Consider the following 113613-nt stretch of genomic DNA (forward strand, 5'->3'; position numbering starts at 1 on the left):
GCCGCCGCGCCCGCCGCCTCCCCCGAGCCCACCGACTCCAACCCCGGCTACGTCACCCCGCTCGTGCGCAAGCTCGCCGGCGAGAACGGCATCGACCTCTCCACCCTGACGGGAACCGGAGTCGGCGGCCGCATTCGCAAGCAGGACGTCCTCGACGCGGTCGAGGCCGCCAAGTCGGCTCCGGCCGCCCCGGTCTCGGCGCCCGCCGCCGCAGCCGCCAAGGCCGCGCGCACCCCGCTCGAGACCTCGCCCCTTCGCGGCACCACGCAGCCGATGTCGCGCCTGCGCAAGGTCCTCGCGCAGCGCGCCGTCGAGTCGATGCAGACGAGCGCCCAGCTCACCTCGGTCATCGAGGTCGACGTCACGGCGGTCGCCCGCTTCCGCGACTCGGTCAAGAAGAGCTTCCAGGAGAAGACCGGCGCCAAGCTGTCCTTCCTCCCGTTCTTCGCCCTCGCGGCGGCCGAGGCGCTCAAGGCCTACCCGGTGATCAACTCGACCCTCGACGGCGAGTCGATCGTCTACCCGGACCACGAGAACATCAGCATCGCCGTCGACACCGAGCGCGGCCTGCTGACCCCGGTCCTCAAGAACGCGTCCGAGCTGAACCTCGCGCAGATCGCCTCCACCATCGGAGACCTGGCCGAGCGCACCCGCAACAACAAGCTGAAGCCCGATGAGCTCGCCGGCGGCACCTTCACGCTGACCAACACCGGTTCACGCGGGGCCTTGTTCGACACTCCCGTCGTGTTCCTGCCGCAGACCGCGATCCTCGGCACCGGCATCGTCACCAAGAAGCCGGCCGTCGTGCAGGTGGACGGTGCTGACGCCATCGCGATCCGCTCGACCGTCTTCCTCGCGCTCTCGTACGACCACCGCACGGTCGACGGAGCCGACGCGGCGCGCTTCCTGGTCGCGATCAAGGAGCGCCTCGAGGAGGGCTCGTTCGAGAACGACCTCGGCATCTAAGACGCTCCCCCTGAGCGCGCCTCTCACGAGGCCGCTCCGGTGTAGACGTCGCGGATGAGCCAGCCGGCCTCCGTCCTGATGATCAGGACGGAGGCCGCTGTCGTCCCCGGGGCCGTCCGGAGGTGCACGACCGCCGATGCCCCGTTCACGTCGACGAGGACGGCCGACGCCTCCCCCGTCGCCGGGACAGCGGAGGCGGGGCCGTCCGCTGCGTCACCGAGCGGCGAGTCCGCCGTGACCAGACCGCGGGCGCACCCCCGGTCCCCGCACGCGCGCACCGCGTCGATCAGCACCTCCGCCGCCTGCTCGGCGTCGAGCGCGGCCGCCGCGACCGGAGCGGGCGGTGCCGCGGTCGCCACCGCCGGCGGAGTCGACCGAGCCGGAACGGGCGCGGCTGCGGTCGACGCCTCCGCATCCTGCACCTGCCGACCGGGCCCGCCCGCGAGCGATCCGGCGAGCACCGCTCCCAGCACGATCGCCGTCCCGACGGAGAGCGGTCCCCGACGCCGGACGACGAACGCCCGGAGGCGGTCCTGCCAGCCGTCGAGCGGATGGACCCGCCGGTGCCGGGCAGCCGGAGCAGGCACCGCCTCCCGACCCCGTGCACCCGCGCCGGACGTCGGCAGCGCCCGCACCGCCTCGCCTATCCCCTGCGGATCAGCGAGTCCGTAGAGGTTGCCCTCCAGCGCCAGCAGGTCGCGGTGCCGCGCGAGGGCGGCGACCGGCAGCTCCGGGCAGAGCATCCCGAGGCGCTCCAGAACCTGCTGCAGCGCGTCGCGCGCCGCACGCGGGGTGTCGACGGCGGGCGTCGTCAGCAGCAGCAGGGGCCGACCCTCCTCCGTCAGGCCGATGTCGTCCGTCGTCGGAGCCAGCCATGCTCCCTCGAGGGCGGCCGAGCGGACCGCGCCCACCACGGGGGCGAGGAGGGTGACCGCGGCGCCGAGTCCGATCCCCCGCTCGACCCGCAGGAACCTCTCGAGCGTGGCGACGACGGGAGGGGCGGTCGAGACGATGCACCTCCTCGGAGACGACTCCACCCGGACGATGCGCTCGCGGTGGCGGTGCTCGGCGAGCCGAGCCACCGGCGACGCCTGCAGCGCCTCGGCCTCCCGCGGCCGCATCGTCCGCTCGGCCGGCGGTGCGGCACCCGGTGCAGGCGTCCGCCGCCTCCCCGTCCGCACTCCGCCGATCCTCCGGCCCTGGACCGTCCCGCTGCTCGTCATGAGGCGAGCCTGACCGCAGACCGAGGCGGAGGACGCCCGTCTATCCCGATCGGTGGACGGATCGGCGCGCGTGCCCTCTGTGGAGGAGTCCGATCCGCGTCCGGGGTCCGCCGCCGCGCTCCCGCTCGGTATCCTTGACGTCATGGCACGCAGCACGGAACCGTCGACGAAGGCGGTCAAGGAACCCGGACGTCTCAAGCAGATGTGGCAGGTGTTCCAGATGACCCGCCGCTACGACAGCAGCGCCGTCTGGATCATCCTCCTCGCGCTCCTGCTCCCGATCCTGCTCGGCGTGCTCCTCGGCATCCTGCTCAGCAACGGCAACGGCTTCGTGATCGCGCTGTGGATCATCGTGGGCGTGATGGCCGGCCTGGTCGCCGGACTCGCCGTGCTCTCGCGCCGCGCCGAGCGCGCCGCCTACGGGCAGATCGCCGGGCAGCCCGGCGCGGTCGGCGCCGTCCTGCGCAGCGGACTGCGCGGCACCTGGACCGGCGGCGAGATGCCCGTCGCCGTCAACGGCAAGACCCAGGACGCCGTCTACCGCGCCGTCGGCCGCGGAGGCGTCGTGCTGATCGCGGAGGGCCCCGCCTCCCGGACCAAGCGCATGCTCGAGGACGAGCGGCGCAAGGTGGCGCGGATCCTGCCGAACGTCCCCGTCACCTTCGTGCACGTCGGCTCCGACGCCGATGCGACTCCACTGCACAAGGTGCCGAGCCGCCTCTCGAAGACGAGGAAGGTCCTCACCAAGGCCGAGGTCCTCGCGGTGAAGAACCGGCTCTCCTCGCTCAACACGTCGCTGCCCATCCCGAAGGGCGTCGACCCCTTCAAGGTGCGCCCTCAGCGATCGCGCTGACGCACGACGCGACAGGCCGGTCGGGATCTCTCCCGGCCGGCCTGCTTCGTCTGCGGCGCGAGTCAGTAGCGGACGAGAACCGTCCCGGCCACCTTGTCGTGGAAGCCGCGCTGGTCCGAGTCCCAGACGAGCGCCGGCACCAGCACGGCCAGCAGCACAGAGCGCACGATCGGGCGCCACACGCCGACCCAGCCCCCGCCGAGACGGATGACGCGCATCCCGAGCAGGCGGTGCCCGATGCTGCCGCCGATGGTGGGGATGAAGACGACCTGCAGCAGGACGAACAGCAGCAGGCTCGCCCAGCGGTCGTAGTCGAAGAACGCGAGCGACAGCAGAGCGGCGACGGCGAAGTCGACGGCCAGGGCGGCGATGCGGCGGCCGGACCGTCCGACCGAGAGGCGGCCCTCTCGGGGGAGGCCGAGACGCTCCCCCGGGTACGAGCTCGGGGCGGCGTCGGCGAAGGTCCTGCGGTCGGCGGCTGGCATCCTCCGATCCTATCCGCGGCGTCTCGGAGCGGACCGAGGAGCGGGTGGTCCGGCAGACGACGTGGAGCCCGACCCCGGACGGGCCCCGTAACATGTCGGAAACAACAGGGACACGGTGGGGAAACCCCCCGTCACTACCCTGGAACGGCTGCGCTCTGCAGCACCCCGTCACGCCATTGGAGACCTTTGCATGTTTAAAGATTCTTCCGAGGTGCTCTCGTTCATCAAGGACACGGACGTCAAGTTCCTCGACATCCGGTTCACCGATCTCCCCGGTGTCCAGCAGCACTTCAACATCCCCGCCTCGACTGTCGATGAGGAGTTCTTCTCCGTCGGTCAGCTCTTCGACGGGTCCTCGATCCGCGGATTCGCGAACATCCACGAATCGGACATGCAGCTGATCCCTGACGTGACCACCGCCTACGTGGACCCGTTCCGCGTCGAGCGCACGCTGATCCTCGTCTTCGACATCTACAACCCGCGCAACGGCGAGATCTACTCCAAGGACCCGCGCCAGGTCGCGAAGAAGGCCGAGAAGTACCTCGCGTCGACCGGCATCGCCGACACCGCGTTCTTCGCCCCCGAGGCGGAGTTCTATATCTTCGACGACGTCCGCTACGAGATCACGCAGAACTCCGCGTTCCACTCCGTCGACTCGGTCGAGGGCGCCTGGAACTCGGGACGCGTCGAGGAGGGCGGCAACCTCGGCAACAAGACGCCCTACAAGGGCGGCTACTTCCCGGTGAGCCCCGTCGACAAGCAGGCCGACCTCCGCGACGACATCTGCCTCAAGCTGATCGACGCCGGCCTCATCCTCGAGCGCTCGCACCACGAGGTGGGCACCGGCGGCCAGGCCGAGATCAACTACCGCTTCGACACGATGGTCCACGCGGCGGACGACATCCTGAAGTTCAAGTACATCGTCAAGAACACGGCCGAGCAGTGGGGCAAGACCGCCACGTTCATGCCGAAGCCGCTCTTCGGCGACAACGGCTCGGGCATGCACACCCACCAGTCGCTGTGGAACGACGGCACGCCGCTCTTCTACGACGAGAACGGCTACGGCGGTCTCTCGGACCTCGCGCGCTGGTACATCGGCGGCCTGCTCAAGCACGCTCCCGCCGTCCTCGCGTTCACGAACCCGACGGTCAACTCGTACCACCGCCTGATCCCGGGCTTCGAGGCGCCGGTCAACCTGGTCTACTCGGCCGGCAACCGCTCCGCGTCCATCCGCATCCCGATCACCGGCACGAACCCGAAGGCCAAGCGCATCGAGTTCCGTGCGCCCGACGCCTCCGGCAACCCGTACCTCGCGTTCGCCGCCCAGCTGATGGCGGGCCTCGACGGCATCAAGAACCGCATCGAGCCGCACGAGCCGGTCGACAAGGACCTCTACGAGCTGCCCCCCGAGGAGGCGAAGCTCATCCCGCAGGTCCCCGCGACCCTGGGCGAGGCGCTCGACGCCCTCGAGGCCGACCACGACTTCCTCCTCCAGGGCGGCGTGTTCACTCAGGAGCTCATCGACACCTGGATCGAGTACAAGCGCGAGAAGGAGATCAAGCCCCTCGCGCAGCGTCCTCACCCGTTCGAGTTCGAGCTGTACTACGGGGTCTGATCCCGCAGCACTGCCGAAGGGCCGTTCCTCCTCGGAGGGGCGGCCCTTCGCCGTCCCCGGCGCGCGGGCGTCAGCGGTAGGAGGGAGCGTCTCCCGCGGCCGGCCCGTAGAACAGGCGCTCGAAGACCGCGCGTGAGCGGCGGGTCACGCCGAGGTAGTCGTCCTCGAGCGCCGTCGCGGACCCGGCCGGGTACTCCAGCAGGCGCGCGACGCCCTCGAGCTGCCGGCGGTCGGTCGGGAGGACGTCGCTGGTGCGGTTGCCCCAGAGCGTGGTGCCCGAGCGGACACGGGACGCGAGGATCCACGCGGCACGCAGCCGCTCCGCGTCCTGCGGGCCGACCATGCCCTCCTCCTCCGCGACCGCGAGGGCGGTGAGGGTCGAGGTGGTCCGCAGCGCCGGGGTCCGCCGCGCGTGCTGCAGCTGGAGGAGCTGCACCAGCCACTCGACGTCGCTCAGCGATCCACGGCCGAGCTTGAGGTGACGGCGGGGGTCGGCGCCCTGCGGCAGACGCTCGCTCTCGACCCGTGCCTTGATCCGCTTCACCTCGCGGATGTCGCGGTCGGAGACCGCTCCCGGGTAGCGGACCCCGTCAGCCAGCTCCTCGAAGTCCTCGATGAGCGCCTGGTCCCCCGCCACTCCCCGCGCCCGGAGCAGCGCCTGCGCCTCCCAGGTCAGCGACCAGCGGGCGTAGTAGGCGCGGTAGGAGTCGAGGGAGCGCACGAGGGGCCCGTTCTTGCCCTCGGGCCGCAGGTCGGCGTCGAGGTCGAGCGGCAGGCGGGAGTCCTCCGTGAGCCGGACCAGCTCGGCGACGACGAACTGCGAGTAGAGCTGGGCCTGGTGCGGCTCGGCGGTGCCGGGTCGCTGGACGTACATCACGTCGGCGTCGGAGCCGAAGCCCAGCTCCGCTCCCCCGTACCGGCCCATGCCGATGATCGCGAACTCCGCGTCGGCGCCGGGCCGGGTCGCACTGCCGCGCCGGATGGCGGCGAGCACGCCGCCCAGCAGTGCGCTGATGATGTCGGTGAGGCTGGTCGCGATCTCCTCGATCGAGCTGAGACCGAGCACGCCCCCCATGGCGGTCCGCAGCACCTCGCGCCGGCGCATCGAGCGGAGGACTGAGGCGACCGCGTCGGGCGTCTCGTGCCGGGCGAGCACGGCGCGCACCTCCTCGGCGAGCTGGGCGGCGCTACGGGGGCGGAGGGCGTCGTCGTCCTCGAGCCAGGCCGCCGACTCCGGGATGCGGTCGAGCAGCTCGCCGACGAAGCGCGATCCGGAGAGCACCGTGGTGAGCCGCTTGGCGGCTCCGGACGAGTCGCGCAGCATCCGGAGGAACCAGGGCGTCCCGCCCAGTGCGTCGCTGAGGCGCCGGAACGCGAGCAGGCCGTAGTCGGGGTCCGGTCCGTCGGCGAACCACTGCAGCATCACCGGCACGAGGTGGCGCTGGATGCTCGCGCGACGCGAGACGCCCGAGGTCATCGCGGCGATGTGGCCGAGCGCCCCGCGGGCGTCCGCGAAGCCGATGGCGGCGAGGCGCGCCTCCGCCTGGCCGGTGGACAGCTCGGCGCCGCCGTCGGAGAGCGCGGCGACCGCGGAGAGCAGCGGACGGTAGAACAGGCGCTCGTGCAGGCCCCGGACGCGGTGCTTGATCCCGTTCCAGACGCTCAGCAGCTCCTCCGCCGTGCGGGCGAGCCCGCTGGAGCGGGCGAGGGTCCGCAGCTCGTGCTCGTCCCGCGGCATCAGGTGCGTGCGTCGCAGGCGCCGCAGCTGGAGGCGGTGCTCGAGCAGCCGGAGTGCTCGGTAGTCCTGCGCGAACTCCTCGGCGGCGGAGCGGCCGATGTACCCGCGGTCGGCGAGGGCGCCCAGGGCGAGCAGAGTCCCGGGCATGCGGATCTCGTCGTCGGTCTGCCCGTGGACGAGCTGGAGCAGCTGCACCGTGAACTCGATGTCGCGCAGGCCGCCGGGCCCGAGCTTGATCTGGTAGTGGACGTCGTTCTGCGGGATGTTCTCGGTGACCCGCTCCCGCATCCGCTGCACCGACTCGACGAAGTTCTCGCGGGAGGCGCTCGACCAGACCTTGGGCGCGACCGCGTCGACGTACGCCCGCCCCAGCTCCTGGTCGCCGGCGAGCGGACGCGCCTTGAGCAGCGCCTGGAACTCCCAGCTCTTCGCCCACCGGTCGTAGTAGGTGATGTGCGACTCGAGGGTGCGCACGAGCGCGCCCTGCTTGCCCTCCGGGCGCAGGTTCGGGTCGACCTCCCAGAGCTCCGGCTCCATCGCCAGCGCAGAGGTTCCGCGCATGAGGAGCACGGCGAGCCGGGTGGCGACGTCGATCGCACGGGCGTTCGTCAGCTCCTTCTCCGGGTCGCCCTCGGCGACGAAGATCACGTCGACGTCGCTGACGTAGTTGAGCTCGGACGCTCCCGCCTTGCCCATGCCGATGACGGCGAAGCGGGTGGCGGCGACCTCGTCGCGGCCGAAGCGACCCGGGCCCGCGCCCTCGACCAGCTCGGTCCGCGCCACGGCGAGGGACGCCTCCAGCGCGGCTCCGGCGAGGTCGGCCAGCGCCCTCGTCACCCGGTCGATCGCCGCGACGGGGTCGGCCTGGCTCAGGTCGTGGACGACGATCCTGGTGAGGAGGCGGCGGTACCGCACGCGCAACGCCGTCCAGCCCGCCTCCTCCCGGAGCGACGAGAAGCCGTCGACGGCGCCGACCGACTCGAGCAACTCGGCCTTCATCTCGGCGCGCCCGGGGAGCGTGCGCACCGGCTCGAGCACGCTGGCCAGCTCGTCGGGCCGGCGCTGGAGGAAGTCGGCGAGGCCGGAGGAGGCCCCCACCACCAGAAGCAGCCGGGTCAGGGCCTCGTCGTCGGCGAGGACCGCGTCCATGCTGTCGCGGTGCCGTCGCAGCAGGTCGATCAGAGCGAGCAGCGCCTCGTCCGGGTCCGCCACCCGGGCGAAGGAGGGCAGCACCGACTCGAGCTGCCGCCCGGCCAGCTCCTCCGCCTCGGCCAGCCGTGCCCCGGTCTCGCCGAGCGCGGCGAAGCCGAGGCGTGCGACATCGCGGAGGGAGCGTTCGCGGGGCATGGCCGAGGCGTCAGAGCATCTCGAGATTGCTGCGCAGCTCGTACGGCGTGACCTGGGCGCGGTACTCGGCCCAGTCCTTCCGCTTGTTGAGCAGCACGAAGTTGAACACCTGCTCGCCCAGCGTCTCGGCCACGAGCTCGGACTCCTCCATCAGCGAGATGGCGCGGTCGAGGCTGGCGGGCAGAGCGCCGTAGCCGAGCGCCCGGCGCTCCGCGTCCGAGAGGGCCCACACGTTGTCCTCGGCCTCGGCCGGGAGCTCGTAGCCCTCCTCGATGCCCTTGAGCCCGGCCGCCAGGAGCAGCGAGTACGCCAGGTAGGGGTTCGCCGCGGAGTCCAGCGCCCGGTACTCGATGCGCGACGACTGCCCCTTGTTGGGCTTGTAGAGCGGAACGCGCACGAGGGCGGACCGGTTGTTGTGGCCCCACGAGACGTAGCTGGGCGCCTCGTCGCCGCCCCAGAGCCGCTTGTAGGAGTTGACGAACTGGTTCGTCACGGCGGTGATCTCGGGGGCGTGCTTGAGCAGGCCCGCGATGAACTGACGGCCGAGCTTCGAGAGCTGGTACTGGGCGCCCTGCTCGTAGAACACGTTCACGTCGCCCTCGAAGAGCGAGAGGTGGGTGTGCATGCCCGAGCCGGGGTGCCCGGAGAGCGGCTTCGGCATGAAGGTCGCATAGACGCCCTGCTCGATCGCCACCTCCTTGATCACGGTGCGGAAGGTCATGATGTTGTCGGCCGTGGTGAGCGCGTCCGCGTAGCGGAGGTCGATCTCGTTCTGGCCGGGGCCCGCCTCGTGGTGGCTGAACTCGACCGAGATGCCCAGATCCTCCAGCATGCGCACGGAGCGGCGGCGGAAGTCGTGCGCCGTGCCTCCGGGGACGTTGTCGAAGTACCCGGCGGAGTCGACCGGCTCCGGACCCTCGGCGCCGAAGGACGACGACTTGAGGAGGTAGAACTCGATCTCGGGGTGCGTGTAGAAGGTGAACCCGCGCTCGGCCGCCTTCGCCAGCGTGCGCTTGAGCACGTTGCGCGGGTCGGCGACGGCGGGCTGGCCGTCGGGCGTCGTGATGTCGCAGAACATCCGCGCCGTCGGGTCGATCTCTCCGCGCCACGGGAGGATCTGGAAGGTCGACGGGTCCGGATGCGCGAGGACGTCGGCCTCGAAGGAGCGGGTGAGGCCCTCGATGGCGGAGCCGTCGAAGCCGAGCCCCTCCGCGAACGCGCCCTCCACCTCGGCCGGCGCGATCGCGACCGACTTCAGCGTGCCGACGACGTCGGTGAACCAGAGGCGAACGAATTTGATCCCTCGCTCTTCAATGGTGCGAAGAACGAAGTCCCGTTGCTTGTCCATCCAGACCCCTCCTGTTTCGACCCTCAGGCTACTGCCTCCGACCGGGGCCCGCGGGGCGCCCGAGGCGCGCCGTAGACTGGCGCCCATGTCAGCGCAGCCCGTGAAACGCGTTCGAACCCGCCACTTCCAGAACGCGAAGGACTCCGGTGTCCGCATCACCGGGCTGACCAGCTACGACCAGCTGACGGCGAAGATCTTCGACGACGCCGGGATCGACTTCCTCCTCGTGGGCGACTCCGCCGGCAACACGGTGCTCGGCTACGACACCACTCTGCCCGTCACCGTCGACGAGCTCATCCCGCTGGCGCGCGCCGTCGCAGGAGCCGTCGAGCGCGCCTTCGTCGTCGCCGACATGCCCTTCGGCTCCTACGAGTCGGGTGCCGACGACGCGCTGCACACGGCGTTCCGCTTCATGAAGGAGACGCACGCGCACGCGGTGAAGCTCGAGGGCGGGGTCCGCTCCGCCGAGCAGATCCGGCGCATCGTCGAGGCGGGCATCCCCGTGATGGCGCACATCGGCTTCACGCCGCAGAGCGAGCACGGGCTCGGCGGCCACATGGTGCAGGGGCGCGGCGAGGGCATCGAGCAGCTGCTCGCCGACGCGCGAGCCGTCCAGGAGGCCGGGGCGTTCGCCGTCGTCCTCGAGATGGTGCCCGCGGACGCGGCACGTCAGGTGACGGAGGAGCTGCGCATCCCGACGATCGGAGTCGGAGCGGGACCGCACGTCGACGGACAGCTGCTCGTGTGGACGGATTTCGCCGGATTCACCACCGGCCGCATCCCCCGCTTCGTGAAGCAGTACGCGGATCTGCGCGGCGTGCTCACCGGAGCGGTCACCGCGTACCGGGACGACGTGGAGTCCGGCGCCTACCCCGGCGCCGAGCACAGCTACGAGTAGCCGCGGTCAGCGGTCCTCGGCGGCGTCCTCCTCGGCCCATTTGCGGCTGTTCTCGTGCAGCCGCTCGAGGGCGTGCTCCGCCTCCTCGCGAGAGGAGAAGGGTCCCACCCGGTCGACGGAGGGGGACACGAATCCCTGCTCCACCGTGCCGGCCTTGAGGTTGTACCACCAGGAGTTCGCGTCGCCGTCAGCCATGCCGCGATCCTACGCCGCAGCCCGCGTCGGTCCGCACCCCCGCCCTTCGCTAGCATGGCCGCTATGACTGCTGCGGCGACCGCCATCGGGATCGACATCGGGGGAACGGGCATCAAGGGGGCCTCGGTGGACCTGGCCGCGGGCACTCTGCTCAGCGACCGGATGAAGCTCGCCACTCCCCCGGGCGGCACGCCGAAGGACATCGTCGCCACCGTCCAGCAGATCCTCGAGAGGATCCCGGACCTGCCCTCGGACACCCCGGTCGGCATCTGCTTCCCCGCCGTCGTCGTCCACGGACGGACGATGTCGGCGGCGAACGTGTCGGACGAGTGGATCGGCCTCGAGGCCGAGAAGCTGTTCGAGGACGCGATCGGCCGGAACATCTTCTTCGTCAACGACGCCGATGCGGCGGGCTACGCCGAGTCGCGCTTCGGAGCGGCGAAGGACAAGGAGGGCCTGGTCATCATGACCACCCTCGGCACCGGCATCGGGACGGCGCAGATCCACGACGGGATCCTCATCCCCAACGCCGAGCTCGGCCACCTCGAGATCCACGGCGGCGACTACGAGAAGAAGGCCTCGTTCGCCGCCAAGGAGCGCGACGACCTCGACTACAAGCACTGGGCGAAGCGCCTGCAGCGCTACTACTCCCACCTCGAGGCGCTGCTCTGGCCCGATCTCTTCATCGTCGGCGGCGGCATCTCCAAGCACCACGACGAGTTCCTCCCCCTGCTCGACCTGCGCACCCCGATCATCCCGGCGGCGCTCCGCAACAACGCCGGCATCCTCGGCGCGGCCGCGCTCGCAGGGCGGGGCTGAGTCTTTTTCCTCGGCGGTCCCCGCCCGCCGAGGCGCGGTCGGCCTCGGGAGGTGACGCGTTCCGGGGAGCGGGGTGCGGACGGCTACGGCGAAACGCTGGCACGCGCTTCGCCGGTTCGCCTGGTGCGTGGCGCCATGGCGGACGGACGTGATCAGACCTTCGGGGTCCAGTCGTTGCGGTGAGCCACGACGGGGCGGGGGCACCTGGTCCTCGGCGGTCGATCCGCAGCGGCGCCTCAGGACCGTCCTCCGGGACCGTCGCCTTCCGGACGTCGTGATGCACCGCTTCGTCCGCAGGAGGCAGCGCGAGAGATGGCATGCGCCAGTCTCAACGAGTAGCCGCGCAAGGGTGTATCGAGACCCGGGAACCGCCACCGCAGGCCGTCGCGCTGACTGCGGGCGGGAGCGCGAAGCAACCGGCGGAGACGCGAGATGCCCCGCAGGGGCGGGGCATCTCGTGGCGAAGGGGTCGGCTGATACGCCGGGTTCTGTTCACGCCGCGCCTCTCGGCGGGCGCTGGACGGCCATCTCTCTCGGAGCCACGTCGCCGTGACCCTCCAGCGGTCTACCCGAGGACCCGACGAGCAGCCGCATCGTCCTCTGTCTGACCTTGCTCCGGGCGAGGTTTACCGAGCGGACCGGATCACTCCGGCCCCTGGTGGTCTCTTACACCACCGTTTCACCCTTACCGCCGGCCGGAGCCGACGGCGGTCTGTTCTCTGTGGCACTGTCTCGCGGGTCGCCCCGGGTGGGTGTTGCCCACCGCCCTGCTCTGCGGAGCCCGGACGTTCCTCGGCACCACGGCTCTCGCCGCGGTGACGCGACCGTCTTGCCGGCCCGTTCGCCCGTCCAGTGTACGGCTCAGGCGAGGGTGGACTCCTCGCCGCGCACCAGGATGCAGCCGCTGTCGGGGCAGAGGACGACCTCGTCGGGAGCGGAGGCGCGGATCCAGGAGAGGTCCGACTCGGTGAGGGCCACGCCGCTCCCCTCCGACACCTTCCCGCGGAGGAGGGCCGCGCCGACTCCGTAGCGGGCGCGCTGCTTCTCGTACAGCTCGACCAGGTCCTCCGGAAGGGTCGTCACCAGGTCCGCCCGGTCCCGGGCGAGCGCCTCCTGCTTGCCGCGGAGCTTCTCGGCCTGCGCGTCGCGCTCCTCGGCGAGGGTCCCGAGCGAGGCGACGACCTCGTCGCGCTCGGCCTGAGCGGCGGCGACCTCGGACTCGATGCCCTCGATCCGCTCCATCAGGGTCAGCTCGATGTCCTCGAGGTCTCCCCGTCGCTTCACGAGGGAGGTGATCTCGCTCTCGAGCGCGGCGATGTCCTTGGCCGCGGATGCGGTCTGCAGGCGGTCGCGATCGCGGGTGAGCCGCTTCTCAACCACGCCGACGTCGGACTCGATGCGCCCGAGCTCGGTGCGCACGTCCTCGAGGCGCCCTGTGCGCTCGGCGAGGGAGCGGCGGGTCTCGTTGTCGCGGGCCTGCATCGCCTGGATCCGCGCGATCTGCGGGAGCGTCGCGAGGGCGTGGCGCAGCTGCGCGCCCCTCGTGTCCAGACTCGCCAGAGTCAGGAGTTCGCGCTGGTGTGCGGGGCTGGCTTTCACGTGGCGGTCCTCGTTCCCGGCGCGCAGTACGGGCGCGCCGCGTCCATTCTCCCGCGCCCGCGGCGGGTCAGTGCACGATCGCGAAATCCCACGGGTCGGTGCGGGTCTCGCTCACCTCGACGGTGACCGTGGGCAGGGCCTCCCGCAGCGCGGTCGCGGCGACGTCGAGCCACAGCCACTCGCTCGCCCAGTGCGAGACGTCGATGAGGGCGGGGCCGGTGCCGTGCAGGGCCTTCTCGCGCGCCTCGGACGCCGGGTGGTGCCGGAGGTCGGCGGTGATGAAGACGTCGCTCGTGCGGACGGCGGGGGCGTCCAGGAGCGAGTCCCCCGCTCCCCCGCAGAGCGACACGTGGCGCACGGGTGTCTCGTAGGCGCCCGCGGCCCGCACTCCCCCTGCGGTGGCCGGCAGGAGCTCGGCCACGGCTCCGGCCAGGCGTCCGAGCGTCACCTCCTCGGGCAGGTCGCCCACTCGGCCGAGCCCGATCGACGGGTCGGCGCCCGGGACGAGCGGCGTCGTGCCGGTCAGGCCGAGGCGGGTCGCGATCACGTCCGAGACGCCGTCCGCGACGATGTCGGCGTTCGTGTGGGCCGAGATCAGTGCGCAGCCGCCCCGGATGAGGTCCGCGAGCAGGCGGCCCTTGTAGCCGTCCTCGGCGATCGAGGTGACGCCGCGCAGCAGCAGCGGGTGGTGCGCGACCAGGAGCTGGTAACCGCCGTCGACGGCCTCCGCGACGGTGTCGGAGACCACGTCGACCGTGAGCAGGATCCGCTCCACCGCGGCGTCGGGGTCGCCGGTGACCAGGCCGGGCGCGTCCCAGCTCTCGGCGGCCGCCTCGGGCCAGAGACGGTCGATGACGGCGTGGACGTCGCGCAGTGAGGGCATGCGTCCAGGGTAGGGCCGCTCAGGGCGGGTGGTCGGTGTCCACGGCGCGGATCGCGGCGTCTGCGTCGGCCGCCGCGTCGAGGTCGGCTCGCAGGTGGTCGTCCGACTCCGGCACGCGGACGGTGATGCCGCTGTACCGCTCGATCTCGATCAGGCCCGCGACTCCGGAGGCGGCGAGCACGTGGCCGCCGATCCCGCCGGTGGTGTCGACGACGTGCGTGTGCAGGCCGGCGACGCTGATCCCCTGGAACGGCTGCGGGCCGACGAAGCCCAGCAGCGTGCCCTCGACGCCGGTCGGCCGGACCTCGTGCTGGTCGCGCATCGCGTCCGGCAGGCGGCGGTAGGGCTCCGCCCGCGCGATCGGCCGGCGCAGGGTCGGGGTCTCCGCCCGCGCGCGCAGGCGGACGCCGACGAAGACGTCCGGACAGGGCACGAGCGAGCGCACTGCGGCCAGTCTGCCGAGCGGCGCGATCGGGAGCCGTCGCGGCGCACGGTCGGTGGTCCGTGCTTGCCTGGGGACCATGAACGAGTACCTGCCCTGGGCCGTCGCGGCCGCCCTGCTCCTGGCCCTCCTCATCACGGTCGTCGTCGGCCGCCGACGGCGCACTGCGGCGGAAGCGGCGGCGGAGCAGACCGCGAAGGAGGCTTCGGAGGAGCACCAGCGCACGATCGCCGGGCGCGACCGGAGCCACGAGGCGGCGCTGAAGGCACTGACGCGCGCGCGCGACGCCGAGCGCGACCTCAGTCGTACCGAGCTCGAGACGGCGCAGGAGGAGGCCGAGCAGACCCGTGACGCGCTCGCCAGGACCTGGAGCAGCGAGGCCGTCTCGCACACCCTGATCCGGGAGGCGTGCGCCTCGGCGGGGTTGTCCGGCGTCCTCGCCACGAACGTCGTCTTCGTACCGGTCGAGGCGCGCACGACGCGCCGCTTCCTCGCGCAGATCGACCATCTGCTGCTCACCCGGCACGGCGCGCTCATCATCGAGGCCAAGTACTGGCAGGGGGTCGTCTTCGACGGCGTGCGACCCGGTACCGTCCACCCCTCCTACGGCGTCCTCCTCGACGAGGATGCACTGCCCGAGGCCTTCGCGGTTCAGATCGCACCGGGGACGGTGTCGCGGTGGACGGTGCGCACGCATGTCGAGCAGCACGTCCCCGCCCGGCAGGTCCGGATCCAGGCCGCGAGGCTCAAGGAGCACCTGGCCCTGAACGGTCTGCCCACGCCGTGGTTCGAGACGGCCGTGCTCTACAGCCACCCCGACGTCAGGACGTACGCGCCCGGATGGCAGGGCACGGGAGCGGCACGGACGAGGATCCTGACGGGAGTCGACGAGCTGACGGACGCTCTGGCCGATCTCGCACGGCGCCCGAACACCACGATCGGGGAGGACGCCTGGGGCGAGCTCTCCGGATTCCTCGCCGGATGCGGCGGCCATGTGGAGCCGGTCGGGCCGACCCGTGCGTGACCAGCAGGGGGACCCGGTGGCCGGACGGGCACGGTCCTGGCTGGCCTGACCGGCCTGAGCCGGACAGGACGGCGCCGGACAGGACGGCGCCCGACCCTGTAGCGCCGGGAACGACGAAGGTCCGCACTCCCGGAGGAGTGCGGACCTTTTCGGTGGATCCGAGGGGATTCGAACCCCTGACCCCCTGCATGCCATGCAGGTGCGCTACCAGCTGCGCCACGGACCCATGTTCTGTTCTGTCTTGCTTCGTGCTGTCTTGCGCTGTCTCCGCCCGGCGGAAGCAACTCGAATAAACTACAACACGATTCGCGTGAAGTGAAATCGAGTGCTGTCGCCGGGCGTGTTCGTCAATTCGAGGACGTTGACGAGTCGACGGCGACAGGCTGCTCGAGGGTGAACGGCACCGTCGGGCAGTCCTTCCAGAGGCGCTCGAGCGAGTAGTACATGCGGTCCTCCTCGTGGAAGACGTGCACGACGAGGTCGCCGAAGTCGAGGAGGATCCAGCGGCCCTCCGCACGGCCCTCGCGGCGCAGCAGCTTGGCGCCGGAGTCGTTCAGGCGGTCCTCCACCTCGTTCGCGATCGCGACCACGTTGCGCTCGGAGCGGCCGGTGGCGAGGAGGAAGATGTCGACCAGCGGCAGCGGCCCCGAGACGTCGAGGGCGACGAGGTCCTCACCGCCCTTGGAGTCGGCGGCGGTGGCCGCGAGCTGGAGCAGGGCGCGGGCGGAATCGGTCGCAGTCATGAAGCCTTCAGTGTCGGTGGTGGAGATCAGAAGATGTTGAGCACGAAGCCGCCGATGAACAGCGCGATCGCGCCGACCAGCAGGACGGCCGCGGTGATCGCGAGGACCACCGGGACGCTCACGCCGGCGCGCTTCTGCGGCGCGATCATCGAAGTGCCGGCGGCGTGGGTGGAGACGGCGCTGGACGCCCGGACCGGCTCGGACTCGCCGACGGGCTGCTCGCGGTCGATGCGGTCGACGTAGCGGTCCACATCGGGCGAGTCGTAGAGGTTCGGGTGCTGGCCCGTGGAGCCGAGGCTGCGCGGGAGGTCGAACGAGCCGGTGACGAGGATCTCCCCCGTGTCCGTGCCGACGGTCGCGCCGGGACCCGTGGTCGGCAGGATCAGCGCGTTGGTGGTGGTGACGGCACCGGTGGCGGCGACTCCGCTCGCGATGAGGGAGTCGAACGAGGCGTCCACCTCCTCCTTCGACTTGCTGTCGAGCTCCTCGGTGATGGCGAGGTGCTCGATCGGCGGCTCGAAGCTCCCGGTGATCTCGGTGGCCTTCTCGTCGGCGATGTCGAGGGATCCCCCCACCGACGCGAAGAGCGCGGTGTTCAGATGCGGCTGCTCGGGCTGCTCGCCGGCCGTCGGCTGCTCGTCGTCCGCGTCCCGCTCGTCGGAGGCGTCCGCGGACGGCGTCTCGTCGTCGGAGGAGGAGCTCTCGATCTCGGCCTCGTGCACCTCGGCCTCGTCGGCGTCCGCGGTCGCATCGGCCGCGGACTCGTCCGCCTCCTTCTCGGACGCCTCGGGGGCGTCCTCGGTGACGACGTCCTCGTCGCCCTCCGGCTCCTGCTCCGCTGCACCCTCGGGCACCGGCTCCGCATCACGGGACTCGTCGGCCGCCTCGATCACGGGGACCGCCCCGGTCGGCGGGAGCGCCGAGGCGCGGTCGAGGGCGCCCTCGACGTCGTCGGAGGGCTCGTCGTCGGACCGCTCCTCGTCGTCGGACCGCTCCTCGTCGGCGGGCGGCTCCGCCTCCGGTGCCGCGGCGACCTTCTCCGCCTGCTGCTGCGCCAGCAGTGCGCGCAGCTCCCGACGGGTCAGCTGGCGGCCCGTGGCGTTCTCGGTGGCGACGATCTCCATCGAGGAGGTGCGCAGGTCGGGCTCGCTCGCGGGGCTCGGCTCGACCGGGGTGATCCGCAGGGCCTGGGTGGGGGTCAGCACCGGCATGTCGCCGGCGGTGGTGGCGGTCGCGGTGGCAGCTCGGCGGGACGTCGTCGGAACCGCGGCGGTCGTGGCCGCACCGGCCTCGCGCCTCTCGCGCTCGCGGATCTCGCGCCGGGTGAGCGGCTTCTCCTCGGGCTGAACTGTCATGACGTGCTCCGATACAGGTGGTGCTTCGAGATGTACTGGACGACACCGTCGGGAACCAGGTACCAGACCGGATGACCCCGGTTGACGCGGCTCCGACAGTCGGTCGAGGAGATCGCCAGTGCCGGAATCTCCAACAAGGATACGTCCTGGGCCGGCAATCCCGAAACGTTGAGGACGTGCCCCGGCCGGCTGACGGCGACGAAGTGGGCCAGCTCCCACAGCTCGTCGTAGTCCTTCCAGCTCAGGATCTGAGCGACCGCGTCCGCGCCGGTGATGAAGAACAGCTCGGCGTCGGGGTGCGCGGCGTGGATGTCGCGCAGGGTGTCGATCGTGTAGGTCGTGCCGATCCGGTCCACGTCGACGCGGCTGACGGTGAAGCGCGGGTTCGACGCCGTCGCGATCACCGTCATCAGGTACCGGTGCTCGGCGGAGGTCACCGTCTTCTTGTGCCACGGCTGGCCGGTGGGCACGAAGACGACCTCGTCCAGGTCGAACGACTGGGCCACCTCGGAGGCGGCGACCAGGTGACCGTGGTGGATCGGGTCGAAGGTGCCGCCCATGACGCCGATGCGCGGACGCCGCGGGCCTCCGCTCGCGGCGGACGTCACGATCGCTGGGCTCCCCGCCTAGTGTCCGTGACCGTGCTGGTCGTGGGAGCCGGCGCCGGTCTTGTGCGAGTGGCGGTTCGCCACGTCGCGGTAGCTCCAGGTGACGAAGCCGAGGGCCGTGAAGGCGATGGCGGCGATCAGGCCGAAGACGATCGGGGGGAACGGCAGCTCCGTGTGGGCCGCTGCTTCGGCGAGGACGGTCGTCGCGAGGGACATGCAGTGCTCCTTGGAGGTCGTGGTCGCCCCGGCGGGGCTCCGACGAGTCTACCCGGACGCCGCTCGACGCCGGATCGCCGGTCCGGGCGCTAGGCGCGGACCTGTCCCGCGCCGCGCAGCAGCCACTTCGTGCTGGTCAGCTCGGGAAGACCCATGGGGCCCCGAGCGTGCAGCTTCTGCGTCGAGATGCCGACCTCGGCGCCGAACCCGAACTCCCCGCCGTCGGTGAAGCGGGTGGAGGCGTTGACCATCACGACCGCGGAGTCGACCTCGGCGAGGAAGCGCTCGGCGCTCCGGAGGTCGTTCGTCACGATCGACTCGGTGTGGTGGGTGGAGTACCGGTCGATGTGGGCCATCGCGGCGTCGAGGTCGTCGACGATCGCGACGGCGACGTCGAGCGAGTAGTACTCCGCGGACCAGTCCTCGTCGGTGGCGGGCACCGCGTCGGGCCAGAGCGCCGCGACGCGCTCGTCGCCGTGCACGGTCACTCCCGCTTCCGCGAGCCGGCCGAGCACGGGCGGGAGGAGGCGCTCGGCGGCGTCGCGGTGGACGAGGAGGGTCTCGAGGGCGTTGCAGGTGCTCGGACGCTGCACCTTGGCGTTGTGGACGATGTCCACGGCCCACTGCTCGTCGGCACTGGCGTCGAGGAAGACGTGGACGACTCCGGCGCCCGTCTCGATCACGGGGACCGTCGACTCCGTCACGACCGACTCGATGAGGCCGCCGCTCCCCCGCGGCACCAGGACGTCGACGTAGCCGCGCGCTCGCATGAGGGCCTTCGCGCCCTCGCGGCCGTGGTCGTCGACCGTCTGCACCAGCTCGGCGGGCAGGCCGACGGAGGCGACGGCCTCCTGCAGCAGCTCCACCAGGACGCGGTTCGTGTTCTCCGCGGCCGTGCCTCCACGCAGGATCACGGCGTTCCCGCTCTTGAGGGCGAGCGCCGCGATGTCGATGGTGACGTTCGGGCGCGCCTCGTAGATCGCTCCGACGACGCCGAACGGGACCCGCACCTGGGTGAGGGAGGCGCCGTTGGGCAGGTTCGATCCCCGCACCGTCTGCCCGACCGGATCGGTGAGCCCGACGACCGCGACGACGGCGTCGGCGAGGGACCCCAGGCGCGCCGCATCGAGGCGGAGGCGGTCCTGCAGGCCCGCGCTCATCCCGCTCTCGCGACCCCGCTGGAGGTCGAGCTCGTTCGCCGGGACGACGCGCGCGGCGCTCGAGCGCACCGCGTCGGCGATGGCGAGCAGAGCCCGGTTCTTGAGGTCGGTGGTCGCACTGCGGAGGGAGCGCGACGCGGCACGGGAAGCGGCGAACCGCTCGGTCAGCGCACTGCTGTCGGGGGTCGTCTGCGGCATCCGGCCAGTGTAGAGGCAGACGACCCCGGCGGCGGGAGTCAGCTCTCCTCGCCGGCCTCCGTGCCGTCGCCCTCGTCGGCGACGCGCCAGACGCCGCCCTGGCGCTCGCGCTCGAGCTCCGCGCGGGCCTCGGCCTTGGCGTCCATCCGCTCGAAGTAGTCCTCGCGACGCTCGTTGCGGGTCTTGCGCCGGTTGTCCTCGAGGCGGAGGTCCGTTCCGCGGGGCGCGGTGATGAGCTCGGCCGTCGAGGTGAGGGTCGGCTCCCAGTCGAAGACGACGCCGTCGCCGGGGCCGATGACGACGGTGGAGCCCGCGACCGCTCCAGCCGAGAACAGGCCGTTCTCGACTCCGAGCTTGGCCAGGCGGTCGGCGAGGAAGCCGACGGCCTCGTCGTTCGTGAAGTCGGTCTGCGCGACCCAGCGCACGGGCTTGGTGCCCAGGACCCGGTACACGTTGCCGTACGAGCCGCCCTCGACCCGGATCTCGAAGTCCTTCTCGTCCACGGCGCGGGGGCGGATGGTGATGCGCTCCACCCGCGGCACGGCGGCGAGCTCGAGGCGGTGCTTCTCGACGATCTCGGCGAGGGCGAACGTCAGCTGGCGGAGTCCCGAGTGGCTCACCGTCGAGATCTCGAACACGCGGTAGCCGCGGCCCTCGAGGTCGGCCCGGACGAAGTCGGCCAGTTCCTGGGCCTCGGGCACGTCGACCTTGTTGAGCGCGATCAGCTGCGGCCGCTCGATCAGCGGCACCTGTCCGTCGCCGACGGGGTACGCCGCCAGCTCCCCGAGGATGATGTCGAGGTCGGTCAGCGGGTCGCGGCCGGGCTCGAGCGTGGCGCAGTCGAGCACGTGGACGAGGGCGGTGCAGCGCTCGACGTGGCGGAGGAACTCCAGGCCCAGGCCCTTGCCCTCGCTCGCGCCCTCGATGAGACCGGGCACGTCGGCGACGGTGAAGCGCGACTCCCCCGCCTGCACGACGCCGAGGTTGGGCGCGAGGGTCGTGAACGGGTAGTCCGCGATCTTCGGCTTGGCCGCCGAGATCGCCGCGACGAGGCTCGACTTGCCCGCCGAGGGGAATCCGACGAGCGCGACGTCCGCGACGGTCTTCAGCTCGAGGACGACGTCGCCCTCCCAGCCCGGCGTGCCGAGCAGCGCGAAGCCGGGCGCCTTGCGCTTCGTGGTGGCGAGAGAGGCGTTCCCGAGCCCGCCCTGCCCGCCCGGAGCGATGACGAACCGGAGGCCGGGCTCGTCCATGTCGATCAGCTGGTCGCCGTCCGGCGACTTGACGACCGTGCCGACCGGGACGGGGAGCTCCATGAGCTCGCCGTTCCCGCCCGCGCGGTGGTCGCCCATGCCGGGACCGCCGTTCTCGGAGCTGCGGTGCGGGTGGCGGTGGTAGGCGAGCAGCGTCGTCGTCTGCGGGTCGGCGACGAGGACGATGTCGCCCCCGTGCCCGCCGTTGCCGCCGTCGGGGCCGGCGAGCGGCTTGAACTTCTCGCGACGGACGGAGACGCAGCCGTTGCCGCCGTGGCCGGCACGCAGATGCAGCGTGACGTTGTCGACGAAGGTGACCATGGTGTGAATCCGTCCGTGAGTGCGTGCGGCGCCGGGATGCCGGCGCCGGGGGGCTGTGCCCCGGTAAACGCGCAAGGGGCGAGCCGAAGCCCGCCCCTTGCGTCCTGTGCCTGTTCGGCCGAGGAGGTCGACCCTACTGGGCGGCCGCCACGATGTTGACGACCTTGCGGCCGCCCTTGCTGCCGAACTCGACAGCGCCCGCCGAGAGGGCGAACAGGGTGTCGTCGCCACCGCGTCCGACGTTCGCGCCGGGGTGGAAGTGCGTGCCGCGCTGGCGGACGATGATCTCGCCCGCGTTCACGACCTGGCCGCCGAAGCGCTTGACGCCGAGACGCTGCGCGTTCGAGTCGCGACCGTTGCGAGTGGAGCTCGCGCCCTTCTTGTGTGCCATTTCTCATCTCCTCGAGACCGGGGGGCCGCAGCCCCGTGCTGTTGCCCTGCAGGGCGATGGCTCGCTCCGCAGGTCAGCTCAATTCCTTTGCAGGACTACTTGATGCCAGTGACCTTGACGCGCGTGAGGTCCTGACGGTGCCCCTGGCGCTTCTTGTAACCGGTCTTGTTCTTGAACTTCTGGATGATGATCTTCGGACCGCGGAGGTCCTCGAGCACCTCGGCGGTGACGGTGACGCCCGCGAGGGTCGCCGCGTCCGAGGTGATCGACTCACCGTCGACGAGCAGCACGGCAGGAAGCTGCACGGTGCCGTTCTCGTCGGCCTTGACGCGGTCCATCGTCACGATGGTGCCGACCTCGACCTTCTCCTGCCGACCGCCGGCGCGCACAACTGCGTAAACCACTTCTCGTACCTGTTTCTCGTCTGGACGGAGCGGAGGCCTCGTCCGGGGCTTGTAGGGACGGGGCTGAGCCCCGGTCTTCCGGTTCGTACCCGTCTCCTCACGACACGAGGGAACCGGCACCGCGGCCCGCGCCCCGTGAGGGGCGGAGCGACAACGGAAATCTGCGTGAGCACATGGATCGCGCCACACCAACGGTCAAGAGTACGGGATCCGCGCTCCACGGTCAAACGCACACGACTGCGAAGCCGTGTCCACCCGACCGGCGACCCCGTCACGATAGTCGAGGAGGAGGCGCGTGGACGGACGGCGCGCCGCCTACGATCGGGGAATGGCCATCCTCGTCGACGCCGCGCGCTGGCCGGCGCACGGCCGGCTGTGGGCGCACCTCGTGAGCGACGTCTCGCTCGAGGAGCTCCACGACTTCGCGCGCCGTCTCGGCGTGCCCGAGCGCGGCTTCGACCTGGACCACTACGACGTGCCCGACGAGCGGATCGACGAGCTCGTCGCCGCGGGCGCGGTCCCCGTCGGCGCGCGGGAGCTGGTCGAGCGGCTGAGGCGGAGCGGGCTCCGCGTCCGCGGGCGCGACCGGGACGCCGAGAGGGCCCGGCGCCGGCTCTCGCCGGGCACCGGGCCCTCCTGACACCGGGTCGCGCTACTGGTCGGCGCGGCGCGGGGTCTGCTCGGGGATGACCGCGACTCCGGTGAGCGCGGCCGTCGTGACGCGACGGCTCTTCGCACGGCCCTGGCCGGGCTGCTTCGGGGCCGGCAGAGCGTCGAGCACGGAGTCGAGCAGGTGCTCGGCGACCTCGCTGCGGACGCGGCGCGGAGGCGTGACCGGCGCGATCGGGATGTCGAGGATCGGCGCGGCAACGGCCGGCTCGATCTCCTCCTCGACCGGGGTCTCGACGGGAGCCGACTCGACGGACGCCGTCTCGGCGGCCTCCTGGCGCGGCTCGCGGTCGCGGCTGCGACGACGGCGCTCGCCCCGGGCGGGACGCTCGCCGCGACGACTCGGCTCGGACGGCTGCTCCTCGGGAGCCGTGGCGGACTCCTCCGGCGCCATGGCCTCGACGGTCTCGGCGGCGTCCTCGACCAGCGCGGCCGCCTCCTCCGCCGCCTGGCGCACGGCCTGGGGGTGGATGGTGCTGGCGGCGATCTGCGCGAGCGCGTTCTTCGCGTCGTCCGTGATGGCGTGGGTGCTGACCGGCTTGGTCGCCGGCGCGCCCTGTCCGTTCTGCCCGCCGTTCGAGCGCCCGGAGGCGGCGGGCTGCTGCTCGCCGCCCTTGCCCCGGCGGCGCTGCTCCTGCTGCGGAGCGGCGGTCGACCGGTGCTTGAGCACGGGGTCGTGGTGGACGATGACGCCGCGTCCGGCGCAGATCTCGCAGTTCTCGCTGAAGGTCTCGAGCAGGCCCAGGCCCAGCTTCTTGCGGGTCATCTGCACGAGGCCGAGCGAGGTGACCTCGGCGACCTGGTGCTTCGTCCGGTCGCGGCTCAGGCACTCGACCAGGCGGCGGAGCACGAGGTCGCGGTTGGACTCGAGCACCATGTCGATGAAGTCGACGACGATGATGCCGCCGATGTCGCGCAGGCGCAGCTGGCGGACGATCTCCTCGGCCGCCTCCAGGTTGTTCTTCGTGACCGTCTCCTCGAGGTTCCCGCCCGAGCCGACGAACTTGCCGGTGTTGACGTCGACCACGGTCATCGCCTCGGTGCGGTCGATCACGAGCGAGCCGCCGCTGGGCAGCCACACCTTGCGCTCCAGCGCCTTCTCGATCTGCTCCGTGATGCGGAACTCGTCGAACGCGTCCTTGTCACCCGTGTAGACCTCGACGCGCTCGAGCAGATCGGGGGCGACCTGGCTGAGGTAGAGCTCGATGGTCTCGCGGGCGTCGTCGCCTGCGATGACCATCTTCTCGAAGTCCTCGTTGAAGACGTCGCGGACGATCTTGATCAGCAGGTCCGGCTCGCTGTGCAGGAGAGCGGGAGCCTGCCCGGTCGCGGCCTTCGCGCTGAGAGCCGTCCACTGCGCGGTCAGGCGCTCGACGTCGACGGTCAGCTGCTCCTCCGTGGCGCCCTCGGCCGCGGTCCGGACGATGACGCCCACGTTCTCGGGCAGCACCTCCTTGAGGATCTTCTTCAGGCGGGCGCGCTCGGTGTCCGGGAGCTTCCGCGAGATGCCGTTCATCGAGCCGTTGGGCACGTAGACGAGGTAGCGGCCGGGGAGCGAGATCTGGCTCGTGAGACGGGCGCCCTTGTGGCCGACGGGGTCCTTCGTGACCTGGACGAGGACCCGGTCGCCGGGCTTGAGCGCGAGCTCGATCCGGCGGGGGCCGCCGGCGTTGTTCGCGGCGTCCCAGTCGACCTCGCCGGAGTAGAGCACGGCGTTGCGCCCGCGTCCGATGTCGACGAAGGCGGCCTCCATGCTCGGGAGGACGTTCTGCACGCGGCCGAGGTAGACGTTGCCGATGAGCGACGCCTCCTGCGAGCGGGCGACGTAGTGCTCGGCGAGGACGCCGTCCTCGAGCACGCCGATGCGGATGCTGTCCTCCTTCGAGCGGACGACCATGACGCGGTCGACGGCCTCCCGGCGGGCGAGGAACTCGGACTCGGTGACGACCGTGCGGCGCCGGCCGGCGTCGCGGCCGTCGCGGCGGCGCTGCTTCTTGGCCTCGAGGCGGGTCGAGCCCTTGATGCGCTGCGGCTCGGTGATGAGCTCGGGCTCGCGGGCCTCGCGCTGCTCGCGCGGCTGGCGGACCCGGAAGACGGTGTTCTCGGGGTCGTCGGAGCCGGACCTCTCGCTCTCGCCGCTGCGGCGGCGCGAGCGGCGGCGGACGGAGCCCTGCTCCTCGGCCGGGCTCTCGCGCTCCTCCTGGACGCCCAGCGGCGCACCGCGGGGAGGCAGCGGAGCCAGCTCGACGTAGTCGGGCAGGACCGGCGCCTGGAACAGCAGCGACGGGCTCGGCAGTGCGGGCCGTCGCGGCTCCTCCTGCTCGGCGCCTGGAGTCTGCGGGAGGGCGTTGAAGAACACCGCGCCCGTCGACGTCGACGGCTCGGCCGCCTCCGCGGCGCTCCCGGTCTCGGGCAGCTCGGTGCCCTCGGCTCCGGTCTGGTCGGTCTCGTTGCTGTCGATGATCGTCTCCCCTGTCGCTGGCGCGCTCGACTCGGTCCGCCGGGTAGCCCGGCGGCCACCGAAGAGGCGGCTGATCTTCCTGGCCCCGCTGCGGGGCTCGTCGCGGTCCCGATCGGATCCGCTCGTACTGTTGTCTTCCACCATTCCTGGTGCACTCCTCGGCCGGGTCGTCCGCCGCGTCGTCTTCCCGGATGCTTCTCTCGTGCGAGGGGCCTCGGCCCGCCGCGAATCCTTCCGCTCCCCCGGTCCCGTCGCGCTCGTGGCGCGGGACTCCGGTTGCAGCTGCACTCTCGGAACTGACTATCCGACACGCGCTCCTCCGCGGTGCGACCTGCGGTCGACTCCCGGCGGAGCGGAGATCCGGCGCGTCCATTCGCGGAACGCTGTCGATCTCCTGTGGCCCGGTACTCGCCCGGTAAACCTTCTTCGCGTCGATGCGGGGTCCCCCGGACCGACGGCTCCGATTATCGCACGCATTCCCAGAGGCGCCGATCCGGCGCGTGCCATAATCCCCCGGTGTCCAGCGATCCCGGGGTGCGCGACGCCCCCACCCAGCAGCGCCCCGTCGTCTTCGCCGTCCTGCTGATCGTCCTCGGCGTGATCGGCTGGACCGCCGCCTTCGCCCTCACGAACGACAAGTTCGCCGCTCTCGAGAACCCGGATGCGGGCCTCGGCTGCGACTTCAGCCTGCTGGTGCAGTGCAGTGCGAACCTGAACTCGGCGCAGGGCGCGGTCTTCGGCTTCCCGAACCCTCTCATCGGCCTGGCGGCCTGGATCGCGCCGATCGTGGTGGGGCTGGGCCTGCTCGCGGGCGCCCGGTTCGACCGGTGGTTCTGGGCGGCCTTCAACGTCGGCTTCCTGCTGGCCCTGGTGTTCGTGGGCTGGCTCATCGCGACGAGCGTCTTCGCGCTCGGAACCCTCTGCCCCTGGTGCATGCTCACCTGGGCCGTCGTCATCCCGGGCTTCTGGCTGGTGACACTCCGCAACCTCCGTGAGGGCGTGTTCCCCGTCCCCGCAGGGGTGCGCCGCTTCGCCGGTGCCGCCTACAGCTGGGTCCCGTTCATCACGCTGCTCTGCTACCTGCTGATCGCGGTGATCGCGCAGGTGAGGCTGAACGTGCTCGCCTACCTCTGACGGACGTCGTCAGAGGCAGGCGGCCGAGCGGCTCAGGCGAACCAGAGGCCGAGCTCGCGCGCGGCCGACTCCTCGGAGTCGGACCCGTGCACGAGGTTCTGCTGGACCTTGAGGCCCCAGTCGCGGCCGAGGTCGCCGCGGATGGTGCCGGGAGCGGCCGTGGTCGGGTCGGTGGTGCCGGCGAGCGCGCGGAAGCCCTCGATCACGCGGTCGCCCGCGATGCGCAGGGCGATGATCGGGCCGCTCTCCATGAACTCGACGAGCGGCTCGTAGAAGGGCTTGCCCTCGTGCTCGGCGTAGTGGGCGGCGAGCAGCTCGCGGTCGGCCTCGACGAGCTTCACGTCGACGAGGGAGTAGCCCTTCGCCTCGATGCGGCGGAGGATCTCGCCGGTGAGGTTGCGGGCGACGCCGTCGGGCTTGACGAGGACGAGGGTCTCCTGGGTGGCCATGGTTCAGCGGTCTCCTTCGGTGGGGTCGGTGGGCTCCGCCGCCCGGCGCGTCTGAGCGTCGAGGCGGGTGCCGGTCACCATGCAGTACGTCCACAGCGCCACGAAGGCGGCGCCGATCACGTACATGATCGGGACCAGCAGGCCCGAGGCCACGATAACGAACTGGAGCACCCAGCCGATGCGGAAGCCGACCGGCCGGTCCAGCAGGCCCAGAGTGGCGACGAGCGCGAGGCAGACCACCGCTCCCCCGACCAGCACGACCACGGGGTCGGCCGCCTTCAGCCCGAAGGCGACCAGGGTGGCGAGGAAGACGATGACCGCCTCGAAGCCGAGCACGATCGAGCCGAGGCTCTCCCGGACGGTCCGCGAGCGCCGCGGGCGTCCGGCCCTCACGCGCCCAGCCAGTTCTCGTCGCGGGCCGCAGTGATCGTGCGGCCGACGAGGGTGATCGAGCCCGTGACCAGCAGAGCGCCCTTGTCGGTGCGCGCCGCGAGGACGCGGCCGGCCGTGAGAGCACCGAGCGGGTCGTCGGCGACGCGGACCGCCTCCTCCGGGAACACGGTGCGGGCGAGCGCGGCGAGCTCCTCGGCGGGCATCGCCCGATCGCTCGGCGCCGTGGTCACGATCAGCTCGTCCACCACGGGGCGGAGCTCCCGGAGGATCCCCTCGGCGTCCTTCTCGGCCAGCACGCCGAGGACGGCCGTCACGCGGTCGAAGTCGAAGTAGCGGCCGAGAGCGGCGGCGAGGGACGCGGCACCGTGCGGGTTGTGCGCCGCGTCGACGACGGTGCGCGGAGCGAGTCCGACGAGCTGCAGGCGGCCCGGGGAGGTCGCGGCGGCGAAGCCCTCGTCGAGGACGTCGCCGGTGAGCTCCTGCGTCCCGCCTCCCAGGAACGTCTCGACCGCGGCGACGGCCACGGCGGCGTTCTCGGCCTGGTGGTCGCCGAAGAACGGCAGCAGCAGCTGCTCGTACGTGGTGACGAGTCCCCGGACGGTGACGACCTGGCCGCCGACGGCGACGGTCGTCGACTCGACGTCGAACTCCGCCCCCTCGACGACGATCGTCGACTCGGTGGCCTCGGCCGCGTGCCGCAGCACCGCCTCCGCCTCCGGGACCTGCCTCGCGGAGACCACCGAGGCGAGCGGCTTGACGATGCCCGACTTGGTGCGCGCGATCTCCTCGATCGTCGAGCCGAGGCGGTCGGTGTGGTCGAGGGCGATCGGCGTGAAGACGGCGACCTGCGCGTCGGCGACGTTCGTCGAGTCCCACTCGCCGCCCATCCCCACCTCGACGACGGCCACATCGACCGGCGCGTCGGCGAAGGCCGCGTAGGCCAGGACGGTGATCGCCTCGAAGAAGGACAGCGGCGCCTCGCCCTGCTCGGCCAGCTCGGCGTCGGTCATCCGCAGGTACGGCTCGACGTCCTGCCAGTTGTCGGCGAGGCTCCGGTCCGAGATCGGCTCTCCGTCGATGACGATGCGCTCGTTGAAGCGCTCGAGGTGCGGACTGGTGAACAGGCCCACCCGCAGCCCGTGGGCGCGCAGCAGACTCTCGATCATCCGGCTGGTCGAGGTCTTGCCGTTGGTTCCGGCGATCTGGATCACCGGGTAGGCCCGCTGCGGGTCGCCGAGGATCTCGACGGCGCGCCGGGTCGGAGCGAGGCGCGGGCGGACGCTCGCCTCGCCCAGGCGCTCCAGCAGCGCGGCGTAGACGGCGTCGGCGGCCGCGCGGTCGGCGTCGTCCGGCTCGAACGGATCAGACATCGGCGGCCTCGACCTTCTCGACGCGGATGATGGCGGTGCCCGCGGGGCCGACGGCGATCGCGCCCTCGCCGCCCTCGAGAGCCGTGGTGAGCGGAGTGAACGCGCATCCGGTCGCGAGGGTCTCCTCCGCGATCCAGAGCGCGTGCGGCTCGAGCGCCTGCAGGCTCGGCTCGTCGAGCACGACCTCCAGGACGATCCGGTCGCTGACCTCGAACCCGGCCGCCTTGCGGGCGTCCTGCACCGCGCGGATGAGGTCGCGGGCGAGCCCCTCCGCTTCGAGCTCGGGGGTGGTCGCCGTGTCGAGGAGCACGAAGCCCCCGCGCGGGAGCAGGGCGATGGCGCGGTCGTCGCCGGCCGAGCCGCCGACCTCGAGCGTGAGCTCGTACTCGCCCTCGACCAGCTCGACGCCGCCGGCGGTGACGACACCGTCCGTCTCGCTCCAGTCGCCGGCCTTGGCGGCCCTGATCACGGTCTGCACGCCCTTGCCGAGCCGGGGCCCGGCGACGCGCGCGTTGACCGCGAGACGGGAGGTGACGCCGTAGTCGGCGGCGCTGGAGTCGACCAGCGGCACCAGCGACACCTCCTTCACGTTCAGCTCGTCGCGGAGGATCGCCTCGAACGGCGCGAGCTCGGCGGCGTCGGCGACCACCACGGTCAGGCGCGCGAGCGGCAGGCGGACGCGGAGCCCGGCCTGCTTGCGGAGGGAGAGCGCGGTGGACGAGATGCCGCGGACCGCGTCCATCGCGTGCACGAGCGCCGGGTCGGCGGGGAACTCGTCCGCCTCCGGCCAGTCGGTGAGGTGGACGCTGCGGCCGCCGGTCAGGCCCTGCCAGATCTGCTCCGTGACGAGAGGCAGGAGCGGGGCGGCGACGCGGCACACGGTCTCGAGGACCGTGTAGAGCGTGTCGAACGCCTCCGATCCGCGGCCGTCCTCGTCGACGCCCTGCCAGAAGCGGTCGCGGGAGCGGCGCACGTACCAGTTCGTGAGCACGTCGCTGAAGTCGCGGAGCGCGGCGGCCGCGAGCGTGGAGTCCAGCGCCTCGAGCCGGCCGGTCACGGTCTCGACCAGATCGCGGGTCTTGGCCAGCAGGTAGCGGTCGAGGACGTCCTCGGAGCCGGTGCGCCTGGTCGCCTCGTAGCCGCCGCCCGCCGAGGCGTTGGCGTAGAGGGAGAAGAAGTACCAGGTGCTCCACAGCGGCAGCAGCACCTGGCGGACGCCCTCGCGGATGCCCTCCTCCGTCACGACGAGGTTGCCGCCCCGGAGGACCGGGCTCGACATCAGGAACCAGCGCATGGCGTCGGAGCCGTCGCGGTCGAAGACCTCGGCCACGTCCGGGTAGTTGCGCAGCGACTTGGACATCTTCTGCCCGTCGTTGCCCAGCACGATGCCGTGGCTGACCACGTTGCGGAACGCCGGGCGGTCGAAGAGCGCGGTGGAGAGCACGTGCAGCGTGTAGAACCAGCCGCGCGTCTGCCCGATGTACTCGACGATGAAGTCGGCCGGGTTGTGGGTGTCGAACCAGTCCGCGTTCTCGAACGGGTAGTGCACCTGGGCGAAGGGCATCGATCCGGAGTCGAACCAGACGTCGAGGACGTCGCTGATCCGGCGCATCGTCGAGCGCCCGGTCGGGTCGTCGGGGTTCGGGCGGGTCAGCTCGTCGATGAACGGCCGGTGCAGGTCGTCCGGGCGCACGCCGAAGTCGCGCTCCAGCTCGTCCAGCGAGCCGTAGACGTCGATCCGCGGGTACTCCGGGTCGTCGCTCTTCCACACCGGGATCGGCGAGCCGAAGTAGCGGTTGCGGCTGATGGACCAGTCGCGCGCGCCCGAGAGCCACTTGCCGAACTGGCCGTCCTTGACGTTCTCGGGAACCCAGGTGATCTCCTGGTTGAGCTCCTCCATGCGGTCGCGGATCGCGGTGACGCGGACGAACCAGCTCGAGACCGCCTTGTAGATCAGCGGATTGCGGCAGCGCCAGCAGTGCGGGTACGAGTGCTCGTAGCTCGCCTGGCGGAGCAGCCGGTGGCCCGCGCGCAGGAGCTGTGTGAGGGGCTTGTTCGCGTCGAAGACCTGGAGGCCGGCGACCTCGCTGATCTGCGGCAGGAAGCGGCCGCCGTCGTCGACCGAGATGATGACGGGGATGCCCGCCGCCTCGCAGACCTTCTGGTCGTCCTCGCCGTAGGCGGGCGCCTGGTGCACGATGCCGGTGCCCTCGCTGGTGGTCACGTAGTCGGCGACGAGGATGCGCCACGCGTTCTGCGTGCCCCAGGCCTCGGTGTCCGCGTAGTGGTCCCAGAGGCGGTCGTAGCTGATCCCCTCGAGCTCGGAGCCGCGGTGGGTGCGCGAGACGGCGGCCAGGGCCGACTCCGCGTCCGGATAGCCGAGGTCCTTCGCGTAGGCGCCGACCTGGTCGATGGCAAGCAGGTACTCGGCCGAGAGCTCGCGCTCCTCGGGCTCGCCCCTGCCGTCGGCCGCGCCGTTCGGGCCGGCGGGGACGACCGCGTACTCGATGTCGGGCCCGACGGCGAGCGCGAGGTTCGTCGGCAGCGTCCACGGCGTCGTCGTCCACGCGAGAGCGCGGACCGCCGTCAGCTGGAGCGCCTCCGCCGTCTCGCCGACCAGCGGGAAGGTGACGGTGACCGTCTGGTCCTGCCGCATCTTGTAGACGTCGTCGTCCATCCGCAGCTCGTGGTTCGAGAGCGGCGTCTGGTCGCGCCAGCAGTACGGCAGCACGCGGTGGCCCTCGTAGGCGAGGCCCTTGTCGTAGAGCTGCTTGAACGCCCAGATCACCGACTCCATGAAGGTGGGGTCGAGCGTCTTGTAGTCGTCGTCGAAGTCGACCCAGCGCGCCTGGCGGGTGACGTAGTCCTGCCACTCCCCGGTGTAGCGCAGCACCGACTCCTTCGCGGCGGCGTTGAAGGCCGCGACGCCCATCTCCTCGATCTGGGACTTGTCGGTGATGCCGAGCTGCCGCTCCGCCTCGAGCTCGGCGGGCAGGCCGTGGGTGTCCCAGCCGAAGCGGCGGTGCACCTGCCGACCGCGCATCGTCTCGAAGCGGGGGAAGACGTCCTTGGCGTAGCCGGTGAGGAGGTGCCCGTAGTGCGGCAGGCCGTTGGCGAAGGGCGGGCCGTCGTAGAAGACCCACTCCGGCGCTCCCTCGCGCTGCCGGATCGACTCCTGGAAGGTGTCGTCCGCCTTCCAGTACGCGAGCACGCGCTCCTCGATCTCGGGGAAGCGCGGCGACGGGGACACGCCCCGGCCGAACGCGGAGCCCTCGGCGGGCTCGGCTCCGTGCGGGGTGGGCGGGGTCAGGGGGTAGGTCACGTGCGGTCTCCTGGCAGTGCTGCTGGTCTGCACGAGGACGGCCCGCCCGGATCTCAGACCCCGGGCCGGGTCGCGGTACCACCTCGCTTGGACCGGTCGGCCGGTCGCTCCCGGAGGAGTGCCCGCTGACGCGTTCCCACTCGATCGGCTGTCACGGGCCGCACCCGTCCGGGTCTACTGGGCGCAGGCCGGAGCCGGCGCCGTTCTTCCGGAGACTCACCGGTGATGGCCGGGTCGAAGTCGTCCGGCGCTATCCTAGCGCGTCGGCGGAAGCGGAGCAGGAGCGGGTCATGGTGCGAGGAGTGCAGCGCGGACGGCCCCGCGCGTCGTCGCGGTCCATGCTCGAGGACGCCGCACTGGACCTCTTCGTCGAGCAGAGCTACGCGGGCACGACGATCGAGCAGATCGCCCAGCGGGCGGGGGTCTCGCGCAACACCTTCTTCAACTACTTCGAGTCCAAGAGCGACGTCTTCTGGGTGCTGGTCGACGACCGGCTGGCCGAGCTCCCGGAGGCGCTGGCCGAGACGGCGGCAGAGGCGCCGGTGATGGACGCGCTCGGCGACGCGCTGCTCGCGATCGGCTCCGGCTTCGGACCCGCGACGGTGCCGTGGGTGCTCACCCAGTCCGACATGATCGGCAGCGTCCACGAGCTGCAGGCGTCGGCCCTAGGCCGCCTCGCCCGGCAGGCGGCCGTCATCGCCCGCTTCGTGGAGGAGCGGAGCGCGCGCCCGCTGCCCTCGCATCTCTCGCGCGCCATCGCCTACGCGAGCGTCGGAGCCGCGGTGGCGGCCGTGCAGGCGTGGGCCGCGGCGGGCCCCACCCGCGGCGAGCTCGTGCCCTATCTCGACGAGGCGCTCGCGCCCGTCCGCGCCGGCTTCACCCCCGTCGTCGACTGACCCGGCTCCCGCCGCTCCGGTAGAATCGTTGCGGCCGGCGGGCGACTCGCCCCGGAGCCCCCATCCAGGCACCATCACCACCGACACGGTGCCGCCCATAGCGAACCGGAGCATCATGACCCTCGCCGACCGCCTCCCCGCGAAGCCCGCCCTCGAGGGTCTGGAGGGCACGTGGGGCCTCCGCTGGCAGACCGACGGGACCTACCGGTTCGACCGCACCGGCCTCACCCGCGCCGACGTCTACTCGATCGACACCCCGCCGCCCACCGCCTCCGGGTCGCTGCACATCGGGCACGTCTTCTCCTACACGCACACCGACGTCGTCGCGCGGTTCCAGCGGATGCGCGGCAAGAGCGTCTTCTACCCGATGGGCTGGGACGACAACGGCCTGCCCACCGAGCGCCGCGTGCAGAACTACTACGGTGTGCGCTGCGACCCGACGCTCCCCTACGAGCCCGGCTTCACGCCTCCGTTCGAGGGCGGCGACAACAAGAGCAGCAAGGCCGCCGACCAGAAGCCGATCTCGCGCCGCAACTTCGTCGAGCTGTGCGAGCGCCTCACCGTCGAGGACGAGAAGCAGTTCGAGGACGTCTGGCGGGCCCTCGGCCTGTCCGTCGACTGGTCGCAGAGCTACCGGACCATCGGCGACGAGTCGCAGGCCGCCTCGCAGCGCGCCTTCCTCCGCAACCTCGCCCGCGGCGAGGCCTACCAGGCGCAGGCCCCGACGCTCTGGGACATCACCTTCCGGACCGCCGTCGCCCAGGCGGAGCTCGAGGACAAGGACCAGCCCGGCGCCTACCACCGCCTCGGCTTCCACCGCGACGGCGGCGAGGACGTCTTCATCGAGACGACCCGTCCCGAGCTGCTGCCCGCCTGCGTCGCCCTCGTCGCGCACCCCGACGACGAGCGCTACCAGGCGCTGTTCGGCACCACCGTCCGCACGCCGCTCTTCGACGTCGAGGTCCCGGTGCTCGCGCACCACCTCGCGCAGAAGGACAAGGGCTCGGGCATCGCGATGATCTGCACCTTCGGCGACATCACGGACGTGGTCTGGTGGCGCGAGCTCGACCTGCCCAACCGCGCGATCATCGGCTTCGACGGCCGCCTGATCTCGGAGGCTCCCGCCGCGATCACGAGCGACGCGGGCCGCGCCGCCTACGAGCAGCTCGCCGGCAAGACCGTCTTCTCCGCGAAGCAGGCCGTCGTGGCGCTGCTGAAGAAGTCCGGCGAGATGGTCGGCGACCCGCGCCCCGTCACGCACCAGGTCAAGTTCTTCGAGAAGGGCGACAAGCCGCTCGAGATCGTGTCGACCCGCCAGTGGTACATCGGCAACGGCGCTCGCGACGCGGTGCTCAAGGAGCGCCTGCTGGAGCTCGGCCGCGACGTGCGCTTCGTGCCGGAGTTCATGCGCGTCCGCTACGAGAACTGGGTGAACGGCCTCTCCGGCGACTGGCTGATCTCGCGCCAGCGCTTCTTCGGCGTGCCGATCCCGGTGTGGTACCCGCTCGACGGCGACGGCAACCCCGTCTTCGACTCCCCGATCGTGCCGGACGAGGCGGCGCTGCCGGTGGATCCCTCCAGCGACCCGGCCCCCGGCTACACGGAGGACCAGCGCGGAGCGGCGGGCGGCTTCCAGGGCGAGCTCGACGTGATGGACACCTGGGCGACCTCCTCGCTGACCCCGCAGCTCGCGGGCGGCTGGGAGCGGGACGACGAGCTCTGGCAGCTGGTCGCTCCCTACGACCTGCGCCCGCAGGGCCAGGACATCATCCGCACCTGGCTCTTCTCGACCCTCCTGCGCTCGCAGCTCGAGGACGGCCGCGCCCCGTGGAGCACGGCGACCGTCTCCGGCTTCATCGTCGACCCCGACCGCAAGAAGATGTCGAAGTCGAAGGGCAACGTGGTCACTCCCGCCGCGATGCTCGAGCAGCACGGCTCGGACGCGGTCCGCTACTGGGCCGCCTCCTCGCGCCTGGGCACCGACGCGGCCTTCGACCCGCAGAACCCGACGCAGATCAAGATCGGCCGCCGACTGGCGATCAAGATCCTCAACGCGGCGAAGTTCATCCACGGCTTCCCTCTCGCCGAGGGCGCCGAGGTCACCGACCCTCTCGACCTCAGCATGCTGGCCACCCTCGACACCGTGGTCGCCGACGCGACGACGGCGCTCGAGAACTACGACCACGCCCGCGCCCTCGAGACGACGGAGGCGTTCTTCTGGACGTTCTGCGACGACTACCTGGAGCTGGTGAAGGAGCGCGCGTACAGCGAGGACGGCGCGTCCGCCGCGGCCGCCCTGCACCGGGCGCTCGACGTCCTCCAGCGCCTGTTCGCGCCGTTCCTGCCGTTCGCGACGGAGGAGACCTGGTCGTGGTCGCACGACGACTCGGTGCACCTGCGCCCCTGGCCGGCCGTCGAGGGCCTGGGCGGCGACCCCGCCGTCCTGGCCGCGGCGAGCTCCGTCCTCACGGCCATCCGGCGCGCGAAGACCGATGCGAAGGCCTCGCAGAAGACGCCGGCCCGCTCCGCCCTGGTGACGGCGCCCGCCGAGCTCGTCGAGTCTCTCCGACTCGCCGCGGGAGACCTCGCGGCCGTCGGCAGGATCGCGACGCTCGACTTCGCCGAGGGCGACGCCCTCGCGGTCGGCATCGAGCTCGAGACCGAGGCGTAGCGCCGCTCCCGGGGGGCGGGAACCGTCCCGCCTCCCTCCCCACCGTCGAGAGGACCCCTCCCATGCAGCTCGGAACCCGCTGGTCGGTCGGCCAGGTGCCGCCGCAGACCCTCCCCGAGATCGTCGTCACCGCCATCGGCGACGTCGAGGGCGAGCTCGCCGCGGCCGGCACGGCGACCGCCGACTGGCGCTGGACGCTCACCTGGCTCGAGGGCAGGCCCGTCCTCGAACTCGACGACGGCACGACGATCACCTACCGTCCCGCCGAGGACGCTGCCTACATCACGCAGCCGCAGGGCCGCGTGGAGGGCGAGGACGACGACGACTGGGGCTGACGCCCCTTCGCGGCGCGGTCGCCGAGCCCGGTGAGCGCGCGCGTCCTGCGATCCTGAGCCGGAGCCCTCTCCCCCGCTCGCGCTCTAGGCTCGCAGGATGAGCGCTCCCGATCCCGTCGCCGTCCTGATCGAGCCGAGCGGACTCCCCCACGGGCTCCCCGACTTCGCCGCCGTCGACCCCGAGGCCTACCGCCCGGCGTTCCTCGAGGCCCTCCGCCGGCACCGCGGCGAGATCGACGCGATCGCCGGCGCCTCCGAGCCGCCGACCGTCGAGAACACCCTCGTCGCCCTCGAGCGGGCGGGCCGCGAGCTGCGCCGGGTGAGCGCCGTCTTCTTCACTGTCGCCGCCTCCGACCGCACTCCGCTCACCGACGCTCTGGAGGCCGAGCTCGCTCCGCTGCTCTCGGCCCACAGCGATGCGATCAGCCTCGACCCGCGCCTGTTCGCCCGTCTCCGCGCTCTCGCCGAGCAGTCGACGGAGCTCGACCTCGACGCCGAGACGGCCTACCTCCTTGAACGGAGGATCACCGGGTTCGAGCGCTCCGGTGCGCTCCTCGACGACGCAGGGAAGGCACGGCTCGGCGAGCTGAACGAGCAGCTGTCGACCCTGACCACGCGCTTCGAGAAGTATCTGCTCGCCGAGTCGAACGACCGGGCCGTCCTCCTCGACGACGTCGCCGGCCTCGACGGGCTCGACGAGTCCGACGTCTCGGCCGCCGCGCGCGCCGCCGCCGACCGCGGCGTCGACGGCTGGCTGATCACCCTGCCCCTCTACTCCGGACACCCCTGGCTCGCGCGTCTGCGCGACCGCGGCGTCCGCGAGCGCGTCCTGCGCGCCTCTGTCGGCCGCGGTGCGGAGGGCGGGCCGCACGACACCACCGCGACCCTGCAGCGAATCGTCGCGCTGCGGGCCGAGCGCGCAGCTCTGCTGGGCGCGGCCTCGCACGCCGAGTTCGTGATCTCGGGCCAGACCGCGGGCTCGCCGGAGCGCGTCCTGTCGCTGCTGCACGAGCTCGCCGCTCCCGCCGCCCGGAACGCGAGGATCGAGCTCGAGCGGATGCAGGCCTCCGCCGACGCCGAGCAGGACGCCGCCGGAGCGCCGCGCTTCACGATCGAGGCGTGGGATCGTGCCTACTACGAGGAGCGCGTGCGGTCGGAGAGCTACTCCGTCGACTCCAGCGCACTGCGTCCCTTCTTCGAGCTGGAGCGGGTGCTCCGGCACGGCGTGTTCGCCGCCGCCACCGGTCTCTACGGCGTCCGCTTCTCGGAGCGGAGCGACCTGGCCGGCTACAGCGAGCACGTCCGCGTGTTCGAGGTGCACGAGGAGGACGGGACCCCGCTGGGCCTGTTCCTGCTCGATCCCTTCACCCGCGACTCGAAGCGCGGCGGGGCGTGGATGAACTCCCTGTCCAGCCGCACCTCGCTGCTCGGCGACTCCGCCGTCGTCGTGAACAACCTGAACCTGTCGGCTCCGGGCCCGGGCGAGCCCGCCCTTCTCAGCCTCGACGAGGTGGAGACGCTCTTCCACGAGTTCGGGCACGCCCTGCACGGCCTGTTCGCGAGCACGCGGTACCCGCGCTTCGCCGGTACCGCGGTGTTCCGGGACTTCGTCGAGTTCCCGAGCCAGGTGAACGAGACGTGGGTGCGCCGCCCCGGGCTCCTCGCCGAGTACGCCCGCCACGTCGAGACCGGCGAGGCCCTGCCCGCGGGGACCGTCGAGCGCCTCGAGGCGTCCGCGCTGTGGGGCGAGGGCTTCGCGACGAGCGAGTACCTGGCGTCCGCCCTGCTCGACCTCGCCTGGCACTCCCTGCCGGCCCCGGTCGAGCCGCGCGACGCGGCCGCCTTCGAGCGCGACGTGCTCGACGGCGCGGGCCTCCTCCTCACCGCCGTGCCGCCCCGCTACCGCAGCACGTACTTCGCGCACGTCTTCTCCGGCGGCTACTCCGCGGGCTACTACTCCTACATCTGGAGCGAGATCCTCGACGCGGACACGGTCGAGTGGTTCGAGGAGAACGGCGGCCTCGACCGCTCGGCGGGCGAGCGCTTCCGCCGCGGGGTGCTCGAGCTCGGCGGCTCCCGCGATCCGCTCGACGCGTACCGCGCGTTCCGCGGGCGGGATGCGCGGACCGAGCCGCTGCTCGCGCGCCGCGGCCTCCTCTAGCGGCGCCGGGGGACGAGCCAGGCGAGGAGGACGAGTCCCACGACCAGGCCCCAGAACGCCGATCCGATCCCCGCGATGGTCGTGCCGGAGGCGGTGACCAGGAGCGTCGCCGCCGCCGGCAGCCGCAGCCGCGCGTCCTCCACAGCGGCCTGCACCGCCGACACGAACACCCCCAGCAGCGCCAGACCGGCGACCGCCTCGATCAGCAGCGGGCTCGCGGAGGACACCAGCGCGGCGGCCGCTCCGGCGAACACGCCCAGCACGAGGTAGGAGGCGCCCGCCGAGACCGAGGCGACCCAGCGCTGCTCCGGCCGCGGCGAGGCCTCGGGACCCGCGGTCAGCGCGGCGCTGAGCGCGGCGTAGTTGATCGGCACTCCGCCGAAGACCGCCGAGACCCCGGAGAGAGCGCCCGTCGAGACGATCCCGGGACGCGAGTGGGCCGCGAAGCCGAAGCTCGTCAGCACCGCGATGCCCGGGATGTTCTGCCCGGCCATGGTGACCACGTAGAGCGGCAGGCCGATCCCGACCATCGCTCCGATCTCGAACACCGGAGCGACGAACTGCGGCACGGGGAGCAGCGGCGCACCGGCGAGTGCCGCGCCGTCCGTCACGATCAGCAGCACGATCGCCAGGGCGATCGCGGCCGGCACCGCCCAGCGGGGCAGGAGCCGCAGGAGCAGCAGCCAGAGCAGGATCACCGGCAGCGCGAGCGCGGGGATCTCGATCGCCGCGCGCACCGGCGCCAGGACGAGCGGGAACAGGATGCCCGCGAGCATGGCGTTCGCGAGCGGCCGCGGGATGCGCGCGACGAGCCTCCCGAGTGCCGGCCACAGCCCGGTGACCACCAGCAGAGCGGAGGCGACCAGGAACGCCCCGACCGCGCGGTCGAAACCACCGGGGACCGTCGCGGTCGCGGCCAGCAGGGCGGCGCCCGGCGTGCTCCAGGCGAAGGTCATCGGCACGCGGTAGCGGATGCTCAGCACGATGCAGAGGACCCCCTGCAGCACGCAGACGGCGAGGAGGCCCGAGGCTGCCTGCACGTCGGTGGCGCCCACCGCGACCACCCCGGCGAGCACGATCGCGAACGAGCTCGAGAAGCCGGTCAGGGCGGCGACGATCCCGGCGAGCAACGGCTGGACGATGGCGGTGCCTCCCGGGGAATCGACCGGCACCGAGGCGACCGGACGCGCCGTCAGCGCGCTCCGCCAGGTTAGGGAAGCAGGAGCGCCTCGCCCGACGATCCCCCGGGCCAATCGCGGTGAACTGGCAGAGCGGGGCGGGGAGCGACTAGGCGCTCTTCTCCTGGCGACGGGGAGCGTGGGGCACGATCGTCGGGGCCGCGTTGTCGAGCACCGCGGCGCGGGTGACGACGACGCGCGCCACCTCGTCCGAGGAGGGCACCTCGAACATGATCGGGCCGAGCACCTCCTCGAGGATCGCGCGCAGTCCGCGGGCGCCGGTCTGGCGGAGGACCGCCAGGTCCGCGATGGCCTCGAGAGCGCCCCGGTCGAACTCGAGCTCGACGCCGTCGATCTCGAACATCCGCTGGTACTGCTTCACGAGCGCGTTGCGCGGCTCGGTGAGGATCTGCATGAGCGCGTCCTGGTCGAGCTGCGTGACCGTCGTGACGACGGGGAGGCGCCCGATGAACTCGGGGATCAGCCCGAACTTGTGCAGGTCCTCCGGGAGGACCTCGCTGAAGATGTTGATCTCGTCTTCCTTGTTGTGCAGCGGGGCGCCGAAGCCGATGCCGCGCTTGCCCGCCCGCGACGAGATGATGTCCTCGAGTCCGGCGAAGGCGCCGGCGACGATGAAGAGGACGTTCGTCGTGTCGATCTGGATGAACTCCTGGTGCGGGTGCTTCCGCCCGCCCTGCGGGGGCACGGAGGCGACGGTGCCCTCGAGGATCTTGAGCAGCGCCTGCTGCACTCCCTCGCCCGAGACGTCGCGCGTGATCGAGGGGTTCTCGGCCTTCCGCGCGATCTTGTCGACCTCGTCGATGTAGATGATGCCGGTCTCGGCACGCTTGACGTCGTAGTCGGCGGCCTGGATGAGCTTGAGGAGGATGTTCTCGACGTCCTCGCCGACGTAGCCCGCCTCGGTGAGGGCCGTGGCGTCCGCGACGGCGAAGGGCACGTTGAGGCGCTTCGCGAGGGTCTGGGCGAGATAGGTCTTCCCGCAGCCCGTGGGGCCGATGAGCAGGATGTTGCTCTTGGCGATCTCGACCTCGTCGTGGATCGCGTCGGCGGCGGTGATGGTGTTGCGGGCCCGCACGCGCTTGTAGTGGTTGTACACGGCGACGGCGAGGGCCTTCTTGGCCTGCTCCTGCCCGATCACGTACTCCTCGAGGAAGCCGAAGATCTCCTTCGGCTTCGGGAGGTCGAACTCGTGGCTCGTCTCCTCGCTCGACTCGGAGAGGCGCTCCTCGATGATCTCGTTGCAGAGCTCGACGCACTCGTCGCAGATGTAGACGCCCGGTCCCGCGATGAGCTGCTGGACCTGCTTCTGGCTCTTGCCGCAGAAGGAGCACTTCAGCAGGTCGGCGCTTTCGCCAATACGTGCCACGGGGATGCCCCACTTCCTTGTCGTGCGTCTGTCGTGCGTCGGTCGGTCGTGCAACGGAGCCCGGAGCTCCGGCCGGTGCGAGCGGGACGAGCCCCCTGACACTGCTCCGAGCCTAGCCGCTGAGCCGCGAGGGCTCGGCAGGCGGGCCGGATTCGCCGTGCCTTGCGCCTCGTGTGGCGCTTTGCTACGGCGACGGAGGACGCAGAGAGGGGCCGGGCGGCGGATCGCTCCGCCACCCGGCCCCTCCTGGACGCCCTACGCCGTGAGAGCCGGGAGGCTCTTGCGGCTGGTGAGCACCTGGTCGATCAGCCCGTACTCGAGCGCGTCGCTCGCGCCGAGGATCTTGTCGCGGTCGATGTCCTTCTTGACCTGCTCGATCGAGCGGTTCGAGTGGTGCGACAGCGTCTCCTCGAGCCACTCGCGCATGCGCATGATCTCGGCGGCCTGGATCTCGATGTCCGAGGCCTGGCCCCCGCCCTGCTGCACGGCGGGCTGGTGGATGAGGATGCGCGCGTTCGGCAGCGCGAGGCGCTTGCCGGGCGTTCCCGCGGCGGTGAGCACGGCGGCGGCCGAGGCGGCCTGGCCGAGCACGACCGTCTGGATGTGCGGGCGGATGTACTGCATCGTGTCGTAGATCGCCGTCATCGCGGTGAAGGAGCCACCGGGCGAGTTGATGTACATGACGATGTCGCGGTCCGGGTCCTGGCTCTCGAGCACGAGGAGCTGGGCCATGATGTCGTCCGCGGAGGCGTCGTCGACCTGGACTCCGAGGAAGATGATGCGGTCCTCGAAGAGCTTGGCGTACGGGTCCTGGCGCTTGTAGCCGTAGGCCGTGCGCTCCTCGAACGTGGGGAGGATGTAGCGCGAGGACGGTGCGGCTCCGGAGCCGAACGCCGTTCCGCCGAAGGTGGGTGTGGTCATTGTCTGTTCCTGATCTCTCGGCGCGTTCGCTGGACTACTCGTCGATGGCGGTTCCGCCACCGCCGGCCACGTCGGTCGCCGACGAGCGGATGTGGTCGACGAAGCCGTAGGCCAGGGCCTCCTCGGCGCTGAACCAGCGGTCGCGGTCGCCGTCCTCGTTGACCTGCTCGACGGTCTTGCCGGTCGCCTTGGCGGTGATCTCGGCGAGGCGCTTCTTCATGTCGAGGATGAGCTGCGCCTGGGTCTGGATGTCGGAGGCCGTGCCGCCGAAGCCGCCGTGCGGCTGGTGGAGGAGCACCCGCGCGTTCGGGGTGATGTAGCGCTTGCCCTGGGTTCCGGCGGTGAGGAGCAGCTGGCCCATGGAGGCCGCCATCCCGATGCCCACGGTCACGATGTCGTTCGGGACGAACTGCATCGTGTCGTAGATCGCCATGCCCGCGGTGATGGAGCCGCCGGGCGAGTTGATGTAGAGGTAGATGTCCCGCTCGGAGTCCTCGGCTGCCAGGAGCAGGAGCTTCGCGGCGATCTCGTTCGCGTTCTCGTCGCGCACCTCGGAACCGAGCCAGATGATCCGGTCCTTGAGCAGGCGGTCGAAAACACTGTTGGGCATAACCATGTCGGCCATGTATTGCTCCGTTTCAGTTGTCGCTTCGGAGGCGAATCTATCGGACGCCGCCAGGCCGATCCGGCCGTGTTCGCCCGGGGCGGAGCGGGAGTCGCCCGTGTTCGCCCGGGGCGGACCGGAGCCCCCCCCAACGAGAGGAGCCGCCCTCCGACGGATCGGGGGGCGGCTCCTGACGTGCTCGCGGGGACTACTCCGCGGCCGGGGTCTCCTCGGCGGGAGCGGCGGCCTTCTTCTTGGCCGGCGCGCGCTTCTTCTTGGGGGCCGGGGCGGGCTCCTCCTCGGCGGCGGGCTCCTCGGCGACGGGCTCGGCGGGGACCTCGGCGTCGGCGGCGGCCTGAGCCTCCTCCGCGACCTCGGTCTCGTCCGAGGCGACGGCCTCGTCGGAGGCCTCGACGGCCTCGTCGTCACCGGGGACCGCGGTGAACGCGGTCAGGTCGACGGCGTTGCCCTCGGTGTCGGTGACCTTCGCCTTGCCGAGGACGATCGCGAGCGCCTTGTTGCGGGCGACCTCGCCGACCATCTGGCCGATCTGGTTGTTCTCGGACAGGATCTTGATGAACTCGTTCGGCTCCATGCCGTACTGCGCCGCACCCTGGATGAGGTACTGCGTGAGCTCGTCCTGGCTGACCTGGACCTTCTCCTGCTCGACGACGTGGTCGAGGAGGATCTGCGTCTTGAAGGTCTTCTCGCTGGCCTCCTTGACCTCGGCGCGGTGCTCGTCGTCCTCGAGGCGGTTCTCGCCCTCGAGGTGGCGGTGCACCTCGTCCTCGACGAGACCGGCGGGCACGGGGACCTCGACGAGGGCGAGCAGCGCCTCGACGAGCTTCTCGCGGGCCTCGCCGCCCTGGCCGAAGGTCTTCTGCTGAGCGGCCTGCTCCTTGAGCGACTCGCGCAGCTCGGCGATGGTGTCGAACTCGCTGGCGATCTGCGCGAAGTCGTCGTCGGCCTCGGGGAGCTCGCGCTCCTTGACGGCGGTGAGCGCGACGGCGATCTCGGCCTGCTCGCCGGCGTGGTCGCCGCCGAGCAGCGGAGCGGTGAACGTGGTGCTCTCGCCCGCGGTGAGCGAGTCGAGCGCCTCGTCGATGCCCTCGATCAGCTCGCCCGAGCCGAGCTCGTACGAGATGGCGTTGGCGGTGTCGACCTCGACGCCGTCGATGGAGGCGACCAGGTCGATCTGCGCGAAGTCGCCGGTCTTCGCCGGGCGGTCCACGGTGACCAGGGTGCCGAAGCGGCTGCGGAGCTTGTCCAGCTCGGCGTCGACATCGGCGTCGGTGACCTCGGCCGCCTCGACGGTGAGCTCGATGCCGTCGTAGTCCGGGACGGTGATCTCGGGGCGCACGTCGACCTCGATGGCGAGCTCGAGGTCGCCGGTGAAGTCCTTGTCGCTCGGCCAGGCGACGATGTCGGCCTGCGGGCGGCCCAGGGGGCGGACCTGGGTCTCGCGGACGGCCTCGCGGTAGAAGCCGTCGAGGCCCTCGTTGACCGCGTGCTCGAGCACCGCGGCCTTGCCGACGCGCTGGTCGACGATGGCGGGCGGGACCTTGCCCTTGCGGAAGCCGGGGACGTTGATCTGCTCGGCGATGTGGCCGTAGGCGTGCGTGATGCTGGGGCCGAGCTCGTCCGGGGTGACCGAAATCGCGAGCTTCACGCGGGTCGGGCTCAGCTGTTCTACCGTGGTCTTCACGTGAGGGGATCTCCTGTGCTGGTTGGTGTCGGCGCCGGATGACGGTCGTCACGGGTCGATGTCGTCACGATGAGTACTCGTGGTCGGGGCGACAGGATTCGAACCTGCGACCTCCCGCTCCCAAAGCGGGCGCTCTAGCCAAGCTGAGCTACGCCCCGGATGCGCGGGCCTGGGCACCGTGCGTGAGACTCTCGTCGAGCCGTCCCCGCACGTGCGCTTGCGCGACACGCCGAAATGGCCTTCGCAAGTGTACTGCACCGCGGCAGCGGCGACCGGAACCGCGCGGCGGAGGACGACCGGGGTGTCCACGGTGCTCGCGCGATGTACTACGCTGTCCTGGTGCCCGGTCGAGAGACCCGGTCGCACCGGTTCGCGGTCGTCATACCAGCGATTCGGGGCTGTAGCTTAGTGGTAAAGCCTCTGTCTTCCAAACAGATGATGCGAGTTCGATTCTCGTCAGCCCCTCTCCTCTCGAAGAGCCCCGGATGTCCGGGGCTCTTCGTCGTTCCGGGCGTGCTCAGCCGACCGCGCCGCGGTGCTCCTCCGTCAGGGCGAGGTACGAGGCGGCGTTCCGGCGGATGCCCTCGCGCTCCTCCTCCGTCAGCTCCCGCCGGACCCTCCCGGGGACGCCCGCCACCAGCGAGCCCGGCGGGACGACCGTCCCCTCGAGGACGACGGCGCCCGCGGCGATCAGCGAGCCGGTGCCGACGACGGCCCCGTTCAGGACGGTCGCGCTCATGCCGACCAGCACGTCGTCCTCGAGGGTGCAGCCGTGCAGCACGGCGTTGTGCCCGACCGAGACTCCGGCGCCGATGACCGCGTCGTAGTCGGCGTCGACGTGGACGACGACGCCGTCCTGGAGGTTGCTGCCGGCGCCGAGCTCGATCCGCGCGTGCTCGGCGCGCAGGACGGCGCCGTACCAGACGCTCGCCCGCTCCCCCAGGCGCACGGAGCCGATCACGGTGGCGCCCGGAGCGACCCACGCGGTGTCGGCGATCTCCGGGGCGCGTCCCCCGGTCAGGGCGAGGACGCGGGTGCCCTCCGCAGGACTCGACGGCATCGGGTTCTCCTCTTCTCCGGTGGTCAGCGCCCGGCGCGCAGGAAGGCGAGGACCGCCAGCACCCGCCGGTGGTCGGAGCCCGAGTCCTCGAGCCCGAGCTTCTGGAAGATCGCGGTCACGTTCTTCTCCACGGCGCCCACGCCGACGAAGAGAGCGGAGGCGATGCCCGCGTTCGTGCGCCCCTGGGCCATCTGCTCCAGCACCTCCCGCTCCCGCGGGGTCAGCGAGGCGAGCGGGTCGCGGTTGCGCTGCAGGAGCGAGGCGACGACCTGCGGGTCGAGGACGGTTCCGCCCGCTGCGACGCGCTCGACTGCGTCGCGCAGCTCCTCCACGGAGGCGACCCGGTCCTTCAGGAGGTAGCCGAGTCCGCCGTCGCCGGAGCCGAGCAGCTCCTGCGCGTAGGTGACCTCGACGTACTGGCTGAGCAGCAGGACCGACACCTGCGGGTAGCGCCGGCGGATCTCCAGCGCCCCGCGGACGCCCTCGTCGCGGAAGGTCGGCGGCATCCGGACGTCGAGCACGGCGACGTCGACGCCGGCCGGGTCCCGCGCCAGATCGGCGAGCAGGGCGTCCGCGTCCCCGAAGGCGCCGACGGAGGCGAACCCCGCGTCCTCGAAGAGGCGGACCAGGCCCTCGCGCAGGAGGACCGAGTCCTCGGCGATGGCGACGCGGATCACGGGCACGCCCTCAGGATAGGACGGCCGGGCGGTAGGGGACGTGCACCCCGACCGTGGTCGGCCCGCCGACCGGCGACTCCACGCTCAGGATCCCGCGCAGGCCCCGGACGCGCCCGCCGACCCCCTCGAGACCGTGACCGGCGACCGGCGACGCCCCGCCGACTCCGTCGTCGACCACCCAGGCGTCGAGCCAGCGCTCCCCCGGAGCGCCGGAGTCGCGGGTGTCGAGGTGCACCCGCACCGATCGGGCACCGGAGTGCTTGGAGACGTTGGCGAGCAGCTCGGCGACGACGAAGTAGACGCTGCGCTCGACCTCGGGCGGCACGTCCGCCACGGGGTGCTCGGTGAGGACCTCGACCGGCACCGGGCTGAGCTCGGCGAGCGAGTGCACCGCCGCCTCGAAGCCCCGGTCCTGCAGGATCGGCGGCGCCACTCCGCGGGAGAGGGCGCGCAGCTCGTCGAGCGCGGCGCGCACGTGCTCGCGAGCCTCGTCGACCAGGCGGGCGGCGGACTCCGGGTCGGCGGCGAGTCGGTTGCGGGCCGAGGCCAGGTCCATCTGCACCCGGATCAGGCGCTGCTGCGGGCCGTCGTGGATGTCGCGCTCGAGCCGGCGCAGCGCGCGGTCCTCGGCGGCGACGGCTGCGCCGCGGGAAGCGCTCAGCTCGGCGACCTCGCGCTGGAGCGCCTCCGACTCCCACGGGCCGAGCAGGAGACGGTCGACCAGCCAGTGCAGGAGGGAGAGGCCGCGGGTGGCGAACGGCAGGGTCGAGACGAAGAGGACGGTCGTGGCGACCGTCGCCGCGGCGACCAGTCCCGCCGGAGGCTGCGGGGCGCCCAGCAGAGCGGCCCCGCTCTCGGCCAGCAGGCGGGCCGGACCGGGGGCCCCCGTGAGCGCGGCGGCCACCGTGCCCGGGCCCGCCCAGGTCCACAGCGCGAGGAGCAGTCCGGACAGCAGCGCGAGCACCGGAGCCACGACGAGCGTGTGCAGGAGAGCGAGCCAGTAGTGCCCGTCGATCACCGGACCGTAGAGGGCGAAGGTCGAGGGAGTGACGGCGGAGGGCGGTCGCCGCCACTGCGGCCGGGGGACGGCGGGCCGTCCGGCCAGCACGTCGAGGCCGACGGCGGCCCGCGAGAAGAAGCGCGCCGTGTAGAGGGCGGCGGGCAGGAACACCAGGCCGATCAGGACTCCGACGAGCCCGAGCGCGACGGCCAGCGCGACGCCGGCGCAGAAGGCACCGAGGAGCGCGACCGGGATCGCGGCCACCAGCGCGAGCACCTCCCGGGGCAGTCCGCGCCAGAGCCGGAGGTAGGCGCGCGAGGCCTCGCCGAGGGCCGTCGATGCTCCGCTCATCCGCGCCTCCTGTCCGCTCCCGCCGCCGCCGCGACCCGGTCGAGCGTACCGGCGGCACGGCTCCGGGCACCCGGGGGGAAGCCCCCGTGACGCCCCTCCGCGACCGAGGTGAGCCTGTCCTTCACCGGACTGAGCCGAGCCTGCGCTTCCTTGCGGCGCCGGGGGATCTGCGTACTGTTGACGATCAGTCACCCCCTCTCGAAAGGACCAGACGATGTCCACCACGTCCGTCACGTCGCTCACCTCGTCGAACCCGGATGTCGCATCCGGAGTCGCTCAGTTCCTCAGCCCCGTCGTCATCGAGATGACCGCGCTCGCCGTCAACGGCAAGCAGGCGCACTGGCACGTCCGCGGCGCCAACTTCATCGGCGTCCACGAGCTGCTCGACGCGATCGTCGGCCGCGCCATCGAGTGGGCCGACCTCGCCGCGGAGCGCGTCGTCGCCCTCGGCCTCCCGGTCGACGCCCGCATCCAGACCGTCGCCTCGGCGACGCGGTCCGAACCCCTCACCCCCGGCTTCCAGCGCTCCGAGAACGCGATCGTCGAGATCATCCGCCAGATGGACGTCGCCATCGCGACCGTCAACACGGCGATCGCCGAGCTAGCCGAGATCGACGCGAGCAGCCAGGACGTCGCGATCGAGATCGGCCGCGGCCTCGAGAAGGACCGCTGGTTCCTCTTCGCCCACGTCAGCGAGAGCTGAGCACCACGCCTCGACCGGCCCGCGGATCCTCGGATCCCGCGGGCCGTCGTCGTTCCCGGGCCCGTCCGCGCGATCCGGAGCAGCCGGTGTCGCGACAGGCGCGGGTCAGCCGCCGTGCGTGAAGCGGCCCGCCAGGAGGGTCGCGGCGACCGGCATGGATCGGAGGGCTCCTGCATCGGCGGCGAGCGGATCGCGGTCGACCACCACCAGATCGGCGGGATCGCCGGCCGCGGGCCTGAGCCGGCGCACCCGGGTCGAGGCGACGATCGCCTCCTCGACGCTCACCCGCTGCTCCGGATGCCAGGGCTCGTCGCCGGGCAGCGACCGCGCGACCGCGGCCGAGATCGCGACCCACGGGTCGAGCGGAGCGACCGGAGCGTCCGAGCCGAGCACCACGCGGGCCCCGGAGTCGAGCAGCGAGCGCAGCGGGAACGCCCGGCCGGTCCGTCCCGGCCAGTACCGCTCCGCCACCACGCGGTCGTCGAGCGCGTGCGCGGGCTGCACTCCGGCCTCCACGCCGAGCGTGGCGAACCGCGGAAGGTCGGTCTCCGCGAGCAGCTGAGCGTGCTCGATGCGGCCGCCGCCGACCCGGCCGAGCGCGTCCAGAGCCAGAGTCGCCGCGGCGTCTCCGATCGCGTGCACGGTGGAGCGGATGCCCCCGGCGGCCGCGCGGGCGAGCAGCTCGTCCAGCTCGGCGGGCTCCACGGTGAGGACGCCGTAGCCGTCGTGGTCGGCGTAGGGGTGGGCGCAGTAGGCGGTCCTCGTGTTGAGGGAGCCGTCGATCAGGACCTTGAGCGGGCCCATCCGCAGCAGGCCGTCACCGCCGTCGAGCTCGTCGCCCGTGCGCAGTCCCTCCGCGAGGGCGCGTTCGAGGTGGTCGCGGTAGACGCCGGTGTCGACGCGGAGGGAGCGGGTTCCGCCGTCGACGCGACGGGTCCAGTCCCCCGCGTTCCAGCGCATCTCGAGGTCGACGACGCCGACCACCCCGCGGGCCGCAGCCCGCCGGGCCGCCGCGTCGGCGAGCGCGTCGAGCTCGTCGTCGCCGAGGGCTCCGAGTGCGGTGACGAGCTCGAAGCAGGCGTCCTCGCGCAGCAGCTCGGGCTCGGGAGCGACGGCGTAGCGCCGGTACGCGGCGGAGTTCAGCCAGGCGCAGTGCAGGTCGCCGCTGATCAGCACGACGGGCCGCTCCGGAGAGACCTCGTCCAGGAGCGCGGTCGTCGGCGGCTCCGGCCAGAGGCCGTCGCGGAAGCCGAAGCCGATCAGCGTGCCGGTACCGGGCTCCTCCGCCAGGCGACGTCGGACCGTGTCCGCCGTTCCGCGGGCCGAGTCGGCTGACGAGACGTCCAGGCGCGGGGCCGTCATCGCCCACTGGGAGAAGTGGACGTGCTCGTCCCAGAGGCCGGGGAGCACCCAGCGCCCGTCGAGGTCGCGCACCTCGTCGCCCGGGGCGGCGGCGGCGTCCGGTCCGACCGCTTCCACGCGGCCGTCGCGCAGGAGCACGGCACCGGGTCGGGACGAGCCGAGGAGGCGGGCGCCCCGGAGCAGGAGACCGCCGGTCATCGGGCGGCCTCGCGGAGCGCGGGGCGGACGGCTCGGCGGGCGCGGGACCGGGCCGGCGTCTCTCCACCGGCGCTCACGACTGGCACACCGGGCACCAGTAGAGCTTGCGCGCGCCGATCTCCTCGAGCAGCACGTTCGTGCCGCAGACGCGGCAGGGCAGACCCTCGCGCTTGTAGACGTAGTTGCGCTCGGCGCGGCTGCGGACGGCTTTCGAGCGCTCGGTCTTCGTCAGGCCGCGGCGCGTGATCATCATCCCGGTCCGGATGCCGTCCTCGAGCAGGTCCGCCCAGTCCCGCCACAGCTCCTGTGCGAGCTCCAGCGGCACCTGCTTGCCGGGAGTGTGCGGGTCGAGGCCGGCGCGGTAGAGCAGCTCCGCGCGGTAGATGTTGCCGATGCCGCTGACCACGGACTGGTCCATCAGCACCAGCCCGACCGGCGTCGCCGTCCTGCGGAGCCGGTTCACGAAGCGGTCGCGCGCCTCGTCGGAGTCGTCGTCGGCCGGATCCGGACCGAGGCGGGCGAGGAGGGCCTCCACCTGGGCGGGGTCCATCACCTCGCAGGCGGTGGGGCCGCGCAGGTCGGCGACGGTCTCGTCCGTCATGATGCGCACGCGCACCGCGCCCACGGGCGGCGGCGGGAACTCGTCGAGATCGGAGTCGGTCTCGTGCTCCGTCTCGGAGAGGCGCACGGCGCGGCGGCGCCGGGGAGCGCCGATGCTGCTGCCGGCCTTCCCGTCCGGGAACAGGGGCGAGACGTGCCCGAGGAAGTCCCACGCGCCGTAGAGGCCGAGGTGGACGTGCAGCGTCAGGTCGCCCTCGAAGCGCAGCAGCAGGTGCTTGCCGACGGCCGTCGACTCGAGGACCTCGCGCCCGTCGAGGAGCGCGGCTCCCTCGGTGAAGCGGCCCTGGGGGCTGCTGGTCGCGACGCGGTGCCCGACGACGTCGCGCTCGAACTGCAGGGCGATCCGGTGGACGGAGTGCCCCTCGGGCACTCAGCGCTCCTTCGCGGCGGAGTCGACGACCCGGCCGGCGATGTCGCCGGTGGCCTCGTACTCGGCGAGCTGCGCGATGCGGCGCACGTGCCGCTCCTCGAAGGTGAAGGGCTCGGCGACGAACGCGTCGATGAAGCCGGTGGCCTCCTCGACGGAGTGCTGGCGGGCCCCGATCGAGATGACGTTCGCATCGTTGTGCTGGCGTGCCAGCACGGCGGTGCTCAGGTTCCACACGAGCGCCGCGCGCACGCCCGCGACCTTGTTCGCCGCGATCTGCTCGCCGTTGCCCGAGCCGCCGAAGACGACGCCGAGGGCCTCGACCCCCGCCTCCTGATCGCGGACGACCGCGGCGGCGGCGTTGATGCAGAAGGACGGGTAGTCGTCCAGCGGGTCGTAGGACGTGGGGCCGTGGTCGATCACGTCGTGACCGGCGGCGCCGAGGTGCTCGATCAGGTGACGGCTGAAGTCCAGCCCTGCGTGGTCCGTGGCGATGTGGATGCGCACGAGAGAACTCCTCCGGAAGAGCCGTCTGGGGCCCGCGGTGCCCGGGCCGGGAGTCAGAGTACCGCGAGTCGGCTCAGTCGAACTGCGGGTCGCGGGTCCGCGAGCGCTTGAGCTCGAAGAAGCCGTCGAAGGAGGCGGCGGCGACGATGCCGTCCCAGAGGGTCAGCGCCTGCTCGCCCCTCGGGATCGGCGAGATGACGGGGCCGAAGAAGGCGACGTCGCCGATCGCGATGACCGGGGTGCCGACGTCCTGGCCGACCCGCTCGATCCCGTCGAAGTGGGAGGCGCGCATCGGCTCGTCGTACTCGTCCGAGTCGGCGTGGGCGGCGAGCTCCGCAGGCAGGCCGAGCTCGGCGAGCGACTCGGCGATCACCGCGTCGACGTCGGTGCGCCCGCCCGGGTGGATCCGGGTGCCGAGCGCGTCGTAGAGCGGCTTGACGTGCTCGCGGCCCTCGCGCTCGGCGACGGCGGCGACCAGGCGGGTGTATCGCAGCGCGCGCGGGAGGAAGGCGCGGTACGAGTCGTCCACGTCCTTGTCCTCGTTGAGGACGGCGAGGCTCATGATGTGCCACTGCACGTCGAGGTCGCGCGCGGGGGTCACCTCGTCCACGAATCGCGAGGTCATCCAGGCCCACGGGCAGGAGGGGTCGAACCAGAAGTCCACAGAGGTCATGGGGACACGCTACGCCGCTCGCCGCGGCCGCGTCCGCGCTCCCCGGCGGCTCCGCAGGATCGGCGCCACGGGGCTCCATGGCGGGTCTCGGCAGCTCTAGGGTGGATCGGCGGCGCCCGCACCCCGGCGCCCGCGGCAGCGCCCGAGACGAACGGATGGAGCACCCCCGTGCCAGGAGACAACCTCACCCGGAGCGAGGCGCAGGAGCGCGCCTCGCTGATCCAGGTCCACGACTACGACATCGCCCTCGACCTGACCCGGGGAGCCGAGACCTTCCTCAGCACGACCACGGTGCGCTTCTCCGCCACCGAGGGCGCCTCGAGCTTCATCGACGCCGTCACGGGCACGGTCCACTCCGTCACCCTCAACGGCGCGGAGCTCGACCCCGCCGACGTCGCCGACGGCGTCCGGATCCGCCTCGACGCCCTGGCCGCGGACAACGAGCTCACCGTCGTCGCCGACATGCTCTACACCAACACGGGCGAGGGCCTGCACCGCTTCGTCGACCCCGTCGACGGCGAGGTGTACCTGTACTCGCAGTTCGAGGTGCCCGACTCCCGCCGCGTCTTCGCGGTGTTCGAGCAGCCGGACCTCAAGGCCGAGTTCCGCTTCACCGTCACCGCGCCCGCGCAGTGGCAGGTCGTGTCGAACCAGCCCACTCCCGAGCCGGTCCCGGCGGGCGAGGGGATCGCGACCTGGAGCTTCGAGCCCACCCCGCGCATCTCCTCCTACATCACGGCCCTCGTCGCCGGACCCTACGTGGTCGAGACCGACTCGCTCGTCTCCTCCGACGGCCGCACCATCCCGCTGGGGGTCTTCGCCCGGGCCTCGCTCGCGCCCTTCCTCGACGCCGACTACGTGTTCGAGAAGACGAAGCAGGGCTTCGCCTTCTACGAGGAGAAGTTCGGCGTCCCGTACCCGTTCGCGAAGTACGACCAGCTGTTCGTCCCCGAGTTCAACGCCGGCGCGATGGAGAACGCGGGAGCGGTGACCTTCACCGAGACCTACGTGTTCCGCTCCAAGGTGACGGACGCGATCAAGGAGCGCCGGGTCGTCACGATCCTCCACGAGCTCGCCCACATGTGGTTCGGCGATCTGGTCACGATGAAGTGGTGGAACGACCTCTGGCTCAACGAGTCGTTCGCCGAGTACGCCTCCACCCTCGCCACCGCGGAGGCGACGGAGTGGACCGAGGCGTGGACCACCTTCGCCGCGATGGAGAAGAGCTGGGCCTACCGCCAGGACCAGCTGCCCTCGACGCACCCGATCGTCGCGACCATCAACGACCTCGAGGACGTCCAGGTCAACTTCGACGGCATCACCTACGCCAAGGGCGCCTCGGTGCTCAAGCAGCTCGTCGCGTGGGTCGGCGAGAGGGAGTTCCTCGCCGGCGTCCACGAGTACTTCGTGAAGCACGCCTTCTCGAACACGGAGCTGCGCGACCTGCTGGTCGAGCTGGAGGCCACCAGCGGGCGCGACCTCACCGAGTGGTCGGCGCAGTGGCTCGAGACGGCCGGCGTGAACACGCTCCGCCCCGAGATCGCGGTCGACGAGAGCGGAGCGATCGCGTCCTTCGCGATCCTGCAGACCGCGGTCGAGGAGTACCCGACGATCCGCCCGCACCGCCTGGCGATCGGCCTGTACGACTTCAAGGGCGAGCGCCTCGTCCGCGTCGAGCGCCTCGAGCTGGACGTCGACGGGGAGCGCACCGAGGTGCCCGAGCTGATCGGCCGCACCCGTCCGGCGCTCGTGCTGCTCAACGACGACGACCTCGCCTACGCGAAGGTCCGCCTCGACGACGCCTCGCTCGCCGTGGCCGTCGAGCACCTCGCGAGCATCGACAGCCCCCTGGCCCGCTCGCTGGTCTGGGGCTCGGTCTGGGACTCGACCCGCGACGCCGAGTCGGCGCCGCGCGACTTCGTCCGCCTCGTCCTGGGCAACGTCGCGACCGAGACCGAGTCCACGACCCTGCGGACGGTGCTCAACCAGCTCGTCGCCACCGCCACCCAGTACGTCGCTCCGGAGTACCGGGCCGAGGTCGTCGAGGAGGCGGGCGATCAGCTGTGGACGCTCGCGCAGAGCGCCGAGCCGGGCAGCGACGCGCAGTTCCAGTTCGTGAAGTTCTTCGCCGCGATCGCGTCCACCCCGGCGCACCTCGAGGCCGTGCAGGCGCTGCTCGACGGCTCCACCGCCCTCGGCGGCCTCGACATCGACACCGACCTCGGATGGGAGCTGCTGATCGCTCTCGTCGCCGGCGGGCGGGCCGGTGCGGACGACATCGACGCGGCGCTCGCCTCGGACAACACGGCGACCGGCCAGCAGTCGGCCGCGCACGCCCGTGCCGCACTGCCGACCGCGGAGGCGAAGCGCGCGGCGTGGGACTCCGTCACGGCCGACGACTCGGCACCGAACACGATCGTCCGCTCGACGGGCCTGGGCTTCCAGCGCGCCGCCGACCCGCGCCTGCTCGACGCGATGGTCCCGGTCTACTTCGACGCCCTCCGCACCCTCTGGGAGTCGAAGAGCTACAAGATCGCCGAGTACCTGGTCGTCGGCTTCTACCCGGCCGCCACGCCCTCGCAGGAGATCGTCGACGCCACCCGCGCCTGGCTCGACGCGAACCCGGAGGTCCCGGCGCTGCGCCGACTCGTGATCGAGAACCTGGCCGGCGTGGAGCGTGCGCTCCGCGCCCAGGAGCGCGACACCCGGGCCTGACAGCGAGCCGCCCGGTCCCCCGGCGCTCGGCGCTGCGGGACCGGGCGGCTCTCCCCGCTCCCGGCGCCTAGCGCTGCGGGACCGAGCGGCGCTCCGGCCCGTCATAGGCGGACAGCGGCCGGATGAGTGCGTTCGAGCCCCGCTGCTCGATCACGTGGGCCGTCCAGCCCACCACCCGCGCGGCGACGAACAGCGGAGTGAAGATCCCGGTGTCGAAGCCCATCAGCCGGTAGGCGGGGCCGGACGGGTAGTCGAGGTTCGGCAGGATCCCCGTCCGCTCGGCCATCGCCGCGGCCAGGGCGTCGTACAGCTCCATCATCTCGCCGGCCCCCTCGTGCTCGGCGAGCCGCCGGAGAGCGGCGTCCATGGTCGGCACCCGCGAGTCGCCCGACTTGTAGACCCGGTGGCCGAACCCCATGACCTTCCGGCGCTGTCCGAGAGCCTCGGCGAGCCACTCGCGGGACCGCCGGTCCGCCTCCGGTCCGGTGCCGACCTCGTCGAGCACGTGCAGCACGGCCTCGTTCGCCCCGCCGTGGAGCGGTCCCTTGAGCGCTCCGACAGCGGCGGTCACGGCGGAGTGGACGTCCGACAGCGTCGACGTCACGACGCGGGCCGTGAAGGTTGAGGCGTTGAAGGAGTGCTCGGCGTAGAGCACCAGCGAGACGCGGAACGCGTCGACGACGACCGGCTCCGGCACCTCGCCGAAGGTCGTCCAGAGGAAGTTCTCGGAGTAGTCGAGGTCGTCGCGCGGCTCGATCGGCTCGAGGCCGCGCAGGCGGCGCTGGGCGTAGGCGACGATCGCCGGCAGTGCCGCCCAGAGCCGCACGGAGCGCTCCAGCACGGCCTCGGGAGCGTCGGCGTCCGGATCCTCCTCGAGCGCGCCCAGGACGCTCACCGCCGTCCGCACCACGTCCATCGGGTGCGCCGACAGAGGCAGCAGGTCGATCACGGTGCGCACCTCGGGGGCCAGGGCGCGGTGGGCCCGCTCCACGGCGGCCAGCCCGGCCGTCTCCTCCGCAGTGGGGAGCTCGCCGTGCCAGAGCAGCCAGGCCACGTCCTCGAACGAGGTCCCCGCCGCGAGCTCCTGCACGGGGTAGCCGCGGTAGAGCAGCGAGTTCGACGCCGGGTCGACCTTCGAGACGGCCGTCGTGTCGACGACGACCCCCACGAGTCCCTTGCGGATGTCCTGATCGGTCGTGCTCATCCTTCGCTCCTTCGCGAGAGGCGGGCGGCGGCGCCGGGGAGCGCCGCCGGTTCGTGCGGGTCGGCGCGCTCAGGCGCCGTAGTGGTCGGCGAGCGAGAAGTCGAAGACGCCCTCGTCGAAGCGGCTGTACGAGGCGTAGTCGAGGAGCTCGTAGAGCTCGGCGCGCGTCTGCATGCCCGGGACCTCCGAGCGGAGCGAGCCCTCCGCCTTGAGGGCGTCGAGTGCCCGCATCGCGGCGCCCATCGCGATCCGGAGCAGCGAGACCGGATGGATCACGACGTTCACGCCGACGTCGGCGAGCTGCTGCGCGGTGAACAGCTCGCTCTTGCCGAACTCGGTCATGTTGGCGAGGATCGGCACGTCGATCGCGGCGCGCACGGCCTCGAACTCGGACAGGTCGCGCATCGCCTCAGGGAACACTGCGTCGGCTCCGGCGTCGACGAGGCGCTTGGCGCGGTCGATCGCGGCCGGCAGGCCGTCGAGGGCGCGGATGTCGGTGCGGGCCATGATCACCAGGTCGGAGTCGCGGCGCGCGTCGACGGCGGCCGCGATCCTGCGCACCGAGGTCGCCTCGTCGACGACCGCCTTGCCGTCGAGGTGCCCGCAGCGCTTGGGGTTCACCTGGTCCTCGATGTGCAGCCCCGCGACTCCGGCGTCCTCGAGCATCTGCACCGTGCGAGCGACGTTCAGCGGCTCGCCGAAGCCGGTGTCCGCGTCGACGAGGACGGGCAGGTCGGTCAGGCGCGCGATCTGCTGCGAGCGGCCGGCCACCTCGCTGAGCGTGGTGAGCCCGATGTCCGGCAGCCCCAGCTCGGCCGAGAGCACGGCGCCCGAGACGTAGATCCCGTCGAAGCCCTTCGCCTCGATGAGGCGCGCGGAGAGCGGAGTGAACGCGCCGGGCAGCTGCAGCAGCTCGCCCGAGGCGAGGCGCTCGCGGAAGAGGCGGCGCTTCTCGGCGGGAGTCCGGGTGGAGTGGAGCATCGGGCGTCCTTCCCAGGGCGGTGTCCGGGTCCGAGCGGACCCGCCTCGAATCTATACGCGCTCGGGGCTCGTGCACCCGTCTCGGAGGGAGGCGTCCCGTAGCCTGGAGCGGTCATGCTGCTTCTTCAGACCTCCACCCCGGACCCTGTCGCCGCCACCGTCTCCTTCTTCGAATCCGAGCCCTTCTGGAAGGTGGTCGCGATCCTCGGGATCGTGCTGGGCGCGCTGCTGGTACGCGTCATCGCCCACTTCGTGATCGGCCGCGTCGTCGATCAGATCGTGTCGGGAGTGAAGCGCCGCCAGCGCGTCGAGGACACCCAGTCGATCGCCGCGTCGCCGCTCGCGGCCGTGCGGGTGGTGCAGCGCACGCGCACGCTCGGGTCGATCCTCAACAACCTGAGCTCGATCCTGATCGTCGTCATCGCCCTGGTCATGATCGTGACGACGATCGACAAGGACCTCATCGGCTCCTTCGCCCTGCTGACGGCCGCCCTCGGCGCGGGCCTCGGCTTCGGCGCGCAGAACATCGTCAAGGACGTCCTGAACGGGCTGTTCATGGTCGCAGAGGACCAGCTCGGGGTCGGCGACGTCGTCGACACCGGGCAGGCGACGGGCGTGGTCGAGTCGGTCGGCGTCCGGGTGACGCAGATCCGCGACGTCAACGGCACCCTCTGGTTCGTCCGCAACGGCGAGATCGTCCGGGTCGGGAACATGTCGCAGGGCTGGTCGCGCGTCATCGTCGACCTGGCCGTGCCCTACGAGACGGACCTCGAGCAGGTGCAGTCCACGGTCCTCGCGACAGCGAACGAGCTGGCGGCGAGCAGTCGCTGGCGGGCCCGGATCATCGACAAGCCCGAGCTCTGGGGCCTGGAGTCCATCGCCGACGACGCCCTGGTCATCCGGGTCGTGGTCAAGACCCGCGCAACCGCCAAGGACGACGTGGCCCGCGAGCTGCGCCTGCGCCTGAAGAAGTCGCTCGACGCGCTCGACGTGAAGCTCCCCTCGCTGGCCACCGTCGTCCTCGAGGGCTTCGAGGGGGCGACGAGCGTCGGAGGCGCCAAGCCGCCGCGGACCACGCCCTCCCCCACGATCAGCACCGAGCACGGCAAGCCCGTGCGGCTCCCCCGCGCGCTGCGGCGCGGGAGCGGGACGCCGCCCCAGGACGGCGGCGGCACCTCCGGCCCGACGGGAGCGCGCTCGTGAGCGGCCTGCAGATCGGCGGCACGCCTCCGCTGCGCAGCTTCTGGGAGCACATCGGCGGCCGGCCGACGTTCGAGCGCCTGGTCCGCCGCTTCTACGAGGGCGTCCGCGAGGACGAGGTCCTCTGGCCGATGTACCCCGAGCACGACCTCGAGGGCGCGATCCAGCGGCTGACCGGCTTCCTCGAGCAGTACTGGGGCGGCCCGGGCACCTACAGCGAGGAGCGCGGCCACCCGCGCCTGCGGATGCGGCACCAGCCGTTCCGGATCAACCCCGAGGCCCGCGACCACTGGCTCCAGCACATGCGGACGGCCGTCGACGATCTCGAGCTCGCTCCGGCCGACGACGCCCTGCTCTGGGACTACCTGGAGCGCGCCGCCCACGCGATGGTGAACACCTTCGAGGAGTAGCCGCTCAGCCCGGGGTGCGGACCAGCACGTGTCCGCGCCGTGAGGTGAGGCGGCGCCAGGCGCCGCTCTCGAGCAGGGCCACCGGGTCGTCGGCACCGAGGAACCCGAGCGCGAAGAGGGCGAACGCCGCTCCCGCCGGGACGTCCTCGAGGCCGTCGAGCGGGCGGCCCCAGACGCTCGACCGCACGCGGACGACGATCTGCTCGCCCGTCTCGGAGCCGACGGCCGCCGCGATCTCGTCGATCCCCTCGCGCGCGACGCGCTCCAGGAAGCCCGGGTCCACGGGCTCGCGCCGGGTCCAGCCGCCGCGGGGCGGGGAGACGCCCGCCCAGGGCCCCGCCGTCGCGTCGTCGCCGTCGGGCAGGACGACCGGCTTGCCGTCCGCTCCGCCCGGCTCCCACTGCAGGCGGGCGAGGCGGTCCGACAGCGCACGGATCGGCACGACCCGGTCGAAGCCGGCGGGCTCGTCGAGCGCGAAGACGCGCAGGCCCAGCACGGTCGCGGAGCGGTCGAGCAGACCGCGGGGCTGGAGGATCGGCGTGTAGGCGGCCAGCACGTGGTCGTCGGCGAGGAGCCGGACCGCACCGTCCTCGACCCGGGCCGAACGGCCGAGGAAGACGCGCAGATCCGACAGGCTGGGCGGATCCGCCAGGGAGAAGGACGAACTCATCGCGTCGATAAACTTACCCGAGGCCGCTCGCCCGACCGCCCGACACCCCGGAGGTACCGTGCCCGATCCCCTGTCCTCGTTCCTCACCGCGCTCGACCTGACGGACACCGGCGCCCGCACCAGCGAGGACATCTCGACGGGTCCCTCGCAGTGGATGCCCGAGGGGCGGGTCTTCGGCGGCCAGGTCCTCGCGCAGTCGCTCATCGCGGCCGGTCGCACCGTCGAGGGGCGCTCCGTGCACTCGATGCACGGGTACTTCCTCCGCCCCGGGGACGTCTCCCTGCCGATCACGTTCTCGGTCGACCGGATCCACGACGGCCGCTCCTTCTGCACCCGTCGGACGCAGGCCTACCAGAACGGACGCCCCATCCTCTCGATGATCGCCTCGTTCCAGACCGAGGACGAGGGCCTCGACCACCAGGCGCCGATGCCGGAGGGGATCCCCGACCCGGAGTCGCTGCCGAGCACCGCTGAGATCCTCGCGGGGGTCGACCACCCGGTCGGCAGCTTCTGGGCCACGCAGCGCCCCTTCGACGTGCGGCACGTCGAGCAGCCGGTGTACCTCCGGGCCGACCCCGAGCGGGTCGCGCACCAGAGTGTATGGATGCGCTCGCTCGGACCGCTGCCGGACGATCCGATGCTGCACCGCGCCGCCCTCGCCTACGCGAGCGACTACACGATCCTCGAATCCACGCTCCGCCGGCACGGTGCGGCCTGGACGACGCCCGGCCTGCGGATCGCGAGCCTCGACCACGCGATGTGGTGGCACCGCCCCGCGCGCGTGGACCAGTGGCTCCTCTACGTGCAGGAGGCGCCGAGCGCGTCCGGCGGACGCGGCCTCTCGCTCGGGCGCATCTACACGCAGGAGGGCGCGCTCGTGGCGAGCGTCGCCCAGGAGGGCATGGTCCGCGTCCCCCTGGGCTGAGCTCAGCCCCGCTTCGAGAAGGTGATGGGCTCCTCGACGTAGGGGCCCCACGCCTCGCGGAGCTCCTCCGGGATGCGCTGGGGCCTGCCCGTCGCGGCCGTGACCAGCACCAGAGTGGTGGCCGCCTTCGTGAAGAGCACCCGCGGGACGACGCCGGCGGGCGAGTAGAGCTCGTAGCAGACCTCGAGGCTCGCCCCGCCGATCCGCCCGATCCACAGCTCCACGTCGATCGGCGCGCGCATGTACGGGATCGGCGCGAGGTACTCGATCTCCTGCCGGGCGATGAGGCTGATCGACTCGGCGCCCGGCCGTGCGTCGAGCACCGCCGTCGCCATCCCGCCGGGCTGCGGCGAGTCCGGCTTCCAGAACGCCTGGATGCGCGCCTCCTCGAGCAGGCGCAGCATCTCGGCGTTGTTCACGTGCGCGTAGGCGTCGAAGTCCGACCAGCGCAGCGGGATGGCGACGTGCAGGCGCATCAGTCGCGGGTGAGCTTGCGGTATGCGGAGCGGTGCGGCTTCGCCGCGTCCGGGCCGAGGCGCTCGATCTTGTTCTCCTCGTACGCCTCGAAGTTGCCCTCGAACCAGTACCAGTTGGCCGGATCCTCCTCGGTGCCCTCGTAGGCGAGGATGTGGGTCGCGATCCGGTCGAGGAACCACCGGTCGTGCGTGATCACCACGGCGCAGCCCGGGAACTCGAGGAGCGCGTTCTCGAGGCTGCCCAGGGTCTCGACGTCCAGGTCGTTGGTGGGCTCGTCGAGCAGGAGCAGGTTGCCGCCCTGCTTGAGCGTCAGCGCGAGATTGAGGCGGTTCCGCTCGCCACCGGAGAGGACGCCGGCCTTCTTCTGCTGGTCCGGGCCCTTGAAGCCGAACTGCGAGACGTAGGCGCGGGAGGGGATCTCGGTCTTCCCGACGGTGATGTAGTCGTGCCCGTCGGAGACGACCTCCCACAGGTTCTTCTGCGGGTCGATGCCGCCGCGGCTCTGGTCGACGTAGGAGATGTCGACCGTCTCGCCGATCTTCAGGTCGCCCGAGTCGAGCGGCTCGAAGCCCACGATCGTCTTGAAGAGCGTTGTCTTGCCGACGCCGTTCGGGCCGATGACGCCGACGATGCCGTTGCGGGGCAGCGTGAAGCTGAGGTCGTCGATGAGGACGCGCTCGCCGAACTGCTTGTGCAGCTTCTTCGCGTCGATGACCTGGGAGCCCAGACGGGGGCCCACCGGGATGACGATCTCCTCGAAGTCGAGCACGCGCGTCTTCTCGGCCTCGGCCGCCATCTCCTCGTAGCGCGCCAGGCGCGCCTTCGACTTGGCCTGACGGCCCTTGGCGTTGCTGCGCACCCAGTCGAGCTCGGTGGTGAGCCGCTTGGCGAGCTTGGCGTCCTTCTTGCCCTGGACCTCCAGGCGGGCGCTCTTCTTCTCGAGGTACGTCGAGTAGTTGCCCTCGTAGGGGTAGAGGTGGCCGCGGTCGACCTCGGCGATCCACTCCGCGACGTTGTCGAGGAAGTACCGGTCGTGGGTGACGGCGAGCACGGCGCCGGGGTACTTCGAGAGGAACTGCTCGAGCCAGAGCACGCTCTCGGCGTCGAGGTGGTTGGTGGGCTCGTCGAGCAGCAGCAGGTCGGGCTTCTGCAGGAGGAGCTTGGTGAGCGCCACGCGGCGCTTCTCGCCACCCGAGAGGTTGGTGACGAGGGAGTCCCCCGGCGGGGTGCGCAGCGCGTCCATCGCCTGCTCCAGCTGCGAGTCCAGGTCCCAGGCGTCGGCGGCGTCGATCGCCTCCTGCAGGGTCCCCATCTCGGCGAGGAGACTGTCGAAGTCGGCGTCCGGGTCGGCCATCGCGAGGGAGATCTCGTTGAAGCGGTCGATCTTGCCCTTGATCTCGCCCACGCCCTCCTGGACGTTCTCGAGTACCGTCTTGGTCTCGTCGAGCTCGGGCTCCTGCATCAGGATGCCGACGGTGTAGCCCGGGCTGAGCCGCGCCTCGCCGTTGCTCGGCGTGTCCAGCCCCGCCATGATCTTCAGGATCGTCGACTTGCCGGCGCCGTTGGGCCCGACCACGCCGATCTTCGCTCCCGGCAGGAACGACATGGTGACGTCGTCCAGGATCAGCTTGTCGCCGACCGCCTTCCGCGCGCGCACCATCGAGTAGATGTATTCAGCCATGCCCAGTCCTCAAGTCCGTCGGTCTGCGCGGAGTCGGGTCGCCCGCCGGTCCCCTGCTCCGCGCGGAGGCGCTGACGGAGGCTCGGACCGGGGCGGGACGCCGGGCCCCGGCCGACGCGGAGCGCAGGCCGCGGGACCGTCCGCACCAGTCGAGGATAACGGGAACTCGCCGGTCCGCGTCGGAGGGAGCGCCTGAACGCGGACCGCCCTCCGCTCCGGCCGGGCCGGTGGGGAGGGCGGATCGCGTCAGCGGACGACGGTGCGGATCAGCTGCAGGGCGTCAGGCGCTCCACCGCCTCGGACAGCGTGTCCGTGCTGCCGAGCAGGATCACCTGCGTCGCCTTGGACGCGGTGATGTCGGCGAGGACCGCCCGGGGCACGCAGGTGGGCTGGACCGCGAAGAGCGGGCTCCCGGTGTAGCCCGCCGCCGTGGCTCCGGCCAGGGCGTCGGGGAACTTCTCACCGGTCGCGAGGTAGACGGTCTTCGCCGAGGTGAAGGCCGCCTTGTTCAGCTTCTCCGAGGTGTCGTACCGGTCGGTCCCGCCGATGCGGGTGATCATCGGGCCCGTGATCGAGCGCTCGATGCCGGCGCTGACCGAGAGCGAGGAGCCCGCGATCGTCAAGCTACTGACCTTGAGGCCGCTGATGATCTGCTGGGTGAGGGGGTCCACCGTGGAGCCGGTTCCGTTGGTCAGCACCACCGGAGCGTCCTTCGCGCCGGCCGCGGCGCTGGCGCTCAGAGCGTCGGGGAACTTCTCGCCCGTCGCCAGCCAGGCCCTCGAGGAGCCGCCCCTGAAGGCGTCCTGAAGGATCAGCTTCGAGGTGTCGTAGCGGTCGACTCCGCCGAGGCGCGTGATGTTCCTGTTCGTCGCGTACCCGGCCAGGTCGTTGTAGACCTGGCTGCCGACGCTGAGCTCGGAGCCGACGACGACGATCTTCGCGGGCTTGAGGCGCGTCAGCTCGGTGCGGACGACCTGGCTCATCGAGTCGCGGTCGACCAGGAGCAGCGGCCCGCCCGCCTTGGCCGCGGCGGGTCCGGCGCTGAGCGCGTCCGGGAAGTTCTGCCCGGTGGCGACGTAGACGACGGGGACGTTCGCCGGGAAGGTGCGCTTGGACACCTCGACCGCGGTGCCCTGACGGTCGGTGCCCGAGATGCGCGAGACGACCGGCGAGCCGGCGGGCGGGGCCGTCGGCGTTGCGGTCGGCGTGGGCGTGACCGGAGGAGTGGTCGGGGTCGGCGTGACCGGCGCGGTGGTCGCGGTGGCCGTCGGGGACGGCGTGACCGGCGGGGTGGTGGCTCCGCTTCCCGTCACACGGACCGCGGCGTCCGACGTGATGGTCGCTCCGCGGGGCTGCTCCACCCTGCCGTTGCTGATGCCGGTGACCTGGAGCAGGCTGCTCACGCGGTCCTTGTAGGCGTCGTAGGCGCTGGACGGGATCGTCACGGTGACCTTGGACTGATCGTTGTCCGCGACCACCTGGGCGGGGATCCGCTCGGTCCTGCTGGGACCGACGTAGGCGGCGAGCCCCTGGAGGTCGTAGAAGCCGTCCCGGTTGGACTCGAGGACGACGGTGTCGCCGCCCTTGACCTCCACGACGTCGACGTCCTTCTTGTACGCGAAGTACGCGGCGCTCCGCTGCAGCGTCTGCGCGGTCCCGCTGAGGTCGACCCCGCCGACGCCGCCGCTGCCGGAGGCTTCGGCGACGGAGAGGGTGGCCGACGTGGTCAGCTCGTAGCCGCTGTCGACCGGCTGGCCGATCGGCTCCTCGGGGTTCTTGATCGGCTGCTTCTGCGCAGTGATCTGCAGAGCGACGGTTCCACTGCCGAACGAGGCGAGGGGCTGCTTCAGGTCGATGCGGAAGCTGCGACTTCCGGACGCGAGGGTCGCCGACCCGGCGAGGTCGTAGTCTCCGATGGCCCAGTTGTAGGTCGTGAACGCCGGGTACGGTCCCGTCGGCCGAGCGGAGTCGGAGAGCGTGACGTCGAGCCCGGTGACGTCGCCCGCGACGGCAGCGGTCTGGGCGGCCGAGAAGGTCTCCGTCGTCGACCAGTTATAGGGACTGACCTGCGCGGACAGACGCTCCTGCTCGGCGGCAGCCGCTCCGGCTCCTGTCGTCACTCCGAGAACGACGGCTGCCGTGCTCGCGACCGCGATGGCGGCGCGCCTCCACCTCGCTCGCGTCGTCGTCTGCGGTCGGGATGTGGTCATGGCGAGTTCCCCCTCGTCGTGGTCCTCGTGCCGAGCACTCCTGTCGGCACGTCCGTCGCGGTGCCCGCGCTGGGGCCCACGTGTCGGTCAGGGCAGCCTAACCGTGCGGAGCGGCATCCCGGGGAGGGGAGGGCGCCGCCGACCACCGGGATCGTCGACCGGTCCGCTCGCACGAGGCTGTGCTCACGCTCGGATCCGCACCGGTCGGAGTGGTCCTGCAGGAGCGTCGGGCGAACACCGGGCGCTCTCGGACTCGACGGGCGAGGGGCCTTGTCGAGGATCCTTTCGTCCCTTCCGACCCCGACCGGGGCGCATGGCAGAGCGGACCCCGGTCGAGGCGAGCGCGTCAGCGCTGGATCGGTACGGTCCGGCCGACCAGGCAGGCGCCGGTCGCGATCGGTGCCGCGATCACCGCCCGCACCCCGCCGCTCTTCGGGCCGTACTGGCCGATGAGGCACGACTCCCCGAGCTTGACGGAGACCTGCACCGAGTCCGCGTCGAGTCCGACCGAGGTCTCGTCCGCTGTCAGCTGCATCGACTCGCGGGAGAACCCCGCCGCGACGAGCGCGTCGACCACGCTGGAGCCGCTCACCTCCGGATCGGGCTCGGCCGCCGCGCGAAGGGTCTGCTCGAACACGGGGAGGTTCTGCTCCGTCGTCCCGCCCGGCACGAAGGCGACGGGTGCGGCGGACTCCGCCGGTGCCGGCGCCTCGGCCGCGGAGGAGGACACCACGGGGTCCGGCGCCGACGGCGACGTGCAACCGGAGAGGCAGACGGCGAGACCGCCGAGCACGAGCGCGATGCGGGCCGCTCGGTTCCGTGTCACGCCCGGCTCCTCCCGACCGGGACGGCTCTCGCTCCGGTCCCCCGGATCAGAACGGGGTCTCCCCGGATCCTACCGAGAGACCGGGAGCGCCTCCGCCGACGCCCGCCGCCACCGGCGGCTCGGGTGCGGCATCACCGCGGGCATGGCCCGCCGCGCCCCAGTCCCCCGCCGCGGCGCCCTCGCGCGGCGCCTCCTCGCTCCACGCGGGCTCGGCGGCAGGGGCGGGAGCAGAGGCGCGCCCGACGGTCTTCGTGAAGCTGCTGGTCCCCCAGGCGAGGTCGTGCCCGATGCCCTCGGCCGTGAGGACCACATCGGTACCGGCCTTGCCTCCCGCCTCCCAGGCCCTCACCCCGAGCCGCCCGGTGACGAGGATCCGGTCGCCGCGCGACAGGGAGGACAGCGCGTTGCCGGCCAGGCCGTTGAACGCGGTGACGGTGTACCAGTTGGTCGAGACGTCGACCCAGCGCTGCTCCGAGCGGTCGTAGCGCCGCTGCGTCGAGGCGAGCCGGAAGCTGGTCATCGCGGTGCCGCTGGAGGTGTCGATGCTCCGGGGCTCGGTGCCGATGGTCCCGATGACGGTCAGGGTGTCGGTCATGGTCGTGTCCTCTCTACTCCTGCCCCGCCACGGCTGCGACGGGCACGGCGCCCGGGCGGAGGGGGCTGGTACCGCTCGGGCGCCGCAGGGCCAGTGTCGCGACGAAGGGCCCGCCTCCGAGGTGGAGGCGGGCCCTTCTGGGGAGAGGACGAGCGGATCGTCCCTTGTGGAGGAGCGTTACGACGCGGTGATGTACCTCGAGTAGGACTTGCGGATCTTGTTCACCTTGGGCAGTGCGACCGCCATGCAGTAGCCCTGGCCCGGGTTCTTCGCGAAGAAGTCCTGGTGGTAGTCCTCGGCGGGGTAGTAGACGCCCAGCGGCGAGATCTCGGTGACGATCGGGCCGTCCCACCACTCGGACGCACGGTCGCGCGCGGTCTCGAACAGCTCCTTCTCCTCGTCGGAGGAGTAGAACATCGCCGAGCGGTACTGCGTGCCGACGTCGTTGCCCTGGCGGTTCAGCTGTCGCGGGTCGTGCAGGGTGAAGAAGACGTCGAGGACGACCTGCTCGGGGATGACCTCGGGGTCGAAGGTGACGGCGACGGCCTCGGCGTGGCCGGTGCGCCCGGAGCAGACGTCCTCGTAGTCGGGCTCGGTCGTGCGGCCGCCGGTGTAGCCGGAGACGACGTCGGTCACGCCGTCGAGGACGCGGTAGACGGCGTCCAGACACCAGAAGCATCCTCCGGCGAGTACGAATGTGCGCATTGCGTGTGACTCACTTCCTGTCGCGTCGACGCGTCCGGGGTGCCGGAGGCGTCAGTCGGTCCAACACGCTCACCGCCCCCTGCATTCCGCGGATCCGCCCCCTGCAATAAAGTCGCGGCGTGAGCTACGACGCCGCCCCCGCCCGCTACGACCGCATGGACTACCGACGCACCGGACGGAGCGGCCTGCTGCTGCCCGCCCTGTCGCTGGGCCTCTGGCACAACTTCGGATCCGACCGCTCCCTCGACACGCAGCGCGCGATCCTCCGCCGCGCGTTCGACCTGGGCGTCACCCACTTCGACCTCGCGAACAACTACGGACCGCCCTACGGCGCCGCCGAGACGGCCTTCGGCCGCATCCTCGCGGAGGACCTCCGCCCGTACCGCGACGAGATCGTCATCTCGTCCAAGGCCGGATACGACATGTGGCCCGGCCCGTACGGGGACGGCGGCTCGCGCAAGTACCTGCTCTCCTCGCTCGACCAGAGCCTGCAGCGGATCGGCGTCGACTACGTGGACGTCTTCTACTCGCACCGGCCGGACCCGGAGACTCCGATCGAGGAGACCATGGGCGCTCTCGTCTCGGCGGTGGAGTCGGGCAAGGCGCTCTACGCCGGCATCTCGAACTACTCGCCCGAGCAGACCCGGGCCGCGCAGGCGGCACTGGCGGGCAGCGGAGTGCCGCTCCTCCTGCACCAGCCCCGCTACTCGCTCTTCGACCGCGGACCCGAAGACGGCCTCTTCCCCGTGCTCGACGAGCTCGGCACCGGCTGCATCGTCTTCTCGCCGCTGGCGCAGGGGCTCCTGACGGACCGCTACCTCGACGGCACCGTGCCGGAGGGGTCCCGTGCGGCGACGTCGCGCTTCCTCTCCTCCGACCGGATCGACGAGGCGTACCTGGAACGGGCCCGCGGCCTGAACGCGATCGCGCAGCAGCGCGGCCAGTCGCTGGCCCAGCTCGCCCTGAGCTGGGTGCTCCGGGTGCCCACCGTCACGAGCGCCATCATCGGCGCGTCGAGCGTCGCGCAGCTCGAGCAGAACGTCGCCGCGCTGGACGCCGGCCCCCTCTCGCAGGAGGAGATCGACGCGATCGAGGAGTTCGCGGTGCACGGCACGACCTTGCGCTGACGCCCCGGCGGGGATGTCGGTGGTCGGCCGTAGTCTGCGACAGCACTCGGCCGGTGGGTGCTCCGAGACTCGAGCAGGAGGAACCGATGTCCCTGTCCACGCTGCACGCCACCCGCACCCCGCCGACGCTCACCCGGGTCAACGCCCGGCTGTGGCGCGTGAGCACCGGCTCGGGCGCCGTGGTCGGTCACATCGAGCTGGTCGAGGATCCGCTCGGCGAGCGGTACCGCGCCAGGCTGCTGCGGGCGGGCATGCCCGCCGGCGCCGAGCTCGGCGAGTTCTGGAGCGTCGACGACGCGATCGAGGTCTTCCGCGTCGCCTGACGCGCCGATCCGCCCGGTCGGCGGCGTGCCGACCGGGCCGCGGCGACCGCCCCGGATAGCGTTCGCCCCATGCAGTGGTGGAACGAGTTCATGTCCTGGATCCGCACGAGCGACGGGCACCAGGCGGTCTTCACGGCCGCTGTGGTCCTGCTGGCCGTGGTGGTCGGAGCGATCGTGATCGCCTCCGTCTTCCGAGCGTCCATCGCGCGCCTCATCCGTCAGCAGGATCACGAGCGGAAGAACGCGGTCATCGCGACGCTCGTCGACGCCGCGGTCGACGCCTCGGCCTGGAACGTCCTCAGCAGCCCGGAGCGCGTCCTCAGCGACCGCGCGTCCGCGCAGGCCGAGACGCACCTCCGCCTCCTGCCCGTCAAGGGCTCCGGCGTCGCGGCCAACTGGGCCGCTCACGAGCTCGCCGAGCTGAAGCACACGTCGAGCACCGGCGGCTACCAGACGCAGGCGAGCGTGGGCGAGTTCCGCGACCGCCTCGTGCAGTGGCGGGACAAGCCCGGGCGCGCCCGGAAGGCCTTCCTCGCCGACCTCGAGCGCTGGCGCTTCTCGGAGACGGGTCGAGACCGCTCCGCCGAGTCCGCTCCGTCGTCCGATCGGGCCGCGAGCACCGCCGAGGCCGCTCCCCAGCGCACCGCTCCCCCGGCCGCCGCACCGACCGCCGTCCCACCGGTCGTCGTCGGCGCGGGCTCCGCCTCCGGCTCTGCAGCCCCGCAGACGCCCACGATCGTCCTCCCCGCGTCGGCCGGGGACGCCTCGCAGGAGGAGACCCGCCGCCTGCTCGCCGACGTCGACCGCCTGGAGGTGCCGTCGCGCGAGCGTCCCGTGGAGGAGCTGCCGCCCGTCGACCCGCAGCGCTCGGCTCCTGCCGCCGAGCCGCAGCCGGACGCGGAGCACGACGCGACGCCGTCGGCTCCGGCCGACGGAGACCGCGCCGACGTGCCGGCCGACGGAGACCGCGACGACGTGCCGGCCGACGACGAGGCGGTCGTCCGGGCGGACGAGGCCCGGTTCGAGCGGTCCGACTCGGACGACGACCGAGGCCAGGAGCGCAGCTCGGTCTGAGTGCTCCCGACCACGAGAAGAAGGCCCCGATCGCGAGTGCGATCGGGGCCTTCTCCGTGGTGCGGGCGGTGCGTGTACTGACTAAATGTGTGCATCACGTGCACGGGCGACTCGGCCGACCAGTACGGCGAGGGGCGCCGCGACGATCGTCCACGCGACGGCGATTCCACCGAGGATGGCGAGGAGCAGCATGGTCGTACCTCCGTTCGTTACGTCGTTGTAATTCCGGACACCCCAAGACTAGGTGCCTGAATGACACTCAAACGACTTCGGGTGGGAAACACGCCGGTGTTGCCTCCGATTTGCCGGTGTGTTACTGGTGGAGCGACCGCGAGTCCTCGTCCGAGGGTCACCGGAGCGGAGGAAGACCCCGTGGGTGCCGGGCGTCACTCCTCGGAGGAGCGCAGCGCCGCCCGAGGAGAGGCCGCGACGCGGTCGAAGGACGGGCGCGAGGCGTCGACGCTGATCCGCACGCCACCGGGACAAGACTAGGGACGGCGACCGGCGCGCTCCCGATCCGATGGTGCCCCCGGCAGGAATCGAACCTGCGACCAAGAGATTAGAAGGCTCCTGCTCTATCCGCTGAGCTACGGGGGCGGACTCCGACCACGATACCGAAGCACAGAGGCCGCGCCCGCCGGGGCCTAGGCGCCCCGGACGAGTCCCAGCACTCCCACGACGAGGGAGACCACGGCGAGGGCGAGCGACACGCCGATGAGCACCGTGTGCACGCGGAGGAAGGTCGTCGCGCGGCCGTCCGCGTCGCGCGCCCGCGGGTCCTTGCGGACGCGGCGGAGGAAGGGCGGCCAGACGATCGCGTTCCACACGGCGTTGACGATGAGGAGGCAGCAGGCGAGCGTGATCACGAGGGTCCAGTGTAGGAGGAGCGAGGCGGCCGGACCGGGTGTCGGCGGCCGCCGATAGACTGCCCCGCATGAGTAGCGCCCCCGACCGTCTTGTCTGGATCGACTGCGAGATGACGGGGCTCGACCTCTCCGTCGACGAGCTCGTCGAGATCGCCGTCGTCGTCACCGACTTCGAGCTGAACCCGCTCGACGAGGGGCTCTCCCTCGTCATCCGGCCCGACGCGACCGCGCTCGAGAACATGGGCGACTTCGTCCGGTCGATGCACGAGACCTCCGGGCTGCTGGTCGAGATCCCCTCCGGCGTCAGCGTCGCGGAGGCCGAGTACGAGGTGCTGGAGTACGTGCTGAGGCACGTCCCGGCGGAGCAGCAGGCCCCCCTCGCCGGCAACTCGATCGGCACCGACCGCGCCTTCCTCGCGAAGTTCATGCCGCGTCTCGACGGCCACCTGCACTACCGCAACGTCGACGTCAGCACGATCAAGGAGCTGGCACGGCGCTGGTTCCCGCGCATCTACTTCAACGCGCCCAAGAAGCACGGCGGACACCGCGCTCTCGCCGACATCCTCGAGAGCATCCGAGAGCTGCAGTACTACCGCCGTGCCGTGTTCGTGGAGCAGCCGGGGCCGAGCACCGCCGAGGTGCAGGCCGTGTCGGCCGCCGTCGTGGACGAGTTCGCCTCGCGGATGTAGTACTCTCGTACAGTTGCTTCGGCGGGTCACCCCGCCGGAACACGCTCCTGGTGGGTATAGCTCAGTTGGCAGAGCGCCTGGTTGTGGTCTAGGAGGTCGCGGGTTCGAGCCCCGTTACTCACCCTGATGTGGTGAGGTTCAAACCCTCGACGAGAGTCTCCACTCTCGCGAAGGTCTGAACCTCACCACTTTTCTTTTTCCCGGAGCACGCCGCAGCTGCCCAGTTCAGCGCGTTCGCCTGCTCCTCCGCGTTGCACAGCGACCCGAACGGCCGCTCGTACTCAACCCGGGTCTCACGGTCCTCGTCGATGAAGATCCTCGTGAAGAACGTTTGGTTGCAGAGCCGCCGGTTCGCATCATCACAGCGCTGGTAGATGCCAGCGACCTTCGCGAGCAACCCGAGCGAGTCATCCACGTTCGCGCGCGCCGACGCGTACTCCTCATGGTGCGCGGCGATCCGATTCTCGATGTTCTTCAGACCGGCACTGATGCGATCCTGCTCGATCTTCAACAGATCGAGCGGCACCGCCCCCGCATAGTGCGCCTGCAACACCTTCACTCGCTCGTCTTCGAGGCGATCCCGCTCGGTCGCCAGCCGATTGAGTTCCTTCGACTCCGACGCCATGAGCTGATCAAACTCAGCGTGCAGCATGCCCGCCAAGCTCTGACGGATCTCGTCACTCACTTGGATCGTCTCGTAGTAGCGCTCGATCAGGTGCTCGACATCTTCGATGAGCATCGCCTGCCGCGTGCACGCGTTCTTCCCGGAGTGTCTGCCCGAACAGACAAAGTACGGATAGACCTTGCCGTGCCGGTTCCGCGCGTTCGTGATGATGAGCCGCTCGCCGCACTGCCCGCAATACACGGTCCCCTTCAGATAGTGGTCGTGCACCTGGGTCGCATCGGCCGCGGAGTTGTGCGCATCCAGCACCGTCTGCACCTGATACCAGACCTCTTTCGCCACGATCGGCGTGTGCGTTCCCTTGTAAGTCGCACCTCCGTAGCGCACGTCGCCCTTGTAGTACGGGTTCGTCAAAATGCGGTGCATCGTCGACAACGCGATCGGCTTCGACGGCCGCTTCGGCGTCGGCGGACTCGTCAGACCCCGCGCGACGAGTTCGCGATGCAACTGCGACGTTGTCCACTGCCCCGACGCGTACACCTGGAATGCCCAGGTGACGAGTTCGGCCCGTTCCGTATCGACGACAACCGTGCGGATCTCTCGGCCCCGCTCGTCACGGATTCCGACGTTCGTGTACCCGATCGGGGCGCGGTTCGGGGTGCCGCCCTGCGCAGCCTTCTGCGAGAGACCCTTCACGGTTTCGGTGGCGAGATTGCGTGAGTAGAACTCCGCGATCGACGACATGATGCCGTGCAGAAGCATCCCCGACGGGGTCTCATCGATGTTCTCACTCGCCGACACCAGCATCACCCCGGCGTCACGAAGCGCGAGATGAATCGTGACGTCATCGGCTCGGGTGCGTGCGAGGCGGTCGACCTTGTGCACGATGCAGTAGTTCACCGGGTGCTCGGCGACGTACTTGATCATCCGCATCAGCTCGGGCCGGTCGGCCTTACGCGCAGACTCGCCAGCGTCGACGAACTCTTCGATCACGGTTGCACCGAGTTGCTCGGCCTTGCGACGATTGGCTTGCCGCTGTGCCGGGATCGAGTACCCCTCGTCAGTGCCGCCCGTCTCGGCCTGTTCCTTGGTCGAGACGCGCAGGTAGGTGACGGCGACCGCGCCGCCAGAAGGCATCGAGGGATGCACGAGATCATCGACCGCGCGCCGGTCGATCGTAGAGGTCGTCATAGCTCTTCTCCGCGTTGGTGGTCCAGAACGTCCACCGCGGAGTTGTCAACTGCGAATGTTGATCGTGAGAAGAGCCCGAAGGCTTTAGGACTAGGCCAGAACGGCCACGTTATACGTGCTCCGCACCGAGGTACAGAGGGTTTGGGACCACAACATCCACCTCAACGGCGAACACCCATATTCTACGGGGAGGTGCTGGCACTCGCCAGGGAAGTTCGTCCAACGATGCTCGCCGCGCGGGCCTCCCCCGCGTCTTGGAGGGCGAAGCGAATGAGCAGCTGCGTGAGCATCTGCGCGTCGGGTTGCGGCCGATGCTCTACGCGAATCGACAGACTCCGCTCCTCGCGGCTGCGACGTTCGGTCTTCTTCTCGTACGAGCGAGACATCATTCCCTCACCTCGCCCGTCTCGGGATCGATGTTCGCGAAGAACGCGTCCTCTGCGGCCTGGCGCGCTGCGACCTGGTCGAGCACGAACTGCACGAAGTCGGCGTCACGGTCGGTGAATACCTGCTCGACGATCTCTTGCTCGCGCTTCTCGCCCGGCCACGGGACACGACATGTCGGTCGATCCCGATCGCGACGTGTTCCACAGGCTGCGACCCAGTCGCGGAGCCTGCCGCGTGCGTCGGCGAAATCGCGGTGCCATCCGAGTGGGGCGGATCCGTCTTGGTCGGGGTCGTAGGCGCAGAGCCAGTGCAGGTGGAGCGCCGATAGCTCCCAGAGGATTTCGGGGTGGCGGTGCCACAGTGGCGGAACCTCCGAGGCGGGAAGGCCGTACTCCAGGCGCAGCCAGTTCACCCAGCGGTTGAGTTCGAGCAGTTCTTGCTCAAGGTCGTGGGCGGTGAGCAGGTTCCAGTTCACTGGGTGCGGTGGCACGGCTGCGGGTTCTGGCTCGAAGTTGGTCTCGGGCACGTCGTCGAAGGCGTCGCCCGGTACTTCGCGGTCATTCATGATCTCGCTCCTGCGGTGTCTCAGCGGCTGAGGGTCGGAGCTTCAGTGCTCGGCCGCTGTCGAGGGGCGTCGAACGCTCGGCTCTGCTCCCTGGACGGTGCTTCGTGCGTTGCGGCGCGGGAACTGCGGTCGACGCTGTACTGCGTGCGCGCGGTGTCATGCCCGATCTTCTTCGCGACGAACTCTTCGCCTTCGACCTTCTGGCCGTCGCGCTGATAGGCGTACTCGTGGGAGTAGCCCTCAGCGACGAAGCTGTCGCCCTTCGCGAAGCGTTCATACGCTCGTTCGGCGGTGGCGCGGTACATGACCAGGTTGTGGAAGCTCGGTTCGAGTTTCATTGCTGGTGCGGGCTGAGCGCCACCTGCTCGGCGTGAAGGCTCCAACGGCGAAGGGCAACAAGACCGGAGCTGATAGTCGCGAGACGGGGCGATCATGAGCGCAAAGCGGTTCATCGGCAGGTGCATCGGGATCAGCTCGGCAGTGCTCGGCGCATGCGCTGCCGTGCTCGGCTGGGGCATTGCCCGAAAGCTCACCGCGCCGGTCGGCCCTCGAACCTTCAACCTCGTCATCCGCGATATCGAAGACCGCGGAGACCTGCTCGGGATCGTGCTCGACCGCACACGCGCCACCGAAGCGGTCGGCATCTACAACCTCTGGTTCGAGCGTGGCGGATGGGTGCAGCTCGACGATGACGTTCAGGATCACGGCACAGACCAGGTCTCCCGGACTGTCACTGGCTGTTCGGCAGGACTCACCCCTCGTGTCGGCGACCGAGCCTCGTGGAGCGGCATCTACTTCGCGACGCCAATCGACGCAGGGCTCGAAGCCCGCGAAGTCAAGATCAGCACGGCTGGCGGGTACGCCCCCGCCTGGAAGATCGATGGCGACCTCTCAACGTGGGCGATCCATATCCACGGCCTCGGCAGCACCCGAGCGGGCACGCTTCGCGGCGTACAAATCGCCACGGAACTTGGGTACACGTCGCTGGTCGTGACCTATCGAAACGACGGCGAAGGTCCGCGCGGCGGAACCGGCCGCACGACACTCGGTGCCACCGAGGTCGACGACCTAGAGGAAGCGATCGGGTACGCAGTTCGCCGCGGAGCAGAACGCATCGTGCTGTTCGGCTGGTCGATGGGTGCTGCGATCGCGCTCCAGATCGCGCATCGACCTTCGTACGGTCCACTGGCTGCCGGGCTCGTACTCGACTCGCCGGTTCTCAACTGGACGGAGGTCATCAAGGCCAATTGCCAGCGTGCGGGGCTCCCACGAAGCGCCGGGGTCCTTGCGATTCCATGGCTCACAGTGCGGCCACTCGCGCGCACCATCGGTCTCCCCGATCCTGTGCCGTTCAACGAGATGAACTGGATCGCGCACGCGAACGAACTCACAGTACCGACGCTGATCTTGCAAGGCGATCGAGATGACTCCGTGCCGCTGAACGTGTCAGAAGTGCTGCGTGATTCACGCCCGGACCTCGTCACGCTCGCAGCGTTCGACGCAGGTCATACGCTCGGCTGGAACTCGGACGCTGCCCGATGGCGCGACGCCGTTGCGGGTTGGTTGTCCGAGTTCACGTCACGCTGACATGCGCGTCAGCTTCGGCATCGAACAAGTAATAGGCCGACCACGCCCGGAAACACCCGACTCAACAGGCACAGCTTCGATATCATCGGCAGTGACGGTCTGCGCGGACCAATGAGGGAGGCCGGATGTGACTGAGCCGTGGCTGTCTGCCGATGACATTGCCTCCCATCTCGGGGTCACCAAGGACACCGTCTACACCTGGATCGCCGAGAAGAGCATGCCCGCCCACAAGATCGGGCGTCTTTGGAAGTTCCAGGCAAGCGAGGCCGTCGACTGGGTGCGCCGTGGCGGCGCGGCTGCATCTGACGAGGCGGTACCCAGCTGACCGTACCGAACGCGCAACCCAGAGCCACCGGCGATCAAAGTCGGTGGTTCCTCATATCCTGATCTACTGCCCAGTTTCCGGAAGGAGGCACCGTGACCGACACGACGTTGACGCTATCATCGCTGCGCGCGGGTCAGCGGCTCCTCGGCCTGGTGCCCGGGCAGACCGTGACCCTGATCGCAATCGACCCGATCGACGCTGAACTATTCGAGGTCTTCTACCGCGACGACTCCGGGGGAAGTGGCGCCAGGGCGATCACCGACTCGGATGCTGCACGGTTCGAAGTAGCGGGTGACTTCGATTCGGCTCCGCCTTACGATGCCGATCCCGACGAGTTCCGGTTGGCGGCCGAAGCGCTGCGGATCAAGTACGCAGCGCTCTACGACCCGATGGTCGCGGTCAACAGCTCGGACGTCGATCCGCTCCCGCACCAGATTCGCGCGGTCTACGAGGAACTACTTCCCCGGATCCCGCTCCGGTTCCTGCTCGCTGACGACCCCGGTGCCGGGAAGACGATCATGGCGGGGCTGTACCTGAAAGAGCTGATCCTGCGATCCGACTGTGATCGGGCGATCATCGTTGCCCCGGGTGGGCTGGTTGAGCAATGGCGTGAGGAACTGTCGCAGAAGTTTGATCTGCGCTTCGAAGTCTTCAGCCGCCAAATGGTCGACGATGCCCAAGGTCGCAACGTCTTCGCCGAGCATGACTTCCTGATCGCACGAATGGATCAGCTTTCGCGCAGTGAAGACCTCATCGAACAGCTCGGTGAGGTTACCTGGGATGTCGCGGTGGTCGATGAGGCGCACCGCATGTCAGCGCATTACTCGTCGTGGGCGGGTGAGGTCGATGAGACCAAACGCTTCAAGCTCGGACGTCTGCTCGCGGACACTGCACACAACTTCCTGCTGATGACCGCGACCCCACACGCGGGCAAGGAAGAAGACTTCCAGCTGTTCATGTCGCTGCTGGATCGCGACCGCTTCGAAGGCCAGTTCCGGCAGGGCGTGCACCGCACCGACACACACGGGTTGATGCGCCGCATGGTCAAGGAAGATCTGCTCACCTTCGAAGGCAAGCCTCTGTTCCCGGAGCGCAAGGCGTACACCGTCGAGTACGAGCTGAGCCCAGCAGAGCGAGAACTGTACGAGCTGGTCACTGACTACGTCCGCACAGAGATGGGGCGAGCCGAGCGGATCGCCCAGGCCGGTGACAAGAAGCGCGGCAACAACGTCGGCTTCGCACTCACCGTACTGCAACGGCGTCTCGCGTCCAGCCCCGAGGCCATCCTGCGTTCGCTGGAACGGCGCCAACAGCGACTGGACACCAAGTTGCGTGAGATGCAGCGAATCACCGACGAAGCGCGGTTCGGCGTCTCGATCTCCTCCCACATCGACGAATGGACCACCGGCAAGACCACACTTGACTTCGGTAGCGATGCACTTCCGGCGCTCTCGCTCGACGAGTTCGAAGACTACGACGAGGAGACCACCGACGACGAACGTGCGCAGTTCGAGGCCCAAGCGGATCAGGTCGTCGACCTCGCCACAGCTGCACAGACGATCCCCGAGTTACGCGCCGAGATCGCGATCCTCGAAGACCTCATCAAGGCTGCGCGGCGGGTCAGGCTGCATGACGATGACAAGAAATGGGTGCAACTGCGCACCATCCTCGATGAGCAGCTCCTCACTCACGACGGATCGGGCGAATCCCGCAAGATCATCATCTTCACGGAGCATCGCGACACCCTCGACTACCTCACGACCAAGATCACCGCGCAGTTCGGCCGCGCCGACTCCGTCCTCACGATCCATGGCGGGACCCGCCGCGAAGATCGCAAGATCGCTCGCGAGCGCTTCACTCATAATCGCGACGCTGTCGTCTTGCTCGCCACCGACGCCGCCGGTGAGGGACTGAATCTTCAACGCGCGCACTTGATGGTGAACTACGACCTGCCGTGGAACCCGAACCGCATCGAACAGCGCTTCGGCCGCATCCACCGCATCGGCCAGCGCGAGGTCTGCCACCTCTGGAACATGGTCGCTAAGGACACCCGCGAAGGTGACGTGTTCACCCGGCTACTGGCGAAGATCGACCAGATGTCGATCGCGTACAACGGCAACCTCTTCAACGTGCTCGGTGACGCCGACGCCTTCCAGGAGCGATCGCTGCGAGATCTCCTGATCGAGGCGATCCGGTACGGCGACCAGCCTCAGATCAAGGCCAAGCTCGACCACATCATCGACGCGGGAGTCTCCCACGGGCTCGACGAGATGCTCGCCGAACGTGCGCTGCACCCCGAAATGTTCAGCGCGCTCAACCTTGAGGAAGTTCGCGCGCACATGGAGATGGCTCGTGAACGCCGCCTTCAGCCCGGCTACATCGCTGCGTTCTTCCTCCCCGCGTTTGAGCGCCTCGGCGGGCGAGTCCGTAAGCGTGAGAAGGGACGCTACGAGATCACGCGCGTCCCAGCCCGCGTGATCGACGGAGCCCGCCGCCTCAACCGGTGGGCGCCAGTCGCCGAGCAGTACGAACGCATCACGTTCGAACTCACGCGCAGGAACCCTGAAGGGTTGGCCGATGCCTCACTCATCGCACCGGGCCACCCGCTGCTGGACGCAGTCATCGAAACGACCATCGACGACCTCGGACCGACGCTCAAGCGAGGCACCGTGTTCGTCGACCGACGCAATACGCAGTCCGCTACGCCGACATTGATGTTCAGCGTTGAGCAGCGCATCGAGAACACTGCAAGCGAGCCTGACACCATCTCGCATCACTTCGATTACCCGCTCCTCGAACAAGATGGCAAAGTGACCTCCTCCGGTGCGCCGCCCTATCTCGACTACGACCGGCCCGATGCGGCTGAAGCCGAGGTGATCAGCGAGATCGCTCGAAGTGACTGGGCGAGGCAGAACCACGAAAAGCTCCTGCGAGCCAGGGCATACCGCGACGGGCTCCAGCCCCGCATGGAGGAGATCAAGGCACGGCTCGACATCGAGACCGCCCGCACTCGCGCGCAAGTGAAGGACCGTCTGTTCGCAGAGATCAATCACTGGGATCGCGAGCACAACCGTCTCGAAGCGCTCGAACGCGGAGGTACCGTTGGAAGGCTTCGCGCCGAAACCGCATTGGTGCGTGCCCGTCAGCTCGACGACCGACTGAGCGAACGGCTCGAACAGCTCGACCAGGCGACAAATCTGGTCGCCGTACCTGCGGTAGTCCGAGGAGCCGCGCTCGTCGTGCCTAGCGATCTCATCACGGCTGAAGATGCCAACGTCGGCGCTCACACCTTCGCACGCGACACGGAGGCCGTCGAACGTCGAGCGGTTCAAGCTGTCCTCGCGGCCGAGAAAGCGCTCGGACGTGAACCAATTGAGATGCCGCGGAATAACCCTGGCTACGATATTCAGTCCACCGACCGAAGTGGTTTCATCCACTACATCGAGGTCAAAGGTCGCATCGAAGGTTCGGACACCTTCACGATCACGACGAACGAGATTACTTTCGCTCTGACCCAGGGTGAACGGCATCGCCTCGCTCTCGTCGAGGTATCCGTGAGTGGGCCCGAGCAGGACCGGCTGCGGTACGTAAGCGACGCCTTCACCCATCTCGAACCATCTGCGACAACCCGCTCCTACAACGAGGTATGGCGCGATTACTGGGACCGCGGAGGACCACCGCGATGACCCCGACGACAAGAGACCAGACCGACGCCAGCGAGAGAAGTACCGTGACCACCGCACCCAAGAAGAAGCTCATCGAAGTCTCGCTGCCACTCGAAGCGATCAACGCCGAGTCGTCAAGGGAGAAGTCCATACGGCAGGGACACCCGTCAACGTTGCACCTCTGGTGGTCCCGGAAGCCGCTGGCAACCGCGCGTGCGGTCTTGTTCGCGCAGCTAGTCGATGACCCGTCGGCGCGGGTCGAAGAGTTCCCCACCATCGAGGCGCAAGATGCTGAGCGGGCAAGGCTGCATTCTTTGATAGAGCGACTAATCGTTTGGGAGAACAGCAACGATGAGTCGATCCTTCGCCTCGCTCGGGACGAAATTCGAAAGAGCAACGGCGGAGACCTTCCGGCAGTTCTTGATCCTTTCGCCGGTGGAGGGTCTATACCACTTGAGGCACAGCGTCTCGGTCTTGAGGCGCACGCGAGCGACCTCAATCCGCTGTCCGTCTTGCTGAACAAGGCGCTCATCGAGATCCCGCCGAGGTTCGAGAGTCGTCCCCCAGTCTTTCCTGACCTAGTTGGTGAACGTCAGGGATGGCTGCGAGCGGAGGGCCTCGCAGAAGACGTCAGGCATTATGGCGCCTGGATGCAGCATGAAGCCGAGAAACGCATCGGCCACCTCTATCCCAAGGCCCTGGCCGCGGGAGGAACGGAACATTCGGTCGTCGCATGGAAGTGGGCACGCACAGTAAAAAGCCCCAACCCGGCCAACCCCATCGAGACGCCACTTGTTTCATCCTGGTGGCTAAGTAAGAAGAAGGGCAATGAGGCGTGGGTCGAGGCCACCATTATTAATGGTGAGGTTCGCTACGAAGTAAGACACGATGCGCTCGGGCCATCCGGCACAAAGGATGGAACAAGAACTGGACGAGGCGCAGTGAGCATCGCTGATGGTACTCCAATCTCCAGCGACTATTTGAAGGCCGAAGGAAGCGCGGGAAGGATGGGCGCACACCTGATTGCGGTGATCGCGGAAGGCGATCGTGGACGCCTGTTTCTCACACCCACGGCTGAGCAGCGGAAGGCCGCCGAAGTCGCGCGCCCCGACGATGTTCCGGACGAGGAGTTGCCGTTTGATCCTCGCAACATCTGGACTCCGCCATACGGACTCACGCGCTTCTCGGATCTGTTTACAGATCGACAGCTCGTTGCGCTCACGACTCTGAATGGTCTGGTCGCGGATGCCCGTGAGCAAGTAATACTCGACGCGCTTGCGGCTGGCATGCCGCGGGGCGACCGACTTGAGGACGGTGGCACCGGCGCGGAAGCCTATGCGGACGCGGTAGCGACCTATCTCGCGCTCGGCGTGAGCCGGATGACGGATATTTCAAACGCGCTGTGTCGCTGGGAGATCACGAAGACACAAGTGCGTAACTTGTTTGGCAGGCAAGCAATCCCGATGATGTGGGACTTCGCGGAGACTATGCCCTTCGGTACCGCTGCCGGAGGGTTCACCGTCAGCCTTGGAAGTCTCGTCAAAGCGCTTCTCCGACTACCCGCACATGGGACGGGAGTGGTGACGCAGGCTGACGCGTCTTCACGATCCTATTCGGGCCTCGCGATCTCCACCGACCCGCCATACTACGACATGGTGGGGTACTCCGATTTGTCAGACTTCTTCTACGTTTGGCTTCGGCGTTCTCTCGGGTCAGTTCAATCAAAAGTCGTCGGGACAATGCTTACGCCGAAAGCAGAAGAGCTAGTCGCTAATCCGTATCGACACAACGGTAAGGCGGGAGCTGAGAAGTTCTTCGTGGACGGCTTCAATTCGGTGTTCGCTCAGCTGAGGCGTGAAGCGAGTCGAACGATACCGTTGACCGTCTATTACGCCTACAAGCAGCAGGATGAGGATGCTGCCGGTACAACATCCACTGGATGGCACACCTTGCTTTCTGGGCTGATCAACTCAGGTTGGGAAATTTCGGCGACCTGGCCGATCACGACGGAACTGAAGAATCGCGCGAAGGCGCAAACCACAAACTCGCTTGCATCGTCGATTGTCCTGGCGTGCCGTCCGCGCCCAGAGAACGCGCCCGCAACGACTCGGCGCGCGTTCGTGGCCTCATTGAAGGCAGAGCTTCCCGAAGCGCTACGCGCCCTAATGCAGGGATCGATCGCGCCCGTCGATCTCGCACAGGCTGCTATCGGCCCCGGCATCTCAGTATTCTCACGTTACTCACGCGCTCGTGAAGCTGACGGCTCGGACATGAGCGTCAAGGATGCGCTTCTCCTCATCAACTCCACGCTCGATGAAGTGATCGGAGACCAGGAATCTGATTTCGACCCCGACACGCGGTTCGCCGTGAAGTGGTATCGGCAATATGGCTGGGCCCAGGAGAATTCTGGGGTTGCCGATCAGCTCGCACGATCGTCCGATACATCAGTTGGCTCCCTGGAGCGGGGTGGCATCTTTGAAGCGAGGGGTGGGAAAGCCTGTCTGCTCTCACCGTCCAAGCTGGGGGGTGAGTGGGACGTCATTGCCGATGAGCGCGTGAGCGTATGGGAAGCCACGATTCGCCTGGCGGCTCTGATGGCCAAGGACGGCGCAGACAAGGTTGCTGAGCTGCTACCTACCGTCCAGACACGCGTGAGCCTGGATGCTGTGAAGGAGTTGGGCTTCCTACTGTTCCGCGAGGCGGAGAAGAAGAAAAACACCAAGGACGCGATCCTCTTCAACGGCCTCGTAAGTGCGTGGGGAGATGTGAACGAGCAGGCGCGCAAGTTCGCCGATGTCCCTCGTTCCATGCAGCAGGCATTCGACTTCGACGATGACTAGGGCTAGATAATGACGGGTGGGTCGCGGATGCAGGCCTTCTCTGAAACAGTATGCGAAAGGTTCTAGGGGGCAGCGATGGCGATGAATAACCGAGATCGAGTGGGCAAGGCGTTCGACCTGCTCTCCGAGGGACTCCTGGACGATGTCGACGAGGTCATGACTCGTGCGTACAGGACCACCGATTGGCCCACGCAGTGGGCGCAGGAGGATGCCCAGCGCAGGGGTGGACCGCTGCGTACGCTGACCAAGCACGACGTACAGGTACAGCTGAGGGCGATCACTGAGCAGGGGTACCACTTCAAGGAGACGCTCTCGCGTGCGCAGCAGGGCTTCGCCTCGGAACTGCGAGAGACCCGAAACCTGTGGGCGCATAACGAGCCCTTCAGTTCCGACGACGCTTCGCGCGCACTCGACACAATCGAACGCCTGCTACACGCAGTCGGTGCGGTTGACTCCGCCGAGGATGTCCGGAAGCTGCGCGTCGATCTTCAGCGAACGGTGTTCGAGGATCAGACCCGCAAGCAGGTGAAGCGTACGAAGGTGTCGCTGGATCCTGGCTCCGGTCTTCGTCCCTGGCGAGAAGTGATCCGCCCGCACGATGACGTGGCTCGCGGCGCATTCACCGCGTCGGAGTTCGCGGCCGATCTTCACCTCGTGCATACAGGCCAGGCAACGAGCCCGGAGTACGGCGACCCGGTGGAGTTCTTCACCCGCACCTATCTGACCGAGGGGTTGCGCGATCTGCTGTCGCGGGCACTGCTTCGCCTGAACCGTGAGGCAGGCGCGAGCCCGGTCGTCAACCTCCAGACCAATTTCGGTGGCGGCAAGACTCACTCGATGCTGGCGCTGTACCACCTGTTCAGCGGCACCCCGTCGAAGGATTTCCCGCAGGAGCTTCAAGAACTCATCGCCGAGAACGGCAACCCCGAGCTTGAAAACCTGGGTGTGCGACGGGTCGCACTTGTCGGCACCTATCTGAAGGCCGGATCGCCGATCATCAAAGACGACGGTACCGAGGTCAACACGCTGTGGGGTGAGCTGGCTTGGCAACTGGGCGGGCGCGAGGCCTACGACCTGATCGCGGTCGACGACCGGGCCGGAACCAACCCTGGCGAGGCAATGCGCACGCTGATCCTGCGCTACTCACCCTCGCTGATCCTGATCGACGAATGGGTCGCCTACGCGCGTCAGCTCGTCACGGACAAGGAGCTGCCATCGGGCTCATTCGAGACGCAGTTCACCTTCGCGCAGTCCCTGACCGAGATCGTCCGATCTGTGCCCGGCGTGATGCTCGTCGTCTCCATCCCGGCATCCGATACCGGCGCTGATGGACATGGCAGTGACATTGAAATAGGCGGCGCGAACGGACAGCTCGCATTGGAGCGCCTCCAGAACGTGGTCCGCCGCGTCGCCGACCAGTGGCGCCCTTCGAGCAAGGACGAGTCATTCGAGATCGTACGCCGTCGCCTCTTTCAGGCGCCGAACGCCGAAGGACTCACGACGATCTCGGCCGTAGCGCGGAGCTTTGCGACCCTCTACCGGAACAACACCGCGTTGTTCCCACGGGACGCTGCTTCACCGAACGACGACTATGAGAAGCGCATCCGCGCCTCCTACCCGCTGCATCCCGAATTGCTCGACCGACTCTATGAGGACTGGTCGACACTGGAGAGGTTCCAGCGCACCCGGGGGGTGCTGAAGCTCGTGTCATCGATCGTGCATGAGCTGTGGGCGTCGAACGACACCTCCCCGCTGATCCTGCCGGGCAACGTGCCGCTGGACGCGACGACGGTGAACACCGATCTGACGCAGTACCTCGAAGATCAGTGGAAGCCGATCATCGACTCCGACATCGACGGCCCAGGCTCGACCGCGCAGCAGATCGACCTTGATCGACCGAACCTCGGCCAGCGGTTCGTCACCCAGCGCATTGCCCGCACGATCTTCATGGGTGCAGCGCCCAGGATCAAGAGCACCCGCAAGGGCCTCGACAAGCAGTACCTCTGGCTCGGCACCGCGATCCCGGGCGACACCCTTGGGAACTTTGGCAGTGCGGTCGAACTGCTCGCGCAGCGCTCGACCTACTTCTATGAGGAGCAGGGCCACTACTGGTTCGACACTCAGCCGTCGGTCACGAAGACTGCGAACGATTACGCCGAGCGGCTCCGCGAAGACGTGGAGACAGTGTGGAACGAGATCAGCAGACGCCTCCAAGGCGAAGAGCGGGTACGAGGCGTGTTTGATCGGGTGCATATCGCGCCAGGATCCACGGCCGATATCCCCGACCTCGAAGAGACGCGCCTGGTCATCGCGCACCCGCGCTACGCACGCCGGAAGCAGGATGGCGCGGACGCCGCGGCTCACGAGTGGGTGCGCGATGCGATCGAGAGCAAGGGGGCGAGCCAACGGATCCACCGCAACACGCTGATCTTCTTGCTGGCAGACAAGGGCGAGCTGGAGAGCCTCGAAGCCGCTGCTCGCAGCTATCTCGGTTGGCAGCGTGTCCAGGCCACCAGCGACAGCCTTAATCTGTCCGTGCAGCAACGCAAGCAAACCGACGACTGGGTCTCTCGACTTGACCAAACCGTCTCGGACCGCATCCGTGACACCTTCGTCTGGGCCGTCTACCCCGAGCAGTTCGACCCAACCAAGCCGTTCGAGCTAGTCGCCGACAAGGTACCCGACTCCGGCGGACGATCGCTGGCTGAACGAGTTGGCGCCAAGCTCGGTCGCGAGGATCAGCTCGTCACCGACTTCGGTGCGCCGATCCTCGGGTCCACCCTGCACCACGAACTCGGCGCGCTTTGGCGTGACGCGGGTGAGATCACCGTTGGTGAGCTGTGGGGCTACTTCACTCGCTACACCTATCTGCCGCGGCTCGTCCGCCGCGAGGTGCTCGACAGTGCCATCGAGCAGTCGCTCGCCGTAGTGCTGGTTGAGAACGAGCGATTCGCGATCGCGGCGGGGAAGGACGCCGAGACTGGCCGTTACCGCGGTCTGCTCGCGTCCACGAACTCAAGCACCAGAATCCAGATCACCGACAGCACCCTGCTCATCGAGTCGGGGCGGGCGAACAAGCAGGTCGACGCTGACCGCCTTGCAGCTGCTCGCGAGGCCTCCGCTCAGGCAGCGGCCGGTGATGCGGATTCGACCAACGTCGGACCGGTCGACTTCACCTGGAACGGCGGCGAGTCGACCTCCAACGAAGAGGGGTCATCCTCCGAGACAGAGTCCGCGCTGGAGGCTGTGCTCGCTCGCTTCTTCGGATCTGTGAAGGTCGACTCTGACCGTTACGCACGCGACATCGGAAACGTCACCCGCGAGATCATCGACCGTCTCGCCGGTGCCGGAGCGAAGCTCGACATCACCATCGACATCCAGGCCTCCAAGCCGGGAGGGTTCGATGAGTCTGAGGTCCGCACCATCAGCGAGAACGCGCGCGTGCTCAAGTTCGACCCCAGCTCCGGCTTCGAAAAGATCTGAGGGGCCGGGGTAAGAGCATGGCGATCGGATACCGGGCGATTCTGTCCGCGGAGTACAACAACGGCAACCTCGCGAGCACCGTTGACGTGCTTCGCAAATGGGTGACCCAGAAGAAGGGATTTAACGCTCTGCCCTCCGAGGGCGAGGCCCTTGCCAACGCGGCCGGGGCAACGCTTGTCGCCAACGAGATCTCGGAGAGCGATCGCGGTGTCAGCGGATATCGCTGGACGCTCACGGAGGAGTGGACTGCCCCTCGTTGGTACAGGAACACCGAGACCGACAGAACAGGCGTCACACAGATCAGCCTGGTGTTCTCGAACGGGCAGCTCTGGCTCTGGGTTGACGTCGAGCCGCCGACTCTCGAATACGTTGATAGCGCCGGGCGCGAACGAGTCGAGCAGCAACCAAGCGGCACTCCGGCCTTCGTCACAGACATCCTCCGCGAAGTCGAGATGCGGGATGGGCTAGAGAACCCCGCATCTGAGATCGACGTCATCGCGACCAACCTCCATGTCACACATCTGATCAGAGTTCTACGTGACCCGGAGCGTCGTGGCGCGGTTTACGTCACCACTCCGCCTGAGGGCGTCTCCGACAAGGTGTGGCTCGAACGAGGTCACAGGATTCTCGGCCGCATTGAAGGCATGGGTTTCGGCTACATGCTCACTCCCGAAGCGCGCAACGCCTTCAACAGCACCGTTGCGTCGGGGCATACGATCCCGGCCGGTGCGATGAGGACATTCCTACCTGGCGCCAATCTCGATGATCCCAGGGATTCTCTCCGCCATCGACTACTTCACGCATCGACTATCCAGGAGAGCCAAGACCGCCGCCTCCAGCGGATCATTCGCAACGCGCAGGTAGAGCGGCTTCGGGACGTCCAGTTGCCGAACCCTTTGAGGGATGCTGACTACGCTTTCTTGCGCCAGAAGGGGTTGCGGACGTTCGAGATTCTTCACAGCACCGATACCGTCGCTGCCGAGGAACCAAACGCGGACCAGTCCGCTGAGCTACTGAGGAACCTAGCCGAGGCGGAGGAACTTGTCACCCTCGCGCTCAACGAAAACGAGGTGCTGCGCGCGGCGGCAACTTCGGCGCAAGCGGCTGTGGAGGCACTACGTGCTGAGAACGAGGAAGCCTACATTGACGCGGTAGGGCTGCGCCTCGACGTCGAGAAGGGTCGCCGTGAGATTGATCATCTGAGGCGTGAACTGACTCGGTTGGGTGCAGAGGGGGCTGCAGCCGCCTACGCATTCAGCGACGAGCCCGCCGCGATAGAGTACCCCTCGACTTTCCGTGAGCTGATCTATCGGCTTGATCTGCTTAGCGGAATCCGGTTCTTCGGAAAACGAGACGATGCCGAGGATCTCGACGAGTACTCGGACCTCGGTGACGCCGCTGTGATGAGGGCTTGGGACGCGCTCGTGACTTTCAGTGCTTACGCCACGGCACGAGCGAAGGGGCAGTTCGACCAGTCGCTAAGCCATTACATCAGCAACTCCCAGCACGGACTTCCCATGCGGATATCGAAGGTCAAGTGGAGCGAGGGCGAAACCGTCCGCACGAACGCCAAAATGATGGCACAACGAACAGTGTCCGGTCTTCCTGAGACCATCGATCCCAGTGGCTCCAAGTTGCTCGTTGCGCACATCGCTCTGGCGACCGGCCGCGCTGGGTCGCCTCGCCTCTACTTCGAGGACACCGTCGCAGCCGCTGGCTTTGTCGCGGTCGGCTACATCGGAGCCCACCTCGACAACACACTCACGAACTGAGGACAAGACGTGCCCGAAACTTCGCAAGTACGCATCAACGGAGTCGCCCATCAGCCGGTGCAAGAGAGACAGAGCAACCGACTCTCTGCTCAGCGCCTCAGCACAATTGTCGAATCCGCACACCTCAACTTCTTGATCGGTGCGGGAACCTCGCTGCCGTTCTTTGCACCGCTCGGCAACATCGAGGAAGCTCTGACGGAGCTCGCTGACGCGACTGCACCTGAACCCGTGAAGGCGCTCGTTCGCGCATCGATCCAGGCGTACTTCTTTGAGAATGTGCTTGTCCCGAACAGCGCGGTCGTCGAGCGAGAGGGCCGTGCAGAGGCAGTCCTCCGGTCATACGCAAAGTTCATGCGAACGTTGAACCGCATCCTGCTTCGACGGCACAGCACGCTCCTGTCGAAGCAAGCCAACATCTTCACGACCAACGTTGACATGCTCTTTGAGGTAGCGATGGAGGAACTGGGCGTCGACTTCACTGACGGGTTCAGCGGCAAGATCAGGCCGCGATTTGATCCTGGCGATTTCAACACACTTCGCTTCCGCGCTGGGAGCCGGTACGAGCACCGGTTCGAGGTGCCGGTCTTCAACCTCATCAAGATTCACGGATCGGCTTCGTGGCGACAGCGGGAGCGACGGAGCAGCCGCACGGAGATCTACTTCGACCACGGGCTGACGCTCGTGCGCGAGGTCACGGCGTTGCTTGACGAAGCGAAACAATACCTTCTCCCCGTAATCGTCGACCCTCAGCCAGAAGGCAAAGGGCCGAAAATCTGTTCGATTGCAGATCTTGTCGGTACCGCCGAGAGTACCCTTGCAGACCTCGACCTACTCGATACGGAGGAAGCAGCATCCCAAGCGGCTGCAGCCGTCACTGCGTTCACCGGCGGCTATGACCGGCTCGGCATCGTCAACCCGGACAAACGTAAGTTCGCAACGACAGTCCTAAACGAGACTTACTACGAGTTGATTCGTCGCTTCGCCAACGAATTGGAGAAGGAGAACAGCGTCCTCTTTGTTCATGGGTTCTCCTTCCGTGACGAGCACCTTCGCGACCTCGTGTTGCGGGCGGCACGAACGAACCCGACGCTGCAAGTGATTGTGTTCTGCTATTCTCGCGGCGGGCGTGACGCCTATGAGACCCTGATCCCCGAATCAGAGATAAAGAACGGCAACGTTCAATTGGTGGTCCCTGACGACCCCGACGATGGCGAGGCCGAGCGCATGATCAATCTCGACGTGCTCGAATCTGACTACTTCGCTCCGATCGTTCGCGACAAGATCCCCGAGCCGGATCAACGGATCGAATTGGACATCCGCACGTCGTCGGAGCCTGCCAATGATTGAGGAGGACGTTGCCGCCCAGGACGCGGTGTTTCGCGTTGGTCGCGTGGTGTCTGTCGAGGGGCGGCAGGTGCGCGTCCGCGTTGACAAGCTCAAAAACGGCTCCCACCTGCTATTTCAGGGCGGCATCGTTCGCAACGTTGCTGTTGGCGGCTATTTGAAGGTTGTGAAGGGTTTTTCCGAGCTAATCGCCAAGGTCGACGGCGAGGTTATCGAGGAGGACCGGGGCGCCTCAACTGTATACAGACGCGGAGCAGATCCGATGTCGCGCCAACTTCAGATCAGCCTCATTGGTCACATCGAAGGAGGTCGATTCGAACGCGGTGTCCGCGAGATGCCGTTGCTCGACAATGAGTGCTTCATTCTGACCGAGGAAGAGTTCGGCCTCATTCACGCCTTCGTCGAAGACTCGGATACGCCCATGCCAATTGGCGTTCTTGCGATGGAGCCGACTCAGAGCGTATCGGTCGGCGTGAACGCGATCTTTGCCAGTCACGTCGGGATCTTTGGCAATACTGGAAGCGGCAAGTCCTATACGTTGGCGAAGCTCTACCACGAGCTTTTCGAGCGATACGGTGCAGAAATAGGATTTCGCCAGCGCTCACAGTTCGTCTTGATCGATTTCAACGGTGAGTACCTTAGTCGGGCAGGATCGGACGATGACAATCGCTCCACGTCCGTCTTGACCAGCGGTACGAACAAGCGGGAGTTCGCACTCAGCACGCGTGCCACCAACGGCCCACGTCTTCCTCTCCCCGCCAGCGCCATCAATGACATCGGGTTCTGGACGGTTCTCCTTGACGCCACAGAGAAGACGCAAGCGCCGTTTCTTGCGCGCGTGCTCGACAGCGACTACTGGGAGCGAAGACTTGCAGACCCGCACGACCTCTTGAGCGTTCTTGGCGACATGGTTCTTCGAGCGACGAAAAGCAGCGATAAGAGCGTCGACCGGCAGATTGTGCTCAACCTCTTGGCAGAGGTGCAGACTTGTCTCGCACCGTCAACCTCCCCTGAGCTGACCGCGTTGATCGACGACTTCCAATCGAATCTGCACTACAACGCAACGATGGGGAAGTTCTTTTGGGGAGAGTGGAAGAACTTCATCGACCCAGATCATGCGACGTGGGAGTCGCTGACTAAAGACAAGGTCGTTGCGCTCCCCCTCGACTTCTCCGCTATCGAACCGGGTATTGATCTGATCTGCTTCAAGATCGTCTTCCAGTACTACAACGACATCATCAGTGGCTTCTCGAATCGGGAGCACTTGTCGCCACTGATCAAGAGGCTTGAGACGCGAGTCCCGGACATCAAGAAGTTGATCGTAGCCGATGATAGCGAGTCATACGAAGAGCCGCTGATCGTGGTGTCACTGCGCGACGTTAGCCTTTCGATGCGCAAGGTTATTCCGATGCTGCTCTGCAAGCATCTCTACGACCTGAAGAAAGAGCGCGATCCAAGCAACGAGCACTATCTCAACCTCATCATCGACGAAGCTCATAACATCCTGTCTCTGGAGTCGTCCCGCGAGCGCGAGGCATGGCGCGACTACCGACTTGAAACGTTCGAAGAGATTGTGAAGGAAGGACGTAAGTTCGGGGTGTTCCTGACGTTGGCTAGCCAGCGACCTCATGACATCTCGCCCACGATCATCTCGCAGCTCCACAACTATTTCCTCCACAGGCTCGTCAACAACCTCGACGTACAAGCGATCGAAAAGGCCGTCGCCTACCTCGACCGTGTTTCCTTCGAGCAGTTGCCCATCCTCCCAAGGGGCGTCTGCGTTGTAGCAGGAGTCTCAGCGCAAGTCCCTGTGATCGTGAGGATCAGTCCACTGCCGCCCGAGGCAGAGCCGAACAGTCGCACAATGTCGGTTACGTCGACTTGGCTCACGCCGATCGCTGACAACACTGATGATGTTCAGCTGTCCGACGATCTGGAGGACGCCACGGATCAGCCGCCTTTTTGAGTCAATTGGTCAACGCGATCCGAAGCCGCCACGCCTCTGGCAGATCGAGGATTGACCCTCGTTGATCACCTTCTTCGTGACGAAGAAGAGGTGGTCCGCGGTGACGGTTTCGATGCGCGTGATGTCCGCCGGAGACGGCTACAAGTACCTGCTGCGAACCGTAGCCGCGGGTGATGGCGACCGCTCTCTGTCGACGCCGCTCACGCGTTACTACGCCGCCTAGGGCACTCCGCCGGGCCGGTGGATGGGCGCCGGGCTCACCGCCCTCGGCGCGGGACAGCTCGCCACTGGCAGTGAAGTCAGCGAGAAGCAGCTGCAGCTCCTGGTGGGCATGGGGCTCGATCCCATCACTGGCGATCCGCTCGGCCGCGCGTATCCCGTGTACAAGAGAGTCGCGCAGCGCGTCGAAGATCGCTCCGCAGCGCTCGACACGACACTCAGTGTTGTTGAGCGTGCGCAAGCGATCGCCACGATCGAGACCGAGGAAGCAGCGGCGGGTACGCGTACCGCGGTCGCCGGGTTTGACTTCACGTTCTCGATCCCGAAGTCTGCGAGGGTGCTCTGGGCTGTTGCTGACGGCGGCATCCAGTCGCTCATCGCTGATGCGCATCACGCGGCGGTTGCAGAGATGGTTGCGTACATGGAACGCGAAGTTGCATTCACACGCACTGGCGCAAGCGCTGGCGACGGCGCGGGTGCACAGGTCGACGTTCGCGGCGTGATCGCAACCGCCTACGATCACTACGACTCGCGAGCTAGCGACCCTCACTTGCACACGCACGTCGTAATCAGCAACAAGGTGCAGACGGTGCTCGACGGCAAGTGGCGGTCGCTCGACAGCCGCCCGATGCACTCCGCAACCGTGGCGCTGTCCGAACTGCACGAGGCCGTGTTCGCCGATCACCTCACTCGCATGCTTGGCGTCGAATGGGAGATTCGCGACATGGGGCGCAACCGCAACCCAGGCTGGGCGATCACGTCCGTGCCAGAGCCGCTGATCGCTGAGTTCTCGACCCGCGCGCGGCACATCGACGAAGAGACCGACAGGCTCATCGTCGCCTACGTCGAAGCTCACGGACACAGGCCGAACCCGACGGCGATAATGAGACTCCGCGCTCAGGCGACACTCTCCACTCGCCCCGAGAAGAGGCTGCACTCGCTGGCCGACCTCACCGCAGGGTGGCGCGAGCGCGCGCGTGCGATCCTCGGAGAGGATGCTGCCGTGTGGGCGCGCGAGGTTGCGATGAACGATGCACCGCTGCTGTTCCGCGCCGATGATCTGCCGCTCGCCGTTATCCGCTCGCTCGGTGAGAGTGTCGTGGCATCGGTCGGCGAGAAACGCTCGACCTGGCGACGTTGGAACCTCACTGCCGAAGCTGCACGGCAGACCTTGGGCTATCGATTCACGTCCATGGAGGATCGCGAAGCCGTCGTCGGTCTCATCGTTGATGCCGCCGAGCAGGCCTCGCTTCGGCTCACTCCGTTCGAGCTGGCGTCGAGCCCGATCGAGTTTCGTCGCAGCGATGATTCGTCGGTGTTCCGGCCCAAGAACTCGACCGTGTACTCCTCGAACCTGCTCCTCGATGCCGAGGATCGTCTGTAGGAGCGCAGTCGAGAAGTCACCGGTCCGACGGTGCCACTGGCGACGATAGTGCGATTCACGCGAAAGCCAGACCGTGAGAAGCGAATGCTCGGCGAGGACCAAGCAGAGGCGCTCGCTCGCATCGCCGTATCTGGCCGGGTTCTCGACGTGCTCGTCGGACCCGCGGGTGCTGGGAAGACCACCGCAATGCTTGCTCTGCGTCGCGCTTGGGAAGCAGAGTACGGTGCCGGATCAGTCGTCGGGCTCGCTCCGTCGGCGGGCGCAGCCGAGGTGCTCGCGAAGGATCTTGGCATCGCAACGGAGAACACGGCGAAGTGGTGGCAGCATCACATCAACACCGGCGCTTCCTTCCATGCCGGGCAGCTGGTGGTCCTCGATGAAGCCTCCCTCGCGGGCACGCTCTCGCTCGACCGCATCACTCAGCTTGCCATCACTGCGGGAGCCAAGGTGCTGCTGGTCGGCGACTACGCGCAACTCCAGTCGGTCGACGCGGGTGGTGCCTTCGGGCTCCTCGCCCACAACCGCGACGATGTACCTGAACTCGTTGACGTGCATCGCTTCACCCACGAGTGGGAGAAGACCGCGTCACTCGATCTCCGTCACGGCCACGTCGAGGCACTCGACGAGTACGAGCAACGCGGGCGCGTCGTTGACGGCGAGACGGAGGCCATGGTGGATGCCGCCTGAGCTGCATGGCGTGCGGATCGCGGCGCGGGCCGATCCACGATCCTGATCTCCGACTCCAACGAGTCCGTTGCAGCGCTCAACAGTCGGGCGCGCACCGACCAGATCCTCGATGGCACCGTGCACGGACCACGCGAAGCGAGACTGCACGATGACAGCCGTACTGCCATCGGTGACACCGTGATCACCCGGCAGAACGATCGCAGGCTACGGGCCGGACGCGGCTGGGTGCGGAACGGCGACCGATGGAATGTGCTCGACGTTCGCACCGACGGCGCAGTCGTCGCGCGCAGGCTCGGAGCATCACGTGGATGCTCGGTCATCCTGCCCGCATCCTACGTGGCCGAGCACGTCGAGCTGGGATACGCGGTCACCTCGTATCGTGCGCAGGGCGTGACCACCGACACTGCCCACGTGCTGGTCGAGCCATCGATGACGCGCGAGAACCTATACGTCGCCATGACGCGCGGGCGCACGCTCAACCGCGCCTACGTCGCCGTCGATCGACCAGACGCTGCGCACGACGTGCCGCGCACGAGCGATAGTGGCGCCGCGAGTGGGCGCAACGTGCTCTGCGGTGTGCTGCAGCACGTTGGTGCTGAGCCATCCGCGCACGACGCGCTCGTGGCCGAGCAGGAGGCATGGGGCACGATCGCGCAGCTCGCCGCTGAGTACGAGACGATCGCCGCCGCGGCGCAGCGCGATCGCTGGGCCGCGCTGCTTCGCACCTCCGGTCTTGCGGAGGCGGATGCCTCCGCCGCGATCGAGTCTGACGCGTTCGGCCCTCTCAGCGCCGAGCTGCAACGCGCTGAGGCGAACAATCACAACGTGGATGCACTGCTCCCGCGGCTCGTGGGTGCTCGCAGGCTCGATGACGCGGACGACATTGCGGCAGTCCTACGGCATCGGGTCGCGGCGGCGACTGCACGGCCTGCGGGCTCTGGGCGCTCGCGCGTCTCGCCACGATTCATCGCCGGGCTAATTCCAGCAGCTTCGGGCATCATGAGCAGTGATATGCAGCAGGCGCTGACCGAACGGCGCACTCTCATGGAGGATCGCGCCGATGCCGTGCTCGATCGGGCGCTGACCGAAGGATCAGCGTGGGTGACCAGCCTTGGCGCTCAGCCCGCCGATCCTCAGCGCGCGGCAGCCTGGCGCCCCGCTGCCCGCATTGTCGCCGCTTACCGCGATCGCTACCAGCTCACCGTAGATGCCGCGCTCGGTGCGCAGCCCGAATCGGCCACCCAGAAGATCGACCATGCGCGTGCCGAGGCAGCGCTAAGGACGATCGTGAAGCTCGACGCGACTCGGCAATCTGAGGCGCCGCACCGTGCGCAGGAAACGCGCGGCGTGCGCCTGTGAGTAGCCGATTGTGGACCTCGAACTACGATCGAAGCTATGTCGGTCGAACCGCAAGATCCATCAGTCGTAGCCTTCAACGCCGCACGCGACGCATACCGTGAGGCGCGAAATGCTCAGCGTCTGAAGATCCTCGCTGCGCTGAAGTCCGCGGGCTTCGAGGTCAAGACGAGAGGCAGCGCGGGTCGTGGTCTCAAGAAGTACACCAGCGGGTCCAGGCTGGTTCCGCCGTTCGATCGATCCGGATGGATGTGGGTCGAGGGACAGCGGGGCGAGGCGCACGTCACGGTGAGCTTGCAGGTGCTCGACCAGGACCCCAACTCCTTGAACGTGCATGCGCTCATGGACAGGATCGGCGTTTCCGTGTTCCGCGCCAGCGACCCGATCGATGAATCCGACCCGCTGTTCGAGCGCGCGACCACAGGTCTTCAGCTCCCGCTCGACGCAGAGAGCCTCGCGGCGCTGCTTGCGCTCGTTGAGAAGAGAAGCAAGGCACTGCCGTAGGCATCGCGGTACGCCAGTCGCAGATCGCGCATGCCGGGCTCAAGTTCAGTGGTTCGCCGTAGTGTGAGAATGACCATTCGAAGTCAGGATCTTTGGGGGCGGTCGCGATGTCAACATCCATCGATGTCTATCCGTCTACGAACACCGTGCCCACCCTTGGTGAGTTCGCCGCCGCAGTCCACGCGATACTGATCGAGCACCAAGACGACCCCACCGTGGTCCGCGCATTCGGAAAGTTCGATGCGTTTAGCGCAGTGCCGAAAGTGGAGCGTCTCACCGAAGTGACCGGCCGTCTTCGCCCTCTCCGGACGAGTGACCCTGATGTCTCGCTCGCCATGGTGGGCAATGACTACGGCTGGCTCTCGGTGGACGCGATTGAGAGCGGTTTCGATTTCTACTCCTGCAGCGCGGAAGATTACTTCGAAGATCTGCCGCACAGCGCAGTCGTCAACGAGCATGCAGAGCGCGCAAAGCAGCTAGGTACGCTCGATAGCTTCCCGTTCGACGATGCGGCCAGCGTTGGATGGTGCTGGTACATGCGGCTCCAGGCGACGCAACCGCTGCGTACGCGCCTACTCGCCGGGCTCGCGGCTGCCGCGCTCGCCAGAATCACCAATGGACTCATCCACTCAGAGGACGGCGGCGTCGACTACGACCGTGCGCCAACAGACCCCGAGACGTCCCTGTCGTGGTACCCGAACTTGATCGAACGAGAGATGCTTGGGGGCCTTGATGAGGTACCCATCTCACAGACTCCGATTCGGGAGCGCTGAGGCATGCGTGAGGCGTCGGTTTGCGGCCCACGGTGCAGATGTCGAGGGTGCTGAGTCAGCCTGACTGCGGAGCATGCTCTAGACATCAGTAGCGTTCATGATGACCCGGGCCCGCCCTGTCTGAAGCAGGAGGTTCGTGCCGCTGCTCGCCGCGCTCGTCACGGCGCCTGGCACGGCGCCGACCGCGCGGCCAAGCTCGTTCGCTTCGTTCGCTGTATGCAGCGTTCCTGACCGTGCACCGGCTTCGACGATGACGGTCGCGCCCGAGACTGCGGCCATGATTCGCGAACGATCGACGAAACGTTGCCGCGTCGGGGCGTAGCCGGGCGGCACTTCCGAGATCAGGAGGCCGTGGTGGGCAACACGGTCAATGAGATCAGCATGCCCGACCGGGTATGCGCGGTCGATCCCCGAGGCAAGCACTGCGATCGTGTTGCCGCCTGCTGCAAGCGCAGCACGATGCACCGAGCCTTCAATTCCGTAGGCGCCACCCGCGACAACCGTTCGCCCGGCCCGAGCAAGGTCACCGGTCAGCTCCTCCGTCACGTAGACGCCGTAACCAGTGGCCGCGCGGGCTCCAGTGATCGTGATTCGGTCGCTCAGACCGCTGGCGAGCACATCGGCGCTGCCTCTGGCCCAGAGCGCAAGGGGAGCGCGTGCACCAAGATCGTCGAGTGCGACAGGCCATTCGGCATCGCGCGGCGTGATGACCCGGAGCGACTCGCTTTCAGTCATGAGCGCGGCGACGCGATCGGGGCTCAAGCGTGCATGCAGATGTTCGCGACCTCGCTGTCGGCGAGCCGGATCAGCTCGACGGAGCCGACCTTGCCGAGCAGTCGTCCCGTGGCGGCATCGTTCGGCGAGCCGACGATTGAGAGCACGATGCGCGCCGATCGGTCGTCTCTTGCGAGATCGGTGAGATTGGGCATCAGCTGGCTCTCTCGCGGTCGAATTTCACCGGAGAGGTGCACCGCGGCTTCCAGTGCGGGAAACGGCGGCCATTCCGACGGATGGCCGATTGGGTCGCAGCAGAGGCGGGATCGGAAGCATCAATCTAATGCGCGTGTACATTGCTCGAATATGTGTTCGACTAAAGTGAGTCACGATGCACTACCCTCAACCGCCGATCCTGACGCCCGACATCACGCTGCCGGTGGCTCCCGATGCTGCGCAGTGTGGTTTCCCGAGCCCGGCGCAGGACTATCCCACCGAAGAACTCAGCCTCGTTGAGCACCTCATCAGGGATCGTGCGTCCACCTACTTCTGGCGAGCAGCTGGGCACTCGATGGAGCCCGTGATCCCGGACGGTTCACTGCTCATCGTTGACCGCGGCATCAGCCCGGTACCTAGGAGGATTGTCATCGCGATCGTCGACGGCGAGTTCACGGTGAAGCGGCTCTACATCGATCGAAGTGGTCAGGTCACGCTGCGTGCCGAGAATCCGAGCTACCCAGATGTACCCGACGGCAAGGAGCATCGCAGGCACGCCCCACTTGAGGCCGCGGCGCGTGCGGAGCGCAACGAGGGCGATGTTGGTCGGCATGAACCGCCGCATGAAGCTGCGAACGTAGATGCTGAGGATCCAGATCAGGCGAAGCATGGGAACAGTCCTCTCCAAGTCGAGAGGCGACAAGGAGATCGAAAGACTGTTCAGCCTGAGCCGTTGGTCGTGCCACCACTCGGAGTGATGACGTTGCAGGTAGAAACCGCCTACGACCAAGGCTACCTTCGTACCCCACTCAATGGAAGCGGCAGGTTTCTAAACGGCATGGCTCACACCGTCACTGGAGTCTGCATGCGCTATCGACAGACAAATCGTGCCGAGAAACCTGAAGAACGCTCGTGCCATGTATCGGCGACGAACTGCGCAACGGCCACAGGGGCGTTGAAGACCAACCGCACATGACGAGGAGTCGCTGGGCTCAGTGTGCTCGAACCGTGGCCATCTCCGATCGAGTTCCGGGCCTCGGCTACAGACTGAACTGTCGTGCTCAACGCGCGCATAGCCTTCCGCATCGCGTCGCTTCCACGCGTGTCGCCTTCCACAGCGTTCGCGTTGATGCTGAGTTCCTGCGCAACCTTCGAGAACAAGGTCGGCAACTCGTCCCGATCCAAAAACTCACCACGGAGATCTGTGAGCACGATCTTGCATTGACTCTCAAGCAGGTTCTTGCACGACGAGATAGCCGAGGCTGGATCGGAATTGAGATCTCGATCGATGACGTCAAGATGCCGCCGCTGGACGCTGTTGTCCGTGAGGTCCGGTGCCTGCGTAAGCCTGAGGACAGCAGGTACGTGGTAGGCGGCTATCGAACGCCACCCATAGATGATCCGGTCTCCGAAGCGATCCGTCTCGTACAGCTCGAACCCATCGCGTCGCAGTGTGTCGTTGTACGCCGTAACCATCTCAGCAGCAGTTTGAGCATTGTCCCTCACGATCGGATGGACCGTCTCAGCAAGGAAGCTCAGGAAGTTTTCATCGCTGCCATCGCGAAGGTGAAACCGATCGTCTCCGAAGACCCAGTCATCATCCCAGTCCCAGTTATTGACCATGTGCTGGTAGATGTCACCGGAGGCGTTCCGGTACCGATTGTCCTTACTCGGGAGGCTTTCAAGGTCGTACAGCCGGGAGAGGAACACGGGATGTTCGAGACGCCCTGCCCAGCTGAATTCGGACAGCGATAGCCAATCAAGTAGATTGTTCCGCGTACTGCGGGAGAGGCGTTGCGTCGCTGTTGGGCTCACACATTCAATGCTACCGACGCGGCGTAGAGAGTCGCCGGCGACATGAGCCTACAAACGCGGGGTGTTACGCCGCCGACAGCATTCCGGCGCGGACGAGCGATGCGCGCACGACCTTTCGATCGACACCCAGCGTTCGCGAGATCGACCGCATCGATGAGCCGCCGCGATGCAGCTTCACCGCCTCAGCCGCATCTTCAACGTCGAGCCCTGGGAGCCGCCGAGCAACTTCTCGACGCGTGAGGTGCTTCGACACCGTGCCCCGGTGGATCTCGTACTTCTGAGCAAGCTCGCGCACGGTCGAACCGGCGAGGTAGTCATCGACGAGACGGTCAACCTCGGCTTCCTTGAGAAAGGTTTGAGGAGTTGCGATCTCCCGGACGACTGGCCCCCGATCATCCCGAATCGGGGTGATATCGCCCCTATGATGGGCACGATATACGCCACGCTTCCAGCGGCTGACCAGGGCGTTAAGCTTTGGGGAAAGGTTTGAAAACGTGCTACGTCGGGACCCCAGTGGCTGTGCATGCAGCGGAAGAGGCCCGGAGTTCCGGCTCCGGGCCTCTTCGCACATCCGGCGACCGGCAGCGATCGCCGACGCAGAGAGGTCCCGGATGCTCGAGCTGGACGAGGACGCCTTCGAAGCCCTGGTGATCTCCGAGCTCGACGCGCTCCCGGACGACATGGTCGACGGGCTCGACAACGTCGTGTTCGTGGTGGAGGACCGGCCCGAGGACGGGACCCTGGATCTGCTCGGCTACTACGACGGCGTCGCTCTCACCGAGCGTGAGCGCTACGGCTTCGGCGAGATGCCCGACCGCATCGTGCTGTTCCGCGAGCCGCACCTCGCCGCGTGCGACGATCTGGACGCGCTGCGCGACGAGATCCACGTCACGCTCGTCCACGAGATCGCCCACTTCTACGGCATCGACGACGACCGGCTGCACGAGCTCGGCTGGGCCTGATCACCGCCGAGGGCGAGCCTCTCACCGGCATCCGCGCGTCGCAGCGCTCGGAGTGGACCCCTCAGCCGCGCACCGCTCCCCCGCCGCCCGTGTCCAGCACGAGGTCGGCGTTCTCCCGGGGCCGCTCCCGAGCGCAGTAGGAGCGGAAGTCGCGGTCCCAGGCGTCCCAGTGCGGAGCGAAGAGCTCGCCGTCGCGCTCGAGCGCGCGCACGCGCCGCACCTCGTCGTCGGCCTCGAGCCAGACCACCAGATCGGCGTGGCGGCGCGCGGCGGCGCCGGCCGATCCGCAGCCCTCGAGCACGAGAAGCGGCTCGCGGACGACGCGGCGCCCGGCCGTCGTCCCCGCGGCCCAGTTCCAGGGCCGCCAGTGCGCCGCGAGGCCGAGGCCGTGGGGGCGGACGAGCGTCGCGGCCGTCTCCCGCGACGCCCGGTCCAGGCCCGTCCAGCCGGGGTAGAGGTCGTCCATCCGCACGAGCGCGACCGACGATGCCGCCGGCGCGAGACGGAGCTGCTCGACCAGCGCGCGCGCGAACGTCGACTTGCCGGAGCCGCTCGGTCCGTCCAGCAGCACCGTCCGACGACGCCGCGCGATCACGGAGCGGGCGAGGTCGCCCGCCGTGTGATCCGTCAGCGGCAGGATCCGCTCAGCCATGCAGGACGAAGCTCCAGGAGCCGGTGACGACGGCGGCGGTCACGGCGACGGCAGCGATCAGCACTCCGCCCGCGAGCAGCAGGAGGTCGCCGGCTCCGAGGCGCGACTGCCGCGCCCAGGTGCGCGGGACGCCGGAGCCGAAGCCCCTCGCCTCCATCGCCGTCGCGAGCCTGCTCCCCCGCCGGATGGCCAGCACGAGCAGCGAGAACGTGCGGGCCGCGAGGCTGCGGAGCGCCTCGACGGGCCCGCGGCCGTCGGCGACCCCGCGGGCGCGGCGGGCCATCGACAGGGTGCGCCAGTCGTCGACGAGCAGACCGACGAGCCGCATGCCGGCGAGAGCGCCGAGCACGAAGCGCGAGGGCAGTCGCAGGATCTGCGCGAGGCCGTCCGCCAGGTCCGTCGGGTCGGTGGTGGCGATGAGGACCACGCTCGGCAGTCCGATCGCCAGGACGCGCAGCGCGATGGCCAGCCCGAGGGCGACGGATCCCTCTGTGACCGAGACGATGAGGAACTCCGCGTAGACGGCGCCGCTGTCACGCCCGTAGAGGACTGTCGAGAGGCCGGCGAGCGGAGCCGCGATCCAGACGGGAGCCGTCCGCCGCACGAGCTCACCCGCCCGGAGCCCCGCGAAGGGCAGAACCAGCAGCTCGAGCGCCAGCGCCGTCGCCGCGGAGACCGCATCGACCGTGAGGAGGAGCGCGAACGCGATGACCAGGCTGGCGAGGAGCTTGGCGACCGGGTTGGCCCGGGCGATCCGGCTGCGCGCGGGAACGGAGTCGAGGAGCGTCATCCCGACACCGCCTCGCGGGCGCCGAGGGTGACGACCGAGTCGGCGAGGGCGGCGACCAGCGCCTCGTCGTGGGTGACGGCGAGCACCGCCGTGCCCGCGTCGCGCTGCTCGGCGAGGAGGTCGACGAGCACCTCCCAGGTCAGGCGGTCCTGCCCGAACGTCGGCTCGTCGAGGACGAGCACGGACGGCGACCGGGTGAGGGCGGACGCGACGGCCAGGCGCCGCTTCTCGCCTCCGGAGAGGGTGAACGGATTGGCGTCGGCGAGGTGCGCGAGGCCGAGGCGCTCCAGGAGCTCCTCCGCCCGATGCCGCTCCGTCTCGTCGCGGGCGCCCAGCGCGAGCTCGGCGCGCACGCGAGCGGTGAGGAACTGGTGCTCCGGCTCCTGGAACACCATCGCGATCCGTCCGGCGAGCTGAGCCGAGGTCCAGCGGATCGGCTCCGGGCCCGCACCGGCGCGGAGCGACTCGGAGGCGGTCACCCGCCCCGCGACCGGCGGCAGGAGACCGGCCAGCGTGAGCGCGAGGGTCGACTTCCCCGCGCCGTTGGGTCCCAGCACGGCCGTGGCCCGCGCGGAGTCGACGGCGAGCTCGAGCCCCGAGGCCACGATGGTCGAGCGGGGGCGCCCGAGGACGGGCCGGCCGATGGCGAGGTCGTGCGCGCTCAGGGCGGCGGGCGAGGGCAGCACGCTCGCCCCGCGCCGGGCGGGGGTGTCACCGGGCAGCCAGACGCCGGAGGCGCGGAGCACGTCGTGCGTTCGATCGAGGACCTCGACTGGAGCGCCGTCGGCGACGACCGCGCCGTCCCGCCCGAGCACCACGACCCGGTCGACGAGGCCGACCCACACGTCGACCCGGTGCTCGACGACGATCAGCGTCGCCCCCGTGCGGGCAGCCGTGCGCTCCACCGCCGCCCGCACCTCGCGTACACCGTCCGGATCGAGGTTGGCGGTGGGCTCGTCGAGGAGCAGGAGCCGCGGACGCATGGCGAGCACACCCGCCAGGGCGAGCCTCTGCTTCTGCCCGCCCGAGAGCGCCGAGGTGGAGTGGTCCAACGGCACGTCGAGCCCGACGTCGCCGAGTGCCTCCCGCACCCGCGCGGGGATCTCCTCGCGCGGCACGCCGAGGTTCTCGCAGGCGAACGCGACGTCGTCGCCGACCCGCGCCAGGACCGCCTGAGTGTCCGGATCCTGCAGCACGAGCCCCGCGACACCGCGCCGGGTGAGCGGCGCGGCTCCGTCGATCTCGAGCTCGCCCGCCGCGGAGCCGTCCTCCTCCCCGCCGAGGACGCCGGCCAGGGCGTGCAGCAGCGTGCTCTTTCCCGCGCCGGAGGGGCCGAGGAGCAGCACGCGCTCCCCCGGCTCCAGCGCGAGATCGAGGCCGGAGAGGGCGTCGCGGGAGCGTCCCGCGTGCCGCCAGCTCCAGCCCCGCGCCCGGACGTAAGCGCCGCTCATCGAGCGCCCGCGCCGGCTCCCTCGACCGTCCGGCCCTCGCGCCCGGAGGCGAAGCGGTCCAGCGCTCCCGAGGCCGCGAGCCCCCGCACCGCGAACCAGGACAGCAGCCCGGCCAGGAGCGCGCCCGAGACGATCGAGGAGGCGACGTAGACGGTCTTGAAGAGCGCGTCGTTGACGGCGTAGTACGACAGCAGGTCGTTGATCGCGAGGGCGAGCCCCGCACCTGCACCGGCCAGCATCGCGACGAGCGGACGGCCGCTGCGGTAGAGGAAGAGCGCCAGGACGATCTCCGCGCCGAGTCCCTGCACGAGTCCGGAGATCAGCACGGTGAAGCCCCACTGGGTGCCGATCAGAGCCGACACGGCCGCGGCGACCAGCTCGGTGTAGAGCGCGGCTCCGGGCTTGCGGATGATCAGGCCGCCGAGGACGCCGGCGAAGAGCCAGCCGCCGCCGAGGAGCCCGCCGAGCCCGGGCAGGAACTCGAAGGCGAGGCCGAGGACGTTCGTCGCCAGGCCCCAGGCCCAGAAGACGATCCCGCTCGCGACGGCGACGACGCTCGCCACCACGATGTCGACGACCCGCCAGCGCAGATCGCGCCGGGCCGGGGCGGAGGAGGTGAGGTTCTGCGCGTTCGTGTTCTGCGCGTTCGTGTTCTGCGCGTTCGTGTTCTGCACTGACGTGCCCTTTCGTGGAAGCGAATGGAGGGCACGGGTTGGTAAGAGGAGATCGAAACGTTCCTTCGCAGGCATGACCCAGATCAGGTTCGACGGTCGAAGGCTGCTGCCTTCCTCTCAGCCCGGTGCACCGGACTCCCGTGTTCGTCGGCAATCATAGACGTCATGTCGTGGTCGGTGGTCGTCGTCCTGGCCGTGCTGCTGATCGTCCTGCTGCAGGCCCTGCTCTGGCAGCGCCGTGCGCGGATCCGCCGCGAGCTGCTCAGCTACGGCACGCGGGTGCCGGCGCGCGTCGTCGGGCCGGATCCGGCACGCGGCGATCGCGATTCGGCACGGGATCTGGGCAGGCTCCTGGTCGTCTACCGGACCGCCGAGGGTGTGGAGAAGCGCGCGCAGAAGTACCCGCTGAAGCGGGGGGACGCGTGGATGGCCGGTGAGCCCGCCGCGGTGATCTACGACCCCCGCCGGCCGGACGACGCCGAGCGTCTGATCGTCGGCTTCGGCCGGACGAAGAAGAAGTGGTACCCCGCGCGCCAGCAGCGCGCCAGCTGACGCAGGGCCGCTCCGGCTACTTCTTGAGGGCGCGGATGATGCGCGCGAGGGCCTTGCCGGTCACCCACACGAAGGGGATGCCGACGGCGAGGACCGAGATCACGTTCGGCTGGAACCGCAGGCCGAGGTCGTCCTTGATGTACGCGCCGATCGGGATGACCGTGGCGCCGCCGCCTCCGCCGCCGCCCTCCTGGCCGTCCTCGGAGCCGCTGCCTCCGCCGAAACCGAACCAGCGGAGGGCGACGGGGACGAGCGAGACGCCGTCGACGGTGACGGGCTCGCCGTAGATCGTCGCGGTACCCGCGGTGGTGACGGTGTCGGCCAGGGAGACTGCGATGTTGGGCATGGTGCGACGGTACTCCGCGGCTCTCCGCGGCGACAAGCGGCCCGCCGGGGCGCACAGGACTCGTCCATGGACCTCCGGGGACCTGCTGCCATGATCGACGGATGTCCGCCCGCACCCGCCGCCGCCGCCCCGTGCGCTCGGCCGCGGTGGCGGTCGCGAGCCTCGTGCTCGCCGCCTTCCTCGCCTTCCACCGCGCGCTGCCCGATCCGATCGGCTGGCTGTCGGTCCTCGAGGTCGGGATCCCGTGGACGGGGCTGCTCGTGCTGCTCCTCGTCGCGGCCGCGGCGGCCCTCCGGTCGCGCCGGACGGCGGCCGCGGTCACCGTGCTGGCGATGGTCTACGGCGTGCTGGTGCTGCCGGTCGCACTGCCGGCGCCGGCCGTGCGCTCCGGCTCGTTCACCGTCGTCAGCCAGAACATCGAGACGAGCGGCGACGCCGGCGGGCTCGCCGCCTCGCTCGCCGCCCGCGGCCCCGACGTGATCGCGCTGCAGGAGCTCGACGGAGACGCCGTGGACGCGGTCGACGCCGAGCTGGCCGACGAGTACCCGTACTCGTCCGTTTCGAGCACCGTCGGCGTCTGGAGCCGGACCGAGCTGACCGACGAGGAGCCGCTCGACCTCGGTCTCGGCTGGGAGCGCGCGCTCGCCGTCGACGTCGACACACCGGTCGGCAGCGCTCGCCTGTTCGTGGTGCACCTGGCCTCGTTCCGGCCGGGCGACCACGAGGAGCGGGACACCATGCTCTCGAACCTCGCCACCGCTCTCCGAGACGACGAGTCGGAGCGGACACTGGTCATCGGCGATTTCAACACGCCGACGGACGACCACCTGTTCGCTCCGGTGCTGGCGGAGGCGGGCCTCGTCCGCACGGGCGGAGTCGGCTTCCCGGCGACCTGGCCGTCCCTGCTGCCGCTCGTCTCGCTCGACCACGCGCTCGCCGACGGCGTCACCGCCGCGACCGTCGCGGTCCTGCCGCCGAACGGCTCCGACCACCGCCCGATCAGTCTGACGATCGGTTCCGCGTAGCGAGCGTGTCGCTGAGGTCGATCCCCTTGGCCGACTCGGGAGCCGACCGGGACAGGAGCGAGGCGGGACGCACGGCTCCGGAGCCGAAGCGGGCGGCCACGCCGTCGACCGCGAGCTCCGCGTCGCGCCAGTCGTCGGAGTCGCTCCACAGGGAGAACGCGACGTCGTCGCCCTCGACCAGCTGCTCGCCGCGCACGCCGATCAGCCGCACGGGCCGCCGCATCGGGTTGGCCGCATCGAGGAGCGCGGAGGAGGCCTCGTAGAGGACCCGGGCCACGTCCGTCGCCTCGACGAGCGTGCGGGAGCGGGTGAGGGTGCTGAAGTCGCCGAAGCGCACCTTCACCGCGACGGTTCGGCAGCGCACTCCCGAGCGGCGCATCCGCACGGCGACCTTGTCGCAGAGCCGCAGCAGCTCACGACGGACGAGCTCGGGGTCGGCCACGTCGTCGGCGAACGTGATCTCGTGTCCGGCGCTCTTCTCGATCTGGCGGGTGTCGACCGGCCGCGGATCCACCCCGTTCGCCAGGGCGTGCAGGCGCCTCCCGGTCGCCTCGCCGAGGGCGGACACCAGCGACGGCAGCGGGGTGGTCGCGACGTCGGCGACGGTGCGCAGACCGCGGCGGACGAGCGCCTCCTCCGTGCTCGCGCCGACTCCCCACAGCGCGCTCACGGGCAGCGGATCGAGGAACTCGCGGACGCCGTCGGCGGGGACGACCAGCAGACCGTCGGGCTTGGAGCGGCCGGAGGCGAGCTTGGCGACGAACTTGGTGCTGGCGATCCCGACCGAGCAGGTCAGCCCGAGCTCGGCGTGCACCCGGCGGCGGATCTCGGTGCCGATCGCGAACGGCGAGCCCGAGATGCGGCGGGCACCCGCGACGTCGAGGAACGCCTCGTCGATGCTCAGGCGCTCGACCAGCGGCGTGAAGGAGTCGAAGATCGCCATGACGCGGCGAGAGGCCTCGCGGTAGCGCTCCATGTGCGGCTCGAGGACCACGGCCTGCGGGCAGCGGCGGAGGGCGACCGCCATGGGCATCGCCGAGTTGACGCCGTAGCGGCGCGCCTCGTAGGTCGCCGCTGTGACGACGGAGCGCGCTCCGTGGTGGCCCACGATGACCGGCCTCCCGCGCAGATCCGGCCGGTCGAGCAGCTCGACGGAGGCGAAGAACGCGTCCATGTCGATGTGCATGATGCTCGCGCGCGGGTCGTCGAAGGGCTCGGTCGTGACCTGCCGCCCCGTGCCGTCCTGCTTGCTCATGCGGTGCCGTCCTGCTCGCTCACGCCGCGCCGTCCTGCCTGCTCACGCCGCTCCGTCCTGCCTGCTCACGCAGCTCCGTCCTGCTCGCCCATGCCTCGGGACATGCTCCCACGCACCACCGACATCGGCCGCTCGACCGCCGCGCCCGGGAATGAGCGCCGACCACTCGCGGTTGACCCGAGCACCACGACGCTCCGGAGAGACCATGACGCACGAGCAGCCCGACTCCCCCACCGCCACCGAGACCGGCCCCGGCGCCGAGATGAGCCGCTGGCTCGATCTGCAGGACCGCGCCCACCGCGCCTTCGAGCTCCGGCTGAGCGCCGTCGAGGACTGGTCGGCCCCCACGCCCGACACCGAGTGGGACACGCGCGCTCTGGTGCTGCACGTCGTCCGCGAGCAGCAGCGCGCGCACACGCTCCTCTCGGGGGGCGACGAGTCGGCGCTGCGCCTCGAGTCCGTCGCCACCGATCTGAGGAGCGAGTGGCGCCGCGTGACCGACCGCCTGCGCGACGCTGTCCGCACCGTCGACCCGGCGGCGACCGTGCAGCTGGGGCGCGACACCGTCAGCGCCGTCGAGCTGCTGCAGGAGCAGACGGCCGATGTGACCGTCCACGCCTGGGACCTCGCCCGCGCGACCGGCAGCGACGAGCGGCTGGACGAGGAGCTCGTCGCAGCGGTCTGGGAGCTCTTCGCACCCCAGGAGGAGACCCTGCGCGCGAGCGGCCTCTACGCCGCGCCCGTGCCGGTCGACGACGCCGCCTCCCTCCAGAGCCGCCTGCTCGCCATCACCGGACGCGATGACCGCCTCGCCGCCTGACGGCCCGGCGCCCGGACGCCGTCAAGGCCTGGGGGCGTCCAGGGACGCCGCGGCAGGATGGAGGGGACCACGAACACGGGGCGACCCGCCCCGACGAGGAGAGGAACGTCCATGACACGCATCGCCGTCATCGGAGCCCACGGCAAGGTGGGGCAGCAGATCCTGCACCTGCTCTACGACGCCGGCCACGAGTCGGTCGGAGTGATCCGCAACCCCGATCACGCCGAGGACATCGTCCGGCTGGGCGGCGAGCCGCTCGTGCACGACCTCGAGGACACGACGCCCGAGGCCTTCGCCGAGGCGCTGGGCCACGTCGACGGCATGGTCTTCACCGCCGGAGCCGGACCCGACTCGGGCCCGGAGCGCAAGCGCACCGTCGACCTGGGGGCGTCCGTCCTCAGCCAGAAGGCCGCCGCGATCGTCGGGGTCCAGCACTTCGTGCAGGTCAGCGCGATCGGTGTGGACGAGCCGCTCCCCGAGGACACGGAGGAGGGCTGGAAGGCCTACGTCGAGGCCAAGCGCGACGCCGACGCGGCACTGCGCGACTCCGGCCTCGACTACACGATCCTCCGCCCGGGCGGGCTGACGGACGACGAGGGCACCGGCACGATCACGCTCGGCACCTCCGTCGAGAAGGGGAGCATCCCCCGAGCGGACGTCGCCGCCACGGTGATCGCCGCCCTGGCGCAGCCGACCTCCATCGCGAAGACGTGGGAGATCGTCTCCGGTCCCACCCCGATCGAGGACGCGGTGGCTCAGGGAGCCTGAGCCCCGGCCCCTCCTCCTAGAGTGGGGCGGGTGAGCACCCACCCGCCCCGCCCCTGGATCAGCAGCTACGCGCCCGGCGTGCCGACGGAGCTCGAGCTCCCGACCGGCTCGCTCGTCGACATCGTCACCGAGTCGGCCGAGCGCTATCCCCACCAGGTCGCGCTCGAGTTCTTCGGCCGTTCGACCAGCTACTCCCAGCTCGCCGACGAGGTGGAGCGGGCCGCCGAGGGCCTCCGCCGCCTGGGCGTCCGCGCGGGCGATCCGGTCGCCCTCGTCCTCCCGAACTGCCCGCAGCACGTCGTCGCCTTCTACGCCGTCCTCCGGCTCGGCGCCGTGGTGGTCGAGCACAACCCGCTCTACACCCCGCGCGAGCTGCGCCACCAGTTCGAGGACCACGGCGCTCGTGTCGCGATCGCCTGGAACCGCGTCGTGCCGACGGTGCAGGACCTCCCGGCCGATCTCGGCGTCGAGACCGTCGTCGCCGTCGACCTCACCCGCGCGATGCCCGCCTCGATGCGCGCAGCCCTCCGCCTGCCGCTGAAGAAGGCCCGGGAGTCGCGCGCCGCGCTGACCGGGCCGGTCCGCGGTGCGATCGAGTGGGAGACGCTGCTGAGGCGGCGGATCGACCCGGCGCACCCGCGCCCGGTCGCGGAGGACCTCGCGGTCATCCAGTACACGAGCGGCACGACCGGCACACCCAAGGGCGCCGAGCTGACCCACGCGAACCTGACGGCGAACGCCGCCCAGTCGCGCGCCTGGGTGCCGACGGTCCGCCGCGGCGACTGCGTGGTCTACGCGGTGCTCCCCATGTTCCACGCCTACGGGCTGACGCTCTGCCTCACCTTCGCGATGAGCATGGGCGCGCGCCTGGTGCTGTTCCCGAAGTTCGACCCGGAGCTGGTGCTGAAGGTCGTCAAGAAGCACCCCGCCACCTTTCTCCCGGCCGTTCCGCCGATCGCGGAGCGCCTGGCGCGCAGCGCGCAGCAGCGGGGCGTCTCCCTGCGCGGCATCGAGATCGCCATCTCGGGTGCGATGCCGCTCGACCCGGCGCTGGTCGACTCGTTCGAGGCACTGACCGGAGGCACGCTCGTCGAGGGCTACGGCCTCTCGGAGACCTCTCCGGTCCTGATGGCCAACCCGGTCGGTCCGACGCGACGCGCCGGGACGGTCGGGCTCCCGCTGCCCGGCACCGACGTGCGGATCGTCGACCCTGAGGATCCCGACACGGAGGTGGCGACCGGCGAGCAGGGCGAGCTGGTCGTGCGCGGTCCGCAGGTGTTCCGGGGCTACCACCGCAAGCCCGACGAGACGGCGGCGACCTTCACCGGTGACGGCTGGTTCCGCACCGGCGACATCGCGACGATCGACGAGGACGGCTTCGTCCGCATCGTCGACCGGATCAAGGAGCTCGTGATCACGGGCGGCTTCAACGTCTCGCCGTCCGAGGTGGAGGAGGTGCTGCTCCGCCTGCCCGAGATCAAGGAGGTGGCGGTGGTCGGCCTGCCCGATCCGCGCAGCGGCGAGTCCGTGGCGGCGGCGGTCGTCCTGGAGCCGGGCGCGCAGCTCGACGTCGCGGCCGCCCGCAAGGCCGTCAGGGAGGCGCTGACGCCCTACAAGGTGCCCAAGCGGATCACCGTCGTCGACGAGCTGCCGCGGAGCATGATCGGCAAGGTCCTCCGCCGCCAGGTGAAGGCGATGCTGACCGACGAGGACTAGCCCGGAACGAGCGAGGGCCCCCGACCACTGTCCGTGATCGGGGGCCCTCTGCAACGAGGCTAGAAGCCGAAGTCGCCGCCTCCGAAGTCGCCGCCCCCGCCGAAGTCGCCTCCGCCACCGAAGTCGCCGCCGCCGGAGTCGCCCCAGCCGCCGCCGTCTCCGGCGTCCGCACCTCCCGCATCCGCTCCGCCGTCGGCCGAGGCGTCTCCCCCGCCGTCACCGCCGGCGTAGTCGCCTCCCGCGTCGGGGAGGAACGCGCCCGCGATGGCCGAGCCGATCGCGAACCCGGCGATCGTGCCGAGCATCGAGGAGGCGAGGACGCCGCCGAAGCCCATGCCTCCGCCGCCGGAGAAGCGCCGCTCCATGAATCCGGGCTGGCGCAGCTCGCTCCTCGTGGCGGACTGGGCGAGCGTGCGGGGATCGTCGTCCTTCGGCGCGTCGCCGACAGGGGCCCCCTCGCTGAGCTCTCGGAAGACCTGCTGGCGCTGCTCCGGGGTCAGCTGCTCGAAGGCCTCGCGGTGCACCTGCTCGATCGCCTCGGGCGGCGCGGTGCGGAGGAGGTAGCGGTAGCGCTCGATGGCACGCTCATCGTCGGTGCGCGGAGACGTCGCCGGAGGGGAGCCGTACTCGGGCCTGCGGTCCGCGGCCTGCGGCGGCGCGTACGTCGAGCGGCGTGCGCTCTCGGGCTGCTCGTCGCGGCCCAGCAGTCGGTCCAGGAATCCCATGATCTCCTCCTCGGCGCCCGACGGACGCACACCGCCACGGTAGGCCTCTCACCGCTCCGGGTGCTGAGCGTTCTCTCAGAGGCTGCTCGGAGCGGGGGCCTCGGTCACTTCTGCTTCGGGATGACCACCCACATCACGAGGTAGGCGATGATCTGCGGCCCCGGGAGGAGGCACGAGAGCACGAACAGGAGACGCACCACGAAGGGGCTCCAGCCGAATCGGCGGGCGAGACCGGCACAGACGCCGGCGATGATCCTGCCCCGACGGGGGCGCACGAGAGTAGCCATGACTCCACTCTGGCGCAGGGCGCCTGAGCGGGGCATCCGGGAAACCCCCTAGGTCTGCGCGGGAGTCCCGTCGAGCTCCTCGGGCCGGAACGCTCCGACCGAGCGGGCGAAGGCGGCGGCGCGCTCGGCGTCGGCCTCCGGCCAGACCACGTGGAAGCGCTCGAAGACCACGTCGCCGATGCCGCCCGGTGAGACGCGGGCGAAGTAGCGGCGGTGGCCGTCGAGCCAGGAGGCGCGCGTGCGGTCCCCCTCGCCCTCGGCCCAGGCGAACGCGTCGTCGACGGAGTCGAGCGGACCGGTCCGCACGTCGTCCGTCACGAGGACGACACGCGCCGCTCCCGCGCCGTCGCAGACGATCCAGTGGTCACCCGCGACGGGCGCCCCCTCCTCCGCGAGGGACGCCGTGGCCGTCTTCACTCCGCGCCGCACGAGGCCCAGCAGCTCGTCCGCCATCGCCGTGCTGTCGCCGAACGCCTCGACCGGCGGGAGCGCCTCGTCGACTCCCGGATGCGCGGAGCGGTACTCCGCCCAGAGGAGCGCCGCCGAGGCGGCGTCGGTGTCGGGGAGGGCGGTGCGCTCCGGCGCGACGGGCACGAGCGCCACGATGTTCGCCCCGGCCAGGGAGGCGGGATCGTCGGGGTGGTTGTCGGGCGTGGTGACCGTGTCGAAGGGCCAGTGCTGCTGGAGCCAGCGCCGCTGGAGCCAGCGCCGCGCGTAGGCGTCGAGCTCCTCCTCGAGCCGCGAGCCCCGGACGGCGGGGACGACCCACCAGGAGGCCTCGGCGGAGTCGCCGCCGCCGGGCCGGACGCTCAGAGCGCCCAGCGCCTCGGTGCGGTCCGGGCCGACGAGCTGGAACGCGTGCGCTCTGCCCGCACGCGACTCCTCCTCGAGGCGCAGGAGACCGCGTACGTCGTCGCCGAGGGACGCCGACGGCAGGGCGGCCGGATCGTCCCCGCGGAGGAGAGCCGCGAGCCACGGTCGCTGCTCGCCGATCACCGCGTGCAGAAGGTCCGCATCGCTCGAGACGAGGGGACGCAGGAGGGCGCCCGCCGGCAGCTCGAGCCGCGCGGGAAGGGGCGCGTCGCCGGTTCCACCGCTCATGACCGCACCTCCCCGCGCACCGGCTCAGCCGGCCGCGCGCTCCAGCACGAGCTCGCGGACGCGGGCGGCGTCGGCCTGCCCCTTCATGGCCTTCATCACGGCACCGATCACGGCACCGGCGGCCTGAACCTTGCCGTCGCGGATCTTCGCGAGCACGTCGGGCTGCGAGGCCAGTGCCGCATCGATCGCCTCGATGAGCGCTCCGTCGTCCGAGACGACCGCGAGTCCCCGGGCGTCGACGACCTCCTGCGGGGTGCCCTCTCCGGCGATGACGCCCTGGAGGACCTCGCGAGCGAGGCGGTCGGTCAGCGTGCCGCTCTCGATCAGACCGGCGAGCTCGGCGACCTGCGCCGGAGTGACCAGGGAGACCGGGTCCTCGCCCGCCGCGTTCGCGAGGCGCGCGATCTCCCCGGTCCACCACTTGCGGGCCGCCTGCGGAGCGGCTCCCGCGGAGACGGTCTCGGTGATCTCGACCAGCAGGCCGCTGTTGGCGACGTCCTGGAACTCGAGGTCGGTGAAGCCCCACTCCTGCTTGAGGCGGCGGCGGCGGTCGGCGGGCTTCTCGGGGAGCGCGGCGCGCAGCTCCTCGATCAACTCCGGGCTCGGCACGACCGGGAGCAGGTCGGGCTCCGGGAAGTAGCGGTAGTCGTCGGCGTCGCTCTTGGGCCGGCCCGCGGAGGTGCGGCCGGTGTCCTCGTGCCAGTGGCGCGTCTCCTGCGTGATCGTGCCGCCCGCGGCGAGGATCGCCGCCTGGCGCTGGATCTCGTAGCGGACGGCGCGCTCGACCGAGCGGAGCGAGTTGACGTTCTTGGTCTCGGTGCGGGTGCCGAGCTTCTCCTGGCCGATCGGGCGGAGCGAGACGTTCGCGTCGCAGCGCAGGTTGCCGCGCTCCATCTTGGCGTCCGAGATGCCGAGCGCCAGCACGATGTCGCGGATCGTCGCGACGTAGGCCTTCGCGTACTCGGGCGCGCTCTTCCCCGCGCCGTAGATGGGCTTCGTGACGATCTCCACGAGCGGGACCCCCGCGCGGTTGTAGTCCACGAGCGAGTACTCGGCGCCCTGGATGCGGCCGGTGGCGCCGCCGACGTGCGTGAGCTTGCCGGCGTCCTCCTCCATGTGCGCGCGCTCGATCGGGATCTGCACGAGCGAGCCGTCGGCCAGCTCGATCTCGACCGAGCCCTCGAAGGCGATCGGCTCGTCGAACTGCGAGATCTGGTAGTTCTTCGCCAGGTCCGGGTAGAAGTAGTTCTTGCGCGCGAAGCGGCTGGACGGGGCGATCGAGCAGCCCAGGGCGAGGCCGAGGCTGATCGAGTAGCGGACGGCCTGCTCGTTCACGACCGGCAGCGAGCCCGGGAGACCGAGGTCGACCGGGGTCACGTTCGTGTTGGGCTCGGATCCGAACTCGTTCGGCGCGTCCGAGAACATCTTGGTCTTCGTGTTGAGCTCGACGTGCACCTCGAAGCCGAGCACCGGCTCGAAGGTCTCGAAGACCTCGTCGTAGTCCATCAGCTCGGGAGCGGACGTGTGCGCGGAGGCCATCAGACGGCACCTTCCTCGGTCGCGGAGAGCACGGAGTGGGTCAGGTCGGGAGCCTGCGCGAGGAGCGGGCGGCCCCACTTCTCCTCGAGCAGCGCCTCGAGCGCGGCGCCCACGGTGTAGAGGCGCACGTCCTCCCGGGCGGGAGCGAGGAACTGGATGCCGACAGGCAGCCCGTCCTCGTCGGCGAGGCCGGCGGGGACGGAGATGCCGGGGATGCCGGCCAGGTTCGCCGGGATGGTCGCGACGTCGCCTCGGTACATCGCCAGCGGGTCGTCGAGCTTCTCGCCGAGGCGGTAGGCGGTCGTCGGCGCTGTCGGCGAGGCGATCACGTCGACGTCCGCGAAGGCCGCGTCGAAGTCCCGCTGCACCAGGGTCCGGACCTTCTGCGCGCTGCCGTAGTAGGCGTCGTAGTAGCCGGCCGAGAGGGCGTAGGTGCCGAGGATGATCCGGCGCTTGACCTCGGGGCCGAAGCCCTGCTCGCGGGTCGCGGACATGACCTGCTCGACCGTGCCGCCGCCCTCCGGCGCGACGCGGAGGCCGAACCGGACCGAGTCGAACTTGGCGAGGTTGCTGGAGGCCTCCGCGGGGAGGATCAGGTAGTAGGCGGCGACCGCGTGCTCGACGCTCGGGAGGCTCACCTCGACGACCTCGGCTCCGGCGCCCTGCAGGATCTCGAGCGCCTCGTGGAAGCGCGCCAGCACGCCGGGCTGGAAGCCCTCGCCGCCGTCGAGCTCCTTGACCACGCCGATCCGGAGGCCCGTCACGTCGGCGCGGCGCACCGCGTCGGCGAAGGAGGGCCAGGAGTCGCGCAGCGACGTCGAGTCGCGCGGGTCGTGGCCCGCGATGACGTCGTGCAGCAGCGCGGAGTCGAGGACCGTCCGGGAGACGGGGCCGATCTGGTCGAGGCTCGAGGCGAGCGCGATCGCTCCGTAGCGGGACACGCCGCCGTAGGTCGGCTTCACGCCGACGGTGCCGGTCACGTGCGCGGGCTGACGGATCGATCCCCCGGTGTCGGAGCCGAGGGCCAGGGGCGCCTCGTAGCTCGCGACGGCCGCGGCGGACCCGCCGCCGGAGCCGCCGGGGATGCGGTCGAGGTCCCACGGGTTGTGGGTGGGGCCGTAGGCGCTGCGCTCGGTGGTCGAGCCCATCGCGAACTCGTCCATGTTGGTCTTGCCGATCGGGACCAGCCCGGCCTCGCGGACCTTGCGCATGACGGTCGCGTCGTAGGGCGGGCGCCAGCCCTCGAGGATGCGGGAGCCGCTCGTGGTCGGCATGTCGTTCGTGACGATGACGTCCTTGACCGCGAGAGGCACTCCGGCGAGGGGGTGCAGCGACTCGCCGTCGGCGCGCCGGCGGTCGATCGCCTCGGCGGACGCGACCGCGCCCTCGCGCGCGACGTGGAGGAAGGCGTGGACCGCTCCGTCGACCGCGTCGATGCGCTCGAGGTGGGCGCGGGTGGCCTCGACCGAGGAGACCGAGCCGTCGGCCAGCTTCTCGGAGAGGGCGGACGCGCTGAGGCGGACGAGCTCGTCGCCGTGCGCACTCACTGCTCCTCCCCCAGGATCGCGGAGACCTGGAAGCGGCTGCCGTCGTGCTCG

At 69.6% G+C, this 113613-nt stretch carries 100 protein-coding genes, 5 tRNA genes, 1 other RNA gene, 2 pseudogenes and 1 riboswitch (1 of these 109 only partly in view); of the genes and pseudogenes, 42 read left to right on the forward strand and 66 right to left on the reverse strand.

The features are described 5' to 3' along the window. A partial coding sequence (gene sucB / locus C5C53_RS07425; RefSeq protein WP_104267213.1) for a 2-oxoglutarate dehydrogenase, E2 component, dihydrolipoamide succinyltransferase occupies positions 1–966 on the forward strand: 966 nt, incomplete at its 5' end. Between the two features lie 23 nt (positions 967–989). Here the strand turns inward: sucB and C5C53_RS07430 are convergent. Further along, positions 990–2189: a hypothetical protein gene (locus C5C53_RS07430; protein ID WP_146084655.1), complete on the reverse strand. Its 1200-nt coding sequence runs from the start codon at positions 2187–2189 to the stop codon at positions 990–992. Between the two features lie 142 nt (positions 2190–2331). Between C5C53_RS07430 and C5C53_RS07435 the strand changes: the two genes are divergently transcribed. Next, positions 2332–3042, forward strand: coding sequence for a DUF4191 domain-containing protein (locus C5C53_RS07435; protein WP_104267285.1), 711 nt, complete (start codon positions 2332–2334; stop codon positions 3040–3042). 62 nt (positions 3043–3104) lie between these two features. Here C5C53_RS07435 and C5C53_RS07440 read toward each other — a convergent pair whose 3' ends face one another. Continuing rightward, positions 3105–3527 carry an RDD family protein gene (locus tag C5C53_RS07440; RefSeq protein WP_104223667.1) on the reverse strand — a complete coding sequence of 141 codons (423 nt, stop codon included), beginning with the start codon at positions 3525–3527 and terminating at the stop codon, positions 3105–3107. A gap of 190 nt (positions 3528–3717) precedes the next feature. Between C5C53_RS07440 and glnA the strand changes: the two genes are divergently transcribed. Then, positions 3718–5142, forward strand: coding sequence for a type I glutamate--ammonia ligase (gene glnA / locus C5C53_RS07445; protein WP_104223668.1), 1425 nt, complete (start codon positions 3718–3720; stop codon positions 5140–5142). A gap of 70 nt (positions 5143–5212) precedes the next feature. On the opposite strand, the gene C5C53_RS07450 is transcribed toward glnA, so the two are convergent. Then, positions 5213–8227, reverse strand: a complete 3015-nt coding sequence (locus C5C53_RS07450; RefSeq protein WP_104267215.1) for a bifunctional [glutamine synthetase] adenylyltransferase/[glutamine synthetase]-adenylyl-L-tyrosine phosphorylase — start codon at positions 8225–8227, stop codon at positions 5213–5215. Positions 8228–8237: 10 nt separating this feature from the next. Next, complete coding sequence (locus tag C5C53_RS07455) at positions 8238–9575, reverse strand: glutamine synthetase family protein (protein WP_068253236.1); 1338 nt, start codon at positions 9573–9575, stop codon at positions 8238–8240. An 85-nt stretch (positions 9576–9660) separates the two neighbouring features. Here C5C53_RS07455 and panB point away from each other — a divergent pair, with 85 nt between their 5' ends. Next, complete coding sequence (gene panB, locus C5C53_RS07460) at positions 9661–10473, forward strand: 3-methyl-2-oxobutanoate hydroxymethyltransferase (protein ID WP_104226711.1); 813 nt, start codon at positions 9661–9663, stop codon at positions 10471–10473. 6 nt (positions 10474–10479) lie between these two features. On the opposite strand, the gene C5C53_RS07465 is transcribed toward panB, so the two are convergent. Further along, positions 10480–10668, reverse strand: coding sequence for an SPOR domain-containing protein (locus tag C5C53_RS07465; RefSeq protein WP_104223671.1), 189 nt, complete (start codon positions 10666–10668; stop codon positions 10480–10482). 63 nt (positions 10669–10731) lie between these two features. Here C5C53_RS07465 and ppgK point away from each other — a divergent pair, with 63 nt between their 5' ends. Then, entirely contained in the window at positions 10732–11487 is a 756-nt protein-coding gene (gene ppgK, locus C5C53_RS07470) for a polyphosphate--glucose phosphotransferase (RefSeq protein WP_104267216.1), read from the forward strand. 461 nt (positions 11488–11948) lie between these two features. On the opposite strand, the gene rnpB is transcribed toward ppgK, so the two are convergent. The 4 genes from rnpB to C5C53_RS17090 all read right to left on the reverse strand — a co-directional run bounded on the left by rnpB (position 11949) and on the right by C5C53_RS17090 (position 14414). After that, positions 11949–12327, reverse strand: an RNA gene (rnpB, locus tag C5C53_RS07475) — RNase P RNA component class A. 21 nt (positions 12328–12348) lie between these two features. Continuing rightward, positions 12349–13086, reverse strand: coding sequence for a zinc ribbon domain-containing protein (locus C5C53_RS07480; RefSeq protein WP_104257396.1), 738 nt, complete (start codon positions 13084–13086; stop codon positions 12349–12351). Positions 13087–13153: 67 nt separating this feature from the next. After that, complete coding sequence (locus C5C53_RS07485) at positions 13154–13969, reverse strand: Nif3-like dinuclear metal center hexameric protein (protein WP_104267217.1); 816 nt, start codon at positions 13967–13969, stop codon at positions 13154–13156. A gap of 19 nt (positions 13970–13988) precedes the next feature. Further along, complete coding sequence (locus C5C53_RS17090) at positions 13989–14414, reverse strand: acetolactate decarboxylase (protein WP_181127020.1); 426 nt, start codon at positions 14412–14414, stop codon at positions 13989–13991. Positions 14415–14490: 76 nt separating this feature from the next. Between C5C53_RS17090 and C5C53_RS07495 the strand changes: the two genes are divergently transcribed. After that, complete coding sequence (locus C5C53_RS07495; protein WP_104257394.1) at positions 14491–15435, forward strand: nuclease-related domain-containing protein; 945 nt, start codon at positions 14491–14493, stop codon at positions 15433–15435. A gap of 153 nt (positions 15436–15588) precedes the next feature. Here the strand turns inward: C5C53_RS07495 and C5C53_RS07500 are convergent. The 9 genes from C5C53_RS07500 to rplU all read right to left on the reverse strand — a co-directional run bounded on the left by C5C53_RS07500 (position 15589) and on the right by rplU (position 22084). Continuing rightward, positions 15589–15661 (reverse strand) — tRNA-Ala (locus tag C5C53_RS07500). Between the two features lie 121 nt (positions 15662–15782). Then, positions 15783–16178, reverse strand: a complete 396-nt coding sequence (gene rsfS / locus C5C53_RS07505; RefSeq protein WP_104223676.1) for a ribosome silencing factor — start codon at positions 16176–16178, stop codon at positions 15783–15785. Between the two features lie 26 nt (positions 16179–16204). Beyond that, the gene (locus C5C53_RS07510; RefSeq protein ID WP_104267218.1) at positions 16205–17533 is read right to left on the reverse strand and encodes a hypothetical protein; all 1329 of its coding nucleotides are present in this window, start codon (positions 17531–17533) and stop codon (positions 16205–16207) included. After that, positions 17530–18141 carry a nicotinate-nucleotide adenylyltransferase gene (gene nadD, locus C5C53_RS07515; protein ID WP_104223678.1) on the reverse strand — a complete coding sequence of 204 codons (612 nt, stop codon included), beginning with the start codon at positions 18139–18141 and terminating at the stop codon, positions 17530–17532. Before nadD ends, C5C53_RS07510 begins: the two co-directional genes overlap by 4 nt. A gap of 18 nt (positions 18142–18159) precedes the next feature. Further along, positions 18160–18357 (reverse strand): hypothetical protein, encoded by a 198-nt coding sequence (locus tag C5C53_RS07520; RefSeq protein ID WP_104267219.1) that lies wholly within the window; start codon positions 18355–18357, stop codon positions 18160–18162. Between the two features lie 89 nt (positions 18358–18446). Next, positions 18447–19715 carry a glutamate-5-semialdehyde dehydrogenase gene (locus tag C5C53_RS07525; RefSeq protein ID WP_104267220.1) on the reverse strand — a complete coding sequence of 423 codons (1269 nt, stop codon included), beginning with the start codon at positions 19713–19715 and terminating at the stop codon, positions 18447–18449. A 38-nt stretch (positions 19716–19753) separates the two neighbouring features. Next, positions 19754–21289, reverse strand: a complete 1536-nt coding sequence (gene obgE, locus C5C53_RS07530) for a GTPase ObgE (protein WP_104223681.1) — start codon at positions 21287–21289, stop codon at positions 19754–19756. A 133-nt stretch (positions 21290–21422) separates the two neighbouring features. Beyond that, a complete protein-coding gene (gene rpmA / locus C5C53_RS07535; RefSeq protein ID WP_068209107.1) occupies positions 21423–21680 on the reverse strand; it encodes a 50S ribosomal protein L27 in 258 nt (85 codons plus the stop codon). A 95-nt stretch (positions 21681–21775) separates the two neighbouring features. After that, on the reverse strand, positions 21776–22084 hold the full coding sequence (rplU, locus tag C5C53_RS07540; RefSeq protein WP_104223682.1) for a 50S ribosomal protein L21: 309 nt from the start codon (positions 22082–22084) through the stop codon (positions 21776–21778). A 328-nt stretch (positions 22085–22412) separates the two neighbouring features. Here rplU and C5C53_RS07545 point away from each other — a divergent pair, with 328 nt between their 5' ends. Further along, entirely contained in the window at positions 22413–22724 is a 312-nt protein-coding gene (locus C5C53_RS07545) for a DUF4031 domain-containing protein (protein ID WP_104254915.1), read from the forward strand. A 12-nt stretch (positions 22725–22736) separates the two neighbouring features. Here the strand turns inward: C5C53_RS07545 and C5C53_RS07550 are convergent, their stop codons facing one another. Next, the gene (locus C5C53_RS07550; RefSeq protein ID WP_104267221.1) at positions 22737–25358 is read right to left on the reverse strand and encodes an Rne/Rng family ribonuclease; all 2622 of its coding nucleotides are present in this window, start codon (positions 25356–25358) and stop codon (positions 22737–22739) included. A 372-nt stretch (positions 25359–25730) separates the two neighbouring features. On the opposite strand from C5C53_RS07550, the gene C5C53_RS07555 reads away from it, so the two are divergent. Further along, positions 25731–26348: a vitamin K epoxide reductase family protein gene (locus C5C53_RS07555; RefSeq protein WP_258075391.1), complete on the forward strand. Its 618-nt coding sequence runs from the start codon at positions 25731–25733 to the stop codon at positions 26346–26348. Between the two features lie 32 nt (positions 26349–26380). On the opposite strand, the gene ndk is transcribed toward C5C53_RS07555, so the two are convergent. The 4 genes from ndk to ileS are packed head-to-tail and all read right to left on the reverse strand — an operon-like array spanning position 26381 to position 31882. Further along, complete coding sequence (gene ndk / locus C5C53_RS07560) at positions 26381–26797, reverse strand: nucleoside-diphosphate kinase (protein WP_104267223.1); 417 nt, start codon at positions 26795–26797, stop codon at positions 26381–26383. Positions 26798–26800: 3 nt separating this feature from the next. Further along, the gene (locus C5C53_RS07565; RefSeq protein ID WP_258068871.1) at positions 26801–27190 is read right to left on the reverse strand and encodes a DUF4233 domain-containing protein; all 390 of its coding nucleotides are present in this window, start codon (positions 27188–27190) and stop codon (positions 26801–26803) included. After that, complete coding sequence (locus C5C53_RS07570) at positions 27187–28560, reverse strand: folylpolyglutamate synthase/dihydrofolate synthase family protein (RefSeq protein WP_104223687.1); 1374 nt, start codon at positions 28558–28560, stop codon at positions 27187–27189. The genes C5C53_RS07565 and C5C53_RS07570 overlap by 4 nt, the downstream gene beginning before the upstream one ends. Then, a complete protein-coding gene (gene ileS, locus C5C53_RS07575; RefSeq protein WP_374954336.1) occupies positions 28553–31882 on the reverse strand; it encodes an isoleucine--tRNA ligase in 3330 nt (1109 codons plus the stop codon). The genes C5C53_RS07570 and ileS overlap by 8 nt, the downstream gene beginning before the upstream one ends. 290 nt (positions 31883–32172) lie before the next feature. Here ileS and C5C53_RS07580 point away from each other — a divergent pair, with 290 nt between their 5' ends. The 4 genes from C5C53_RS07580 (at position 32173) to C5C53_RS07595 (ending at position 37945) form a co-directional block, all read left to right on the forward strand. Further along, positions 32173–32778 carry a TetR/AcrR family transcriptional regulator gene (locus C5C53_RS07580; protein ID WP_104226722.1) on the forward strand — a complete coding sequence of 202 codons (606 nt, stop codon included), beginning with the start codon at positions 32173–32175 and terminating at the stop codon, positions 32776–32778. Positions 32779–32893: 115 nt separating this feature from the next. Then, positions 32894–35449, forward strand: coding sequence for a valine--tRNA ligase (valS, locus tag C5C53_RS07585; RefSeq protein ID WP_104267224.1), 2556 nt, complete (start codon positions 32894–32896; stop codon positions 35447–35449). Positions 35450–35511: 62 nt separating this feature from the next. After that, positions 35512–35784 (forward strand): hypothetical protein, encoded by a 273-nt coding sequence (locus tag C5C53_RS07590; protein WP_104223690.1) that lies wholly within the window; start codon positions 35512–35514, stop codon positions 35782–35784. 97 nt (positions 35785–35881) lie between these two features. Further along, entirely contained in the window at positions 35882–37945 is a 2064-nt protein-coding gene (locus C5C53_RS07595) for a M3 family metallopeptidase (RefSeq protein ID WP_104267225.1), read from the forward strand. On the opposite strand, the gene C5C53_RS07600 is transcribed toward C5C53_RS07595, so the two are convergent. The 6 genes from C5C53_RS07600 to C5C53_RS07625 all read right to left on the reverse strand — a co-directional run bounded on the left by C5C53_RS07600 (position 37942) and on the right by C5C53_RS07625 (position 43898). After that, a complete protein-coding gene (locus C5C53_RS07600; protein WP_104267226.1) occupies positions 37942–39117 on the reverse strand; it encodes a benzoate/H(+) symporter BenE family transporter in 1176 nt (391 codons plus the stop codon). The two genes, C5C53_RS07595 and C5C53_RS07600, sit on opposite strands and share 4 nt — an antisense overlap. 115 nt (positions 39118–39232) lie before the next feature. Further along, positions 39233–40510 carry an ATP-dependent Clp protease ATP-binding subunit ClpX gene (clpX, locus tag C5C53_RS07605; protein ID WP_104247278.1) on the reverse strand — a complete coding sequence of 426 codons (1278 nt, stop codon included), beginning with the start codon at positions 40508–40510 and terminating at the stop codon, positions 39233–39235. 255 nt (positions 40511–40765) lie between these two features. After that, complete coding sequence (locus C5C53_RS07610; RefSeq protein ID WP_068253282.1) at positions 40766–41431, reverse strand: ATP-dependent Clp protease proteolytic subunit; 666 nt, start codon at positions 41429–41431, stop codon at positions 40766–40768. Between the two features lie 34 nt (positions 41432–41465). Next, the gene (locus C5C53_RS07615) at positions 41466–42056 is read right to left on the reverse strand and encodes an ATP-dependent Clp protease proteolytic subunit (protein WP_097165884.1); all 591 of its coding nucleotides are present in this window, start codon (positions 42054–42056) and stop codon (positions 41466–41468) included. Between the two features lie 187 nt (positions 42057–42243). Beyond that, complete coding sequence (gene tig, locus C5C53_RS07620; RefSeq protein WP_104267227.1) at positions 42244–43740, reverse strand: trigger factor; 1497 nt, start codon at positions 43738–43740, stop codon at positions 42244–42246. A gap of 80 nt (positions 43741–43820) precedes the next feature. Then, positions 43821–43898 (reverse strand) — tRNA-Pro (locus tag C5C53_RS07625). 236 nt (positions 43899–44134) lie between these two features. Here C5C53_RS07625 and C5C53_RS07630 point away from each other — a divergent pair. Continuing rightward, positions 44135–44205 (forward strand) — tRNA-Gly (locus tag C5C53_RS07630). Positions 44206–44257: 52 nt separating this feature from the next. Here the strand turns inward: C5C53_RS07630 and C5C53_RS07635 are convergent. The 3 genes from C5C53_RS07635 to C5C53_RS07645 are packed head-to-tail and all read right to left on the reverse strand — an operon-like array spanning position 44258 to position 46828. Then, the gene (locus C5C53_RS07635; protein WP_104267228.1) at positions 44258–44800 is read right to left on the reverse strand and encodes a gamma carbonic anhydrase family protein; all 543 of its coding nucleotides are present in this window, start codon (positions 44798–44800) and stop codon (positions 44258–44260) included. Positions 44801–44823: 23 nt separating this feature from the next. After that, the gene (locus tag C5C53_RS07640) at positions 44824–45483 is read right to left on the reverse strand and encodes a response regulator transcription factor (RefSeq protein WP_104223696.1); all 660 of its coding nucleotides are present in this window, start codon (positions 45481–45483) and stop codon (positions 44824–44826) included. A 4-nt stretch (positions 45484–45487) separates the two neighbouring features. Then, entirely contained in the window at positions 45488–46828 is a 1341-nt protein-coding gene (locus tag C5C53_RS07645; RefSeq protein WP_104267229.1) for a histidine kinase, read from the reverse strand. A gap of 214 nt (positions 46829–47042) precedes the next feature. Between C5C53_RS07645 and C5C53_RS07650 the strand changes: the two genes are divergently transcribed. Further along, positions 47043–47531: a Dps family protein gene (locus tag C5C53_RS07650; RefSeq protein ID WP_104223697.1), complete on the forward strand. Its 489-nt coding sequence runs from the start codon at positions 47043–47045 to the stop codon at positions 47529–47531. Positions 47532–47636: 105 nt separating this feature from the next. Here the strand turns inward: C5C53_RS07650 and C5C53_RS07655 are convergent, their stop codons facing one another. From C5C53_RS07655 to C5C53_RS07670, 4 genes are all read right to left on the reverse strand, one after another. Beyond that, complete coding sequence (locus C5C53_RS07655; protein ID WP_104267230.1) at positions 47637–49091, reverse strand: amidohydrolase; 1455 nt, start codon at positions 49089–49091, stop codon at positions 47637–47639. Positions 49092–49164: 73 nt separating this feature from the next. Further along, the gene (locus C5C53_RS07660) at positions 49165–50082 is read right to left on the reverse strand and encodes an Fpg/Nei family DNA glycosylase (protein WP_104254926.1); all 918 of its coding nucleotides are present in this window, start codon (positions 50080–50082) and stop codon (positions 49165–49167) included. Beyond that, positions 50083–50586, reverse strand: coding sequence for a ribose-5-phosphate isomerase (locus C5C53_RS07665; RefSeq protein WP_104223700.1), 504 nt, complete (start codon positions 50584–50586; stop codon positions 50083–50085). 73 nt (positions 50587–50659) lie between these two features. Then, the gene (locus C5C53_RS07670; RefSeq protein ID WP_104223701.1) at positions 50660–51259 is read right to left on the reverse strand and encodes a DsbA family protein; all 600 of its coding nucleotides are present in this window, start codon (positions 51257–51259) and stop codon (positions 50660–50662) included. A 168-nt stretch (positions 51260–51427) separates the two neighbouring features. On the opposite strand from C5C53_RS07670, the gene pepN reads away from it, so the two are divergent. Further along, complete coding sequence (gene pepN, locus C5C53_RS07675; protein ID WP_104267231.1) at positions 51428–53974, forward strand: aminopeptidase N; 2547 nt, start codon at positions 51428–51430, stop codon at positions 53972–53974. A 67-nt stretch (positions 53975–54041) separates the two neighbouring features. Here the strand turns inward: pepN and C5C53_RS07680 are convergent, their stop codons facing one another. Beyond that, complete coding sequence (locus C5C53_RS07680; RefSeq protein ID WP_104267232.1) at positions 54042–55178, reverse strand: bifunctional 2-methylcitrate synthase/citrate synthase; 1137 nt, start codon at positions 55176–55178, stop codon at positions 54042–54044. A 69-nt stretch (positions 55179–55247) separates the two neighbouring features. Beyond that, positions 55248–56159 carry a methylisocitrate lyase gene (gene prpB / locus C5C53_RS07685; RefSeq protein ID WP_104223704.1) on the reverse strand — a complete coding sequence of 304 codons (912 nt, stop codon included), beginning with the start codon at positions 56157–56159 and terminating at the stop codon, positions 55248–55250. A gap of 114 nt (positions 56160–56273) precedes the next feature. On the opposite strand from prpB, the gene C5C53_RS07690 reads away from it, so the two are divergent. Together C5C53_RS07690 and C5C53_RS07695 are read left to right on the forward strand one after the other, a co-directional pair. After that, positions 56274–57362, forward strand: a complete 1089-nt coding sequence (locus C5C53_RS07690) for a mechanosensitive ion channel family protein (protein WP_104267233.1) — start codon at positions 56274–56276, stop codon at positions 57360–57362. Further along, the gene (locus tag C5C53_RS07695; RefSeq protein ID WP_279630823.1) at positions 57359–57769 is read left to right on the forward strand and encodes a globin; all 411 of its coding nucleotides are present in this window, start codon (positions 57359–57361) and stop codon (positions 57767–57769) included. The genes C5C53_RS07690 and C5C53_RS07695 overlap by 4 nt, the downstream gene beginning before the upstream one ends. A gap of 4 nt (positions 57770–57773) precedes the next feature. Here the strand turns inward: C5C53_RS07695 and C5C53_RS07700 are convergent, their stop codons facing one another. Then, positions 57774–58439 carry a hypothetical protein gene (locus C5C53_RS07700; RefSeq protein ID WP_104267234.1) on the reverse strand — a complete coding sequence of 222 codons (666 nt, stop codon included), beginning with the start codon at positions 58437–58439 and terminating at the stop codon, positions 57774–57776. Positions 58440–58497: 58 nt separating this feature from the next. Here C5C53_RS07700 and C5C53_RS07705 point away from each other — a divergent pair, with 58 nt between their 5' ends. After that, the gene (locus tag C5C53_RS07705; protein ID WP_258072474.1) at positions 58498–59364 is read left to right on the forward strand and encodes an acyl-CoA thioesterase II; all 867 of its coding nucleotides are present in this window, start codon (positions 58498–58500) and stop codon (positions 59362–59364) included. 2 nt (positions 59365–59366) lie between these two features. Here the strand turns inward: C5C53_RS07705 and C5C53_RS07710 are convergent, their stop codons facing one another. From C5C53_RS07710 to msrA, 6 genes are all read right to left on the reverse strand, one after another. Then, positions 59367–59840, reverse strand: a complete 474-nt coding sequence (locus tag C5C53_RS07710; protein ID WP_104223707.1) for a thioesterase family protein — start codon at positions 59838–59840, stop codon at positions 59367–59369. Next, on the reverse strand, positions 59840–61522 hold the full coding sequence (ettA, locus tag C5C53_RS07715; RefSeq protein WP_104223708.1) for an energy-dependent translational throttle protein EttA: 1683 nt from the start codon (positions 61520–61522) through the stop codon (positions 59840–59842). Before ettA ends, C5C53_RS07710 begins: the two co-directional genes overlap by 1 nt. Positions 61523–61788: 266 nt before the next feature. Then, positions 61789–63732 (reverse strand): cell wall-binding repeat-containing protein, encoded by a 1944-nt coding sequence (locus C5C53_RS07720; protein WP_104267235.1) that lies wholly within the window; start codon positions 63730–63732, stop codon positions 61789–61791. A gap of 346 nt (positions 63733–64078) precedes the next feature. After that, positions 64079–64558 (reverse strand): DUF6993 domain-containing protein, encoded by a 480-nt coding sequence (locus C5C53_RS07725; protein WP_104262817.1) that lies wholly within the window; start codon positions 64556–64558, stop codon positions 64079–64081. Between the two features lie 46 nt (positions 64559–64604). Beyond that, the gene (locus C5C53_RS07730; protein ID WP_104267236.1) at positions 64605–65153 is read right to left on the reverse strand and encodes a single-stranded DNA-binding protein; all 549 of its coding nucleotides are present in this window, start codon (positions 65151–65153) and stop codon (positions 64605–64607) included. A 177-nt stretch (positions 65154–65330) separates the two neighbouring features. Beyond that, positions 65331–65858: a peptide-methionine (S)-S-oxide reductase MsrA gene (gene msrA / locus C5C53_RS07740; protein ID WP_104223713.1), complete on the reverse strand. Its 528-nt coding sequence runs from the start codon at positions 65856–65858 to the stop codon at positions 65331–65333. Between the two features lie 119 nt (positions 65859–65977). On the opposite strand from msrA, the gene C5C53_RS07745 reads away from it, so the two are divergent. From C5C53_RS07745 to C5C53_RS07755, 3 genes are all read left to right on the forward strand, one after another. After that, positions 65978–66985 (forward strand): aldo/keto reductase, encoded by a 1008-nt coding sequence (locus C5C53_RS07745; RefSeq protein ID WP_104267238.1) that lies wholly within the window; start codon positions 65978–65980, stop codon positions 66983–66985. An 86-nt stretch (positions 66986–67071) separates the two neighbouring features. After that, positions 67072–67308, forward strand: a complete 237-nt coding sequence (locus tag C5C53_RS17095; RefSeq protein ID WP_104223715.1) for a hypothetical protein — start codon at positions 67072–67074, stop codon at positions 67306–67308. A gap of 69 nt (positions 67309–67377) precedes the next feature. Further along, positions 67378–68382: a hypothetical protein gene (locus C5C53_RS07755; RefSeq protein ID WP_104267239.1), complete on the forward strand. Its 1005-nt coding sequence runs from the start codon at positions 67378–67380 to the stop codon at positions 68380–68382. 521 nt (positions 68383–68903) lie between these two features. Here C5C53_RS07755 and C5C53_RS07760 read toward each other — a convergent pair. Further along, positions 68904–68979 (reverse strand) — tRNA-Arg (locus C5C53_RS07760). Between the two features lie 47 nt (positions 68980–69026). Continuing rightward, positions 69027–69248 carry an SCO4848 family membrane protein gene (locus C5C53_RS07765; RefSeq protein WP_104223717.1) on the reverse strand — a complete coding sequence of 74 codons (222 nt, stop codon included), beginning with the start codon at positions 69246–69248 and terminating at the stop codon, positions 69027–69029. Positions 69249–69316: 68 nt separating this feature from the next. Here C5C53_RS07765 and orn point away from each other — a divergent pair, with 68 nt between their 5' ends. Both orn and C5C53_RS07775 read left to right on the forward strand, forming a co-directional pair. Then, complete coding sequence (orn, locus tag C5C53_RS07770; RefSeq protein WP_104267240.1) at positions 69317–69937, forward strand: oligoribonuclease; 621 nt, start codon at positions 69317–69319, stop codon at positions 69935–69937. 50 nt (positions 69938–69987) lie between these two features. Beyond that, a tRNA-His gene (locus C5C53_RS07775) sits at positions 69988–70060 on the forward strand. Here C5C53_RS07775 and C5C53_RS07780 read toward each other — a convergent pair. The 3 genes from C5C53_RS07780 to C5C53_RS07795 all read right to left on the reverse strand — a co-directional run bounded on the left by C5C53_RS07780 (position 70056) and on the right by C5C53_RS07795 (position 73040). Then, a complete protein-coding gene (locus tag C5C53_RS07780) occupies positions 70056–71750 on the reverse strand; it encodes a recombinase family protein (protein WP_104267241.1) in 1695 nt (564 codons plus the stop codon). The genes C5C53_RS07775 and C5C53_RS07780 overlap by 5 nt on opposite strands. 385 nt (positions 71751–72135) lie before the next feature. Beyond that, positions 72136–72702 carry a hypothetical protein gene (locus tag C5C53_RS07790; RefSeq protein WP_104267243.1) on the reverse strand — a complete coding sequence of 189 codons (567 nt, stop codon included), beginning with the start codon at positions 72700–72702 and terminating at the stop codon, positions 72136–72138. 20 nt (positions 72703–72722) lie between these two features. Beyond that, positions 72723–73040 (reverse strand): single-stranded DNA-binding protein, encoded by a 318-nt coding sequence (locus tag C5C53_RS07795; protein ID WP_308470979.1) that lies wholly within the window; start codon positions 73038–73040, stop codon positions 72723–72725. 94 nt (positions 73041–73134) lie between these two features. Here C5C53_RS07795 and C5C53_RS07800 point away from each other — a divergent pair, with 94 nt between their 5' ends. From C5C53_RS07800 to C5C53_RS07850, 11 genes and pseudogenes are all read left to right on the forward strand, one after another. After that, the gene (locus C5C53_RS07800; protein WP_146084656.1) at positions 73135–74289 is read left to right on the forward strand and encodes a S9 family peptidase; all 1155 of its coding nucleotides are present in this window, start codon (positions 73135–73137) and stop codon (positions 74287–74289) included. Positions 74290–74416: 127 nt separating this feature from the next. Further along, positions 74417–74614, forward strand: a complete 198-nt coding sequence (locus tag C5C53_RS07805) for a helix-turn-helix domain-containing protein (RefSeq protein WP_104267244.1) — start codon at positions 74417–74419, stop codon at positions 74612–74614. 92 nt (positions 74615–74706) lie between these two features. Next, positions 74707–78300, forward strand: coding sequence for a helicase-related protein (locus C5C53_RS07810; RefSeq protein ID WP_104267245.1), 3594 nt, complete (start codon positions 74707–74709; stop codon positions 78298–78300). Positions 78301–78344: 44 nt separating this feature from the next. Next, positions 78345–81119, forward strand: a complete 2775-nt coding sequence (locus C5C53_RS07815; RefSeq protein WP_219813965.1) for a DUF1156 domain-containing protein — start codon at positions 78345–78347, stop codon at positions 81117–81119. A 75-nt stretch (positions 81120–81194) separates the two neighbouring features. Further along, positions 81195–84602, forward strand: a complete 3408-nt coding sequence (locus C5C53_RS07820; protein ID WP_104267247.1) for a Swt1 family HEPN domain-containing protein — start codon at positions 81195–81197, stop codon at positions 84600–84602. A 17-nt stretch (positions 84603–84619) separates the two neighbouring features. Then, on the forward strand, positions 84620–86374 hold the full coding sequence (locus tag C5C53_RS07825) for a hypothetical protein (protein WP_104267248.1): 1755 nt from the start codon (positions 84620–84622) through the stop codon (positions 86372–86374). A 9-nt stretch (positions 86375–86383) separates the two neighbouring features. Then, positions 86384–87721: an SIR2 family protein gene (locus C5C53_RS07830; protein WP_146084657.1), complete on the forward strand. Its 1338-nt coding sequence runs from the start codon at positions 86384–86386 to the stop codon at positions 87719–87721. Further along, entirely contained in the window at positions 87714–89684 is a 1971-nt protein-coding gene (locus tag C5C53_RS07835) for an ATP-binding protein (protein WP_104267250.1), read from the forward strand. The genes C5C53_RS07830 and C5C53_RS07835 overlap by 8 nt, the downstream gene beginning before the upstream one ends. A 112-nt stretch (positions 89685–89796) precedes the next feature. Further along, positions 89797–93333 (forward strand): annotated as a pseudogene (mobF, locus tag C5C53_RS07840) (MobF family relaxase). 36 nt (positions 93334–93369) lie between these two features. After that, positions 93370–93834 carry a hypothetical protein gene (locus C5C53_RS16790; RefSeq protein WP_146084658.1) on the forward strand — a complete coding sequence of 155 codons (465 nt, stop codon included), beginning with the start codon at positions 93370–93372 and terminating at the stop codon, positions 93832–93834. 107 nt (positions 93835–93941) lie between these two features. Continuing rightward, entirely contained in the window at positions 93942–94607 is a 666-nt protein-coding gene (locus tag C5C53_RS07850; protein WP_104267252.1) for a hypothetical protein, read from the forward strand. Positions 94608–94685: 78 nt separating this feature from the next. Here the strand turns inward: C5C53_RS07850 and C5C53_RS07855 are convergent, their stop codons facing one another. Both C5C53_RS07855 and C5C53_RS17415 read right to left on the reverse strand, forming a co-directional pair. Further along, entirely contained in the window at positions 94686–95369 is a 684-nt protein-coding gene (locus C5C53_RS07855; RefSeq protein WP_258075392.1) for a DNA-processing protein DprA, read from the reverse strand. Next, positions 95366–95536 (reverse strand): hypothetical protein, encoded by a 171-nt coding sequence (locus tag C5C53_RS17415; RefSeq protein WP_258075393.1) that lies wholly within the window; start codon positions 95534–95536, stop codon positions 95366–95368. Before C5C53_RS17415 ends, C5C53_RS07855 begins: the two co-directional genes overlap by 4 nt. A gap of 176 nt (positions 95537–95712) precedes the next feature. Between C5C53_RS17415 and C5C53_RS17420 the strand changes: the two are divergent. Then, positions 95713–96006, forward strand: a pseudogene (locus C5C53_RS17420) (S24 family peptidase); the annotation flags it as partial. Here the strand turns inward: C5C53_RS17420 and C5C53_RS17425 are convergent. Both C5C53_RS17425 and C5C53_RS07865 read right to left on the reverse strand, forming a co-directional pair. Next, positions 95917–96207 (reverse strand): hypothetical protein, encoded by a 291-nt coding sequence (locus tag C5C53_RS17425; protein WP_258075394.1) that lies wholly within the window; start codon positions 96205–96207, stop codon positions 95917–95919. The pseudogene C5C53_RS17420 and the gene C5C53_RS17425 overlap by 90 nt on opposite strands. Before the next feature lie 200 nt (positions 96208–96407). Continuing rightward, positions 96408–97352 (reverse strand): abortive infection family protein, encoded by a 945-nt coding sequence (locus C5C53_RS07865; protein ID WP_146084659.1) that lies wholly within the window; start codon positions 97350–97352, stop codon positions 96408–96410. A gap of 166 nt (positions 97353–97518) precedes the next feature. On the opposite strand from C5C53_RS07865, the gene C5C53_RS17100 reads away from it, so the two are divergent. Together C5C53_RS17100 and C5C53_RS07875 are read left to right on the forward strand one after the other, a co-directional pair. After that, complete coding sequence (locus tag C5C53_RS17100) at positions 97519–97842, forward strand: hypothetical protein (RefSeq protein ID WP_181127733.1); 324 nt, start codon at positions 97519–97521, stop codon at positions 97840–97842. 121 nt (positions 97843–97963) lie between these two features. Then, on the forward strand, positions 97964–98314 hold the full coding sequence (locus C5C53_RS07875) for a metallopeptidase family protein (RefSeq protein WP_104223719.1): 351 nt from the start codon (positions 97964–97966) through the stop codon (positions 98312–98314). 61 nt (positions 98315–98375) lie between these two features. Here C5C53_RS07875 and C5C53_RS07880 read toward each other — a convergent pair whose 3' ends face one another. The 4 genes from C5C53_RS07880 to C5C53_RS07895 are packed head-to-tail and all read right to left on the reverse strand — an operon-like array spanning position 98376 to position 101881. Further along, on the reverse strand, positions 98376–98966 hold the full coding sequence (locus C5C53_RS07880) for an AAA family ATPase (protein WP_219813966.1): 591 nt from the start codon (positions 98964–98966) through the stop codon (positions 98376–98378). Continuing rightward, complete coding sequence (locus C5C53_RS07885; protein ID WP_104267255.1) at positions 98959–99756, reverse strand: energy-coupling factor transporter transmembrane protein EcfT; 798 nt, start codon at positions 99754–99756, stop codon at positions 98959–98961. The genes C5C53_RS07880 and C5C53_RS07885 overlap by 8 nt, the downstream gene beginning before the upstream one ends. Further along, positions 99753–101207, reverse strand: coding sequence for an ABC transporter ATP-binding protein (locus tag C5C53_RS07890; RefSeq protein ID WP_104267256.1), 1455 nt, complete (start codon positions 101205–101207; stop codon positions 99753–99755). The genes C5C53_RS07885 and C5C53_RS07890 overlap by 4 nt, the downstream gene beginning before the upstream one ends. After that, a complete protein-coding gene (locus tag C5C53_RS07895) occupies positions 101204–101881 on the reverse strand; it encodes an ECF transporter S component (protein WP_104223722.1) in 678 nt (225 codons plus the stop codon). Before C5C53_RS07895 ends, C5C53_RS07890 begins: the two co-directional genes overlap by 4 nt. A gap of 43 nt (positions 101882–101924) precedes the next feature. Further along, positions 101925–102032: riboswitch (TPP riboswitch) on the reverse strand. Between the two features lie 14 nt (positions 102033–102046). Here C5C53_RS07895 and C5C53_RS07900 point away from each other — a divergent pair. Further along, positions 102047–102433: a DUF3592 domain-containing protein gene (locus tag C5C53_RS07900; RefSeq protein WP_104223723.1), complete on the forward strand. Its 387-nt coding sequence runs from the start codon at positions 102047–102049 to the stop codon at positions 102431–102433. Positions 102434–102449: 16 nt separating this feature from the next. Here the strand turns inward: C5C53_RS07900 and C5C53_RS07905 are convergent, their stop codons facing one another. After that, positions 102450–102779 (reverse strand): hypothetical protein, encoded by a 330-nt coding sequence (locus C5C53_RS07905; protein WP_104223724.1) that lies wholly within the window; start codon positions 102777–102779, stop codon positions 102450–102452. A gap of 101 nt (positions 102780–102880) precedes the next feature. On the opposite strand from C5C53_RS07905, the gene C5C53_RS07910 reads away from it, so the two are divergent. Continuing rightward, positions 102881–103804, forward strand: a complete 924-nt coding sequence (locus C5C53_RS07910; protein ID WP_104267257.1) for an endonuclease/exonuclease/phosphatase family protein — start codon at positions 102881–102883, stop codon at positions 103802–103804. Here C5C53_RS07910 and dinB read toward each other — a convergent pair. After that, positions 103779–105059, reverse strand: coding sequence for a DNA polymerase IV (gene dinB / locus C5C53_RS07915; protein WP_104267258.1), 1281 nt, complete (start codon positions 105057–105059; stop codon positions 103779–103781). The two genes, C5C53_RS07910 and dinB, sit on opposite strands and share 26 nt — an antisense overlap. A 205-nt stretch (positions 105060–105264) precedes the next feature. On the opposite strand from dinB, the gene C5C53_RS07920 reads away from it, so the two are divergent. The 3 genes from C5C53_RS07920 to C5C53_RS07930 all read left to right on the forward strand — a co-directional run bounded on the left by C5C53_RS07920 (position 105265) and on the right by C5C53_RS07930 (position 108363). Continuing rightward, positions 105265–105879 (forward strand): TIGR03086 family metal-binding protein, encoded by a 615-nt coding sequence (locus C5C53_RS07920; RefSeq protein WP_244229430.1) that lies wholly within the window; start codon positions 105265–105267, stop codon positions 105877–105879. Positions 105880–105990: 111 nt separating this feature from the next. After that, positions 105991–106647, forward strand: a complete 657-nt coding sequence (locus C5C53_RS07925) for an SDR family oxidoreductase (RefSeq protein WP_104223727.1) — start codon at positions 105991–105993, stop codon at positions 106645–106647. A gap of 30 nt (positions 106648–106677) precedes the next feature. Beyond that, on the forward strand, positions 106678–108363 hold the full coding sequence (locus tag C5C53_RS07930; protein ID WP_104267259.1) for a long-chain-fatty-acid--CoA ligase: 1686 nt from the start codon (positions 106678–106680) through the stop codon (positions 108361–108363). Between the two features lie 59 nt (positions 108364–108422). On the opposite strand, the gene C5C53_RS07935 is transcribed toward C5C53_RS07930, so the two are convergent. The 6 genes from C5C53_RS07935 to gatC all read right to left on the reverse strand — a co-directional run. After that, positions 108423–109088 (reverse strand): hypothetical protein, encoded by a 666-nt coding sequence (locus C5C53_RS07935; RefSeq protein WP_104267293.1) that lies wholly within the window; start codon positions 109086–109088, stop codon positions 108423–108425. Positions 109089–109192: 104 nt separating this feature from the next. Continuing rightward, positions 109193–109375, reverse strand: coding sequence for a PspC domain-containing protein (locus C5C53_RS07940; protein WP_104223873.1), 183 nt, complete (start codon positions 109373–109375; stop codon positions 109193–109195). A 48-nt stretch (positions 109376–109423) separates the two neighbouring features. Next, on the reverse strand, positions 109424–110476 hold the full coding sequence (locus C5C53_RS07945) for an ASCH domain-containing protein (protein ID WP_104267260.1): 1053 nt from the start codon (positions 110474–110476) through the stop codon (positions 109424–109426). A 24-nt stretch (positions 110477–110500) separates the two neighbouring features. Beyond that, on the reverse strand, positions 110501–112015 hold the full coding sequence (gatB, locus tag C5C53_RS07950; protein ID WP_104267261.1) for an Asp-tRNA(Asn)/Glu-tRNA(Gln) amidotransferase subunit GatB: 1515 nt from the start codon (positions 112013–112015) through the stop codon (positions 110501–110503). Next, the gene (gene gatA / locus C5C53_RS07955; protein WP_104267262.1) at positions 112015–113562 is read right to left on the reverse strand and encodes an Asp-tRNA(Asn)/Glu-tRNA(Gln) amidotransferase subunit GatA; all 1548 of its coding nucleotides are present in this window, start codon (positions 113560–113562) and stop codon (positions 112015–112017) included. The genes gatB and gatA overlap by 1 nt, the downstream gene beginning before the upstream one ends. Further along, a protein-coding gene (gene gatC / locus C5C53_RS07960) for an Asp-tRNA(Asn)/Glu-tRNA(Gln) amidotransferase subunit GatC (RefSeq protein WP_104226848.1) crosses the window boundary here: on the reverse strand, positions 113559–113613 show its final stretch. 245 nt of this gene lie beyond the right edge of the window; 55 of the gene's 300 nt are visible here — the last part of the coding sequence; its start codon lies beyond the right edge, outside the window — the gene reads right to left on this strand; it ends in the stop codon at positions 113559–113561. Before gatC ends, gatA begins: the two co-directional genes overlap by 4 nt.

This window comes from Rathayibacter sp. AY1E3 (assembly GCF_002932235.1).
Taxonomy (GTDB): domain Bacteria; phylum Actinomycetota; class Actinomycetes; order Actinomycetales; family Microbacteriaceae; genus Rathayibacter.

Coding starts and splice junctions, on each gene's coding strand:
- C5C53_RS07430 (WP_146084655.1), bottom strand. CDS start 2,189: ATGACGAGCAGCGGGACGGTCCAGGGCCGGAGGATCGGCGGAGTGCGG.
- C5C53_RS07435 (WP_104267285.1), top strand. CDS start 2,332: ATGGCACGCAGCACGGAACCGTCGACGAAGGCGGTCAAGGAACCCGGA.
- C5C53_RS07440 (WP_104223667.1), bottom strand. CDS start 3,527: ATGCCAGCCGCCGACCGCAGGACCTTCGCCGACGCCGCCCCGAGCTCG.
- glnA (WP_104223668.1), top strand. CDS start 3,718: ATGTTTAAAGATTCTTCCGAGGTGCTCTCGTTCATCAAGGACACGGAC.
- C5C53_RS07450 (WP_104267215.1), bottom strand. CDS start 8,227: ATGCCCCGCGAACGCTCCCTCCGCGATGTCGCACGCCTCGGCTTCGCC.
- C5C53_RS07455 (WP_068253236.1), bottom strand. CDS start 9,575: ATGGACAAGCAACGGGACTTCGTTCTTCGCACCATTGAAGAGCGAGGG.
- panB (WP_104226711.1), top strand. CDS start 9,661: ATGTCAGCGCAGCCCGTGAAACGCGTTCGAACCCGCCACTTCCAGAAC.
- C5C53_RS07465 (WP_104223671.1), bottom strand. CDS start 10,668: ATGGCTGACGGCGACGCGAACTCCTGGTGGTACAACCTCAAGGCCGGC.
- ppgK (WP_104267216.1), top strand. CDS start 10,732: ATGACTGCTGCGGCGACCGCCATCGGGATCGACATCGGGGGAACGGGC.
- C5C53_RS07485 (WP_104267217.1), bottom strand. CDS start 13,969: ATGCCCTCACTGCGCGACGTCCACGCCGTCATCGACCGTCTCTGGCCC.
- C5C53_RS07495 (WP_104257394.1), top strand. CDS start 14,491: ATGAACGAGTACCTGCCCTGGGCCGTCGCGGCCGCCCTGCTCCTGGCC.
- rsfS (WP_104223676.1), bottom strand. CDS start 16,178: ATGACTGCGACCGATTCCGCCCGCGCCCTGCTCCAGCTCGCGGCCACC.
- C5C53_RS07510 (WP_104267218.1), bottom strand. CDS start 17,533: ATGACAGTTCAGCCCGAGGAGAAGCCGCTCACCCGGCGCGAGATCCGC.
- C5C53_RS07520 (WP_104267219.1), bottom strand. CDS start 18,357: ATGTCCCTCGCGACGACCGTCCTCGCCGAAGCAGCGGCCCACACGGAG.
- C5C53_RS07525 (WP_104267220.1), bottom strand. CDS start 19,715: ATGCCGCAGACGACCCCCGACAGCAGTGCGCTGACCGAGCGGTTCGCC.
- obgE (WP_104223681.1), bottom strand. CDS start 21,289: ATGGTCACCTTCGTCGACAACGTCACGCTGCATCTGCGTGCCGGCCAC.
- rpmA (WP_068209107.1), bottom strand. CDS start 21,680: ATGGCACACAAGAAGGGCGCGAGCTCCACTCGCAACGGTCGCGACTCG.
- C5C53_RS07545 (WP_104254915.1), top strand. CDS start 22,413: ATGGCCATCCTCGTCGACGCCGCGCGCTGGCCGGCGCACGGCCGGCTG.
- C5C53_RS07550 (WP_104267221.1), bottom strand. CDS start 25,358: ATGGTGGAAGACAACAGTACGAGCGGATCCGATCGGGACCGCGACGAG.
- ndk (WP_104267223.1), bottom strand. CDS start 26,797: ATGGCCACCCAGGAGACCCTCGTCCTCGTCAAGCCCGACGGCGTCGCC.
- C5C53_RS07570 (WP_104223687.1), bottom strand. CDS start 28,560: ATGTCTGATCCGTTCGAGCCGGACGACGCCGACCGCGCGGCCGCCGAC.
- C5C53_RS07580 (WP_104226722.1), top strand. CDS start 32,173: ATGGTGCGAGGAGTGCAGCGCGGACGGCCCCGCGCGTCGTCGCGGTCC.
- valS (WP_104267224.1), top strand. CDS start 32,894: ATGACCCTCGCCGACCGCCTCCCCGCGAAGCCCGCCCTCGAGGGTCTG.
- C5C53_RS07590 (WP_104223690.1), top strand. CDS start 35,512: ATGCAGCTCGGAACCCGCTGGTCGGTCGGCCAGGTGCCGCCGCAGACC.
- C5C53_RS07595 (WP_104267225.1), top strand. CDS start 35,882: ATGAGCGCTCCCGATCCCGTCGCCGTCCTGATCGAGCCGAGCGGACTC.
- C5C53_RS07610 (WP_068253282.1), bottom strand. CDS start 41,431: ATGACCACACCCACCTTCGGCGGAACGGCGTTCGGCTCCGGAGCCGCA.
- C5C53_RS07615 (WP_097165884.1), bottom strand. CDS start 42,056: ATGGCCGACATGGTTATGCCCAACAGTGTTTTCGACCGCCTGCTCAAG.
- C5C53_RS07635 (WP_104267228.1), bottom strand. CDS start 44,800: ATGCCGTCGAGTCCTGCGGAGGGCACCCGCGTCCTCGCCCTGACCGGG.
- C5C53_RS07645 (WP_104267229.1), bottom strand. CDS start 46,828: ATGAGCGGAGCATCGACGGCCCTCGGCGAGGCCTCGCGCGCCTACCTC.
- C5C53_RS07650 (WP_104223697.1), top strand. CDS start 47,043: ATGTCCACCACGTCCGTCACGTCGCTCACCTCGTCGAACCCGGATGTC.
- C5C53_RS07655 (WP_104267230.1), bottom strand. CDS start 49,091: ATGACCGGCGGTCTCCTGCTCCGGGGCGCCCGCCTCCTCGGCTCGTCC.
- C5C53_RS07670 (WP_104223701.1), bottom strand. CDS start 51,259: ATGACCTCTGTGGACTTCTGGTTCGACCCCTCCTGCCCGTGGGCCTGG.
- C5C53_RS07680 (WP_104267232.1), bottom strand. CDS start 55,178: ATGAGCACGACCGATCAGGACATCCGCAAGGGACTCGTGGGGGTCGTC.
- prpB (WP_104223704.1), bottom strand. CDS start 56,159: ATGCTCCACTCCACCCGGACTCCCGCCGAGAAGCGCCGCCTCTTCCGC.
- C5C53_RS07690 (WP_104267233.1), top strand. CDS start 56,274: ATGCTGCTTCTTCAGACCTCCACCCCGGACCCTGTCGCCGCCACCGTC.
- C5C53_RS07700 (WP_104267234.1), bottom strand. CDS start 58,439: ATGAGTTCGTCCTTCTCCCTGGCGGATCCGCCCAGCCTGTCGGATCTG.
- C5C53_RS07710 (WP_104223707.1), bottom strand. CDS start 59,840: ATGCGCCTGCACGTCGCCATCCCGCTGCGCTGGTCGGACTTCGACGCC.
- ettA (WP_104223708.1), bottom strand. CDS start 61,522: ATGGCTGAATACATCTACTCGATGGTGCGCGCGCGGAAGGCGGTCGGC.
- C5C53_RS07720 (WP_104267235.1), bottom strand. CDS start 63,732: ATGACCACATCCCGACCGCAGACGACGACGCGAGCGAGGTGGAGGCGC.
- C5C53_RS07730 (WP_104267236.1), bottom strand. CDS start 65,153: ATGACCGACACCCTGACCGTCATCGGGACCATCGGCACCGAGCCCCGG.
- msrA (WP_104223713.1), bottom strand. CDS start 65,858: ATGCGCACATTCGTACTCGCCGGAGGATGCTTCTGGTGTCTGGACGCC.
- C5C53_RS17095 (WP_104223715.1), top strand. CDS start 67,072: ATGTCCCTGTCCACGCTGCACGCCACCCGCACCCCGCCGACGCTCACC.
- C5C53_RS07755 (WP_104267239.1), top strand. CDS start 67,378: ATGCAGTGGTGGAACGAGTTCATGTCCTGGATCCGCACGAGCGACGGG.
- orn (WP_104267240.1), top strand. CDS start 69,317: ATGAGTAGCGCCCCCGACCGTCTTGTCTGGATCGACTGCGAGATGACG.
- C5C53_RS07780 (WP_104267241.1), bottom strand. CDS start 71,750: ATGACGACCTCTACGATCGACCGGCGCGCGGTCGATGATCTCGTGCAT.
- C5C53_RS07790 (WP_104267243.1), bottom strand. CDS start 72,702: ATGAATGACCGCGAAGTACCGGGCGACGCCTTCGACGACGTGCCCGAG.
- C5C53_RS07795 (WP_308470979.1), bottom strand. CDS start 73,040: ATGAAACTCGAACCGAGCTTCCACAACCTGGTCATGTACCGCGCCACC.
- C5C53_RS07800 (WP_146084656.1), top strand. CDS start 73,135: ATGAGCGCAAAGCGGTTCATCGGCAGGTGCATCGGGATCAGCTCGGCA.
- C5C53_RS07820 (WP_104267247.1), top strand. CDS start 81,195: ATGGCGATGAATAACCGAGATCGAGTGGGCAAGGCGTTCGACCTGCTC.
- C5C53_RS07825 (WP_104267248.1), top strand. CDS start 84,620: ATGGCGATCGGATACCGGGCGATTCTGTCCGCGGAGTACAACAACGGC.
- C5C53_RS07835 (WP_104267250.1), top strand. CDS start 87,714: ATGATTGAGGAGGACGTTGCCGCCCAGGACGCGGTGTTTCGCGTTGGT.
- C5C53_RS16790 (WP_146084658.1), top strand. CDS start 93,370: ATGTCGGTCGAACCGCAAGATCCATCAGTCGTAGCCTTCAACGCCGCA.
- C5C53_RS07850 (WP_104267252.1), top strand. CDS start 93,942: ATGTCAACATCCATCGATGTCTATCCGTCTACGAACACCGTGCCCACC.
- C5C53_RS17415 (WP_258075393.1), bottom strand. CDS start 95,536: ATGCCCAATCTCACCGATCTCGCAAGAGACGACCGATCGGCGCGCATC.
- C5C53_RS17425 (WP_258075394.1), bottom strand. CDS start 96,207: ATGCTTCGCCTGATCTGGATCCTCAGCATCTACGTTCGCAGCTTCATG.
- C5C53_RS17100 (WP_181127733.1), top strand. CDS start 97,519: ATGCAGCTTCACCGCCTCAGCCGCATCTTCAACGTCGAGCCCTGGGAG.
- C5C53_RS07875 (WP_104223719.1), top strand. CDS start 97,964: ATGCTCGAGCTGGACGAGGACGCCTTCGAAGCCCTGGTGATCTCCGAG.
- C5C53_RS07880 (WP_219813966.1), bottom strand. CDS start 98,966: ATGGCTGAGCGGATCCTGCCGCTGACGGATCACACGGCGGGCGACCTC.
- C5C53_RS07885 (WP_104267255.1), bottom strand. CDS start 99,756: ATGACGCTCCTCGACTCCGTTCCCGCGCGCAGCCGGATCGCCCGGGCC.
- C5C53_RS07890 (WP_104267256.1), bottom strand. CDS start 101,207: ATGAGCGGCGCTTACGTCCGGGCGCGGGGCTGGAGCTGGCGGCACGCG.
- C5C53_RS07900 (WP_104223723.1), top strand. CDS start 102,047: ATGTCGTGGTCGGTGGTCGTCGTCCTGGCCGTGCTGCTGATCGTCCTG.
- C5C53_RS07905 (WP_104223724.1), bottom strand. CDS start 102,779: ATGCCCAACATCGCAGTCTCCCTGGCCGACACCGTCACCACCGCGGGT.
- C5C53_RS07910 (WP_104267257.1), top strand. CDS start 102,881: ATGTCCGCCCGCACCCGCCGCCGCCGCCCCGTGCGCTCGGCCGCGGTG.
- dinB (WP_104267258.1), bottom strand. CDS start 105,059: ATGAGCAAGCAGGACGGCACGGGGCGGCAGGTCACGACCGAGCCCTTC.
- C5C53_RS07920 (WP_244229430.1), top strand. CDS start 105,265: ATGACGCACGAGCAGCCCGACTCCCCCACCGCCACCGAGACCGGCCCC.
- C5C53_RS07925 (WP_104223727.1), top strand. CDS start 105,991: ATGACACGCATCGCCGTCATCGGAGCCCACGGCAAGGTGGGGCAGCAG.
- C5C53_RS07935 (WP_104267293.1), bottom strand. CDS start 109,088: ATGGGATTCCTGGACCGACTGCTGGGCCGCGACGAGCAGCCCGAGAGC.
- C5C53_RS07940 (WP_104223873.1), bottom strand. CDS start 109,375: ATGGCTACTCTCGTGCGCCCCCGTCGGGGCAGGATCATCGCCGGCGTC.
- C5C53_RS07945 (WP_104267260.1), bottom strand. CDS start 110,476: ATGAGCGGTGGAACCGGCGACGCGCCCCTTCCCGCGCGGCTCGAGCTG.
- gatB (WP_104267261.1), bottom strand. CDS start 112,015: ATGGCCTCCGCGCACACGTCCGCTCCCGAGCTGATGGACTACGACGAG.